The following is a 113073-nucleotide window of genomic DNA, read 5'->3' as shown; positions in this document are numbered from 1 at the left end:
GGACTGCGGATCAAGGAGTCGCGCAGGGAGCGGACCATCGCGGCATATGTCGTCGGGTCGACCCCGCCGTCGCACGGTGACAAGCACCTGCCCATCTCGGCCAGGACGCACGGTGTGCGGGACGGCGACGCCCCGAACCGGTCGGAGCACTGCCGCACGGGGAACGTGTCGTGCAACGCAGCCAGGCTCTTCTCGGCCGACTTCCTCGACGAGAAGGGACCGAGGTAGTCGGCGTCGTCGTCGAGCACTCGCCGCACCATCGACAGTCGCGGCCACGGCTCGCGGGTGAGCTTAATGAAGTGGACCTTCTCGGGAAAGCGGGAGCGGCGGTTGTACTTCGGTTTGTGCTCGGCGATCAGCCGGAGCTCGCGGACCTCGGCCTCCAACGGCGTCGCGCACGTGATCGCGGTCACCGACTCCGCCAGGCCGACCATCTCGCCCATCCGGGACCGGGTCTCAGATGCCGTGAAGTAGGTGCGCACCCGGGTCCGCAGGTCCTTGGACGTGCCGACATAGAGGACGCGGGAGCGATCGTCACGGAAGAGGTAGACACCCGGTGCGTGCGGCAGTCCCTCGGCCAGGTGCCGCTTCCGACGCTGGGCGGTGCTCACCCGGGCGGTGAAGGTCTGCAGCTCCTCGAGCGTGTGGACGCCCAGGCCACCCAAGCGCTCCATCAACCCGTGCAGCACGTCGACGGTGGCACGAGCGTCGGAGAGAGCACGGTGGTTTGGCGTGGTGGTCGCGTTGAAGACCTGGGCCAGCGAGGAGAGCTTGCAGTTGGGGGCGTCGTCGCGGGTGATCACCCGACGGGCCAGCTTGGCCGTGCAGAGAACCTCGAACCCCGGCCAGGTGAGGTCCTGGGCGTTGGCGAAGTGACGCAGGAAGCCGACGTCGAAGGGCGCGTTGTGGGCCACCAGGACGGTGCCGGCAGCGAACTCGAGAAAGGCCGGCAGCGCCGACTCGATGGGGGGAGCGTCGCTGACCATGGAGTTGGTGATGCCGGTGAGCACGGCGATGAACGCAGGTATGGCGGCGTGCGGGTTGACGAGGGTCTGGAACTCTCCCAGCACGACGCCGCCCCGGACCTTGACCGCGCCGATCTCGGTGATCATCGAGCCGGCGGCGGCAGAACCCCCGGTGGTCTCGAGGTCGACCACGCAGAAGGTGACGTCGCGCAACGGTCGTCCGAGCTCGTCGAAACCGCGCTGGGCCTCCCACCGGGAGGGGGTAGCGGCAGCACGGCTCATGAAAGTGACGGTAGATCTGAGCACCGACAACGACGGGGAGGACGCGCCACTAGGCTGCGCCGGTGACTTGTGAACTTCCCGACCAGTCCCATCGGTGGCGCTGCGGTGGCTGCGGCAACCTCACGCGGTTCGACGTGACGCGCACGCGGAGGACGACCGAGTTCTGGCACTTCGACCTCGCCGGCGAGCATGCCGTGGAGTCCACGGAGGTGCAGCAGGAGTCCGTCGAGTCGGTCTCGTGTCGGTGGTGCGGGCGCGACGACGCCATCGAGCTGGTCGACCGCAACGAGACCGGCCCGGGGGACGACCCCAGCAGCACTCCGTCCGCGACCGACTGACGATGCCCGCGACGAGTCCTGAGTCGGGGACACGCCAACGCCACCGTCCGTGGGGGGCAACGGGGGTCGGTCTCGTGAGCCTCGGACTCCTGCTCGGTCTGCTCTGTGCCGTCGGTGCCGACCTGCTGTGGCTGGTGGCCATGGGTGATCACGTGCGGGGCGCGGCCGCAATGCCCGACGGTGTGCCCTTTGCTGCGGCTCCGACCGAGGACTGGCCGCCCGTCATCCTGCTTGCCGAGGTCACCCTGTCGCTCGTCCACGAGCTCGGTGTGGGCGGACTCCTCGTCTGGCACTACTCCACGGTCCTTCTCGCGCTGATGCTCGTGGCGCTCGACGCCCGCCGCAGGGGGGCCGCCGACCTTGCCACCTCGCTGGCGCTCACGGTGCTGGTCGTCGCGGGCATCGCGACCTTCGCGGTCGCGCGTCTCCAGACCTTCTCCCTGGTCCCCTTCGTGCTGGTGCTGCTCCTCGTGCGCGCCCAGCACCGTTCCCCGGGGCGCGGCATGTGGTGGGCGCCGATCCTGGTCGCACTGTGGGGCAACCTGCACGGCGGGGTGCTGCTCGGAGTGTGTGTCATCGGCGCCTACCTGCTGTTCTCGCGCCTGCCTCGCCGCCCTGTCGAGACAGTCACCCTGGGTGTGGCGACGCTCGCTGCGCTCTCGATCAATCCCGCGGGGTGGCGTACGGCGGAGTACTACTGGGGCGTCCTCCAGAACGAGGCGGCCAAGCAGGGAGAGGGCTTGTGGGCGAGCCCTGACTTCAGGGACCCCTTCGACCTGTTGATGCTCCTGGGAGTGGGGCTGCTGGGACTGCTGGCCCTGCGTCGCCGACTGCCGCTGTGGGAATGCGTCGCAGTGGTGGGTCTGACGGTTGCCACGGTGGTGGCGGCGCGCAACGGGATCTGGCTGCTCCTGCTGCTGGCCGGCCCAGCGGCATACGGCGGCACTCGCGTTCCGGGACGGTTCGCAGACCTCAAGCTCTTGCCTCATGCTCGGGTGGTGGCCCTGGTCGTCGCTGCGCTGGTCGCCTCCGCGGTCCCGTCGGCCTTCCGCGGACACTCTCTCGGGGAAGCCGACAAGGCGCTGGCACAGGAGGTCCGGCAAGCGGCGCCGGCCCGGGTCGTGCTCGCGCCAGAGCCGGTGGTGGAGGCGTTGGCGGTCCACGGGGTCGAGGTGTGGCTCAGCAACCCCTTGGATGCGTTCCGGGCCGAGGACCAGCGCGCCTACCTCGACTTCATGGCGGGCCGGCCCGCCATGACCACAGCGGTCGAAGGCTCCGGAGCGGTCCTCGTCCAGGAGGGGACACAGGCCGACGAGGTCATGGCCGGTGAGGACGGCTTCGAGGTGGTCGCGCTCACCGGCGAGTGGGTGCTCTACGTCCGTTCCTGACTGCGTGCGGACCCGCGACGTCGAGTCGGCCGACTCTCGTTGTCGGTGCCCACTGTCACGCTGATCGTCATGACGACACGAATCGATTGCGACAGCTGCCTCGTGCGGGGGCTGGCATGCCACGACTGTGTGGTGACGGTGCTTCTCGGGCCGCCACCGGAGCTCACCTTCGACGATGACGAGCGCCGCGCGCTGGAAGCGCTGGCCGCAGGGGGACTCGTGCCGCCGCTGCGTCTCGTCCAGCCTCTGGCCGGCCCGGAGACGGAGTCGGCCTGACGTGTGCCGACACGTGGACGACTTTGTGGGACGTTGATTGGCGAGGGCCCCGGCGTCGGTCTAGGGTGAGCCCTGGCGTTCGTGGAAGTGGGCCACCGGGTCCGCGCGAACGCCGCGTCGAGTTCGGCCTTGCTGCGCTGGGGGCCGGAGCCGGGGAACCACTTCCCCATCTGGGGTGAATCGTCACCGAGGGCGTGCGCTTGCGCATGACGGAGGAGGCGTAGGGCCACGTCGTGCCCGAACCCGTCAGCTCACCCGGTAGACGTACGACAAACAAGGGAGAACCCCCGCTCGTGAATCACGACCGGATGCGGATCGGCGGCGCGCTGCTGACAACCGCTGCCATCGCCTGCCTCGGACTCGTCCCGCTCGCACCCGCCCAGGCCGAGCCCGACATCAAGGACGTCAAGGCGAAGGTCGAGCGGCTCTACCACGAGGCCGAACAGGCCTCCGAGCGCTACAACGACGCCAAGCTCGACCTCGACGAGCTGCGCAAGGACCTCGCCGCCGTGCGTGCCGACGAGCGTCGTCAGAGCGACCGCCTCGACGCCGTGCGTGAGGACGTGGCTGACTCCGTCCTGCGAGGGTTCCAGGGCGAGTCCATCTCGACCGTCGGCCAGGTCGTCGTCGCCGACGACCCGGCCGCCTTCCTCGGCCAGCTCTCGACCATGTCGGGCTTCAACGCCCTGCAGGACAACATGTTCAATGCCTACGCCACCGAGCTCGACGCCCTCGACCTCCGCCGGCAGGCCACCGCCGAGCGAGCCGCCGAGATCGCTGAGACTGCCGAGCGGCTCGAGGCCGAGAAGTCCACGATCGACGAACGGCTGGGTGCTGCCGAAGACCTGCTGGACGACCTCGAGGCGGAGGAGCGCGAGCGCCTTCTCAGCCCCTCACGCTCCAGCACCAGCCGGGTCCCGGCCTCCGTCCCGGCGTCCGGTCGAGCAGCCGCTGCCGTCGGCTATGCAATGGCCCAGGTCGGTGACGCCTATGTCTACGGCGCGGTCGGCGAGAGCGCCTTCGACTGCTCGGGTCTGACGATGCGAGCCTGGGGCGCGGCGGGGGTCGGTCTCCCGCACTCCTCGAGCGCGCAGTTCAGTTCCGGGCCGCGCGTCTCGGCCAGTGCCCTTCAGCCGGGCGACCTGGTGTTCTACTACACGCCGATCAGCCACGTCGGGATGTACATCGGAAATGGCCTGATCGTGCATGCGGCCAACCCCAGCACCGGGGTCGCGGTGACCGGGCTCTATTCCATGCCCTACGTCGGTGCGGTCCGCCCTGGCTGACAGTCCGACCGTGAAGGCCGGCTTCCCACGCTCGTGGGTGGCCGGTCTTTCGCTCTTCCTGGGGTTGGTGCTCCTGGCGGTCGTCGTGTGGGTGGCGGCAGGGGACGAGCCCTACCGCGCCGACGTGTCCCGGCGGCCGGCCACGTCGACCGCTGGTGCCGGGGGAGCCGCAGCGACCCTGCAGCAGTGGGTGGAGGCGCTGGAGTCGGGAGACGCGGCCGCGGCCGCGTCGCTGACACCCGAGCAGGACGCACAAGCCGGCCAGGGCGTGGAGGCCATCGTCCGCAATGTCAGAGCGCTGGGGCTGGTGGACCTCTCGGCCAGATACCTCGACGAGGTCGGTGCCATCGGCCCGGACGGCTCCTGGACCGCGGCCGTCGACCTCTCCTGGCGGATCGACGGCTTCGACCAGGAGCCGGCGCAGGCCGAGGTCCTGGTGGACTTCGTCAGTGACGGTGACGGGGTGGCCATCACCAGCGTCGGTGGGGGAGAGGGTGTCTCGCCGATGTGGCTGGGGTCGCCCCTCGCCGTACGCCGTGCCCCGGGAACGCTGGTAATGGCGCAGGGTGCCGACCGGGCACGCGCGGCGCGGGACTACCTCGCTCGCGTCCAGCGGGCGATCCCGGTCGTCAGGCGAGTGCTGCCGCAGTGGCGACCCTCCGTCGTCCTGGCCGTCCCGGCGAGCGCGTCCGGGCTGGACGACGCCTTGGGAGTCGCTGACGGGACCTACGACGCGATCGCGGCAGTGACCGCGTCGGCCGACGGTTCCGGGCGGACCGGCGCGCCCGTGCGGGTCTTCGTCAACCCCGAGGTCAGTGGCCGGTTGCGCGGGGCGGGGGCTCAGGTGGTGATCAGCCACGAAGTCGTCCACGTCGCCACCGACGCCAACACGGCCGTGCTCGATCCGTGGCTGCTCGAAGGCTTCGCCGACTATGTCGCGCTGCGTGACGTCGACCTGCCGCTGGACATCACGGCCGCCCGCGCAGCCGCCTCAGTGCGTCGCAACGGTGTGCCGGACCACCTGCCCGGCACCGCGGAGTTCGACCCGTCGGCCGGTGACCTGCAGGCGGCCTACGAGATGGCGTGGTTGGCATGCGTCGAGGTGGCCGCACGAGCCGGGGAAGACGGCCTTGTCACCGTCTATGAGAAAGCTTCCGGAGGCGCTGACACTGCCGAGGCGCTCGCCTCTGTCGGGCTGACCCCGAAGGGGTTGCTCGCTGGCTGGCAGCGCCGGCTCGAGGCGCTGGAGTGATGCTCGCCGGGCGCCTCGCCCGACACCCAGCCCTGGTGGTGACTCTTCTCAGCGCCCTCGGCTTCGTCGTGGTGGCAGCGATCTGGGTGCCCTGGCAGCCGGTGCCCGGGGGAGCGCCCGTCGCCGTACGCCCTGAATCGGTCTTCTCCGCGGACGAGATCGAACGGGCAGAGGACTATGCGTCCTGGGCGCGAGGATGGAGCCTGCTGTCGCTGGCGATCAGCCTCGTGGTGAGCTCGGTCCTGGGTTTCAGTCGCGTGGGTCGTCGGTTGATGAAGCGGCTCCCCGGGCCGTGGTGGATCAAGGTCGTCCTGGGCGTGCTGGCGATCAGCCTCGTGGGACGCCTGGCAACGCTGGCGTGCAGCATCATGCTGCATCGGCACCGGCTTGCGAACGGACTGAGCAACCAGTCGTGGTGGGGCTATGCCCGAGACGTTGCCACGAACGAGCTGATCACCGTCGTCACGACGTCGATCGGGCTGCTCCTCCTCATCGGGGCCGCTCGACGCTGGCCCAGGGTGTGGCCCGCGATCGCGGCCGCCGTTCTGGCGGGTCTCGTGGTGCTGGGCTCATTCATCTACCCCCTTGTCGTGGAGCCCCTCTTCAACAGCTTCACCCCGATGCCCGACGGCGAGCTGCGCTCGGCCGTCATCGACCTTGCCGAGAGGGAGGGGGTCCGAGTCGACGACGTCCTGGTGGCCGATGCATCCCGGCGCACCACGACACTCAACGCCTATGTCTCCGGGTTCGGCGACACCCGCCGGGTCGTTGTCTACGACACTCTCGTGGAGTCGCTTCCCCACGACCAGGCGCTCTCAGTGATCGCTCACGAGGTGGCACACACCGCCAACGACGACGTCGTGGTCGGCACAGCTCTGGGGGCGCTCGGGGCTGCAGCCGGAGTGGGACTGCTGGGCCTGCTGCTGTCGGGGCGTGCCGGGCGTCGCCACCCGGTGAGCGACCCAGGCGCTGTGCCGCTCGTGCTGGCGCTGGTGGTCCTGGCGACGCTGGCGACCAGCCCGCTGCAGAACGCGATCAGCCGACGGGTCGAGACCCGGGCCGACGTGGTCGCGCTGGAGGCGACGCGCGATGCTGACGCGTTCGTCGAGATGCAGCGGGCGCTTGCTCTGAGGTCGCTGGCCGACCCGACCCCGCCCGCCTGGATGCACTGGTGGTGGGGAAGTCACCCGGTCACGCTCGAGCGGATCGCCTTGGCCCGGCACATGGGTGCTCGCGAGTGAGGGGTAACAAACGACGGTGGCCGGCGCCTCCACAGGGGGCCCGGCCACCGCTCGTGTCGATCAGAGCTTGTCGGTGATCGAGGTGAAGGCGGTGTTGATCTGGCCGCCGAGTAGCAGGACGGTGGCGATGATCACGGCGGCGATGAGCGCGACGAGCAGGCCGTACTCAACAGCGGTCGCGCCCTCTTCGTTGTCGTCGCGGCCGGTGATCATGAAGGTGATGAACTTCTCGAGCATGTGATTTCTCCCTGGTCAGTTGTTGGGTGGAGGGCCGTGTGACGGTGGCGCCGGGTATCGGCCGCGAGTCATGGCGATGTCAAGGCCACCACTGAATGGTAAAGAGTTGCCCGACGCTTGTCCCGAAAATGGTCACAATGACGAAGATGAGGCCGGCGACCATGGAAATCAGCAGGGCATACTCGACGGCGCTTACGCCGGTTTCGGCGTGGCTCCTGCGCCTGGGCTGATCGGCCATGGCTGTTGCCTTTCTCGGTGACGGGGAAATGCGAATGGCCGGGACCCCGAGAGGGGTTCCGGCCATTCGTCTTGTCTTGATCAGAGCTTGGTGGTGATGGAGTTGAAGGCGGTGTTGATCTGGCCGCCGAGGAGGAGGACGGTGGCGATGATCACGGCGGCGATGAGCGCGACGAGCAGGCCGTACTCAACAGCGGTGGCGCCCTCTTCGTTGTCGTCGCGGCCGGTGATCATGAAGGTGATGAACTTCTCGAGCATGTGTTTCCCCTTGAAGGTGTGGAAGTCAGGTTTCGGGTCCCGGGGGAGCCCGGTAAGAAGAATTCTGCCGGAAGGGCTCGATCGACGAATCGGGTGATCGGCTCGATGCCCGTAGTTCCTTCTGACTAGCCAGATCCTGCCTGATTGGCACCGAAAACCATCGCCGGGTCCTCACCAGGAGGACCCGGCCGACGAGGGCAAGCTACACACCTGGCTGGTGATCTCGGTGGGTAAAGCCTCATCAGTCGCTGAGCGAACCATGACAGACGCTTGGAGCGGTCACGGCCACCACTGAATGGTGAAGAGTTGCCCGACGCTTGTCCCGAAAATGGTCACAATGACGAAGATGAGGCCGGCGACCATGGAAATCAGCAGGGCATACTCGACGGCGCTTGCGCCGGTTTCGGCGTGGCTCCTGCGCCTGGGCTGATCGGCCATGGCTGTTGCCTTTCTCGGTGACGGGGAAATGCGAATGGCCGGGACCCCGAGAGGGGTTCCGGCCATTCGTCTTGTCTTGATCAGAGCTTGGTGGTGATGGAGTTGAAGGCGGTGTTGATCTGGCCGCCGAGGAGGAGGACGGTGGCGATGATCACGGCGGCGATGAGCGCGACGAGCAGGCCGTACTCAACAGCGGTGGCGCCCTCTTCGTTGTCGTCGCGGCCGGTGATCATGAAGGTGATGAACTTCTCGAGCATGTGTTTCCCCTTGAAGGTGTGGAAGTCAGGTTTCGGGTCCCGGGGGAGCCCGGTAGGAAGAATTCTGCCGGAAGGGCTCGATCGACGAATCGGGTGATCGGCTCGATGCCCGTAGTTCCTTCTGACTAGCCAGACCATGCCCCTTGGACTGGACCATCTGGCCCACCTGTGTGGGGTCAGAAGCGCTGGGGCCCCAAGTGGTCCAGGAGGCCCATTCGCATGGCGGTCACGAGGGCTTGGGCCCGGTTGGCCGCCCCGAGCTTCTGGTAGATGTGCGTGATGTGGGTCTTCGCCGTCGACTCGCTGAGGAACAGCTTCGCTGCGATCTCGCCGGTGCCGAGACCGTCGGCCAGCAGTCCGAGGACTTCGCCCTCACGAGTCGACAGAGACGGGGGAGAAGGAGAGCTGGTGCGACGCATCATCGCGGCTGCCAGACCGGCGCACAGGAAGGTTCGTGGTGCGACGGCGGCATGCTTGGCGGCACTCACCACTTCTGTGGCCTTGCGGTCCTTGCCGACGAAGGCGGACGCTCCTGCCTCCATTGCCGCGAAGATCTGGTCGTCGCCGGCATGCATGGTCAGCACCACCGCACCGACGGTGTTGCTAGTCGCTCGAAGTCCGCGCACGATGTCGAGCCCGTGACCGTCGGGAAGCTGCAGGTCGGTGACGACCACGTCGGGGTCCAGGTCGGCGAAGCACCGGAGCCCCTCTGCCACGGTGCCGGCTTGCCCCACCACTGTCATGTCGTCGTCTCGCTCGAAGGCGCGGGCCAGGCCTTGGCGGATCAGCTCGTGGTCGTCAACGAGGAGCACTGTGGTCGTCACGTGTGGCGGTCCTTTTCCAACGGTAGCGACCCGGTGTTCGAGAGCGACACGATCGTGCCACCGCCCGGTCGGGAGCCAATGGTAAGGCAGGCGCCGATGCGTTCTGCCCTTTCGGTCATGGTCTGCAGCCCCCAGTGCCGCTCCTTCGGCGTGGCATTGCCGATGCCGTCGTCCTCGATGCGCAGTTTCACGTCGACGCCGTCCGACTGGAGGGTCACCCACAGGTTCTCTGCCTGCGCATGCTTGCGGACGTTGCCGATGGCTTCCTGCGCGATCCGCAGCAGCTCTGACTCCATCCACATCGGCAGCGACTGTCCGGACTCGTCCAGCACGAGGTGGACTCGCAGCTCGCTGCCATGGCTGAGCTCTCGAGCGTATTCGGTCAAAGCCGCAGGCAACCGATGCTCCGTGACCTGGTGACGAAGGTCGAAGATGGAGAAGCGCAGCTCCGTCACCACGCGGCTGATCTCGTCGCGCAAGGATGCGGCAAGCGCGCGGATCTCGGGTTCCTCCGAGACGGTCTCGATCTCATCGACCACATAACCGAGCGCGACGATCTCCTGGGCGACTCCGTCGTGCATCTCTCGGGCGATCCGGTTGCGCTCCTCGGCCGTGGCCATGAGTCGCACGTCGTCGAAGAGGACGGCGGTGTCGAGGCGCAGCACGTATTCGTCGGTGATCTCCTGGCCCACAGCCAAGTCTTCGTCCGACCACCCCTTGTCACGGATCAGCAGGACTCGCCCGCGCAGGCCGTCGGCACCGCGCAGCACCAGCTCGGCCAGTTCCGGTGGACGGGTGCCGTTCTGGCGAATCTGGTCGTGGAAGGCACCCAGGGCGAGCCGATCGCCGTGGCAAGCGAGCAACTCGCTCTGTCCGGTTGGCCCGATGGTGAAGACGCCGACCTGCTCGGCGCCGGTCCGGCGGCGCAGGTTGGCTTCGAGCTCGACGGCGAGCTGGACGCTGTCCAGACCAACCCGGCCGCGTTGGGCCAGGTGGTGGAGCTGAGACATCAGCTGGTTGGCCGCGGCGTACGGCGCTTGGCGGGCCTCGATGTCGCGCACCGACCGCAGCTGCCAGCTGGCCAGCATCCCCACGCCGTAGCCGACGAGCAGCCACACCACTGCTCTGCTCAAGAGCTCGATGTCGTCGGCTGCCGAGGAGACGAGCAGCGACGTGATGATGGCGATCGCAGCGACGAAGGTGGCATTGGTCGCGGGCAGGACGCCGAATCGCACGCCCGCCACCGCGGCAGGCACTGCGAGGTAGGCGAAGACGCCCGGCTGCTCGGGCGCAGCCATGAGCACGAGTGCGACGAGCAGGGCTTCGCCGACCGGCAGCCACCTGGTCCTGGCCGTCAGCGTGCCGTACTCCATTGCGCTGGCCACGCCACCGATGAGTCCCAGGGCGGTCAGCGTCGGTGCCACGTCGCTGGTCGCACCCGACCCGATGACGCCCCCCGTCGCGAGCGCCAGTCCGAACACGCGCATGGCGGTCGTGACGCGCCACTGTCTCAACGACAGGATGCTGGTCCTCGAGGAGGCAGCAGTCATACCTGGGTGAACATCTCGATCATGCTGATGGCGGCCGGACCCATCACGATCAAGAACAAGCAGGGCAGGATGAACAGGACGAGGGGATCATGATCCGCACCGGCACCTGCTGGGCCTTCTCCTCGGCACGTTGGCGACGCTTGACCCGCATCTCCGCACTCTGCACCCGCAGCACGCGTCCGATCGGGATGCCGAGGTTGTCGGCCTGCACCATGGCCATGCAGAAGGACTTGAGGTCCTGGATCGATGAGCGCTCAGACATGGCACGCATGGCTTGCGTGCGGCCAACTCCGAGCTGCATCTCCTGGAGCAGACGAGCGAACTCCTCGGAGAGTGGTCCCGTGGTGTTCATGGCCACGCGGCTCACCGCGGAGTCGAAGCCGAGACCGGCCTCGACCGACACCGTGAGTAGGTCGATGGCATCTGGCAGCGAGTTGCGCATCTGCTTGGAGCGCTTCTCGCCAGCGTTGTGCAGCAGGATGTTGGGCAACACGTAGCCCAACGCACCCAGCAGCCCAGCGATGATCACGACCCTGACAACAGGCAGACCAGCGGCCAACAAGTAGAACAGCCCGACCGTGGTGAACGCGATCAGCCCCAAGACCTTGAGGCCGATCAGGCGGCTCACCCCCCAGCCCGGTGGGTTGCCAGCGACATTCAGCCGGTATTGCAGCTTTTCTGCGGTGTCGGCACGCACCAACTTGCGACCTAAGTTCACAAAGCGATCACCCAGCGGGCCGAGGACTCGCTCGGCGAAGGGGCGTTCGAGCTCCTCCTTGCGCATCGAATCGGGAACTGCATTGATTGCCGCGATGGCATCGAGAGAGCGAGACAAGCCGCGCCGCTCGGTGCTGACGACCCCAATGAGACTGAGCATCAGGGTCAACGCGGCGAAGAGCATGCCGGCACCGAGGAGAAGCAACAGAGTTGACGACATGACCTAGACCTCCACCTTCGCCAGCTTTGCCATGGCCCAGCCGCCCATTCCTAGCATGCTTGCCGCCACTCCTAGGATGATCCAACCGACGAAGGTGCTCCACAGCACCTCGATGTAGGCGCGGTTGGCAAAGTAGAGAAAGACTGTGATGAAGACGGGCAGCGCCGTCAGGAGGTATCCGGACAATCGCCCTTCAGCGCTCAGCGCCTTGACCTGGCGGCGGAGGTATTCCCGCTCGCGCAGCGTGTCGGCCACGGTGTGCAGGATCTCGGCCAGGTTTCCACCGACCTCACGCTGGATGCGGATCGCCATCACCACCCATCCGAAGTCGTCGCTCTCCATCCGGCTGCCAATCCCCTCGAGTGCGTCGGTGATGTCGATGCCCAGCCGCTGCTCGACCAGGGCGCGTCGCAGCTCCCCTGCCATGGGCTCGATGCCCTCGCGCACGACTGTGTCGACGGCCTGGGGGAGCGACAGGCCGGCTTGGAGGCCGCCTGCCATCAGGCCGAGGGTCTCGGCAAGCTGGGAGTTGAACGCCGCGAGCCGGCGCTTGTGCCGCCACTTGAGATAGACCCAGGGCAGGACGATCCCGAGGATGAGACCGAGCACCGCGATACCGGGACCCAGCAGTAGGAAGCAGATTGCTGCCGTCCCGATGGCGATGGCGGCGTGCAACAACACCCACTCCGCAGCAGCCAACGCCGAGCCGGCGCCTTCCAGACGGCGAGAGATCTTCGCCTCCAGGTCCTGCCCGACGACCTTGCCGCTCAGCGCCACGGCGCCGTCCTTGAAGGCAGCAGAATCGGAAACCTTGTGCCCACCGCTGTCACCCTCTCCGCCGGCGAAGTAGCCCTCTAGCCGCTTGCTCGCCGATGCCTGGCGGCCCGTGGCGCCGGTCAGCATGAACCACAGCAGTGTGGCTGCGCCCAGGAAGAGCGCACCTGCGCCGGCCAGCATGATGGTGCCGTCGACGAGCGGCGGCTGGACGACTTCGACCTTCGGCCCCTGTGCAACCTGGGTGCCTTCACCGACGTTGACGAACGCAGTGTCGGCATATGTCGCGCCATCGGCAGTGACGGACACGGCGATGTCCGCGTCGCCCGAGACACCCTCGGGCAGGTCGAGTCGCACCAGCAGCTGCCGGGCCAGGGCGTCAGCCTGGTCGGCGAACACCTGGCCCAGGGCTTCGGGATCCGCCGGGATGACCGCGCCGTTGGTGTCCTTAGCCAAAGTCGCGAGAGCGGTTGCCTTCTCGGCGGTGGCGAGTGAGACGACGTCGACAACGACCTCGGACTCGGCCGCAGCAGTCGCCACCTCGTCCAAGGTCGCCAGGCTGCCGGTGTCGGCGCCGTCGGAGAGGAGGAGCAGCGAGCGCGAGCCGTCGGTGCCGACCAGTGCGACGGCCTCGGCAACCGCGTCATAGACATTCGTGCCCTTGTTCAGGGACAGCGACCCGAAGGCCGTCAGGAGGGCAGCCCGGTCGGTCGTGGGGGGAATGCTCGTCCCCACCTCGCCGGCGAAGGGCACCATGCCGATCTCGACGTCTGCGGGTGCAGCGTTGACGAAGGCAGTGACCGCCTGCGCAGCAGCGTCGAACTTGGCGCCACGCATGCTGTTGCTGGCGTCGACGACAAGGATGGTGGAGCGAGAGACCTTGCCGGCAGCGACGGTCGAGACAGCAGCCTCGACGTCGGCCCCGTCGATCTGGACGGAGACCTGGGAGGGATCGACCGCTGCGCCAGGAACCCCATCCACCGAGACGACCATGGAGATCTTGCCGTTGTCCGACTCCACGTGGTCGATCGTGATCTCTTCAACCGCTACAGCGGGAGCGGCCGTCGCAAGGGATGTGACGAACAGCAGCCCGACTACGACGGCGCCACGACGCCAATGTGAGGACGCGCGAGCAGAGTTCACCTGAGGCCGCCAGAGGTGGCAAAGATCGTCGGGTCGACCTTGACCCCGTGGTCGGAGAGACGATCGAGGAAGCGGGGGCGCAATCCCATCGATTTGAGGTCGCCGAGGAACTTGCCGTTCTCGTCGGTGCCTGCGTGGTAGTCGAACATGAACACGTCCTGGGTGGTGACGATGTCACCTTCCATGCCGACGATCTCGGTGATGGCGGTGATCCGGCGCGTGCCGTCCTTGAGCCGGGTCTGCTGGATGATGAGGTCCACCGCACTGGCGACCTGCTCGCGGATGGCCCGGACCGGGAGGTCCATCCCCGCCATCAGCACCATCGTCTCGAGTCGGGCGAGAGCGTCTCGCGGCGTGTTGGCGTGCAGGGTCGAGATGGACCCGTCGTGACCGGTGTTCATCGCCTGGAGCATGTCGAGCGCTGCGGCGTCGCGGATCTCACCGACGACGATCCGGTCGGGTCGCATACGCAGAGAGTTCTTCACGAGGTCGCGGATGGTCACGGCGCCCTTGCCCTCGATGTTGGGCGGACGGGACTCCAGGCGGAGCACGTGGTCCTGGTGCAGTCGGAGCTCCGCCGCGTCCTCGATGGTCACGATTCGCTCGTCGTGGGGGATGAACGACGACAAGACGTTGAGCGTCGTGGTCTTCCCGGCACCCGTTCCTCCCGAGACCAGGATGTTCAGGCGACCCTTGACACAGGCGGCCAGCAGCTCTGCGGCAGCCCGCGACAGGGAGCCGAAGTTGATCAGGTCCTCGACGGTGAGCGGGTCCTCGGAGAACTTTCGGATCGTGAGCTTGGAGCCGTCGAGCGCCAGCGGCGGGATGATCGCGTTGACGCGGCTGCCGTCAGGCAGACGGGCGTCGACCATCGGACTGGTCTCGTCGACACGTCGGCCGATCTTGCTGACGATCTTGTCGATCGTGCGGCGCAGGTGGGCCTCGTCGGCGAACTGGGCGTCGGTCTTGACGAGCTTGCCGTTCTCCTCGACATAGATGCTGTCGAAGGAGTTGACCATGACTTCGGACAGGTCACCACTGCGTAGGAGGGGCTCGAGCGGCCCATAGCCGAGGATGTCGTCGGCGATCTCCTGTGAGACCCGGGCACGATCGACGGAGGACATGGGCTGGTCTGCGTCGGCGAGCGCGTTCTGAAGCGCCACGTGGACCTGCTGCTCCAGCTCGGACTGTGTGATGTGGGCGTCGTAGAGCTTCGGTCCGAGGGCTTCGACTAGCTGGGCGTGCACGACTCGCTTGACCTCGGCGAAGGCGTCGCGACCCGTGGAGGCCGTGGCCCGGCTGGCGGTCAGCTTGGTCAGGGCGGCGGTGCCGGTGCCGGGAGACGTCACGGAGCTCGACGCGGACGCGTTGTGCGTCGCAGCGACCGGGGGTGTGGCTGCATGAGGTGTCGCTGCAGGGGCAGCTGGTGCGGGCGGTGCCGTTGCCACTGGGGCGGCAGTGGTTGGCGGGGTCGGCTGGCCCGGAGCTGCGTCACCCTCGCGAGGTGAACGGGCGCGTTGGGCGGCGGCGATTCTGTCGCTGAGACTCATGTCAGCCCCTCCTGAGGCGAAGACGCGATCCGGCGGACTTGTGGCCCGCCGAGGTCGATGCGTCACTCGGGATGAACGACGCGGCGAAGGTAGAGATGGCTTTGCTGTTGGGGTGTGCGGGGAACGCCCGGACGAGGGCTTCACCACGGTTGACGGCCGAGAGGACCTCTCGGCTGGAGACGAGCGAGATATCGGACTTGAGACCCAGCGTCGACTCGAACTCGTCGATGGTCAGGCCCACCTTGCCGTCGGCCCGGTTCAGGACAAACTTCCAGATGTCGCGCGGGAAGTTGAGCAGGTCGAGGGTCGTGGTGGCGAGCTTGAGCCCCTTCAGGGCCGGGATGTCCAGGGTTGCCACGAGGATGATGACGTCGGTGCGGTCCAGTGCCGTCAAGGCGTTGTCGTCGAACACCCCTGAGGTGTCGACCACCACGAAGTCGAACATCGCCTTGAGGGTGTCGATCATCCGTCCGATGTCGTCGGCCGTGGCATGGTCGGGGGAGTCGAGGCGCACGGGCGCGGCAACCACCGAGAGCCGGTCCGAGTGCTTGGTCAGGATGGAGCTGATCGCCGTCTCGTCGATGATGCCGTTGAAGGCGACCAGGTCGTTGATCGTGCGATGTGGCGTCAGCTGGAGCATGATCGCCACGTCGCCGCTGTTGACGTCGAGGTCGATCAGGCACACCCGCTGACCGGCATCACACAGGGCCATGGCGGTGTTGACGGCGAGCAGGCTCTTGCCCACCCCGCCCTTCGTCGAGAACACGGTCAAGACCTTGCCCTTGGGCGCGTCCGCTGCTGCCTGGGCCGCAGCAGCCTTGGCGGCCACTTCGGCCACTGCCTCGGTCACGGCCGCCTTGGACTCGCTCTCCATGGCCCGGGCGATCTCGCTCGCCACGGAGCGCGCCCGGTGCACCGCGGTCGTGATGCCGGCCAGGTCGCTCGCCTCCACGACCTCGCGCATGCCGCTGCGAAGGGCAGTCGCAAGAACGTCGTGGTCGATGAACGGGCGGAGCAGGATCACCCCGAGGTCGGGCCTGTTGATGCGTGCCCACTTGGCGAAGTCGGTGGAGACGTCCATGGGCACGGAGGGACCGATGACGACGGCAAACTCGTGCGGGTTGGCCGCGATGTGCTCATGGAGAGCCTCCACCGTGTTCACGGCGATGGACCCGTGCAGCATGGTCTGCACGATCGCGAGCTGCCCGAGGTCGGGCTCGAGGATCGCGGTCACGGCGCAGTCGCAGCGATCTCGGGCATCAGGTCCTTGGCCGTGACGCCGGGCTGGTCGGACACCTTCGTGTTCTTGTTCAACAGTGCGAAGGAGACATCACCGTTGCGGGAGGCGTAGATGACTTTTTCCGCCTCCTTCTGGTTGACCGCTACCGTCAGGATCGTCCGGGGCACCTGTTCGGTCACGGCTGCCCCCTCCTCGGTGGTGGTGGTCTTCGCTGACACACTTGTCGTCCCCACCCCGATCACCTGGACCTTCGGCAGCAGAAGTCGCGTGTAGGGAGTGGCCGCAGCGGGGCCGCCGGGCAGAGCAAGTACGGCTTCAGCGGAGACAAAGATGGCCACCTGGGAGCCGGGGTTCACGAACCCTGCGACTCGAGCAGGGTCGGTGAGTTCCACCGACACGGCCAGTTTGTCGTCGGGGATGACCAAGCTGTCGACATCGCTGAGGCTGCCGAACTTGGCGGCGAGGATCTGCTCGCCTGGATAGATCGTCCCCATCGCAACGGCGTCGGCGATCGAACTGGTGGAGGTCAATGAGCCTTCGACCACGTCGTCGCGCCGGACGGATGTCGTCTCGAACTTGCCTGCCTCTTGGGCCTCGGCAACACCCTCGCCGATCTCGATGGTGCCCGAGGCGGTGAGAACCTCAACCATCTCCTGACCCTCGGTGGCCCGCGCATCGATGCCCTTGACGTAGAGCACGATCATGGCCGTGCCAAGCAGCGCGATCAACGCGGCGACGATGAGGAGAACAGTGCGGCGAGCCATGGGGCGTTCCTTCGCAGTCAGAGAATCCAAGGGGGTTTCATCTGGGGGTGCTCAGGGCGACCGGTGGGCCATGATCTGACCGCAGGTGCCTGGGGTGGACCCAGATTCCGCCCCAACCAAGGAATCTAGGGGCTGCGCGGCAGGGCCGGAGGCTAAACCGAACAAACCGCCCAGAGGAGTGTCGACACCACCCGAAATGACTATGGCCACCCTCGTCCGTTCAGTCAGGGTCAGCTGAGGTAGAGGTCCTCGACGTCTTGTCGGAACTCGCGCATCACGACGTTGCGCTTGAGCTTGAGGCTGGGTGTCAGCTGTCCGCTCTCCTCGGTCCACTCATCGGGAAGGATCGTGAACTTGCGGATGGCCTCTGCCTTCGAGACCGCGTTGTTGGCCTCGTCCACCGCAGCCTGGATCTCGGCCACGAGGTCTGGGTCCTCGAGGTTCTTCCCGATCGAGTGGGGCTTTGAGTGCGAGTCAGCCCAGGCAGGGAACGACTCGCGATCGAGGGTGATGAGCGCGGCGATGAAGGGCTGGCCGTCACCGACGACCATGCACTGGTCGATGAGCGGGTGCGCGCGCAGCCGGTCCTCCAGCACGGCCGGGGCGACGTTCTTGCCGCCCGCGGTCACGAGGATCTCCTTCTTGCGACCAGTGACCTTGACGAAGCCCTCGTCGTCGACCTCACCGACATCGCCCGTGCGCAACCAGCCGCCGTCGACGAAGGCCTCCGCCGTGGCCGGCTCGTTGTCCCAGTATCCGCCGAAGACCTGTCCGCCCCGGAACAGCAGCTCGCCGTCGTCAGCGACGCGCACGGTGGTGCCGGGGAGGGGACGGCCGACGGTGCCGATCTTCTGTGTGTCGGGGAGGTTGACCGTCAGGGCGCCAGTGGTCTCGGTGAGGCCGTATCCCTCGAGCACGGTGACTCCGATGCCTCGGTAGAAGTGGCCGAGCCGCTCACCCAGGGGAGCACCACCGGACACGGCGTAGGTGCAAGCCCCTCCGAGGGCGGTCCGCAGCTTGGCGTAGACGAGCTTGTCGAACACTGAGTGCTGGGCGCGCACCCGGAGGGGGATCCTGCCCTTGTCCTGTGCCCTCGAGTGGGCAATGGCGACCTGGGCGGCGCGGTCGAAGATGTGGCCCCGCCCGTCCGCGGTCGCCCGCTGCGAGGCGGTGTTGAACACCTTTTCGAAGACCCTGGGGACGGCGAGGATGAAGGTCGGACGGAAGTCCTCGAGGTCGGACAGGAGCGTCTTGATGTCATGGCTGTGGCCCAGGCGCACCCGCTGCTTGATGGCGCCGACCTGGATGATCCGGGCGAAGACGTGGGCCAGTGGCAGGAACAGCAGTGTCGACGCCCCGTCAGTCTTGAACAGGACGTCGAGCTCGTGCGTGGCGACGCCGAGCTCGAACATGAAGTTGCCGTGGGTGAGTTGACAGCCCTTGGGTCGCCCGGTGGTGCCGCTGGTGTAGATGATCGTCGCAAGCGCTGAGGGCCCGAAGGACCTGCGGCGCTCCTCCAACACCTCGTCGGCGATGTCGTCGCCGAGCCGGCTGAGGATTCCGACGGCGTTGTCATCGATCGACCAGACGTGGTTGAGATCGCTGCCGCTGCCGCTGTCGCGGGCCTGGCGCAGACGGGCGAGGAGCTCGCTGCCCTCGGCCACGACCGCCTTGGCGCGTGAGTCCTGGAGGATCCAGCCGATCTGTTCTGCGGAGGAGGTCTCATAGACGGGCACGGTCACTGCGCCCGCGAACCAGATGGCGTAGTCGAACAGCGTCCACTCATAGCGGGTCTTGGCGATCAGGAGGACCCGGTCGCCGGCTTCGACGCCAGCAGCCATCAGACCCTTGGCGACCGCACTGGCCTCCGCCACGAACTCCGCGGCGGTCACGTCGCTCCACCCGTGCGCCGTACGGCGGCTGAAGAGCACTGCGTCAGGCGCCTGGTGCGCGTGGTCCACCACATCGTCGGTCAGGTTGCCTGTCGCCGCGATCTCGACCGGCAGGGGAGTGGCGAACTCGCGCACGGAGCCTCCTTGTTCGACGTTGTGCGGGCAGGCTATCGCTGCCATGGCGTGCGACTCCCAACCCGTGGGTGTCCGGTAGGGTCGGGTCATGGCCGAACAGACCACGTCCTCGATCGTGATCGATGCCCCGCCTGCGGACGTGATGGCGGTGATCGCCGACTTCGAGGCATATCCGACGTGGGCGAAGGGCGTGAAGACGGCCGACGTGACCGAGCCCGGGGCGGACGGTCGCGCCGAGCAGGTCTACTTCGAGCTCGACGTCTCGCCCATCAAGGACGAATACACCCTCTCCTACGACTGGGACGCCGACCGCAAGGTCTCGTGGACCCTGGTGCAGGGCAAGATGCTCAAGGCTCTCGACGGCTCCTACACGCTGCGCGACCTTGGCAACGGCGCCACCGAGGTGACCTACCGACTGGCGCTGGACGTGTCGATCCCGCTCATCGGCATGCTCAAGCGCAAGGGCGAGAAGATCCTCATCGACACCGCGCTCAAGGGCCTGAAGAAGCACGTCGAGTCGCGCTGAGCGCCGACTCTCGACACGTGCGGATCCTTCTCTTCACCGGCAAGGGCGGGGTCGGCAAGTCCACTGTCGCGGCGGGCACGGCCGCCCTGTCAGCAGCTGCCGGTCAGCGGACGCTGGTCCTGTCCACCGACGCGGCTCACTCGCTCGCGGATGCGTTCGGGGCGTCGGCCGGTCCTGAGCCCACCGAGGTGGCTCCTCGACTGTTCGTGCAACAGGTCGACGCCCAGCTCCGGTTCGAGCAGTCCTGGGCGGAGATCTCCTCCTATCTCCTCCAGGTCCTCGACGTCGCGGGTGTCGACCCGGTCGCCGCCGAGGAGCTCGCAGTCATCCCCGGCGCCGAGGAGGTGCTGGCCCTCCTTGAGCTGCGCGCTCATGCCATCAGCGACGAGTGGGACGTGATCGTCGTCGACTGCGCACCCACCGCCGAGACGTTGCGTCTCCTGGCGCTGCCCGAGGCGCTCGGGTGGTACATGGAGCGGATCTTCCCCGTCGAGCGCCGCATCGTGAAGGCGCTGGGCCCGGTGCTGTCGAGGGCCGCGAAGATGCCGATGCCCGAGGACGCCGTCTTCGGTGCGATAGAGCGACTGCACGCGGAGATGGACGAGGTCCACGACCTGCTCACCGGTCCACGTGCCAGCGTCCGGGTCGTGCTGACCCCCGAGGCGGTCGTGCTGGCCGAGGCTCGCCGCTCCTACACGATGCTCTCCCTCTTCGGCTACCGGGTGGACGGGGTGGTGGTCAACCGCATCTTCCCGACGCAGGAGGCCGACGAGTGGCGGGCAGGCTGGGTCCGGGCACAGACTGCCGTGCTCCAGCAGGTCGAGGAGTCCTTCGCCGGGCTGCCCCTGTGGCGCTCGGTCTATCGCGCCGCCGAGCCGGTCGGGGTCGAGACGCTGCGCGAGCTGGCCGGCGAGATGTATGCCGACGCCGACCCGCTCGCGGTCCCGACCGGTGACGGCCCCTTCCGGATCACCCGCAACCCCGAGGGCGCGGTGCTGCACCTCGCGCTGCCCCATGTCGCACGCGACGAGGTCGACCTGGCGCGACGAGGCGACGAGCTCGTCGTCAGCGTGGCGTCGTATCGTCGCCTCCTCACGCTCCCGCCAGGACTGAGCCGGCACCGCATCGCCGGTGCGCGGGTCGCCAGCGGTGAGCTCCGGGTCAGGTTCGAGGAGGGGGTGTCATGAGCGACGGCGACGAGGCACGGGAGCCTGATGTCGGGACGCTGGCCGACGAGGCGACCAAGCTGCTCGGTGCACTGAGCGGCTGGGCGCGTCAGCACGGTGAGGGCTTCGAGGACGGGTTGAGCGGCGTCGGCGAGCACGTGTCGACAGCAGCTCACAACCTGAACGAGCACCTCGCGACCGGGTCAGCCGAGTGCACCGTGTGTCCGCTCTGCCGCGCGGTGCACACAGTCCGGCACTTGAGCCCGGAGGTCAAGGAGCACCTCGCAGTTGCGGCGACCTCCTTGATTCACGCCGCGGCAGGCATGCTGGAGACACGCCCAGCGCGAAGTGGGAGAGAGCGCGGCGAAGTGGAGCACATCGATCTGGAGGAGACCGACGGAGAATGACCGTCTGTGCAGCGCCTCGTGACTGGGACGCGCGGCGTCTGGTCTACTGGTCCAAGTGCAGCCTGCCAGGCGGCAGTTGGGTGCTCGCAGCTTGGTTGTAGTTGAGCTCAAGACATGGGTTCGCGCCACTGAGCCGCACTGTGCGAACGATGACAAGAGCATCGAGGGCTCCCGTGCCACACGCATTACCCGTGAAACGCAGTTCAGCTGAGTTGGCGTAGACCGTCCCGGTGTAGGTCACGCTGCCATTGCCGTTCAGGTCTAGTGGACTGTTGTTCAGCCGGTCGTACCATAGCGCCATGCCGGCATAGTCACCTGTTGTGGGAGCGACGATGTTGAACACGCCGTTTCCAGCAAAGTTGAGCCAGCCGCCCGCCTCCCCCGGTGAGATGCAAGCCGAAGGAATGGGTGCCGTCCCACAGGTAAAAAACAGCGTCACTCCGTTGCCGACCATGCCCGCGAGGCCAGCTAAGTCCCACTTGCCAGTGACCACATACAGACCCGGCGACAAGGTGCAGGTCGAGTTGGGAAAGTTGAAATCCCCATATCTGCCTGGTCCCTGGGCGCAAGGGTTGGTCCCGAGAGGAAGCCCGGTCATGTCGGGCTTATCGAACCAGTCTTCGAGGGGATCTGGAATCGGAAGGGCACCCTCGTCAGGGCTGGGAGTGTAGTTACTTCCGTCAGCAGTTCCTTCAACTCGAATCTCGCCGGTGGTAGCGACCAACCCGTTTGGGCCCACCTCAACATCGCCATTGAGATGTATGTCAGCCCCATTGACGGTTACCTTCCCGTTCTGCATGTCGTGCTCCATGCTCGTACCCACGACACAGAGTCCGCACAGGCTCTTGCCATCACGGTTGAGCGTCGACCGGGCGAAGGCGGAGACATCGAGGGTGTTGACGCCGATGATCCTGGCGAAGGTCGCGCCGGCATCGCGAGTCGGGATCTTGACTCGCACGCGCGCGATCGTCGGGGTCACCTCGAAGGAAATGCAGGGGGTGCTCGACGGGGTGGATAGCGCGCCGGGGTCCACGCACGCGCTCCACTCGGCCGCAGTGATCCCGTGGTTCTTCAGCGCGTAGTCCTTGGCTGCAGTCTCGGCGTTGACCAAGTCGGGAACGTAGGGTGCCGCCGAATTGAACATTGCGTTGCCTCCGGCCAGCGCTGCGGAGTCACCGGCATTTTGCGCGATTCGGCGCTGCATCTGGGCATTGCCGAGGTCGACGACGATGGCGGCGATACCGAAAAGGGCGAGGCAGAGGAGGACCGTGAGGACCGCGACCGCTCCTTCCTCGGTCCGTTGACGCCGTGCCTGAGTCGAGCTCAGCACGTCACACCAGCGTCCGTGGAGGTCATCGTTCCGGACGGGGGTAGGGATTGGGTTTCGATTGCCATCTCCACCTTGGACGTGATCTCGCTCGGCATGGGCACGAACTTGGTGACACCGGGATTTGCGATAACCGCGCAAACGGTCAACGGCTCACCCTTGACCCAACCGCTCGGGGCCGTGATCTTGACCTGTGCAGTTCCCGAGAACGCGATGATGTCGGCTTTGGTCTGACACCGGATTTTGTCGAGGTCGCCACCGGAGTTGCAGGCCGGTGAGACGACGAAGTCCGACACCACCGCCTTTCGCGCATTCTCTCGGATTCCCTGGCGCATCCCGATCGCGTCGGCGAAAAAGAGCCCATAGTCGACCATGCCCAAGAGAAGGGCGACCAGGATCGGCGCCACGAGCGCGAACTCGACAGCTGCGGCCCCGCGATCGTCGCGATGCCTGCCTCGTGTCTGTGTGCTCATGTCACGCCTCGCTGCTCATGGTTCCCGGATAGCAGACCGAGAATACGGAGAGGCCGTACCAGCCAGCAGGTTCGCACGACGAAATGACTCGGATGTGAGGGCAAAGTAGTCACAACGGGCTACCCGGCGCTCCCTGCTGCCGCCAGGAGGACGCTTGGGCGGACGCTGTGCGACAGGATGCTCCTCGTGACACCCACCAGCGAGCTTCCCCCGGTCTGGATCGGCGTCGACGTCGGCGGCACCAAGGTGCTGGCCGGCGCCATCGCAGACGACGGCCGCGTCCTGCGCAACGCCCGTCGAGCGACGCCGGGCCGCAGGGTCGAGGTGGCCCAGGTCGAGGAGGCGGTGAGCGAGGCCGTGCACGCCGCAGCGGCAGGTGCCGAGATCCTCGGGGTGGGCCTGGCCGCGGCCGGCTTCGTCGACGCCGCGCGCGAGCGGGTGGTGTTCGCCCCCCACCTGCCGTGGCAGGGCGACGGGGTCAGGGCACGGCTGAGCGAAAGGTGGGGGGTGCCGGTGGTCCTGGACAACGACGCCAACTGTGCTGCGCTCGCCGAGTGGACGTATGGCGCCGCCCGCGCCGCCGGCTCGGCGATCGTGGTCACGATGGGCACCGGCATCGGTGGTGCGATCCTGCTCGGTGGACGTCTGGTCCGGGGCGCCAACGGCATGGCCGGGGAGTTCGGGCACATGCAGGTCGTGCCGGGAGGTCACCCCTGCGAGTGCGGTGGCCGTGGCTGCTGGGAGCAGTACTCCTCGGGCAGTGCCCTGGTGCGGAACGCCCGAGGGCTGATGTCGGAGCAGCCTTCGGTGCTCGACGAGGTCACCGGAGGCAACCCGGACCTCGTGACCGGTCCGATGGTGACGGCCGCGGCCGAGGACGGCGACCTGGCAGCCCGGCAGGCGATCGTCTCGGTCGGGGAGTGGCTGGGCACAGGCCTGGCCAACCTGGTGGCCGCGCTCGACCCCGAGGTCGTCGTCGTCGGCGGTGGGGTCTCAGCCGCCGGCGACCGGCTGCTCGAGCCGGCGAGGCAGGCGCTGGAGCGCTCGCTGGTCGGAGCAGCGCACCGCGCCGTACCGTCACTGCTGCCGGCGCTGCTGGGTCCCGAGGCCGGGATCGTGGGAGCGGCCGAGATGGCCCGGCAGGACGCTCAGCGGCGGTAGGCGGGGACCAGCTCGTGGGCGAGCTGCTCGAGGAAGAGACCCACGTCGGTGACGATGCCCTTGGCCTGGCTGGAGCCGCGGTCGGCCAGCTTGGTGACGGTGGCGGGGTTGATGTCGACGCAGACCAGCGGGATCGAGGCCGGCAGGATGTTGCCGGTCGCCACCGAGTGGAGCATCGTCGCCACCATCAGGCAGAACCCGACGTCGGTGAGCTCGGCCCGCATGGCGCGCTGGCCCACGATCACGTCGGTGTGCACGTCGGGCAGCGGGCCGTCGTCGCGCACCGAACCGACGAGCACGAAGCGCTTCTCGTGCTTGACCAGGGCGTGCATGATGCCGCCGGTCAGGACACCGTTGTCGACCGCGGCCTTGATCGAACCCTGCTTGCGGATCGTGTTGAGGGCCCGGATGTGGTGCTCGTGACCGTGCTCGACGCCGCGCCCGTGGGCGAGGTCGACCCCGAGGCTGGTGCCGTAGAGGGATGACTCGATGTCGTGGGTTGCGAGGGCGTTGCCGGCGAACAGCACGTCGACGAAGCCTGCGTCGACCATCGCGACCATGGCCGGGGCGGCGCCGGTGTGGACCACGCCCGGGCCACCCACCCACAGCACCTTCTTTCCTGCGGCCTTCGCCTCGCGCATGCCGTCGGCGACCTGTCGCACCAGCACGGCCTGCGGCTTCTCGCTGGAGACGTCCGACTCCATGAAGCCGAAGGAGTCACCGCCCCGCTCGACCACGGGCACTGTCACCTTGATGCCGGATGCGCCGGTCACGACCTGCATGCCGACCTTCACGTCCGACATGGGCAACGTGTAGACGCGTTCGCCATCGACGACCAGGCCGCAGTCCATCTCCGGGTTGTCGACGGTGAGCCACTTGCCACCGATCCGCACCCGGGTGGCCAGGTTGGTGGTGGAGTAGAAGCCGTCGGGGAAGACGCCGTCGAGGTCGGCCACGCTGACCGAGGCCTCGCCCGGGTCGACCTGGTTGACCCCCTTGGTCTGCAGCCGCATCAGCAGGCGCTGCAGTGACTCGTCGTCCTCCGCCGAGACCGTGATGGCCGCCCGGCTGGTGTCGGACGCCTCGTGACCGACGTCGAACTGGTCGATGACGTAGTCGCCGTCGTATTCACGGATGTCGTCGAGGATCCGGGACAGGATCCCGCTGTCCATCAGGTGGCCGGTGACTTCGACGCTCTCGCTCACACTCACAGCGCGACCCTAGCCGTCAGACGCGCGAGCCGTCGTCCCAGGGCTCGCGCGGCGACGGTGGCATGGTCGCGACGAGATAACCGAAGCCGCCGACGAACCACACCAGGAACGCATAGTCGATCAGCTCGGGCAGGTCGACCTGCATCACCAGCGTGAGCAGCACGATCACCGGGACCCCGAAGAGCCCGGCCCACGCGACGGCCCGCCTGGGTGCGGGGCGGGGGAGCGGAGGCGGAGGCGGAGGGACGAACCGCTGCTCGTCGTGTGCCGCAGCGAGCTCGATCCGTGGTTCGGGCTCCGGCACCACCAGCTCCTCCGGGTCAGGCTCGGCCGGGCTCGGCTCGGGCTCGACCCGGTCGCCGTAGTTGGCGACGATGGCTCGCCACTGCTCGTCCTGCGCGGCCCGCGAGTCCTGTCCGGGCTCCTCGCCCGTCGGGTCGCTGTCGCTGGTGCCGCTCACAGCTGAACGGTAGCCCCGCGGCTCAAGCGGTGACGCGCGCGATGAACTCCGCCGACTCGTCGAAGATCCGCTTCGCGTCGTGGTCGAGCGTGGCGACGTGGTAGCTCTCCTCGAGGAGTCGCTCCTCCACGTCCCTCGAGCTGACCGCACCCAGCACAGTCGCGCTCGAGGAGGCGTCGATCACGTTGTCGATACGAGAGCGGAAGTAGAGCAGCGGCTGCGTGACCCGGGGCAGGTCAGGGACGACGACACGCCACATCGCGACGACCTCCGCCAGTCCCTTCAAGGGCAGCATGGGATAGCCGATCTCGTCCATGCCGGGCTTCTTGATGTCATTGGTGATGCCCTTGAGCCCGGGCAGGATCCTCTTGAGGACTGGTAGGGCGAGGAGCTCGCGCCGCTTGCTCGACACGAAGGGATTGACCAGCACCAGCCCGCCGACGTCGGAGCCGCGCTCCTCAGCCAGCCGCAAGGCCACGGATCCGCCCATCGACAGCGCACACACGACAGCGGTCTCGCACGTCTCCAGGAGCCGATCGAGGGCCGTCGACGCCTCGTCGTACCACTGGCGCCAGGTCACTCCATTGAGGTCTTGCCAACGCGTCCCGTGCCCCGGAAGCAGTGGCATCTCCACTGCGTAGCCGCGACCGTTCAGGTCTTCGGCCCACGGGCGCATGGATGCAGGCGATCCGCTGAAGCCATGGAGCACGAGCACCCCGACAGAACGACCCCCAGTGAGCTCAGGGCGGGCAGGGGCTGAGAACGGCTCGGCCGTGGGATGGATCAGCATGGGGCTGATTGTGCACCAGACGGGACTTGTCGGTGACTCATCAGTAGGTTTTGCGCGGGATAGGGTCGGTCCGTGCTCTATTGGTTCTTGAAGTGGGTGGCCCTCGGCCCGGTCCTGCGCATCGTCTTCCGGCCGAAGGCCTATGGCCTGGCCAACGTCCCGCAGGAGGGCCCGGCCATCCTGGCGAGCAACCACCTCTCCTACGCCGACTGGCTGTTCATGCCGCTGACGCTGACCCGACGGGTCACCTTCGTGGCCAAGGCCGAATACTTCACCACCCCCGGGATCAAGGGCTGGTTCCAGAAGAAGTTCTTCTCCGGTGCGGGCCAGGTGCCCATCGACCGCTCGGGCGCCAACGCGGCCGAGGGGGCCATGCGCTCGGCCAAGAGGATCCTCGAGTCGGGCGAGCTGTTCGGCATCTATCCCGAGGGCACGCGCAGCCACGACGGCAGGCTCTATCGCGGCAAGACCGGGGTCGCCCGGCTCGCGCTCGAGACGATGGCGCCGGTCGTTCCGTGCGCGGTCGTCGGCACCGATGTGGTGGCGCCCAGCGGCAAGGTCTTCGGCCGCTGGACCCGGCCGGTGGTGCGCTTCGGCCCGCCGCTTGACTTCTCGCGCTACGAGGGGATGGAGAACGACCGCTACATCCTGAGGTCGATCACCGACGAGATCATGTACGAGATCATGCGACTCTCGCAGCAGGAGTACGTCGACATGTACGCCACCCGGGCCAAGCAGCTCGCCAAGGCGGCCAGCGAGCCCAAGGACCCCAAGCCGGTGGACGCGTCCACTGAGGCGGACTCCGACGACAAGCTGGCGTCCTGAGCAAGGCCGGGACGGGGGCCGCATCCATGGCGGGGTCGGGCACGACGACACGCTCGTCACGCGCCGGGGTCGCGGTCGAGGACCGGCTCTTCCGGGCCCTGAGCCTCGTGCGGCTCGTCGTGACGATCAACCTGATCGTCCTGAACGTCTATCGCCGAGCCAACTACGACCACCCCTGGGTCGCACTCCTCGTGCTTGTCGTGCTCGTCGCCTGGACGGGGTTCGTGATCTGGGCGACGGCGAGCGCCCGACGCCGTACGCCCCTGCTGTTCGTCGCCGACCTGGCCTTCGCGGTGGGTGCGGTGGCGGCCACCCCGCTGGTCAAGGGGCCCGACTTCAACGCGACCATCCCCGGCTTCTGGGTGATGGGCGCGCTGCTGGCCTGGGCGATCCACTGGCACTGGAAGGGCGGCCTGGTGGCGGCCTGTGCGTTGTCGGTGGTCGACCTCGGGCTGCGTGACTCGATCGACCAGGCCAACTACGGCAACGTCTTCCTGCTGATGATCGGCGGTCCGATCGTCGGCTACATGTGTGAGTCGCTCCAGCGGATGGCGGCCGAGCGCGACGAGGCGCAGCGGATCGCCGCAGCCGCCGAGGAGCGGACCAGGCTGGCGCGGGCGGTCCACGACGGGGTGCTGCAGGTGCTCGCGCTGGTGCAGCGACGAGGCAGTGCCTCGGCCGATGCCGACTTCGCCGAGCTGGGTCGACTGGCGGGTGAGCAGGAGCGGGTGCTGCGATCGCTGATCCGTCAGCAGGGGACCGTGTCGGCCGGCAGCGCGGTGCGCGACGTGGCCGGGATGCTCGAAGAGCTCGGAAGCGGCCATCGGCTGCGCGTCGAGGTCGTGACCCCCGGCGTCCCCGTGGAGCTGCGCGCCGATGCGGCCGCCGAGCTCGTCGCTGCCGTGCGGGCCTGTCTCGACAACGTCGCCGACCACGTGGGGGAGGACGCCCAGGCGTGGGTGCTGCTCGAGGCCCTGCCCGATCAGGTGGTCGTCTCCGTCCGCGACAGCGGGCCGGGGATCGCGCCCGGTCGGCTGGACGGGGCAGCCGGCGAGGGACGGCTCGGGGTCAGCGAGTCGATCCGCGGCCGGATCGCAGACCTCGGGGGTACGGCGACGCTCGACACCGGGGCGCACGGGACCGAGTGGGAGCTGGCCGTCCCGCGATGAGCATCCACTCCGGCCACCCGTTCGCCGACCCCGACGGCGCCCGCGAGGCCGCGCGTCAGCTCCGCGGCCGGCTCGGAGGGCAGGTGTCCCTGTGGACCGCGGGGTCCGGTGCGGGACGTGCGGGCCTCACGGTGTCCTCCCTGCTGGTGGTGCCTGGCGCCCCGCCGTACGCCGTGGCGCTCCTCGACCCCGACTCCGACCTCGCCGACGTGCTGGACGCGGCCGACGAGCGGTGCGTGATCCACCTCCTCCAGTGGCGCCATCGCGACCTCGCCGAGCAGTTCGCGGGGCAGATGCCGGCGCCGGGCGGGCTCTTCGCAGCCGACACGTGGCTGGACACCCCAGCCGGACCGCGACTGGCCGACATCGACACGTGGGCCGAGGGCACGGTCGAGAGCAGCCGCCGGATCGGCTGGTCGCTCGAGGTGCTGGTGCGCATCGACCGGGTCGAGGTGGGCGACGCCGACGACCCGCTGCTCCACCGACGGGGTCGCTACTCCCACTAGGGTCGCTGCCATGAGCGACCCGATCCGTCTGATGGTCGTCGACGACCACCCGATGTGGCGCGACGCGGTCGAGCGCGACCTGATCGCCGCCGGCTTCGACGTCGTCGCCGTGGCGGCGGACGGCCATCAGGCACTGGCGAGGTTCCCGGCCGCGCGCCCGCAGGTCGTGGTCCTGGACCTCCAGATCCCCGGCCCCAACGGAGTCGAGGTCACCGCCCAGGTCCTCCAGCACGACCCCGCGGCACGGGTCCTGATCCTCTCCGCCTCGGGTGAGCAGCAGGACGTCCTGGAGGCGGTCAAGGCCGGTGCGACCGGCTATCTGGTGAAGTCGGCCTCGCGCGAGGAGCTGCTCGACGCCGTACGCCGCGTGGCAGCCGGCGACACCGTCTTCACTCCTGGCCTCGCCGGGCTGGTCCTCGGCGAGTTCCGCCGCATGGCCGACGGCCCGGCCGACGACCCCCGCGACGAGCTGACCGAGCGCGAGACCGAGATCCTCAAGATGGTCGCGAAGGGGATGAGCTACAAGCAGATCGCTGACCGGCTGGTCATCTCCCACCGCACGGTGCAGAACCACGTCCAGAACACGCTGCGCAAGCTGCAGATGAACAACCGGGTGCAGCTGACCCGGTGGGCGATCGCGCACGGCCTCGACGACGACGACGGCGCCTGAGCGCGCTTCCCGCGGCCCTGCCTAGGATCCGGGTGTGACCGACCCGCTGCTCGAGATCGCCGACCGGCTCTATGGCTTGCCGCTCGGCGACTTCACGCCGACGCGGGACTCGCTCGTCCGGGAGCACAAGGCGGACAAGGGCCTGGCGGCGCGGATCAAGGCGCTGAAGAAGCCCTCCCTCGCGGCGTGGGTCGTGAACCTCCTCGTACGCCGCGACGCACCGCAGGTCGAGCAGGTGCTCGACGTCGGGGCCGCCCTGCGAGAGGCCCAGACCAACCTCGACGGCGACGAGCTCCGCGCCCTGACGCGTCAGCGACGCCAGCTGACCGCGGCCGTGACGTCCCGGGCCCGAGGTCTCGCCCACGAGGAGGGGGTGCGGGTGACCGCCGCCGTGGCCGACCAGGTCGAGGCCACGCTGACGGCGGGCATGGTCGACGAGGACGCAGCAGCCGCTGTGCGCAGCGGGCTCCTGGTGGCCGGTCTCACCGTCACCGGGATGGGCGAGGTCGAGGTCGCGGCGGCGTTGGCCGTCCCGGAGGCCATGGGCTTCGCGGCAGCGCCGACCGAGGCGGTCGGCCCCAGACGCCCCGACCTCCATGTCGTGCCCGATCCGGAGGCAGACGAGAAGGTCAGGAAGGCAGCGGCCCGGGACGTCGAGGACGCCCGGGCCGAGGTCGAGTCGGCACGGGAGGCGCTGACGGCCGCCTCGGACGAGGTCGAGGCGCTGGAGGCGAAGTCGCTCCAGCTGCAGGCCGAGGTCGACGAGCTCAAGCGACGTCTCGCCCAGCTGGACAGTGATCTCGAGGCCAATGACGACGAGCTCGCGGACGCCGAGGACGTGAAGTCGGAAGCAGCGGACTCGCTTGCCGAGACCGAGGCGGCACTGGCGACGGCCGAGGAGGCGCTGGCCCGGCTCGGCTGAGCAACCACTCGCCATACGTGGTGGCGAGTCCGACAGGGTTGATCAGCCAGCCCAGCCCTTGGACCGCTCGACCGCGTCCTGCCAGCGGGCGTAGTCCAGGTCGGCCGACTTGCGCTCGGCGGCCGGCTCGAACCGCTTCTCGAGCGACCAGGTCTCGCGCAGCGCATCGGTGGAGTCCCACGTCCCCGTCCCCAGGCCGGCCAGGAACGCCGCGCCGAGGGCCGTCGTCTCAACGATCTCGGGACGTTCGACCGGGAGACCGACCTGGTCTGCCTGGAGCTGGCAGAGCAGGTCGTTGGCGGCGGCTCCGCCGTCGACGCGGAGGGTGGCGATCGAGGGCATCGTGGCCAGGACGTCGCGCACCTCGAAGGCGATCGCCTCCAGGGTCGCGCGCACGATGTGGGCGCGGGTGGTGCCGCGGGTGATGCCGATGATGAGTCCGCGTGCGTGCGGGTCCCAGTGGGGCGCGCCCAGCCCGGTGAGGGCCGGGACGAACACGACGCCGTTGGTGTCGGGCACCGTGGAGGCGATGGCATCGGTCTCTGCGGCGGAGCCGACGATCTGGAGCCCGTCGCGCAGCCACTGCACGGCCGCGCCGGTGACGAAGATCGCGCCCTCGGTGGCGTAGGTGAGGGTGCCGTCGGGGGATCGCCACGCGGCGGTGTTGAGCAGGCCGGCCTCGGAGCGCACGACGCTGGAACCGGTGTTGGTCAGGATGAAGGAGCCGGTGCCGTAGGTGCACTTGGAGTCGCCCTCGTCGAAGCAGGTCTGCCCGAAGAGCGCGGACTGCTGGTCTCCGGCGATGCCGGCGATCGGCAGCGCGAGGCCGAGGAACGTGGCCGGCTCGCACGTTGCGATCTCTCCCCAGCTCGGGACGAGGTCGGGCAGGGCGTCGCGAGGGACGCCGAAGAGCGAGCAGAGCTCGTCGGACCAGTCACCGGCCTCGAGGTCGAAGAGCAGGGTCCGGCTGGCGTTGGAGACGTCGGTGACGTGCCACGTGCCCCGGGTCATCCGGGCGATGAGGTAGGAGTCGACCGTCCCCACGGCATATCGGCCCGACTCCACGAGGGCCCACGTGTTGGGCTCGTGCTCCGCCAGCCACATCAGCTTGGTGGCCGAGAAGTAGGGGTCGAGTCGTAGCCCGGTGAGCTCACTGACCCGGTCCTCGTGGCCCTCGTCCCGCAGCCGGGTGCAGATGTCGGCGGTACGGCGGTCCTGCCAGACGATCGCGCGACGGGGTGACCCGAGGGTCTCGCGGTCCCACAGCACGATCGTCTCGCGCTGGTTGGTGATCCCGATCGCGGTCAGCTCGCTCGCGTCGACCTTGGTCAGCACCTCCCGGGTCGCCTCCAGTGTCGCCTGCCAGATCTCCTCGGGAGAGTGCTCGACCCAGCCCGACTGCGGGAAGTGCTGGGAGAACTCCTGGTAGCCCTTCGCGACGATCGTTCCCTGCACAGAGACGACCACGGCGGTGACGCCCGCGGTCCCGGCGTCGATCGCCAGCACACTCATGGCAGCTCCTTGCGGATGATGTCCAGGATGCGCTGGTCTATCCAAGCGGGACGGAGCCCTGGCGCGACCCGCATCTCGTAGTTCTCCGAGCCCACCCACTCCCGGAAGTGCTCGAGGCCCTTGGCCTGCGCGAATCCTTCGAGCTCGGCCTGGAGCTCCTCGGTCACCGGCACCTGCTCCTCGGGCGTGGAGGCAGTGAGGTAGAGGTCGTTCAGGTCGAGCAGCCGCAGCAGCTCGGTGACCGGATCGGCGTGGTCGTCGACCCGCAGGTCTGCAGCCACGTCGTCGAGACCGCCATATCCTGCCCCGTCCTTGACGACCAGCAGCGCCGCGGACTGCCGCCCGCGCGAGTCACCGCCCGCCTGGTCGCCCGCGGCCAGTGCGCCGGTCAGCCGGCGCGCCAGCGACTCACCCGCCGAGGCCAGCCAGGCCGCCTCCATCGCCTCCACGACCTCCGGGCCGGTGAGGATGTTGCCCTGGATCGCATAGCCCGGGCCGCTGCGCCCACCCGCCCAGTCGAAGCACTCCTCGCCGGTGTATGTCGCCGCGTTGCCGTCCAGGTCGACGATCCCGACCTGGCGGTGGGCGCGGCCGTCGTCGTCCTCGATCAACCGGTCGAGAGCCACCGGGGCGGTCGCGCCGTCGTCGAGGTGGGCGAGCGCGAGGAACTTGTAGGAGACGTTGGCGTCGGCCTGGGTGGCGATCGCCCCCACCCCGGCGACGGCAGCCGGGACCGCGGAACCGACCGCGAGGAACTTGGAGGCAACGGCCACGCCCCACGACTCGCCGTCGTCGGATCGGGCCACGATGGAGAAGGTCATGACTCTCACCCTAGGGGTGCGTACGGTGGCAGCATGCGTGTCGGAGTGTTGACTGGTGGCGGCGACTGCCCGGGGCTGAATGCGGTGATCCGTGCTGTGGTCCGCAAGGGCGTGCAGGCGCACGGGTTTGAGTTCGTCGGCTATCGCAACGGATGGAAGGGGCCCCTGGAGGGCCTGACGATGCCGCTCGGTGTCGAGGAGTGCCGCGGCATCCTGCCCCGTGGCGGCACCATCCTCGGCTCCAGCCGGACCAACCCGTTCAAGGTCGAGGACGGCGTGGAGAAGATCAGGGCCAACCTCGAGCGCGACGGCGTCGACGCGCTGGTCGCGATCGGCGGTGAGGACACCCTGGGCGTCGCCACCAAGCTGGCCGACCTGGGGGTCGACGTGGTCGGCGTGCCCAAGACGATCGACAACGACCTCAGTGCCACCGACTTCACCTTCGGGTTCGACACGGCGGTCAACATCGCCACGGAGGCCATCGACCGGCTGCACACCACCGCCGAGTCCCACCACCGCGTCCTGGTCGTGGAGGTGATGGGGCGGCACGCCGGCTGGATCGCGCTGCACAGTGGCATCGCCGGCGGCGCCAGCATGGTGCTGATCCCCGAGCAGCCCTTCGACATCGAGGACGTCTGCGCCCGCGTCGAGACCAGGTTCAAGAGCAAGTACGCGCCGATCATCGTGGTGTCGGAGGGCGCGGTGCCACGAGAGGGCGGGGAGATGACGATCGCGTCGGGGGAGAAGGACGCCTTCGGCCACGTCCGGCTCGGTGGCATCGGCGATCGCCTGGCCAGCGAGATCGAGGCGCGCACCGGCAAGGAGGCGCGGACCGTGGTGATCGGTCACGTCCAGCGCGGCGGGACTCCCACGGCCTTCGACCGCTGGTTGGCCACCCGCTTCGGCCTGCAGGCCATCGACGCCGTGGCCGAGGGCGACTTCGGCACCATGATGGCGCTGCGCGGGACCCGCATCGAACGGGTGCCACTGCGCGACGGCACCGGCGAGCTCAAGCTCGTGAGCGAGCAGGAGTATGCCGAAGCAGCGGTCTTCTTCGGCTGAGGTCCGCTCACGGGGTGCTTGCCTTCACCCTCCCGTGAGTCCAGAGTAAAGGGAATCTTCCTGACTACTCGAGGAGCACGGGTATGAGCAGTCGCACTGCGGAGCCGGAAGCCAGCGGGACCGAGCTCGAGCTCAAGCGGGTGATGGGGCCCAAGCTTCTCCTGCTCTTCATCATCGGTGACATCCTCGGTGCCGGGGTCTATGCGGTCACCGGCCAGATGGCCGGCATCGTCGGCGGTGTCGTCTGGCTGCCGTTCCTCGTCGCGTTCGTCGTGGCGACGTTGACGGCTCTGTCCTACCTGGAGCTGGTCACCAAGTATCCGCAGGCCGCAGGGGCCGCGCTCTACACGCACAAGGCGTTCGGCATCCACTTCGTGACGTTCCTGGTGGCGTTCGCGGTGATCTGCTCCGGCGTCACCAGTGCGTCGACGTCGGCCAACGTGCTCGCCCAGAACCTCACCGGCGGGTTCGTCGCCAACGGTTGGCTGGACGAGCTGCCGAGCACGGGCATCGTGACGGCGATCGCCATGGCATTCATGGTGCTGCTCGCCCTGATCAACCTGCGCGGGGTCGGCGAGTCGGTGAAGTTCAACGTGATGCTGACGCTCGTGGAGATGCTCGCCCTCAGCATCGTGATCGCCATCGGTTTCTACGCGATGGCGCAGGGCGAGGGTGACCTCAGCCGGATCACGACCTTCGAGGGGGCCGACGACAAGGGTCTGTTCATGGCGGTCACCGCCGCGACGTCGGTCGCGTTCTTCGCGATGGTCGGCTTCGAGGACTCGGTCAACATGGTCGAGGAGACCAAGGAGCCACAGAAGATCTTCCCGCGGACGATGCTCACCGGTCTCGGGGTCGCGGTCATCATCTACATGCTGGTCGCCGTGGCCGTCGTGGCCGTCCTCACCCCCGGCGAGCTCGCGACGATCAACGAGGCCGAGGGTCGCGCCCTGCTCGAGGTGGTGTCCAAGGGGGCGCCCGACCTTCCGATGGACCGCATCTTCCCGTTCCTCGCGGTGTTTGCAGTCGCCAACACCGCACTCATCAACATGCTGATGGCCAGCCGGCTGCTCTACGGCATGGGCAGGCAGGACGTCCTTCCGCGGTCGTTGGGCAAGGTGTCGCCGGGCACCAGGGCGCCATACGTCGGGATCATCTTCTCCACGCTGCTGGCCCTGGCTCTCATCTGGTATGTCTCGACCCAGTCGGACTCATCGATCGTCGGCTCACTGTCGGGCACGACGTCACTGCTGCTGCTCGCGGTCTTCGCCGTGGTCAACGTGGCGTGCCTCGTCCTGCGGCGGGACCCGGCCGAGGGTTTCTTCCGCTCGCCCGGTCCGACCCCGGCGCTGGCCGGAGCGCTGTGCGTCTTCCTGATCGTTCCCCAGATCTCCGACCGCGACCTGCTCGAATACCAGATCGCGCTGGGGCTGGTCGCGATCGGCGTCGTGCTCTGGGCCATCACCTGGCTGACCAACCGTGGCGTGCGAGCCAAGAAGACCGGCTTCCGCGACATCGAGCACCTCGAGAAGTAGTCGACACGTCCCGCAGCTCCACCCGAGATCGGCCCTCGGGGGGCGCTGTCATGCACTAGGTTCTCGCCGTGCCAGTTCCCGACGACGGTCCCGCAGACGCATCCCGTCAAGGACCAGGTGGGCGGAGCCGGGTCTGGCTGGGACTGGCGGCCGTCGTCGTCGGTCTCGTCGACCAGGTCGGCAGGGTGCTTCCGGCCCAGTGGCCGCGCCGGCACCTGGACTTCAGCTGGATGCTCGGTCTGGACCTCGTGCGTGGGCAGGAGATCTCCTTCGGGCCGGACTTCATCTTCAGCTATGGGCCCTGGGGATTCCTGGCGTCACCCAGCGGCGTCGACCCGGTGACCCTGGTCGCATCAGGCAGTCTGCGATTCGTAGCGGTCATGCTGCTGTTCCTCGCCATCGCATCGACTCTCCGGTCGCTGCGCTTCGCCGTGCCGGTCGCCGCGGTGGTGTGCCTGCTCGTTGCCAACGGCGGTCAGCCGGGCTGGATCCTGCTGCTCGCGATGACCGCGTGGGTGCTGACAACCACCATCCGCCGTGTGCGACCACCCTGGTGGGCCGTGGCGGTCGCGGCCACGGTCAGCGCACTGCTCTTCCAGATGAAGTTCACCGAAGGCGTCCTGGGGGTCGCGCTCGTGGGAGTGCTTGTCCTCGCGGGGGACCGGCTGCGCTCGGCCATCGTCGCGGTGGTCGCGTTCGTGGTGGCCTTCCCCATCCTGTGGGTGTGGGCCGGCAGCGACCTGGTCGACGTGCCCGAGTGGCTGCGGCTCGGCTGGGAGGTCGTGCGGGGCTACAGCGACGCGATGAACTACGAGGACCCGAACATCCTGTTCGTCGTCCTGCTGCTGGCCCTGGTCGCGACGGCCCTGACGGCTCTGACGGCGCGCGGACTGCCCCTGCTGGGCAGGGTGTGTGCGCTCGGTGCGTTGGCGTTCTTCGGCCGCCTCGCGCTGGGGATGCCCGACGGGGGGCACCTCATGCCGGCGTATGCCGCGGTGCTGACCGTGCTCGTCGTGCTGCTGGCGGCCCGGGGCGTGCCGATGGTGGTGGGGGCGTTCGGACTGGTCGTGGCCACCTGCCTCGCCCTGCTCCTCATCGTCGGGACCCCGCTGCTCCCACCGCGGCAGGTCACCTTCGACGACCCGTCCCTGGCGGCGTGGCCCAGCGAGCGGAAGAAGGAAGTGGCGCAGGCGCGAAGTGACCTTGTCGCCGACCTGTCGATCGACCCGGAGGTGGTGGAGGCACTGCGTGGGCACCCGGTCTCCGTGGACCCGTGGGAGATCTCTGCTGCGTGGGCGCACGAGCTGGACTGGAGCCCGCTCCCGGTGTTCCAGCAGTACAGCGTCTTCACCCCGCGTCTCGACGAGCTCAACGCTGAGGCCCTGCTCGCCGACCGCGGTCGTCGGGTGCTGCGCGAACGACAGGTGCACCACGATCGAAACCCGGTCTGGGAGTCACCCGCCTACACGTTGGCGCTGCTGTGCCATTTCCGGGCCGTGGCCGAGGACGGCTCCTGGACGGCCTACGCCCGAACCGGCCGGAGCCGCTGTGGGGCCGAGCAGCAGGTCCAGACCCGCCGCGTCGCTGCCGGCGAAGAGATCGCCCTTCCGACCCCGCGCGGCGCTCTGGTGGCAGTGCGCTTCACCCCCGACCACCGGGCGCCGACTGATCGGGCGCTCGGAGTGCTCGGCATCGCGCGCAACCTCCTGCACGCGACCGTGGACGGGACCCGGTGGCGGCTGCCGGAGGCACTGGCCCAAGGGCCTCTCCTCGTGGGAGCCCCCGACAGCGAGCCCGTTCTGTTCGGTGCTGAGCCGGGACGTTCGATCAGCTTCGACCGGGCCGGTGAGCTGGAGATCGTCGAGATCCCGCTGGAGACCGCTGCCACGAAGCGGGAGCGGTAGGTGGAGGCGCACGAGGTCGCGGAGACGAGTGGACGGCACGAACGGATCGTCCTGGGCGTCGTGGCCGTGCTGATCGGCGTGCTCGAGCAGGCCGGACGACTGGCCCCTGCCTACTGGCCACGGCGCGATCCCGAGTCGTCGTGGATGATCGGGCTGCAGCTGTGGCGTGAGCGAGACGTCCCCCTCGGCTCCGAGCAGGCGTTCACCTACGGTCCCTGGGGAATCCTGGACGCCCCGAGCGGGATCGACCTGGGCGACCTGTGGCTCGCAGCCGGCTTCCGGGTGTTGGCTGTCGCGACCCTCTTCCTCTGCCTGCGTCGACTGCTGCCGGAGCGTCCCTGGCGGGTCCCGGTCGCCGTGGCCGTCACGTTCCTGATCGGCAACTGCAGCCAGTCCGGATGGATCCTCCTGCTGGCCCTCCTGGCGTGGGGACTGACCGAGCTGCGACGGCCTTCGGGGGAGAGCCCCGCCACCGCTGCAGTGGCCCTCGCCTCGGCAGCGACGGCGCTCTCGGTGCAGATCAAGCTGTCCGAGGGCGCGCTCGCGGTGGCCGTGGTCGCGCTGGTGGTCGTGGCGAGCCGACGCCCGGCGTTGTGGCTGTGGAGCCTGGGTTCCTTCGGGCTGGGCTTCGTCGTGTCCTGGGTCGCAGCCGGGCAGTCGTTGACCGACGTGGTCGGGTGGCTGCGGCTGGGCGCCGACATCGTGGGTGGCTACGCCGACGGCATGGCCTATCTCGAGTGGTCGGTGATCGCGCTGCTGATGGCCGGTGCTGCGGTGGTCACCGTGGCCGCGGTGATCACGGCGCGCGACCTGCCGTGGGTCGCGAAGGTCGCCTGCCTGGGGGCGGTGCTGTTCTTCTGCAAGGCGGCGCTGACCAGAGCGGACGGCGCCCACCTGCTCCCCGGCTACACCGGCCTGGTGGTGGTGCTGCTCTCCCTGGTCGGGACCAGGGTGTGGCGGCCGGTGGTGTGGATGGCTGTCCCGATCGCGGTCGTGCTGTCACTCCTGATGTCAGCCAACCTGCCCATCCTGCCCACGAGAGACCTGTCCCCGGCTGCTTGGCCGCCGGACCCGCTGCCGTCCGCCTACCCCGAACGGCTGGCCGAGGCTCGCGCCGACCTGGTCGATGAGCTCGCGATCGGCCCGGAGGTCCTCGAAGCACTGGAAGGCCATCCGGTGTCGGTCGACCCTTGGGAGATCTCCGCCGTCTGGGCACACGACCTGGAGTGGCAGCCGCTGACCGTGTTCCAGAACTACAGCGCCTACACCCCGCTGCTCGACGAGGCCAATGCGAGCGCGCTGCTCGCGGACCCCGACCACCGGGTGCTGCGCGAGCACACGCCCTATCCCGAGCGGAATCCGCTCTGGGAGACCCCGGCATACACGCTGGCACTGCTCTGCCACTTCGAGGTGGTGGCCGAGGACGGGGAATGGTCGGCCCATGCCCGCTCGAGCGACCGCTGCGGGGACGAGGGTCGGGTCGGACGGCAGCGTGTGTCGGCGGGGGAGGTCATCGAGGTGCCCAGGCCCACGCAGGGCGCGATCGCGGTGCGGTTCCGGCCGGACCCACGACGTCTGCGTGACCGGGCCCTGGGCTTCGTGGGGATCCAGCGCAACCTCCTGCACGCCGACGTCGACGGGGACGTGTGGCGCGTTCCCGAGGCGCTGGCAGGAGGTCCCCTCCTGCTGGGCACGGCTGAGCCGGACCCGGTGCTGTTCGACGCCGATCCCGTCTCCGAGATCTCGTTCGACCGCAGCGGCAGTCTCGAGTTCGTCGAGATCCCGCTGGCGAAGGCGGGGGAGGAGTGACCGGGCGCTCGCAGATCGGTCGCGAGTCAGGCGGATGCCCCGTGTCGCCGTACCCTTGACCTTGTGAGCATCCCGACCCTCGAGCAGCTGCACGCCCTCCACCCCCTGCAGCAGCCGACCTATCCCGACAGCGCTGCCGTCACGGCCGCGGTCGAGAAGCTCCGCCTCGCACCCCCGCTCGTCTTCGCCGGTGAGTGCGACGACCTCAAGACCAAGATCGCGGCCGTCAGCCGGGGCGAGGCGTTCCTGCTCGCCGGCGGCGACTGTGCGGAGACCTTCGCCGACGTCAACGCCGACAACGTGCGCAACAAGCTCCGGGTGCTGCTGCAGATGGCCGTCGTGCTGACCTATGCCGCGTCCGTGCCGGTGGTCAAGATCGGCCGGCTGGCCGGGCAGTACGCCAAGCCGCGCTCCAGCGACATGGAGACCCGGGACGGCCAGACCCTCCCGGCCTACCGCGGCGACGCGGTCAACGGCTTCGAGTTCACCCCGGAGTCGCGCATCCCCGACCCGCAGCGGCTGGTCGACGTCTACAACGCGTCCGCGGCGACCCTCAACCTGGTGCGAGCCTTCGTCACCGGCGGCTTCGCAGACCTGCGCCAGGTCCACACCTGGAACAACGACTTCGTCCGCGAGTCGCCCTACGCACAGCGCTACGAGCTGGTCGCGGGGGAGATCGAACGGGCACTGACCTTCATGAAGGCCATCGGTGCTGACCCCGACGAGTTCCACCGGGTCGACTTCCACTCCAGCCACGAGGCGCTGCTGCTGGACTACGAGCACGCGATGACGCGGATCGACTCGCGCACCGAGCTGCCCTACAACGTCTCGGCCCACATGGTCTGGATCGGCGAGCGCACGCGCCAGCTCGACGGGGCGCACGTCGAATACTTCCGCCACATCCGCAACCCGATCGGCGTCAAGCTCGGCCCGACCGCGACCGCGGACGATGCGCTGTCACTCGCCGCCAAGCTCAACCCGGAGAACGAGCCCGGGCGGCTCACGTTCATCACCCGCTTCGGCGCTGCGCGGGTCCGCGACGGGCTGGCGCCGCTGGTCGAGAAGGTCACAGCCGAGGGCGTCGAGGTCGCGTGGATCTCCGACCCCATGCACGGCAACACGTTCGAGACCTCGACCGGCTACAAGACCCGTCGCTTCGACGACGTGCTCGACGAGATCCAGGGCTTCTTCGACGTCCACCGCTCGCTCGGGACCGTGCCCGGCGGCATGATGGTCGAGATGACCGGCGACGACGTCACCGAGTGCATCGGCGGCGGCGAGGAGATCGACGAGCACGGCCTGGCCCACCGCTACGAGTCGGTCGTCGACCCTCGCCTCAACCGGGTCCAGTCCCTCGAGCTGGCCTTCCTCGTCGCGGAGATGCTGCGCCAGTCCTGAGCCTGGGCGGCGCTGCGCCATACCTGTTGGGGGCGGTGAGTGACGCTGCTTCTGCGGGTGCCGAACCCGCCTCACTCACCGCCAGAGGGCGTGTCTTCGAGGGCTCGCCGAACTGGGAGGTGCTTGGGGCTGCTTCTGAGGTCATGAGAAGCCGCCTCATTCACCGCCCACGCGGCCGCTGGATAGGTTGAGGCCGTGATCGACCTCCGCTCAGACACCCTCACCCGGCCGACCGACTCCATGCGTGCCGCGATGGCCTCGGCCGAGGTCGGCGACGACGTCTATGGCGAGGATCCGACCGTGCGACGGCTCGAGGAGCGGGTGGCCGAGCTGTTCGGCCACGAGGCTGCGCTCTTCACCCCCACCGGCTCCCTGGCCAACGTGCTGGCGGTGCGCTCGCTGGTCGGAGTCGGGCAGGAGGTGCTGTGCGAGTCGTCGGCGCACATCGCCCGCGCCGAGCTCGGCGCCCACGGGGCCTTCACCGGTCTGACCATGCGCACGTGGACCGACCCCCGCGGTCAGGTCGCCCTGACGGCGATCGAGGGGCTGTTCGCCCCGGACATGGGGCCGTTCTTCGTCGAGACCACCGCGATCTCGGTCGAGAACACCCACAACTTCGCCGGTGGGGCGGTCCTCCCGCTGGCCGACCTCCAGGCGCTGCGGTCGTGGACGAGCGACATGGGCGCCAGGGTGCACCTCGACGGCGCCCGCATCTGGAACGCCCACGTGGCGACCGGGACACCGCTCGACGCGTACGGCGCGATCGCCGACGTCGTCGCCGTCTGCCTGTCCAAGGGGCTGGGTGCACCGATCGGGTCGCTGATGATCGGCTCGGCGGATGCGGTCGCCGAGGCCCGCATCTGGCGCAAGCGCCTCGGGGGCGGGATGCGGCAGGTCGGGATCCTCGCGGCAGCGGGACTGCACGCCCTCGACCACCACGTGGAGCGGCTCGCCGACGACCATGCCAACGCGCGGCTGCTGGCCGAGGCCTGCGGCGTCGACCCCGCCGCGGTCGACACCAACATCGTGGTGGCCCAGCGTCCGGACGCGGCGGCGTTCGTCGCGGCCGCTGCGGAAGCCGGGGTGCGGATCTCCGCCGTCGGGCCACGCGCCGTACGCCTCGTCACGCACCTCGACGTGTCCCGCGCCGAGGCCGAGAAGGCCGCTGCGGTGCTCGCCGGGCTCTAGGCCCGGGTGGCGCTCAGCTGGACAGGACACCGGCGATCAGCACGTCGCTGATCGCGGTGTAGTCGCGCCCGAGCACGCCCGGCCCCGGCGGCGTGACACCGAGCAGGCGCAGCCTGACGGTGGAGGTGGAGATCGGGTCGATGGTCAGGCGCTGGAGCTTGGGCTTCTCGCTCAGGTCCTGCCGGACGGTGGTCCCGTCGTCGAAGACCCACTCGACGGCCGTGATGCGCCGGTTGTTGGGATACCAGTCGACGAGGGTGTTCCCGCTCGGCACCTGCTTGGCGAACCCGTTGATGATCCCGACGCGGCGGACGGTGGCGGGCTTGGCGAGCGTGAACGTGATCGTCTCCCCGGTTGCGTCGCCGGGCGTGCGCCACGTCGTCATCGGGGACCCGTCGAGCATGTTGGCAGCCTCGTAGTCGGCGAGCTGGCCGTCCAGGTCCTGGGTGGGTGGGGCGGCCGGGGGTGCCTTGACCCGCAGGCGTCGCCCCAGGTCGACGGGCCGCTGCTCTGCTGCCGCATCACTGCTGACCGCTGCGTTTGTCGGCCGCTCCGCGGTGCGGTCGAGGGGCTCGTCGTCCTCGTCACCGCCGAGACAGGACGCCAGCACGACGAGCAGCACCACCACGAGGGTGACGCCGAGCACGGCCGGCAGCCACCGCGGCGTCCCGTTGGAGCCCGCCTCCGACAGGGGAGCATCGGCAGGTATGGCGAGGGGTGCCTCGTCCTCGGGCACGGGCTGGCCGACGGGGTGGCCACAGTTCAGACAGAACCGGCCGACCCCCAGTTCCTGGCCGCATCGTGCACATGACTCCACAGGCGCAAGCGTACGGGCCAGAACGCTCGCTCATACCGCAATGTGTGTGACCTCGCCCTCGATGTGACGCCGTGGCACGAGCTCGACGAGCACCATGGCCGCCAGCACCATGGCGCCGCCGATGAGCAGGCGGGACGTGACGCCCTCACCCCCGAGGGCCACGGCGAAGCCGGCTGCGAAGACCGGCTCCATGCTCATGATGATCGCGCTGCGCGTCGGGGACAGGTGGGACTGCGCCCACGTCTGGCCGAACAGCGCCAGCGCGCCGGCGAAGATCGCCATGTAGAGGACCGAGAGCCAGTCCCGGCCGTTGTCAGGCAGCACGACCCCGTCCGGTGCGGTCGCGACGAGACAGATGACGGCAATCACGATGACCTGCAGGATCGACATCCCCAGGGCGTCCTGCGGCGTCGACCACGCGCCCAGGCCGACGATGTGGAGCGCATAGAGCATCGCGGCGACGAGGGTGATCGCCTCGCCGTAGCCGAGGCTGAGGCCGCTGAGGGTCAGGACACCGAGCCCCGCGGTGGCCAGGAGCACGGCGGCCCAGGTCAGCAGACCGATGCGTGTGCGCAGGATGACGGCGGCGAAGAGGGGGGTGCACACGACATACATCCCCGTGATGAATCCGCTGACGCTGGCCGGGGTGTGCGCCAGGCCGGCCGTCTGCAGGATCTGTGCGACGCCATAGAGCCCACCGAGGACGACCGCGTGCCGACGGACCGCCGGGGAGAGCCGCGCGACCGCCCGCGGAGCCACGAGCAGCATCGCTGCCGCTGCGATCGCGAAGCGCACGGCCAGGAAGTCGAGCGTCGGGACCCGGTCGAGGAGGTCCTTGATCAGGAAGAACGTGCTGCCCCAGCACGCGGTCATCGCGAGCAGCGCCAGCGTGGCGAGGAGGGAGCTGCGTCGATCTGTCGCTGTGGTCACGTCAGTCACCGACGGAGCCTATCCAGCGTCCTGTCCGACAGATCCTTCGGCGGGCAGCTCACCCCTCAGACGTCAACCGCCTCGGCAGCCCGGGATTGACGGTGCGCAGTGTCTCGGGCTCGAAGCCGTTCTTCACCGCCCACATCACTGCCTCGGTTCGCCTCGTGACCCCCATCTTCCGATAGGCGGAACGGATGAACATCTTCACCGAGTTGATGCTGATGAACACGCGATCGGCGATCTCCTGGTTGCTCAGCCCCTGGGTGATCAACGCAATCATCTCGGCTTCGCGCGGCGAGAGGCCCACGGACCGTCCTGGCCAGTCCCCTGCGCCGCCCACACTGGTCTCGTGGTCCCCGGTGATGACGACGACCTCGCCGCGCATGACTCGCTCGAGGGCGTCGACGACCTGGGGTCCGGTGAGCACCTTCGAGAGGTAGCCACTGGCCCCGCCGGCCAGCGCCTGCACGACCATGCGCGGTTCGAGGTTCCAGCTGTAGACGACCACCTTCGCGCCGCTGTCGCGGACGAAGTCCTCCAGGTCCAGGCCGACGCCGTCCACCTGGCCGAACGTGTCATAGAGGACGATGTCGACGTCGCTGACGACAGACGCCATCGCGCCGGTCTCGACCACATCGATTCGCTCGGCAGCCAAGAACGCGGCGACTCCTGCGACGACGACGGGATAGTCGTCGACGATGGCCAGCCGCAGTGAGCGGTTCACGTCCCGCATGTCGCGCACTCTAGCCAGAGCGGTGCATTCCGAGGCCGTGTCGGGGGAACTCCTCGCCCGGGGGGTATGGGGGGATGCCGGGCGAGGAGTGGTCCCGGGGCTGAGCCTCGAGTTCGTGCGCGTTCAGGCAAGCAAGACGTTCCACCTCGCCCGAAGGTTGGCGATACCCCCGTTCGGGCGTGGTGGTCGGGGCGCCGGGTCTTCGGCCTGCGCCCTCGTCGAGACTCAGATGAGGTAGAGCGTGATCGTCGAGCCCTTGGCGACCATGTCGCCGGCGCCGGGGGAGCTGCTGAAGACGAAGCCGACGCCGATGTAGTTGTCGGAGTTCTCGACCTCGACCTCGAAGCCGAGGGCCTCGAGCTTCTCGGTCGCGGACTCCACGCCCATGGCGATGACCCTCGGCACCTCGACCAGCTCCGGCCCCTTGGACACCACGAGGTTGACGGTGTCGCCCTTGAAGAGCGGGCCTGCCGTGGGGTCCTGGGAGATGACGTCGCCCTCGTCCACGGTGTCGCTGAACTCCTCGCCGGACACCTCGACGACGAGCTTGCGCTTCTCCATCGCTGCGATCGCCTGGTCGGCGTCCTTGCCGGTCCAGTCCTTGAGCCGGATGGGACGACGGCCCTTGCTGACGACGAGGTCGACGACCGTGTCGGGCTTCACCGTGGTGCCGGCTGCGGGGTCGCTGCGCATGATCGATCCGGCCGGCACGACGTCGCTGAACTTCTCCACCCGTTCACCGACCACGAGGAAGGTCTCGGTGATGGCGTCCTGGGCCTGGTCCTCGGTGAGGCCCTTCACAGCCGGGACGTCGTAGCGCTCGGGGCCGAGCGACACGACGAGGGTGACGGTGCCGTCTCGCAGCACGCGCTCCCCGGGCTCCGGCTCGGTGGTCAGCACGAGCCCGGCCTCGACCGTCTCGGAGTGGCGTGGGTCGCCGACGCCGGCCACCAGCCCTTCCTGCTCGAGCTGGACGCCGGCGGCGGCCTCGGTGAGCCCCAGGACGCTGGGGGTGGCGGTGTAGCGGGCGAAGCCGAACCACCAGGCGCTCAGGGCGATCCCGGCCACCAGGAGCACCACCAGCACGAAGGCGAGCGGGCCCTTGACCGAGCGTCGGCGAGGCGCCGTCGCCACCGGCACCGGCGGCGACAGGCGCCGAGGACCGGGGGAGGAAGGAGGGGTGGCGGTGACGGACACAGCCGCGGGCAGCCGCTCCAGGGCGGTCGTGTGGGAGTTGTCGTCCGGAGGACCGGGGGGGTCGACGGCGAGCTCGCGGTAGTTCGCGAGCGCGATCGGGTCGAACGGTTCGGGCGCGGTGTCCTCGCCGTGGGCCGGGGGCTCGATCACGGGCAGCGCGAGGTCGGCAGTGAGCTCGGCGTCCTCGGTCACGCCGGCACGCACCGCCTGGGCCACCCGGTGGATCTGGTGGAGGAACACCCCGGCGTCGGCGGGTCGCAGCGAACGGTCACGCGCCGTGGCGCGGGCGACCAGCGCATCGACGTATGCCGGGATGCCCGGCGCTGAGGCCGAAGGTGCTGCGACGTCCTGGTGGACGTGCCGGTAGGCGACCTGGATGGGGCTCTCGCCCTCGTGCGGCTTGGAGCCGGTGAGGAGCTCGTAGAGGACGACCCCGGCGGCATAGACGTCTGCGCGTGCGTCGGAGCGACCGTCGACGACGAGCTCGGGGGCGAGGTAGGACACGGTGCCGATCAGCACGCCCCCGGTCGCGGTGTGCTGGGTGTCGGTGCTGACCGCCTTGGCCAGTCCGAAGTCGGCGACCTTGACCTGTCCGCCGTGGGCCTCGTCGGCGATCAGCACGTTCTCGGGCTTGACGTCGCGGTGCACCAGCCCGGCCCGATGGGCCGCCGCGAGGGCGGAGACGACCGGCTCCAGCAGGGCCAGCGCTCGCGCCGGCGACATCGGCGCCTCCTTGCGGATGACGTCACGCAAGGTGTGGCCCGGAACGTATTCCATCGCCAGGAAGACGATCCCGTCCTCGTCGCCCTGGTCATAGACGCCGACGACGTGGGGATGGTTGAGCCGGGCGGCCGCCTTCGCCTCGCGGACGAACCGCTGGGCGAAGTCGTCGTCGTCGCCCAGGCCGGGGTGCATCACCTTGACGGCCACCGTGCGGTCGAGCCGGATGTCGGTGGCCTCATAGACACTCGCCATCCCGCCGCGGGCGATGCGCGGGCCGATGCGGTAGCGCCGGTCGAGGAGTCGCCCGACGAGCGCGTCAGCGGCGCCTCGACCCGCAGCGCGGGCGTGCTCGCGTGACTCCACAGCTCGACCTCCATCGCCGGACGGGGAAGGATCCGGTGCTCCATCGTACGAACCCCACCCCGTCGGGCGGTGCCCCGTGCCGCCCCCGGCGTGGCGTCGGGTGGCTCACCAGGGCGACTCGCCGCCTTCCAGGGCCCGTTTGATCGCCAGCACGTTGTCGACGTAGGGCCTGCTGACCTCGTAGACGCCGTGGCGCTGCACCGCGCCCAGTCCTTGGTAGTAGGCAGCGACCTGCTGGCGTCGGGTCGGCGTGTGGTCGCGCAGCACGCCGAGCAGCAGCACGCCGGCAGCCGCGTTGTCACGCAACCTGCGCAGGCGCAGGTCGCGCCCGGCATAGGTCTCCATCCAGCGTCCGGTGCTCGGCAGCACCTGCATGGCGCCGATGGCGCCGGCCGAGGAGACGTGGTGCATCTGCCAGCCGGCCTCCTGCCACGAGACGGCGAGGGCGAGCTGGGGGTCGACCCCCCGGCGTTCGGCCACCCGGCGGATCACCCTCCGCACGCGCTCGCGGCTGGGACCCGGGCGGGAGGTCGACCCACCCGTCTGCTGGTCCTTGGCCGGCGTCGACGCCTCAGGCCCGTCGCCGCGCCGGACGACGACCGGGATCTCGATCCGCTGGCCGACCCGCAGGGCAGCCGACCGGCCGAGATGGTTGTGGGAGATCAGCTCCTCGGTCCACGCGTGGAAGCGGGTGGCCAGTCCGGTCGCGGTGTCCCCGGGCCTGACGACGTGTGGCGTGAGGTCGCGGTGGCCCGGCAGCGGCTTGTGCTCGGCCGCCGCCGGGGCCGCGGTCAGCGCGATGCCACACAGCGCGAGCGTGGCGACGACACGGATGATCACTGGAGCTGGCAAGGGTCGAGCCTCCTCTCGCCGGCGACGTCCGGGACCGAGAAGGCCCGGAGGGGAAGCGCCGCGACGACCCTCGACGTTACGCAGACCGCGACAGCGTCGCGAGCCGACGGCCGCGCTGGCGTGTCGCCCGATGGCACGGTGACGTGAAATAGTGCGTCGCATGAGCTCTGACGCAAACCCTGTGCCACTCGCAGACGCCGACCTCGATGCGCTGGTCGACGACTGGCTCGACTGGGACCAGGTCGGGGAGCTGCTCGGCGTGACGCCCGCCAAGGTGCGCACGATGGTCAAGGACCACGAGCTCGCCCAGGCCGTGCCCCGTCCCGGGACGCCGCCCTCGGTGCCGGCCCTGTTCTTCGACGGCGCCGAGATCGTCAAGGGACTGCCGGGGCTGTTGACGGTGATGCACGACAACAACTTCACCGACCGTGAGTGCATCGCCTGGATCTTCACCGACGACGACCTGCCCGGCAGGCCGATCGACGCGCTGCGGGAGAACCGCGGCTCGGAGGTCAAGCGCCGGGCCCAGTCCCTGGCGTTCTGATGCCGGCCCGCCGCACCGTCGTCGGGCTGGTCGCGCTCATCACGGCGGGGCTGGTCTGGTGGACACAGGGTGACGGCGCGACACCCGAGACCGCCCCCTCGGAGCGCGACACCCCCTCGGTCCAGCAGTCGCCCTCGTCGCCCACCGGTGCCGCATCCTCGTCCCAGCCGGATCGAGGGACCGGCACCGACCCCGACAGTGGGCTGCCACGGGTGGCGCTGGCCGACCTGCCGCCCGAGGCGGCCGAGACGCTCGCCCTGATCGACGCCGGCGGGCCCTATCCCTACGCCGAGGACGACGGGGTGTTCGGCAACTTCGAGGGGATCCTGCCCGACCACGAGCGTGGCTACTACCGCGAATACACGGTGGACACCCCGGGACTGTCCCACCGCGGTGCGCGACGCATCGTCGCCGGGTCGGCTGACGAGCTGTACTGGACCGACGACCACTACTCGTCCTTCTCCCGGATCGTCAGGTGACCTCGTGAGCGGGCTCGCAGGACTCCTGGTCGGCATCGTCGAGGGCGAGGCGCAGCCCGGTGTCTATCGCTGGCACGCAGCATTCGACGTCGCCGACGTCCGGCGCACGGTCGAGCACGCCGGCTTCACGTTCGCGTATGTCGATGGCTGGCTCAGCGGCACCAAGGCCGAGGTCCTGGAGGCGATCGGCCGGGCGCTGGACTTCCCGGCGCACTACGGGCAGAACTTCGACGCGCTCGCCGACTGCCTGCACGACGTGGGTGAGGAGGGGGCAGGCCGGGGGACCATCGTGCTGTGGGATGGGTGGAGCACCCTGGCCCGCGCGGACGCCAGGGCGTTCGACGTCGCGCTGGAGATCCTCGCGGCGCGAGCCGCCGAGGACGGCCGCGCGCCGTTCTCGGTGCTGCTACGAGGAGACGGGCCCGACCTCCCGGGCATCGCGTCGCTCGACTAGACCGTCCGCTGGGTGGCGGCGGATGCGAGCTCGGTCAGGACGCGGCGCCCCTGCTCGTCGATGTCGGCCTTGGCCAGGGCCGCCAGCGCGGTCTCGGCCAGCGCGCCGATTCGTCGTTCGACGTCGGCGTGCGCGCCCGAGGAGTCGATGAGGTCGCGCAGGGAAGCGACGGCCTCCTCATCGAGCGGGGTGCCCAGGGAGGCGTCGAGCCGGTCGGCATCCGCGCGACCTGCAGCTGACAGTGCCAGGGCCACCAGAACAGTGCGCTTGCCCTCCACCAGGTCGTCGCCGGCCGGTTTGCCGGTGACCTCCGGGTCGCCGAACACGCCGAGCAGGTCGTCACGGAGCTGGAAGGCCTCGCCGAGGGGCAGCCCGAAGCTCGACAGCTGAGCGATCTGCTCCGTCGTCGCTCCGGCGAGCGCGGCTCCGATGTCGAGCGGGCGCTCGATGGAGTATTTCGCTGACTTGTAGCGCAGGACGGTCATCGCGGTCGCGACATCGGCGCGCGCTCGCGCCTGCACGGACACGTCGAGGAACTGCCCGGCGATCACCTCGGAGCGGCACTCGTCGAAGTAGGCGAGGCCCGGCGCCACCTCGGAGAGCGGCAGCCCGCAGCGGCGCAGCAGCTCCTCGGACCAACCCAGGAGCAGGTCGCCCAGCAGGATGGCCGCCGCGGCGCCGTACTGCACCGGGTCGCCGCTCCACCCGGCTGCCCGGTGCTCGGCCTCGAAGGTCCGGTGGGTGGCGGGCCGGCCGCGGCGCGTGTCGGAGGCGTCCATGAAGTCGTCGTGGACGAGCGCGCTCGCGTGGAGCAGCTCGAGGGCCGCGCAGGCGCGCAGCAGGGCGGTCTCGTCGGCCACCTCGGGGCGGATGGCGCGGTAGCCCCAGTAGCAGAACGCCGCCCGGAAGCGCTTGCCGCCGCGCACGCTGGTGCGGGCCTCGGACAGCAGGCGGGCCGCGTCCCCACCCAGCGGAGCGAGCCGGCTCGCCTGCTCGTCGAGGAAGTCGTCGAGGACCGCCTGGACCTGCGCCCGGAAGGCCTCGGGGTCCCACTCGGTGCTTGCGCTCTCACTCACCCGGGGAGCCTAGTCGGGCGGTTGCCCCGTGGACGGATTGGGTCGCGGCCCGCCTCCATCCCTAGGCTCCTGCCATGACAAGGGGACCCGGGCGCAGCATGCGAGAGCTGATCGAGAGCGGCGAGAAGTCGTTCTCCTTCGAGTTCTTCCCACCCAAGGACGAAGCGGGTGAGGAGCGCCTGTGGCGCGCGATCACCGAGCTGGAGCCCTATCGTCCGACCTTCGTCTCGGTGACGTATGGCGCCGGCGGCAGCTCGCGCGACACCACGGTGCGGGTCACCGGCCGGATCGCGACCGAGACGTCACTGACCCCGGTCGCCCACCTCACCTGCGTCGGTCACAGCCGCGCCGAGCTGCTCGAGATCCTCGACGCCTACAAGGACGCCGGCGTCGACCACTTCCTGGCGCTGCGCGGCGACCCACCCGGCGGCCCGCACACCGAGTGGGTCAGCACCGATGACGGCCTCGAGTACGCCTCCGAGCTCGTCGCGTTCATCAAGGAGCACTACGACGCGGCCGTCGGCATCGCGGCCTTCCCCGAGGGACACGTCAACTCCGAGAGCCTCGAGCACGACGCCCAGGTGCTGAAGGCCAAGGCCGACGCCGGCGCCGAGTTCGCCGTCACCGAGATGGTGCTGCGGGCCAGCGACTACTTCGCCCTCGTGGAGCGCGCCCGAGCCATCGGGGTCGACATGCCGATCATCCCGGGGATCATGCCCATCCTCAGCCTCCGGTCGATGAACCGGATGGTCGAGCTGTCGGGTCGTGTCATGCCGCGAGAGGTCACTTCGCGGCTCGAGCCGCTCGCCGAGACCCCCGACCTGCTACGGGCCGAGGGGATCCGGATCTCGACCGAGCTCTGCGACGAGCTCCTCGCAGGCGGCGCCCCCGGACTCCACTTCTACACGCTCAACTTCTCCCGCGCGACGCGCGAGATCTTCCAGGCGCTCCAGATCACGGTCTGACCCACCGCCGCACCCGGCGACTGAAGGTCAGCCGTCAACCCCCGAAACCGCCGGCACCGCCGGGGAACCCGCCCATGCCACCGGCGCCGGCCGTGCCGTGCTTGCGGATCGCGTCGCCCTGGACGCGTGCGAGGTCCGTGGGCGTTCGCGGCGACACCTCGCCCCGGGCGCGGCCGCTGCTCCACCACGCGAGCGCGAACCCGACGACCACCACTGCCAGCACGATCCACCAGAACATCGCGTTCCCCCCTCGACGTGTGCCTCCACTGTGTGGGCACGTCACGAGCGCGTCAAGAGGCTCGAGCAGCGCTAGGTTTCGGGCCATGGACAAGCGAACCGTCACCGTGACAGGTCAGGGCGACGTCGCCGTGGTCCCCGACTCCGCCGTGGTCAGGGTCGCCGCGCTCGCGCGAGCCGGGCGGCTGGCCGAAGCGCTCGGCGGCGCGACGTCGGCCGCCGGGACCATCGGCGCGGTGGCGCGTCGGCACACGTCCGAGCGACGCGTCGCCACCACCGGCATCAACGTCTGGCCGTGGCACGACGACCACGGTCAGCAGCAGGGCTTCGAGGCCAGGCACTCGTTGGCCATCGGCTGCCCAGACGTGGCGATCGCCGGTGTCCTGCTCGACGCGCTGGCCACCGAGGTGGGCGACGCCCTGGTCGTCGAAGGGGTGTCGCTGGAGGTGTCAGAGCCGGGGGCTGCCCGCGACGAGGCAGTGGCACAGGCGTATGCCGACGCGCACCGTCAGGCCGGCCGGTTGGCCGAGCTTGCCGGAGCGTCCCTGGGTGAGGTGCTCGCGATCGGGGAGGCGGTCGCCGGAGTCCCGCGCCCGGGTGCCACGGCCTCGCTCTCGGCCAAGATCGAGCCGGGGGAGACCTCGATCTCCGCGGGCCTGACGGTCACCTGGGCCCTGGTCTGAGCAGATTCGTCCAGGTGGTCGACCCTGCACCTCACGGTCCTGGTGAGCGGCGCACACGCGCGGGCAGTTCCGTCCATGTGGGGCAACCGGACCTCAGAGCCTCACGGCTGGCCTGTGGATGGAGCCAGCAGCGACCAACGGACCGACGGCAGGCTGGTCCCATGGCGGACGCGAACGAGCTGGATCCCACGCGCCCCTTCACCAGGGCCGCAGGACTGAACAGTGGACTGACCCGCCGCGAGCTCAACGGCCCCGACTTTCGCAGGCTCAGCCACGGCATCCTGGTCTCCGCCGCAGTCGCGGACTCACCGATGCTGCGCACCCAGGCTGCTCTCATCCCGTTTGACGGTGCTGGATCCGCGAGCCACTGCTCGGCCGCACGGGTCTGGGGGGCGCCCGTCGCGACCTGTCCCGAGGAGCACATCACTGTCTCGGAGCCCAACGCTCGCCGTCGACGGCAAGGGGTTGTCTGCCACGTGCGTGCAGACGCCCGGACTCGCGACGTCGGAGGCATCGCCGTGACGGAGCTGGCTGACCTCTTCGTGGAGATGGCCGACGAGCTGCCTCTCGTCGAGCTGGTCGTCCTGGGTGACTGGATGCTGCGGCGCAAGGGGATGACGCACCAGCGACTCGCGGCTGCGGTGGCGGCGGCGTCAGGCTCTGCGGTCCGGCGCGCGCGGACCGCGCTGGGCTATGTGCGTCGCAGGGTCGACTCGCCGATGGAGACCCGTCTGCGGATGCTGCTCGTGCTGGCGGGCATCCCCGAGCCGGAGGTCAACCGCGAGATGCGCGACCTCCATGACGAGGTGCTTCGTCGCTACGACCTCTGCTGGCCCGGGGTCAAGGTCGTCGTCGAGTACGACGGCCGAGTCCACATCGAGCGCGAGGCCGGCTGGGAGCGGGACCTGGTCCGGCGCGAAGCGATCGACGACGACGGGTGGCGACTGCTGGTGGTGGTGGCCAAGGACATCTATGCCCAGCCGGAGCGAACGGTCCAGCGGGTCTTCAAGGTCCTGCGTGATCGTGGGCTCGCAGGTCTGCCTGACCGGGTCAGCGACGACTGGCGCCCCCACTTCCCGGGCCGGCGCGCCCCGTGATGAGGCATATCTGTCCGTCTGGACGGATGTGCCCGCCCGTCTGCCCGTCGGCTCGAACGCCCGGCGTGCAAGTCCGTCCACCAGGACGAGTGTGCACGCCGAGCTAGGCGGCGCCGATCTCGGCAGCGACCAGCGCAGCGGACAGGCCGACGAAGGGCAGGCCGGCACCAGGCGTGGCATGGGCCCCGGCCGCATAGACACCCGGGACCGGGGTGGTGGGGCCGAGCCGGTCGCGGACGGTCTGCCGCCCCTGCCACAGCACGCCCAGCGGGGAGCCGCCCCACGCGTCGACGAGGTCGCGAGGAGTTCGGTCGATGCGGCTGACCACCTGGGAGCGGACGTCGATCTTGTGGCGGGCCAGCGCCCGCAGCACGTCCTCGGCGAGCTTGCCGCGGCCGACGACGGTCCACGCCGTGCAACCCGGGGGCGCCTGCCCCCCTCGGCGGATGACCAGCATCGGGTCGCCGTGCAGCACCACCTCGTGGGGCAGGTCAGGGACGTCGCCCTCGAGGCCGACGTGCGAGATCACCGGCGGGATGGCCGGCATGGTCCGACGCACGAACGACGCCAGCACCGGCAGGCGCCGTGGGTCGATCGCGCACACCACCGCATCGGCGTCGATCTCCCCGAGCTGGGTCCGGACGGCTGCGGCCCGCCCCTCGCGCACCACCACGTCGAGCGCTGTCGTCTCGCGCACGACCGTGACCCCACGCGTCGTGAGCCGCTCGGTCAGCACTGCCTCGAGCGCTGAGAGCCCGCCGTCGATCGTCCAGGCGCCGAAGGTCTGCTCGAGATAGGACGTGACCCCCATCCACGCCGGCACGTTGCGCAGGTCGTGGCCGTCGATCACGAACGGGTGGCTGGCGACCAGCCGCAGGCGCTCGTCCTTGAAGACGCCACGCAGTAGCTTGTGCAGCATCTCGCGGCTGGTGAGCAGGTCGGTGAGTCCACGTGGCGCCAGGGCCGGGTCCCACGCCTGCTCGAGATAGCCCCGCCGGAGCACCTCCCAGGTCTCGGCGTGCGCATCGACGTACGCCGACCACGAGCTGCCGAACCCGCCCAGCTGGTCGAAGGCGTCGAGCTGCGCGGCCCGCGAGCCGCCGGGCAGGCGCAGGACCGAGCGGTCCTCGAACCTGTGCTCGCGGATCACGTCGAGGGGTATGAGGTCGACCTCCCGCTCCAGCGGTCGACCGGTCTTGCGGAACAGGTCGCGCAGCACCGCGGGGAGCAGGGTCGTCGCCGCGCCGGAGTCCCAGGTGAAGCCGTCGGCGCTGATCGGAGCCAGCGCGCCGCCCAGCGCCGCGGAGCCCTCGAGGAGGGTGACCTCGTGACCGAGCTTGGCCAGCCGCAGCGCGCTCGCCATCCCGCCGAAGCCGCCGCCGACGACGACGATCCGCTTGCTGCCCGCCCCGGGCCTCGCCTCCGGGGTCATGCCGACGCCGCGATCGGGTCCTTCTTCTTCCACTTCCGCCACCCCCGTCGGATCACCTTGGCGAGGATGTAGAGCAGGACCAGCCCGAGCGCGAGCAGCACCCCGGCGATCGCGGCGGCTGCCTCGGGGTTGTTGATCGCGAAGGCGACGACGGCGAAGACGGCGATGTCCTCGGCCAGGCTGGCACCGATGTTGGTCACCGGCTCGGGGGAGGCGTTGATGGCCAGCCGGCCGCCCGCCTTGACCAGGTGGGAGAGCAGCGCACTGCCACCACCCACGACCCCGAGGATGGCCTGGTCCAGCGACGAGGCGTCACCGGCCAGGAGCACGCCGATCACGGCGCCCGTGGTGGGGCGGATCGCGGTGGAGATCGCGTCCCAGGAGGAGTCGATGTAGGGGATCTTGTCGGCGATGAACTCCATCGCATACATGAAGCCCGCAACGGTGATGACGTCCCAGCGGGCCAGCACGTCGGGGATCTGGGCGAAGTCGCCGGTCTTGTCGGCCAGGCCCAGCACGAGCACGACCAGATAGGCGTTGATGCCGCTGGCCCAGCCGCTGGAGAAGGTCAGGGCGAGTGATTCCACGACCCCACCCTAGGAGGACGGCCCGGGCGGGCGGGTCAGCCGTTCCTGGACGGTCTCCGCGTCGATCACGGCACGCAGCGAGTCGGGGTCGCGCCCCACCACCGTGGTGCCGTCTGCGGCCGTGATGATCGGGCGCTGGATGGCGCGGGGATGGGCGGCGAGCGCAGCGAGCCAGGCGTCGCGGTGCCCGGCGTCGCGGGGGAGGTCGATGCCGGCCTCGCGGGCCTCCTTGTCGCGGGCCAGGTGCCAGGGGTCGACGCCGAGGCGGTCCACGACGGCCGCGAGCTCGTCGGCCGTCGGCGGGTCCTCGAGATAGCGGCGGACGGTGTAGTCGGTGCCGGCGGCGTCCAGCTCGGCGACCGCCGTACGGCACTTGGAGCACGCGGGGTTGAGCCAGATCTCCATCACTCCACCTCGATCTCGACGGCGCCGGTCATCTCGACCAGCTCTTCGAAGGTCGTGGAGAAGACTGCGGCGGGATGCCCGGCAGCGGCCCACACGACGTCGTGGCGGCGCAGCCAGGTGTCGATCCAGGTCGGCACCGGCGCCGGATGGGCGATGGGGGAGACGCCTCCGATGACCTGGCCGGTGTGCTGCTTGACGAAGTCTGCGCTGGCCCGCTGCAGTCGTCCGAGACCGATGAGGTCTGCGGCCTTGGCGGTGTCGACGCGGTGGGCGCCGGAGGTGAGGATCAGGACGGGCTGGCCGCCGGCGTCGAAGAGCAGGCTGTTGGCGATGGCGCCGACCTCGCACCCGAGGGCCTGCGAGGCGAGTATGGCGGTGTGGACCGAGTCGGGCAGGATGATCACGTCGCCGGTGCCGCCGCGCCGGGCCAGCTGGCCTCGAAATGAGGTGACAGCTGGGTGTTCGTTCGCCATGGTGCGAGCCTAGTCAGTCCCATCGTCGTTCCAGGGGGAGCCGGAAGATATGCAGAAGTCGTTGCCGTTCCTCGGGAGCCGGAACGTGCCCCGGTCGGTCCGCAACGCGCTGTGGTGCCTGGTCGTGCTGGTCCTGTCCAGCGGTACGGGGGTGCTGCTGACCTGGCTGCAGCGTGACGAGGTCATCGCGACATGGGCCGAGGGCAACTCCCGGGCCCAGGAGATCCTGGTCTCCGGCGGGATGGCGGCGCTGCGGGACGAGGCGATGGTGCCGAAGTTCGTGCCACTGGCGGTGGTCTCGTTCATCGTCTTCGTGGGGCTGGTCGGCGTGCTCGGGGCGTTCCTCGTCGACGGGCACGGGTGGTCGCGACTGGTGCTGACCGCGACCAGCTTCTTCGGCATCCTGGTGGCGGTGCTGGGGATCGACTACGACCTGCCGGCGGCCTTCGTGGTCGTCTCGGCGGTCTTCCTCGTGGCCTGGTTGTTGCTCGTCTTCTTCCTGTGGCGCAAGGACACCAGCGCCTACCTGCGTGTGCACTAGAGGTTTCTGCGCTCGCTCTTGACCCACTGTCGGTGGGGCCGTGTACCTTTGGTCTTGTTCGAACACCTGTTCGGACGCGGCCCCGGTGGGCGGTGACCTCGACCCCACCGTCCCCGGGGCCGGTGGTGGGGTCGAGGAGCGATGAGGAGACGCAGCATGCGACTACTACACGACCCCGTCGAAGTGCGACGTGGAGAGACCGAGGGCCCCGAGGCGTTCCTGTGGCGCGGCCGCCTGTGGAAGGTGCGCGCCGTGGTCGCGCACTGGGTGGAGACCGCGCCCTGGTGGCAGCCCACCGAGAGCGAGGACCCACCGGGCCCGGGGAGCGACCTGCTCCTCGAGCGTGAGCTGTGGCGGGTCGAGGCGGGTCGGATGGAGACCAGCGGTGTCTTCGACCTCTCCTTCGACTGGACCGACGGCCGCTGGCAGCTCGTCGGCTGTGCGGACTAGGGGCCTGGGATGTCGACGACCAATCCCCACCTGCTGCCAGCGACCACCCACTCCTACCTCTCCTTGGCGGCCGAGTCGCTCCAGGAGGCGATCACCGCACGCGACGTGCCCACCCGCTATGCCTGTGCCCATGTGGCAGCCCTGCGGGCCACGGCCGCTCTCCTCGCAGCCCGTGCCCGGCCAGCGCCGCGCCGGGGACGGCAGAAGAACGCCTGGGTGCTGCTGGCCGAGATCGCCCCCGAGCTCTCCGAGTGGGCCCGCTTCTTCGCCGCGGGAGCAGGCAAGCGGGCCGCCGCAGAGGCCGGCTCCACCCGGGCCGTCACCGAGCGGGAGGCCGACGACCTGGTCCGTGACTCAGACCGGTTCCTGGCCGTGGTCGAGTCGGCGCTGGGGCTGGTGCCCCACGCCGGTCTCGACCAGCGCCTGTCTGGACAGTCCGGTGTCGCCTGACCCGTTCGTCCATCTCCACGTGGCCTCGGGCTACTCCCTCCAATACGGCGCCTCCCACCCCCACACGCTCGTCGAGCGAGCCGCGGAGCAGGAGATGGACACCCTGGCCCTGACCGACCGCGACGGCACCTACGGTGCGGTGAAGTTCGTCCAGGCCGCTCGCCGAGCCGGTATCCGACCGGTGCTGGGGGTCGACCTGGCGCTCGCGCCGGTGGCCGACGCGCAGGGGCCGCCACCGGGTGCCTCCGCCCCCCGCACCCCGGTGCGCGGGGGAGTCCATCGCGACCTCCCGGCACATCGGGGCGGATCGACGAGGGTGACGTTCCTGGCCACCGGCAAGGCCGGCTGGGCGGCCATCTGCCGGATGACCTCCAACGCCCACCTCACCGGGCAGCGGGGCCAGCCGGTCGCGACGCTGGAGTCGCTGGCGCCATACCTCATGGGCGGGGAGGTGATCGTGCTGCTCGGACCGACCTCCGAGATCGGGGTGGCGACGACCCGGCGACGCGACGACCTCGCGCTTGAGGCGCTGACGCGGTGGCGCGAGATCGTGCCCCGCGACAACCTGGTCGTCGAGCTGGTCTCCCACCGGCTGCCGGGCAGCGGACACCAGTGGGGCCCGGGCACCAGCCCGCACGCCGCCCGGATGGCCCAGGTCGCGCGCCGGGCCGGGCTGGGGACGGTGCTGACCAACGCGGTGCGCTACGCCGATCGGCTCGACGCCCCCGTCGTCGACGTCCTCGATGCGTCCCGGCGGCTGGTCGCGCTCGATCGCAGGCACGTCGATCGCGGAAACGCGGAGGGCTTCTTGAAGTCCGGCAAGCAGATGCTCGAGGTGGCCGAGGAGATCTGTCGGCTGGCCGGGCTGGGTGATCGCGACGGCCGGCTGCTGCTGGCCCAGACCCGGGCCGTGGCCGACCGGTGTGCGCTCGACCCGCGCGCCGACCTCGGCATCGGTGAGGTGCACTTCCCCGAGTTCCAGCTCAGCGGAGAGGGCACCAGCGCTGACGGGATGCTGCGCGCCCGCTGCGAGGATGCGATCGGCGACCGCTACGGCTCGGCGCCGCGCCAGCGCATCTGGAAGCGGCTCGACGACGAGCTCGAGCTGATCCGCGGCCTCGGCTATGCCTCCTACTTCCTCACCGTCGCCGACATCACCGACCTGATCGCGCAGATGGGCATCCGCCGCGCGGCCCGCGGCTCCGGCGCCGGCAGCCTGGTCAACTACCTGCTCGGGGTCTCCGGGGTCGACCCGATCCGCCACGGCCTGCTGATGGAGCGGTTCCTCTCGCCCCTGCGGGCCTCGCTGCCCGACATCGACGTCGATGTGGAGTCCGCTCGGCGGCTCGAGGTCTATCAGGCGATCCTGAGCAAGTACGGCGGCGAGCGCTGTGTCTGCGTCTCGATGATGGACACCTATCGCGTGCGCCACGCCGTGCGTGACGTCGGCGCCGCCCTCGGCATGCCGCCCGGCGAGATCGACGCGATCGCCAAGGCCTTCCCGCACATCCGCGCCCGCGACGTGCGGATCGCCCTGCGCGAGCTGCCCGAGCTGCGCGCCAGCGGCCTCGGCGAGCAGCGTCTCGACCTGATGTTCCGCCTGGTCGAGCGCCTCGACGGGCTGCCCCGCCACATCGCCATGCACCCCTGCGGGGTGCTGCTCTCCGACCTCACCCTGCTCGACCGCACACCGGTCGAGGCGTCCTATGCCGGTTTCCCGATGAGCCAGTTCGACAAGGACGACGTCGAGGAGCTCGGGCTGCTCAAGCTCGACGTCCTCGGCATCCGCATGCAGTCGGCGATGGCTCATGCGGTGGCCGAGATCCGCCGGGTCGACGACGAGGAGATCGACCTCGACGACGAGGCGCAGGTGCCCTTCGACGACTCCACGACCTTCTCGATGATCAGCTCGGCCCGGACTCTCGGCGTCTTCCAGATCGAGTCACCCGGCCAGCGCGAGCTCGTCGGCAAGTCCGGCATCGAGTCCTTCGAGGACATCATCACCGACATCTCGCTGTTCCGGCCCGGGCCGGTCAAGAGCGACATGATCACCCCCTACCTCGAGGCCAAGCAGGGCTGGAAGACCGTCGTGCACCTCCACGACGACCTGCGGCCGATCCTCGGTCCCACCCAGGGCGTGGTGGTCTTCCACGAGCAGGTCATCGAGATCATCGCGCTCTTCGCGGGGGTGTCCAACGCCGAGGCCGACGAGAAGCGTCGGGCGCTGGGCGACGCCGAGGGCATGGCACAGACCCGGCTGTGGTTCCACCCGCGGGCCCTCGGCCGGGGCTATCCCCTCCCGTTGGTGGAGCGGATCTGGAAGGTGCTCGAGGCCTTCGCCTCCTTCGGCTTCTGCAAGGCCCATGCTGCTGCCTTTGCCCTGCCGACCTACCAGTCGGCCTGGCTCAAGGCCCACTACCCGGCCCACTTCCTGGCGGGGGTCCTCACCCATGACCCGGGGATGTATCCCAAACGGCTGATCCTCGACGACGCGCGCCAGTTCGGCGTCGGTGTCCTGGGCCTCGACGTCAACGCCTCGGCAGCCGACTACGTCGTCGAGCGCGCCGACGCGCAGGCGGGTCCTGGTGGTGCGGACGGTCCGACCCATGCGATCAGACTGGCGCTGGCGGAGGTCAAGGGCATCAGCGCCGCCGAGGTCACCCGGATCGTCGCTGCCCGGGGTGGGACGGGCCACGAGTGCACCACCCCCTACGCCTCGCTCTCCGACTTCTTCCACCGCGCCCAGGTCTCTCGCCCGGTGCTCGAACGACTGGTGCTGGCCGGCGCCTTCGACGACATCTATCGCATCGGGGGCGGTGAGCAGACCGTCCGGCCACGCGGCCGACTCACCCGCCGCGACCTGCTGCTCCAGGTCGCCGAGCTCGACCGTCATGCCCGCCTCCTCGACCGCACGTCCCGCGGCAGGGGGCTGGCGCGAGGACGCGTCCAGACGACCGCGCGGGCCACGGAGCGGGCCGGTGACGCCGCCGGCCGCAACAGCACCGACCCAGCCAGGAGGGCCGCTGCCCAGTCCAGGGCGCCGGCGCTGCCGCGGCCGGTCGAGTCGGTGCAGCTGACCCTGAGCCTGGGCGACGAGCCGGGCCAGGGTGGTGAGGTGGCGACCGGGCTGCCGGAGATGACGAGCGAGGAGCGGATGCGAGCCGAGCTGGAGATCCTCGGTCTCGACGTCACCCAGCACGTCGTGACTCCCTATGCCGACTTCCTCGACGCACTCGGCAGCACCCGGAGCAGAGACCTCCTCACCCGCCGCAGCCGCTCCCAGCTGCTGGTCGCCGGGGTCAAGGTCGCGACCCAGACGCCACCGATCCGTTCGGGTCGCCGGGTCGTCTTCCTGACCCTCGACGACAGCACCGGTCCGGTCGACTGCACGTTCTTCGAGGATGCGCAGGGACCCTATGCCGCCACGGTCTTCGCCTCCTGGTTGCTGGTCGTGCGCGGTGAGCTGCGACGCACCGGCCGGCGCGGGGTGTCGTTGCGGGCCACGGGTGCCTGGGACCTGCCTGCCCTGCATGCCCTGTGGCAGCGCGCCGGCAGCCGGGACGACGCCCTGGCTGCGGTGCACGCCGAGCTGGCGCGCGTGCCCGAGGGGTTCGCACCTTCCGCTCCGGACCAGCGGCGGGTGCTCGTCCACTCCAGCGGGTTCGTGATGTCGCCATACGCAGACATCAAGCCGGCGGGCGAGGACCCCAGCAGTGCTGGGGTCGCGCTCAGTCGCTCGCTCGTCCCTCGCTCGGCTCAGTCGCCCGATGTCGACCGCAAGCTGTGGCACCGCAGCCCGGGGAGCCCCGGATGAGCCACTCCACCCGCTTCGCCCGACTAGGGTTGCCCCCATGCAGCATCCCTCTGCCAGCGAGCGTCGCCAGTCCGTCCGCACCGGTGTGGTGTGGACCGCCGTCAGCGCGCTGCTGGACGAGCCGGGCTCCTATCCCGAGCAGCAGGCCCGCATCGTCGACATCGGGGGTGGCACCGGCGGCTTCGCCGTACCCCTCGCCCAGCTCGGACACCGGGTCGAGGTCATCGACCCCAGCCCCGACGCCCTCGCCGCGCTCGACCGGCGGGCGCGAGAGGCAGACGTCGCCGACCGGATCACCGGCCAGCAGGGCGACCTCACCGACATGGCCGACCTCGTCGGAGCCGATGGGGCCGACCTGGTGCTGTGCCACGGTGTGCTCGAGGTCGTCGACGACCCGGCCGCTGCGCTGGCGAGCATCGCCTCGGTGCTGCGTCCAGGCGGTCACCTCAGCCTCCTCGTCGCCCAGCGGCACGCCGCCGTGGTGGCGCGCGCCATGGCCGGTCACTTCCAGGCGGCTCGCGACCTGCTCGACGGTCCGGATGCCGACCGACACCGCTTCACCGCCGAGGAGATCGGCCCGCTGCTCGCTGCAGCCGGACTCGATGCCACCACGGTCCACGGGGTCAGGGTCTTCGCCGACCTCGTGCCCGGCTCGCTGCTCGACCTCGAGCCGGGTGCTGCCTCCGCGCTGGCCGAGCTCGAGAGCGCGGTGTCCACGCGAGCCGAATACCTCCCCCTCGCCACACAGCTCCACGTCCTCGCCACTCGCTGACCCCCTCGCCGTCGACCCCAGCGGGGTCCGATGACCAGCACCCCGATCCTGCACGTCGACATGGACGCCTTCTATGCCTCCGTGGCGACCCGCGACCGTCCCGACCTGGCCGAGGTCCCCGTGATCGTCGGCGGGGGAAGCCGCGGGGTGGTGCTCTCTGCCAACTACCTCGCACGTCAGTACGGCGTCCACTCGGCCATGCCGATGACGCGTGCCCGACGTGCCTGCCCGACGGCGGTGGTGATCCCACCCGACTTCGACACCTTCGCCCGTGTCTCGTCCTCGGTGCTGGAGAACTTCCGGCGGGTCACCCCCCTGGTCGAGGTGGTCTCGCTCGACGAGGCCTTCCTCGACGTACGAGGTTCGATCCGGCGGCTCGGTGCACCGACCACCATCGCCGAAGGCCTGCGGTCGGTGATCCACGACGAGCAGGGCATCACCTGCTCGGTCGGGGTGGCGGCCTCGGTGTCGGTGGCCAAGCTGGCCAGCCGCCGAGCGAAGCCGGACGGTGTCGTGGTCGTGCCGCCGGAGCGGGTGACGGCCTTCCTGCACCCGCTCGACGTCGGTGAGCTGTGGGGCGTGGGGGAGAAGACCCAGGCGATGTTGCACAGGCTGGGGCTGATCACGGTCGGCGACGTGGCACACACGCCGCTGCGCACCCTCCAGCGCGCGGTCGGGCACCACCTCGGCGCACAGCTGCACGAGCTGGCATGGGGCACCGACCGTCGAGCGATCACGCCCAAGGCAGGACCGCTCGAGCCGGAGCGGTCGATGGGGGCCGACGAGACCTTCGCCAAGGACACCGACGACCGCGAGGTGGTGGTGCGCGAGCTGCTCCGGCTCTCCCACCGGGTGACGGGACGGATGCGGACGGCCGGCGTGGCAGGACGCACCGTCACGATCAGGATCCGGTTCGCCGACTTCACCACCATCACCCGCTCACGCACCCTGCCCGAGGCCACCGACGTGACGGTGGAGATCTATCGCGCCGCCATCCGGCTCTATGACGCGCTGGGCCTGCAACGGGCGCGGCTGCGGTTGGTGGGGGTGCGGGTGGAGGGCCTGGTCCCGCGCGCGAGCGTGCACAGACAGCTGGTGCTGGGGGAGCCGGAGCACGGCTGGGCCGACGCGGACCGTGCCGTCGACCGGGCCACCCGGCGGTTCGGGACGGCCGCGGTGCGCCCGGCGAGCCTCTTGCGGACATATTGACCGAGCTATTTTCCCCAGCCGCTACCTCCCTTGCCCGACCCGTGCCTAGACTTGCCACAACAGTGAGGTGAGGAGGAATCGTGCCGCTGTCCGAGGAAGAGCTTCGACTGCTCGAGCAGATGGAGCGCGCTCTGGTCGAAGAGGACCCCAAGCTCGCATCCACCCTCCGAGGCACGTCGATGCAGCGTGCTGCCCGCCGCCGCGCCATCGTCGCCGGAGTGGTCTTCGTGCTGGGCGTCGCCATCCTCATCGCCGGCGTGCTGGCCAGCCAGCCGGTGATCCTCGGCATCATCGGTTTCGTGGTCATGCTCGGCGCCGCGACCATCGGGGTCACCGCTGTCCGCCACCCCGCCGCGCGCCACCCCTCTTCTCACCACCACTCTCCGCGCGAGACCCGGCACGAGGGCTTCGGGGTCGTCGACGGCGGCCGTCGTCACCAGCCCCGCCAGTCGCCCTTCCGTTCCCGCGCCTCCGGGTCGTTCATGGAGCGCATGGAGCAGCGCTGGCGCCACCGCCGCGACCAGGGTTACTGAGGCCCGCGACACCGACCGACCGACCGCAGGTCAGGTCACGTCAGCCCCGCACCGCTTCGGTCGTCTCCGTCTCGGTCGAGCCTGTCCGGGTCGACACCTCCCGATCCGACCCGCCTGCCCGCGCAGGACGAGAAGCGACGTGTCGCAGTGAACGCGGAAGCCAACGCGCCCGCCGCCGCACCCGCGGCCCGACGCCGTGATCGAGAGCAGCCTCGATGACCAGCACGTCCTCGGCCGCCTGCTCGATCGCCACCGACCCACCCGAACGCGAGTAGCGCGCTCGCTCGAGCTGCTCGACGAATCGGTCCAGGGCCCGGACAGCGTCTCGGTCCTGGTCCGGCCCGGTACGGGGTCGCTCACTCCTCGACGAGCCTTCCGCGGGTGCGCCGAAGTGGGTCGAGACCCACGCCCCAGTCCGCCGGGGTGAGCGATCTGCGGGCCACTCGTGACCCAGGTCGGTGACGTGGTCCCGGAGCTCGCGCCACAGCTCCTCCAGGTCCCCGCGCAGTCGCCGCTCACGCCGTCGACGGCGGACCAGGGTCGGGGCCAGCACGCCCACGAGCAGCAGCGCCAGGGTGCCGACAGCCACCAGCAGCCGCACCCAGGGGAATGTCGAAGCCTCGTCGGCGATCGCGGTGGTCTCCGGATCCCGGAGCTGGCGCGAACGAGCGTCGGTGGAAGGTGTGTTGCGTGCGGAGGGGGTGGCAGTCGGGTTGGGCGCGAGATCCGCACTGGTGTAGGCAGGCACGGACGCAGCCCTGGCCCCCGGGGTCGGCTCGAAGCGCACCCAGCCGGCGCCGGGGAAGAACAGCTCCGGCCAGGCGTGCAGGTCGTGCGACGAGAACTCGTAGGTGTCCGGCCCGACGGAGTCAGGCCTCAGGAACCCGACGGCGACCCGGGCCGGGATCCCGATGACGCGCGCCATGATGGCCATGGACGCAGCGAACTGCTCGCAGTAGCCGACTCGTTCGTCGAGGAACTCGGTGAGCGTGCCCTCCGAGACCTCCTCGATGTTGGCGGTGCTGTATTCGAAGCCGCCGTCCTCACGGAACCACTGCTGGAGCGCCTGGGCCTTGCGGAAGCGGGTCGTCTGGTCCTGGGTGACCTCGGCCGCGAGGCTGCCGACCTCGGGGGCGATCCCGGACGGAATCTCGAAGAACGACGAGTCGATGAACGAGATGCCTGAGGCAGCCTCGTCCAGCAGCTCGGCATCTGGTTCCACCCCAACTCCGGTGAAGGAGTAGTCCAGCCCCGCTGTCGTCGCCTCCGGGTCGCTGGTCATGAAGTCCATGGTGGACAGGTCGTAGCGCCAGTCACCCTCCACGGTCATCGAGCTGACCTGCGCGGTCGTGGGCAACCACCTCGACTCGAAGTCCTCGTTGACCTCCACCCGGTAGGGCCACTCCTGGCGCGGGGACGCAGATGTGACGCCGACGAGGGGTGGCATCGGGCCGCTCGCGACCTGGTCGTCGGGGATGTCGCGGTCGCCGGGCGTCCAGGTGTTGCCGTTGAACCGGGTCAGGACTGCGATGCGCAGATAGCTGGGGTCCCTGTGGGGAGTGGTCACCTGGAGGAGGGGGATGTCCTCGCCGCGGGCGAGGTCGCGTCGCAGGTCCACCAGCGGGTCGGCGACCTGGATCTCTCGCTTTCCCGGACCAGGACCGTCGAAGAGCGTCACCTCGTAGGTCGGCAGGGCCAGGGGCAGCGCCAGCGCCAGCGCGGTGGCGAGCGCGCCGATCTTGATCGCGGCGCCGACGACTGCGCCGGTGCGGACGGTGAGGCCGGCCCGGTCTGACCCGCCGGAGTCGACCCCGCGGCCCCAGCGGGTGACGCGGTCGAGGTGGACCAGGTGCAACATGGCAAGGAAGCCGATGGCGAGAGCCACGAACGCGGGCCACGTCAGACCGACGCCCGTGATCGACACCGGAACGCAATAGACGGCGAGCAGGAGCAGACCAGCGAGTGGGATGCGCCGCAGGCCTCCGGCCAGCGTGTCGACGGTGACGACGACCGCCGCCCCCGCCGTGATCAGGAGCGGGCTGATTGACGCAGCCTCGACCGGGACAGGCGCACGGAACTTGCGCGTGGAGTCGAGCGCCTCCCCGACCCGGGTGGCGTAGTCGGCCAGGACCGAGGGCGACGGCACCGCTGAGCCGGTCACCCAGCCCAGCACGCACGCCCCCGCCACGGCGGCCGTGAGGAGGAGTCCGAGGGCTGTGGGGACGTGCAGCCACCGGGCGGTCCCGCCGACCAGGGCGATGATCGCCGCGGTGTAGAGCAGGGGCACGGTTGCCTCGGGCTCCATGGTGAAGGCACGCCAGGAGAGCAGGACGATCCACGTGGTCGCCGCCGCCACCGATGCCAGTGCAAGGTTGAAGCCGAGACCTGCGCGCTGCTGCTTCATGACTCCACCAGCTGCTTGTGACCCAGACGTCCGAGGTCCTGCCACACGCCCTCGACGGAGTCACGGGGGCCCATCGACACGGCGCGCCAGCCCGACCGGACCAGTCCGACGGCGGTCGAGGCGGTGGCTGAGGCGCCTGATCGGGTCGCCCACTCGTCGACGTCGAGCGCGATGGCTGCCGACGTGGCGGCGTGCTGCCGAAGACGGTTGAAGAAGGGGACATCGGCGTCGGTGACGGCGCCCAGGATCGCGATGAGCAGGCCTCCGTGGCCGGGCTCGGCGAGCCAGGTGGTGTCGAGGCGGGCGGCCTGCTCGGCTCGCACCACTGCGAGCGCCTCGAGGAGAGGCCCGGTGTTGACCGAGGACGTGCGGGAATGCCATGCGGTCCCCGGCTCTTCGCCGGTGGCGGTGACCAGGCGTACGGCGAAGCCGTGCTGGCTCAGGTGGACCGCGACGGACGCGGCCACCGAGACTGCCGCCTCGAGCGACGAGGCGACCCCCTGTCCGCGGTGGGAGGTCAGCCGGTTGTCCAGGAAGACCGTCGCGCGCGACTGCCACGGCTGTTCCTCACGGCGGACCATCAGCTCGCCGGTGCGGGCCGAGCTGCGCCAGTGCACCCGGCGCAGGTCGTCGCCTTGGCGATATTCGCGCACCGTCACGTCCTCGGCGCTGCCGGTCGTGAAGGCGCGCGGGCGGTTGTCGCCTGACCCGGTCCATGCCCCGCCCAGGAGGATCCCCGGCAAGGTCACGGTGCGGGGCGTGACAGTCAGCGCCGCCGTCGCGTGGAAGGACCGGCCGACCTCGACCAGCCCGAACGGGTCGGTGGCGACCACGGTCATCGGTCCGATGTCATAGATGCCGCGCACGTCGGATCGCACCTGATAGCCGGCGGTGCGGTGCCAGCCGTGCCCGATGCCTTCGAGCACGAAGCGAGGGCGCGTGCCGAGGACGTAGGGCAGCTGGTCCTCGAGCAGCAGGACGCCGGTGGGCGCGCGCGACTCGTTGGTGAGGCTGAGCTCGACCCGCGCGGGCTGCCCCGCGGCGACGAGGTGTGGGGAGACGCTGCGGGTCAGCGCCAGCTTGAAGTGGGACCGTCCGATCCAGAGGGCGGACAGGAAGGGCAGCGCGGCGACGAGGACGCCGACGGGCAGCAGGGGCCCTGACCCACGATCATCGCGGACACGACCGTCGTGATCCCGGCCGCGACGAATGCCCGTCCGCGGACGGTCAGGCAGGCGAGTGCCTCACGCACGGCCGGCGTCCGGGATGGGCACCCCGGCCACGATGGAATCGAGGATCGCGCCGGTCGAACGGCCACTCATGGCCGACTCGACACTGGGCAGGAGCCGGTGCGCGAGCACGGGGCGGGCAAGCGAGTGCAGGTCGTCGGGCAGCACGAAGTCACGGCCCTGCATCGCAGCGACCGCCTTGGCCGCGCGCACGAGGTGGAGCGTGGCTCGCGGCGACGCGCCCAGGTGCAGCGCCGTGGAGGTGCGGGTGGCAGTCGTGAGGGCCACGGCGTAGCGCTGCACCGGAGGCGACACGTGGACCTCGCCGACGATCTCGGTGAGCTTGCGGATCTCGCCGGCGTCGGTCACCGGCTCCAGGTCGTCGAGCGGGTTGGTCGTGGTGTGGGCGTCGAGCATGGCGATCTCGGCCGCCTCGACCGGATAGCCCACCGAGACGCGCGCCATGAAGCGGTCGCGCTGCGCCTCGGGCAGGGCGTAGGTGCCCTCCATCTCGATCGGATTCTGCGTTGCGATCACCATGAAGGGCTTGTCGAGCGAATAGGTCGTGTTGTCGACGGTGACCTGTCGCTCCTCCATGCACTCCAGCAGCGCCGACTGCGTCTTGGGGGAGGCGCGATTGATCTCGTCGCCGACGACGATGTTGGCGAAGACACCACCCGGCCGGAACTCGAACTCGCGGGTGTCCTGGTTGAAGACGGACACACCCGTGACGTCGGACGGCAGCAGGTCGGGCGTGAACTGGATGCGGCGCACGGTCGAGTCGATGCTGCGTGCGAGCGCCTTCGCCAGCTGGGTCTTGCCGACCCCGGGGACGTCCTCGATGAGCAGGTGTCCTTCTGCCAGCAGCACCACGATCGCGGCATTGACGACGTCGGGCTTGCCCTCGATGACCCGCTCGATGTTCGAGCGGACCAGGCCGACGACCCGCGCCAGCGTCGCGAGGTCCGCATCCGGTGAGACCAACGAGCTCAACGGCTTCCCACTCTCATGTCCGTCCCGGCGCCAGGCGGGCCCAATGTGATGGGAACCACCGTATGCCGTCGCGGCAACTCAGCGGTTCCAGGGCGTCCTCCACTTTCTCCCCACTTCCCTCCACCAGGCACCCGTGGGGCGTTCTTCACACGCCGGACCGCGGTGCTGCGGCTGCGCCTGGGCGACAGGACGTCCGGGAAAGCGGGAGGAATCGCGGCAATATGGTTGACGGTGGAGCGATGTGGAGTAGAGTGGAGCGAAGTGGGGGACAGGGTCGGTTTCTCGCATCGAGCAGGGAGGTGGGCCGGATGTTCTTCGGCACCTACACCCCGAAGCTCGATGAGAAAGGTCGGCTCTTCCTCCCGGCGAAGTTCAGGGATCAGCTGACGGAGGGACTCGTGGTGACCAGAGGGCAGGAGCGCTGCTTGACGGTCTGGTCACTGGAGGACTTCGGCCGGCTGACCGAACGGCTCCGTGAGGCGCCGGTGACCAACAAGGGCACCCGGGACTACGTCCGCATGCTGTTTGCCGCCGCCTCCCAGGAGCTGCCGGACAAGCAGGGACGCATCTCCATCCCGGCTCCGCTGCGCACCTACGCGTCGCTGACCAAGGACGTCGTGGTCATCGGCTCGATGAACCGCATCGAGATCTGGGACCCGACCGCCTGGGCCACCTACTCGGAGGAACAGGAGCAGAAGTTCTCCGAGCTCAGCGACGAGGTCTTCCCCGGCATCTAGCCAGCACCACAACTGAACAGCTGACGAGGTCCGCAGCATCCGGTCTCGTGTCCGCTCCCTCCCGTCATCTGACGCACCTTCCCCGGTGTCAGAGGGCACTTCCCTGGGGGAGCGGGCAGGGACCAGGTCCGGCGGCCCGCCAGTCAGCACCAGCAACCAGCAACCAGCAGCGCACTCGCGTGCACCAACAACCGTGTGGGGTCGAAGTCATGAGCAGCACCGCAGTCACTCGCAGTCAGGTGGGCGTCACCGCCGACCGACCGCTGCGGGTGCGCGAACAGGCTCGTGACGCGATCGCGCTGATGGCCTTCTCGGCCACCGCCTCGGTGGGGTTGACGGTCATGCTCTTCGTCCTCGCACAGCTGGGTCGGTAGCAGGGCATGACGCGTCCCAGCCACGCCCCGGTCCTGCTCGACCGGGTCGTTGCTCTCCTCGCGCCTGCCCTCGACCACGAGGGTGCGGTCCTCGTCGACTGCACCCTCGGTCTGGGGGGTCACACCGAGGCGGTGCTTCGCGAGTGTGGGCACGCCCGCGTCATCGGCATCGACCGCGACACCGCCGCCCTCGAGCTTGCGCGCGAGCGGCTGCGTCCCTTCGGAGAGCGGTTCGTCGGCGTACACGCCGTCTATGACGAGATCGCCGAGGTGATCAAGGACCAGGGGCTGGACGCCGTCGACGGCGTGCTCTTCGACCTGGGCGTCTCGTCCATGCAGCTCGACGTGCGCGAACGCGGATTTGCCTATGCCGAGGACGCACCCCTCGACATGCGGATGGACGGCACGACCGGCCCCACCGCTGCCGATGTCCTCAACACCTATTCCGCCGCAGAGCTCACCCGGGTCCTGCGCGACTACGGCGAGGAGAAGTTCGCGCGCAAGATCGCCGGTGCCGTGGTGCGGGAGCGCGAGGTCGCACCGTTCGCCAGCAGTGCCCGTCTGGTCGAGCTGCTCTATGCCGAGATCCCCGCTCCGGCGCGGCGGACCGGAGGACACCCGGCGAAGCGCACGTTCCAGGCCCTGCGGATGGAGGTCAACGACGAGCTCGCAGTCCTCAACCGGGCCATCCCTGCAGCCATCGAGTCGATCCGCGTCGGCGGCCGCGTGGTCGTGGAGTCCTACCACTCCCTCGAGGACCGTCTGGTCAAGCGCGCCTTCACTGCCGCGTCGCGACTCGACGTACCCCCTGATCTGCCGTTCCTGCCCGAGGGGAGCGAGCCGCGCCTGCGGCTGGTGACCCGGGGGGCCGAGATGGCCGACCAGCACGAGATCGAGCAGAACCCGCGCGCCGCCTCCGTCCGGCTGCGAGCCATCGAACGCGTCCGTCCTGTCCTTCCCCCAGCACGGTCCAGTCGAGGAGTCCCCCGATGAGCAGTCCTGCCGTCCCCGTCCGCCACCGGGTCCCACGCATCGCCAACGCCGCGGTCGAGAAGGCCCGCCTCACCGTGGTGCCGCGAGCCCGCAGCCGGGCGAAGCGGGTCCCGTTCGTGACCCTGGTCAGCCTGGTCCTGCTCGCCGGAGTCGTGGGGCTGCTCCTGTTCAACACCTCCATGCAGCAGGCCTCGTTCGCCGCCACGTCGCTCGAGGAGCAGGCGACCAGCCTCGCGGCGCGGGAGCAGACCCTGCAGATGGAGATCGAGGACCTGCGAAACCAGGACCGGGTCGCCGAGCAGGCCCAGGCCATGGGCATGGTCATCCCCGCAGCGCCGACCTTCCTCGGGCTGGACGGGACGGTGCAGGGCGAGAAGGTCCCGGCCCTGCCGGAGGACAAGCTCGACCTGACCCCGCCGGCGCCGGTCAAGCCTCTGGTCCTCGCGCCCGCCCCGACGATCGTCAAGGTGACCGCCGAGCCGGCACCGGTCGACCGGGCCGCGAAGAAGCACCGGGCCCGAGACGCGCGACGCTGACGGCGCGGCTGCGGCCGCCGTCGACCACTGCCACCTAGATTTCCCCTACGACCTCCGGACGGAGTGACCTTGCCGAAAGAGACGACCGCCGCGGCGCGCCAGCGCCTCGACGCACGGCGAGGCGCCCCGCAGTTCAGGCTGCGCTTCGGCCTGATCGTGATCGCGGTCGTGCTCTCGTTCTTCGGCGCGCGACTCGTCCAGCTCCAGGGGATCGACCCGAAGTCCTACGCCGCCATGGCAGCCAAGGAGGGGGTCGAGGAGGTCGTCCTGCCGGCCGAGCGCGGTGACATCCTCGACCGCAACGGGCTCCCGCTGGCCGACTCCATCCACGGGAAGATGGTGGTGGCGGACCCGGCGATGACCGCCGCCAAGGCGCCGGCGCTCGCCACCCTCCTCGCCGAGCGACTCGACGTCGACTACTTCGACACCCTCGAACGGCTCCGTGCTCGCGACAGCCGCTTCCAATACATCGCCCGGCGCGTGCCGAGCACGCTCGCGACTGAGGTGCTCGCCGAGCTGAGGGCCGCTGAGTTCGAGGGCATCTCCCTGCGCGACGACCCCATCCGCGACTATCCCGCCAACGACGTCGCCGCCAACCTGCTGGGCTTCATGGGCACCGACGAGGCCCTCGGCGGCCTCGAGCGGACCTTCGACGCCCGGCTCGCCGGCACCGACGGCCAGGCCCGGTTCCAGGTGGGCGGCGGAAATCGCATCCCGCTGGGGGAGAACACCGTGGTGCCGGCCAGGAACGGCGAGGCCCTGACCACGACCATCGACCGCGACCTGCAGTGGTTCACCCAGCGGGTGCTCGGGCAGACGCTGAAGAAGTACAGGGCGTCGAGCGGCGTCGCTGTCGTCCTGGACTCCCGCAACGGCGACGTGCTCGCGCTGGCGGACGCGCCGACCTTCGACGCCAACAAGGCGGTGGATGCGGACAAGGACGACCTCGGCTCCCGGGCGGTGAGCGAGCCCTACGAGCCGGGCTCGGTGGCCAAGGTGCTGACCGCGGCGGCGCTGATCGACGCCGGCAAGGTCACGCCGCGCACCCGACTGCGGATTCCGGCCAACCTCGCTCGCCAGGACAGGGTCATCGGCGACTGGTTCGACCACGGCAACATCAGGCTGACGCTGGCCGGCGTGATCGCCAAGTCCTCCAACATCGGCACCGTGCTGGCGGCCGACGCCTTCGCCCCGGCCGAGCTCGTGGGCTATCTCGAGAAGTTCGGTCTCGGCCGGCGCACCGACATCGGCATGCGCGGTGAGTCGCCGGGGATCCTGACGCCCGGCGCGGTGATGAACAGCCAGACCAAGGACCGCGTCGCCTTCGGGCAGTCGGTCTCGGTCAACGCCGTCCAGATGGCCGCCGCGGTCAACACGATCGCCAACGACGGGGTGCGCATCACCCCGAGCATCATCCAGGGCTCCGCGACGACCGAAAACGGGGAGGTGGTCGGCACCGACGTCGCGACGCGGACGCGGGTCGTCAGCGCCCGCGCGGCGCGCGCGACGGCGAGGATGATGGAGCGCGTCGTGGACCCCGAGGCAGGCGTCGCCCCCGGGGCCCAGGTCCCGGGCTACCTCGTGGCCGGCAAGACCGGCACCGCCCAGCGCGTCGCTCCCGACTGCGGGTGCTACGACGGTTCCACCAGCGTCTCGTTCGGCGGGTTCGCGCCGGCCGACGACCCCCGCTTCACCGTCTACGTGGTGGTGCACGCACCCCAGGTCGACGGGGGTGGTGGCTCCATCGCAGGCCCGGCCTTCTCCCGGATCATGGGCTTCGCGCTGAGCCGCTACCGCGTGCCGCCGACGGGCGGCAAGCCGTCACGACTCCCGGTGGAGTGGTGACGGGGCAGCGATACGCTCCGCAGGTGTCAGGTGATCCCCAGCCGGTTCCGCAGGCCCTCGCCGGGCGGCCGACGACGCCCCCCGCGACGGCGGTCTCGGAGCTCGCGACGTGGCTGGGCTCGCAGACCACCCTGCGCACGCTCGGCAGTCTCGACGCCGTCGTCACCGGCATCTCGCTGAGCACCCAGAGGGTCCAGCCGGGTGACCTGTATGCCGCCCTGCCGGGCGCCCGAGCGCACGGCGCCGACTTCGCCGCGGACGCGCTCGGGGCCGGTGCGGTCTGCGTGCTGACCGACGAGGACGGCGCCGCGAGGCTGTCCGCGTCCATGCCCACCCTGGTGGTGGCCGAGCCCCGTCGGCTGCTGGGACTGCTGGCCGCACGCATCTATCACGACCCTGCCACCGCGATGCGGATGATCGGTGTCACCGGGACCCAGGGCAAGACCACCACGACGCGGCTCCTCGACGACGGCCTGGCGGCCGCCGGGATCACCGGCGCGGTGATCGGCACCGTCGGGACCCGGATCGCCGGGGCCGACATCAAGACCTCGCTCACCACACCCGAGGCGCCCGACCTCCATGGCCTCTTCGCGCTGATGCGCGAACGTGGGGTCGAGGCCTGTGCGATGGAGGTTTCCTCGCACGCGCTCGTGCTGGGACGCGTGGACGGTGTCGTCTTCGACGTCGCCACCTTCCTCAACCTCGGTCGCGACCACCTCGACTTCCACGCCGACGTCGACGACTACTTCGCCGCCAAGGCGTCCCTGTTCACCCCGGAGCGTGCTCGTCGCGGCCTGACCAACGTCGACGACGAGTTCGGCCGGCGGCTCCTGGACCGCGCGACGATCCCGATGCAGACCTTCTCGACCGATCCCGACCGCACCGACGCCGACTGGCGTGCGGTCGAGGTCGACCTGGCCGCCGACGGCTCGACGTTCACGGTCCTCGGTCCGGACGGCCTGCGGGTCGAGGGCAGGGTCCCGGTGCCGGGTGTCTTCAACGTCGCCAACGCCCTGGCCGCGGTCGCCTCGGCCGGCCTCGCCGGCCTCGACGTCTCGAGGGTGGCCGCCGGCCTGGCCCAGGGCGGTGGGGTGCCGGGGCGTCTCGAGCAGGTGCACGCCGGGCAGGACTTCGCCCTCGTCGTCGACTATGCGCACAAGCCCGACGCCGTTCAGGCCGTCCTGGCCGCAGTCCGGCCGCTCACGCGAGGCAGGGTCATCCTCGTCATCGGGGCCGGGGGCGACCGCGACCCCGGCAAGCGCCCGATCATGGGCGAGATCGCCGCCGGGCTCGCTGACGTGCTGGTGGTGACCGACGACAACCCGCGCACCGAGGACCCGGCCGCCATCCGCGCCGCCGTCCTGTCCGGCACTGCAGGTGGATCCGCCGAGGTCGTCGAGGTGGGGGACCGGCGCGCCGCGATCCACGAGGCCGTACGCCGAGCAGCACCCGGCGACGTCGTCCTGATCGCCGGCAAGGGCCACGAGACCGGCCAGGAGATCGACGGCGTCGTGCAGCCCTTCGACGACCGGGTCGTCGCCAGGCAGGCCGTGGAGGCGGTGGGGCCACGATGATCGCGATGACGCTGAGCGAGATTGCGGACGTCGTCGGTGGCACGGCGCAGGGGGAGGCGTCGGTGACCGGCGCAGCGTTCGTCGACACCCGCACCCCCGAGCCTGGTGGGCTCTTCGTCGCCGTGGTCGGTGAGCGCGTGGATGGTCACGACTTCGCCGAGCAGGCCGTCGCCGCCGGCGCGGCAGCAGTGCTGGGCAGCCGGGCGACGGGCGTGCCGAGCGTGGTCGTGGACGACGTCGCCGCGGCCCTGGGTGTGCTGGCGCGGTACGTGCACGACCGGTTGGCCGGCCTCACGACATACGCCCTCACCGGTTCGCAGGGCAAGACGGGCACCAAGGACTATCTCGCCGCGATACTGGCAGGTGACGGACCGACGGTGGCGACCTGCGGCAACTTCAACAACGAGCTGGGCGTGCCGTTGACCGTCCTGCGCGCTGACCCCGAGACCAAGCACCTCGTGGTCGAGATGGGAGCGCGGGGGATCGGGCACATCGCCCACCTCTGCGGCATCGCGCCACCTGACATTGCGGCCGTGACCAACGTCGGGACGGCCCACATCGGCGAGTTCGGCAGCCGCGAGGCCATCGCTGTGGCCAAGGGCGAGATCATCGAGGCGCTGACCCCCGCCGGCACCGCCGTGCTGAACGCCGGCGACCCCCTCGTCGCCGCCATGGCGTCCCGCACCCCTGCGACCGTGGTCACCTTCGGCGACGGGGGAGCCGTGCACGCCACCGAGGTGACCAGCGACGACCTCGGTCGCCGGTCCTTCGACCTGCAGTGGCGCGGGAGCGGAGCGACTGTCCACCTCACCCAGCTCGGCCGTCACCAGGTCGACAACGCACTCGCAGCGGCCGCGATGGCGCTGGCCGCCGGCGTGGACCTCGACAGCGTGGCCGATGGCCTGACCGAGGCCCGTCCCGAGTCGGGGTGGCGGATGGAGCTGGGTGAGCGGTCCGACGGGGCGGTGGTCGTCAACGACGCCTACAACGCCAATCCGGAGTCGATGGCGGCCGCGCTCGACGTGCTGCGCGACATCGGCCAGCGGTCCCGACGCCGCACGATCGCGGTGCTGGGAGACATGTTCGAGCTGGGCGGGGGCTCTGTGGAGGCGCATCGCGGGGTCGGGGCGTATGCCGCCCGGCTCGGCGTCGACGTCGTGCTGACCATCGGCGACCTGGCCGCCGAGATGGCGATCGGGACGCGCGACGAGCCTGGCTGGCGGGGTGAGGTGGTCGTCACGGCGGGGCGTGACGAGGCGCTGACCTGGTTGAGACACAATGTGGCGGCTGCGGATGTCGTCCTGGTTAAGGCGTCTCGCGGTGCTGCGCTCGAGCGGGTCGCAGCCGCACTGTTGGCAGACCCGATGGCGAGCGAGGACGAAGGGAGCAGCGCCCGATGAGAGCGATCCTGTTCGGCGGGGGGTTGTCCCTGCTGATCTCGCTGATCGGCACGCGGTATGCCATCACGGTGCTCTCCAGGCGCGGCTACGGCCAGGAGATCCGCGACGACGGCCCGACCACCCACCACACCAAGCGCGGCACGCCCACCATGGGCGGGATCGTGATCATTGGGGCAGCGGTGATCGGCTACTTCGCGGCCAAGCTCATCACGATGCAGGCTCCGTCCGCCTCGGCGATGCTGCTGCTCTTCCTGTTCGTCGGGCTGGGCACGGTGGGCTTCCTGGACGACTTCATCAAGATCAGTCGGCAGCGCAACCTCGGCCTTCGCAGCCGGGCCAAGATCATCGGTCAGACCGTGATCGCCGTCGCGTTCGCGATCCTGGCGCTGTCGCCGGCGCTTGCCGACGACCGAGGCAAGACGCCTGCCTCACACCACCTCTCCTTCATCCGCGACTTCGACTCCTGGTCGCTGCCGACCATCCTGGTGATCGTGCTGATGTGGTTGATCATCACCGGCACCAGCAACGCCGTGAACCTCACGGACGGCCTCGACGGACTGGCCACGGGCGCCAGCGTGATGGTCTTCGCCGCCTACACGCTGGTCAACATCTGGCAGAACAGCCAGTCGTGCGCCCTGGTGCCGGGGGGCTCCTGCTACGAGGTCCGAGACCCGCTCGACCTCGCGGTCGTGTCGGCGGCGATCATGGGCGCCTGCTTCGGCTTCCTGTGGTGGAACGCCTCGCCTGCTCAGATCTTCATGGGCGACACCGGCTCGCTGGCGCTCGGCGGAGCCTTGGCGGGCTTCGCGATCCTCACCCGCACCGAGCTGCTGCTGCTGATCATCGGTGGCCTGTTCGTGATGATCACGCTCTCGGTGATGCTGCAGGTGTCGTGGTTCAAGATCACCAAGCGCACCGGCGGCGTCGGCAAGCGGATCTTCCGGATGGCCCCGATCCAGCACCACTTCGAGATGCTCGGCTGGGAGCAGGTCACGGTCGTGATCCGGTTCTGGATCATCACCGGCCTGTGCGTGGCCGCAGGGCTGGGGATCTTCTATGCCGAATGGGTGGCCGGGATCGGATGACACCCACCCCAGCGCGCCCCGATCCCAGCTCGTTGGGTCGTCAAGACTCGTGGGACGGCGTGCGCGCCGTGGTCGCGGGCTTCGGTGTCTCCGGGTTCGCCGCCGCCGACAACCTCCTGTTCCTGGGCGCGGAGGTCACTGCGCTGGACGAGGCGACGTCGGACGACAAGGCCGAGAAGGCCGAGCTGCTCGAGACCCTCGGCGCCACGATCAGGCTGGACGCGGGCGCCACCGAGACCCTCCCCGACGACGTCGACGTGGTGGTCACCTCGCCGGGCTGGCGGCCCTCTGCGCCGCTGCTCGCCCAGGCAGCGGGACGGGGGATCCCGGTCTGGGGGGAGGTGGAGCTGGCGTGGCGGCTTCGTGACGCCGGACCGACGGGCGAACCAGCTCCCTGGCTCGCGGTCACCGGCACCAACGGCAAGACCACGACGGTGCAGATGCTCGACTCCATCCTGCGCGCTGCCGGACTCCGCAGCGCGGCCGTCGGCAACGTCGGGCGCCCGATCGTCGAGGCCGTGATGGATCCCGAGCCCTATGACGTGTTCGCAGTCGAGCTGTCCAGCTTCCAGCTCCACTACACCCAGTCGATGAGCGCGGAGTCGGCCGCGGTCCTCAACCTCGCCGAGGACCACCTCGACTGGTACACCGGTCCGCAGCCGATGCTCGACTACGCCGCCGACAAGGGACGGATCTACCACCGCGCCCAGCGTGCCTGCGTCTACAACGTCGCCGACCCCCAGACCCGGCGGCTCGTGGAGGACGCAGACGTGGTCGAGGGAGCTCGCGCCATCGGCTTCACCCTCGGGACGCCCGGCGTGGGCATGCTCGGCATCGTCGAGGACTTCCTAGCCGATCGCGCCTTCGTGGAGGACCGTTCGACCAGTGCAGCCGAGCTGTGCACGCTGTCGGACCTGGCGTCCCAGGCTCCCCACTTCGTGGCCAACGCGCTGGCGGCCGCCGCCCTCGCCCGCGCCCACGGTGTCTCGCAGGCGGCCGTCCGTGACGGACTCAAGGCCTTCCGCCCCGATGGACACCGGATCGCACACGTCGCCACGGCCGGGGGCGTGACGTGGATCGACGACAGCAAGGCGACCAACCCGCACGCCGCCATGAGCTCGTTGCAGGCATACGACTCGGTCGTCTGGGTGGCGGGCGGGCTCGCCAAGGGCGCCGGCTTCGACGACCTGACTCAGAAGGTGCGAGAGCGCCTGCGAGGGGTGGTGCTGCTCGGTCAGGACCGCCGGGTGATCGCCGACGCCCTTTCGCGACACGCACCGGATGTTCCCGTCATCGACATCGGTGACGGGGAGACTGGCTCTGCGATGGAACGCGTCGTCGACGCTGCTGCACGTCTGGCCCGACCGGGCGACACAGTGCTGCTGGCGCCAGGCTGCGCCTCCATGGACATGTTTGCCAACTATGCCGCCCGAGGTGACGAGTTCACCGCCGCGGTCCGCCGACGGCTGGCGGACCAGGACACCTGAGCGGCTGATCAGGAAGGAGACCTCCGGATGGCGACGACCACCCCCGAGGCTCCGACCCGGCCGGCGACCACGTCGCGGGGACCCCGCGGCCTCACCGTGGGCCTGCGCAGCCTCAAGGAGGCCCTCGACCGCCCGCTCTCCTCCTACTACCTGCTGCTCGGCGCCTCGGCACTCCTGCTCACCATCGGCCTGATCATGGTGCTGAGCGCCTCGAGCGTCTATTCCTTCCGCAACCTCGGCGACTCCTATGCCGTGGTCAAGCGACAGCTGATGTGGGTGGCGATCGGGCTGCCGGCGGCCTGGGTGGCGTCGCGGATCCCGCTCAAGCACCTGCGACGAATGGCCTATCCGGGCTTCCTGGTCGCGCTGGCCCTGCTCGTCCTGGTGGCGAGGTTCGGCGTGGTCATCAACGGCAACAAGAACTGGCTCTCGCTCGGCCCGGTGGCCATCCAGCCCGCCGAGATCGCCAAGCTCGCGATCATCCTGTGGGCCTCGCACATCTATGCCCACAAGGAACGACGTCTCGGCGAGCTGCACCACGTCGTCGTGCCCGTCGTTCCCGGTATGGCGATGGTCATCACCCTCGTCGTCGCCGGCCGCGACCTCGGCACGGCCCTGGTGCTGTTCGCCATCCTGCTCGCGATGCTGTGGGTGGTCGGCGCGCCTGCGAGGTTCTTCACGGTGGCACTGACCGGCGTCGGTGTGCTCGCCCTGTTCCTCGCCACCACGAGCCAGGAGCGACTCGAGCGACTGACCAACTTCGTCGATCCGTTCAAGGACTACCACGACGCCGGCTGGCAGCCGGCCCACGGCCTCTACGCCCTCTCGACCGGCGGCTGGCTGGGGCAGGGGATCGGGGCCTCGAGGCAGAAGTGGGGCGACCTGCCGGAGGCCCACACCGACTTCATCTTCGCCGTGCTCGGCGAGGAGCTCGGCCTCGCCGGCACGCTCCTGGTGGTCGTCCTGTTCTTCACGATCGCCTTCGCGGCGGTGCGGATCGCGCTGCGCACCGATGACCCGTTCGTGCGCTACATGTCCTTCGGCATCGTGGTCTGGCTGCTTGGCCAGATGATGATCAACGTCGGCATGGTGCTGGCTGTGCTGCCCGTCATCGGCATCCCGCTGCCGCTCATCTCCTACGGCGGGTCGGCGCTCGTGCCGTCGCTGGTGGCCCTCGGACTCCTGGTCGGGTTCGCTCGTCGCGAGCCTGACGCCGCTCGCGCCCTCGCGGCGCGTCGTCGCAGCCGATCAGCGGGCCTGTCGGCCGGACGATAGATTTCCTCCGACATGCGCATCCTTCTCGCCGGCGGCGGCACTGCCGGCCACACGTCCCCGCTCATCGCCACCGCTGACGCGTTGCGGCGTCTCGACGCCGACATCGAGATCACCTGTCTCGGCACGCCGCGCGGCCTGGAGAACACCGTCGTCCCGGCTGCGGGCTATCCGCTCGAGCTGATCCCCCCGGTGCCGTTGCCCCGCAAACCCTCGGCCGACCTGCTCCGGGTGCCGGGGCGGCTGCGCGGCGCCGTACGCGCGACCCTCGAGGTCTTCGACCGGGTGCGACCCGACGTCGTCGTCGGCTACGGCGGCTATGTCTCCATGCCTGCCTATCTCGCCGCGCGCCGACGCGGTCTGCCCTTGGTGATCCACGAGCAGAACGCGCTGCCCGGCCTGGCCAACAAGGTCGGTGCCCGTGTCGCGGACCGCGTCGCCGTGAGCTTCCCCGGCACCCCGCTGCCCCGCGCCGAGCTGGTCGGCCTGCCGATCCGCCGGATGATCTCGACCCTCGACCGGGCGGGATTGCGCGCCGAGGCGCGGGCCTTCTTCGGCCTCGATCCCGACCGGCCGACGCTGCTCGTGACCGGGGGTTCCCAGGGCGCTCGACACCTCAACGAGTCGGTCGCAGCCGCCGCGCCCAGCCTCGCCGCCGCCGGGGTGCAGGTCCTGCACGTCGTCGGCCCCAAGGGCGAGGCGACTCCTGAGCGCGGTGAGGTCCCCTATGTCGTCGAGCACTTCGTCGATCGGATGGACCTCGCCTACGCCGCGGCCGACCTCGTCATCTGTCGCTCTGGTGCCTCCAGCCTCACCGAGGCCGCGGCCGTCGGCCTGCCTGCGGTCTTCGTCCCGCTCCCGATCGGCAACGGCGAGCAGGCGCTCAACGCACGCTCGGTCGTCGATGCCGGGGGAGCGTTGATGATCGACAACGCGGCCCTGACCCCCGAGTGGGTGGCTGTCACGATCCCCGGGTTGGCCACGGACCCCGATCGTCTGGGACGGATGGGCGCCGCGGCCGCAGCCCTGGTGCCGCGCGACGCCGACGACCGGCTCGCGGCGATCATCCTCGAGGCAGCCCGATGAGGTTGCCCGTCCCTGAGGTCCTGCTTCCCGCCGACCGGCTGGGGCGGGTCCACTTCATCGGCATCGGCGGCGCCGGGCTCTCGGCGATCGCCCGGATCATGGCCGCCAACGGCGTGCCGGTCACGGGGTCCGACGACCAGGACACGCCGTTCCTGCCCGCCCTGCGGGAGCTGGGCGTGACGTGCCACCTCGGCTATGCGGCCGAGCACGTCGCCGACGCCGACACGGTCGTGGTCACCACGGCCGCGCGCGAGGACAACGTCGAGGTGGTCGAGGCCCGCCGGCTCGGGCTCCGGCTGTTGCCGCGCTCGGCCGGACTGGCGGCCACCATGGCCGACAAGCGGGTCCTGGCTGTCGCCGGGACCCACGGCAAGACCACGACGACCGGGCTGTTGACGAGCGCGCTGCTCGCTGCCGGCGCTGACCCGACCTATGCAGTCGGCGGGGTGCTGACCGCGACCGGGCGCAACGCCGATGCCGGCTCCGACGACCTGTTCGTCGCGGAGGCCGACGAGTCCGACGGCGCCTTCCTGGTCTATCGGCCCCACGCCGCCATCGTCACCAACGTCGAGGCCGACCACCTCGACAACTGGGGCACCGAGGAGGCCTATCACGCCGCCTTCGACGACTTCGCCGCCACGATCGACCGGGCCGGCTTCCTCGTGTGCTGCGTCGACGATCCCGGTGCGGCGGCGCTGGCCGCGTCCGCGCGCGCCGACGGCCTCGAGGTCATCACGGTCGGCGAGGCAGCGGGCTCCGACCTGCGCATCGTCGACCCGGAGTTCGCAGGGTCGACGTCCACCAGCACGATCATGCAGGGCGGGGTCGAGCTGGGTCGGCTGAGCCTGGGCATCCCCGGGCGCCACTACCTCCTCGATGCTGCTGCCGCGCTGGCCATGGGCCTGCGGCTCGGCCACTCCTTCGACGCGCTCGCGGCAGGCCTGGCCGCCTTCACCGGGACGGGCCGGCGGATGGAGCTCAAGGGTGAGGCCGGCGGCATCCGCGTCTATGACTCCTATGCCCACCACCACGTCGAGATCGCGGGAGACCTCCAGGCCGCGCGCTCGGTCGTGGGCGACGGGCGGCTCGTGGTCGCCTTCCAGCCACACCTCGTCTCGCGCACCCGGATCTTCGGTGCCCAGATGGGGCAGGCGCTGGGCGCCGCCGACGAGGTCGTCGTGCTCGACGTCTATCTCGCGCGGGAGGACGCCGACCCGGCCGTCACCGGCGCCCTGGTGGCCGACGCGGTCCCGCTGCCCGACGAGTGCGTGGCGTTCGTGACCGACTTCGACGCGGCGCCGGCCGAGCTGGTGCGGCGCGCCCGGCCCGGCGACCTCGTGCTGACCCTGGGGGCCGGGAGCGTCACCGCCCTTGGACCTGCCGTCCTCTCCCTCCTGCGCGAGCGCGATGCCTGACTCGAAGGTCCGCGAGACCACCGAGGAGCGTGCCGAGAGGCGCACCCGCCAGCGCTTCGCCCGCCGGCAGTGGGCCAGGCGCTGGATGCGTTGGAAATATGTCGCCGCATCGGTCGCGCTCGTCGTCGCAGTCCTGGTCGGCGGTTGGCTGGTCTTCTTCTCCGACGCGCTGTCTGTGGCGAAGGTCGAGGTCGAGGGCAACTCGCTGCTCTCCGACGAGCGGGTCGTGCGCGTCGCGGCTGTCCCGAACGGCGAGCAGCTCGCCGTGGTCGACCTGGATGCCGCCGAGCGACGGGTGGAGGCGCTCTTCGAGGTCAAGGACGCCGACGTCACCCGCGTCTGGCCCGACGGGGTGCTGGTCACCGTCACCGAGCGCACCGCCGTGGCCGTGGTGGAGCTGGGTGGCAGGACGCAGGGCCTGGACGCCGAGGGGATCGTCTTCCGCGACTACCGCACGATGCCCAAGGGCCTGCCGCGGGTGCGGCCGCAGACCTCGACCGGCACGGACGCGCTCAAGGAGGCGGCCACGGTGGTCTCGGCCCTGCCCGGCGACCTCGCCGCACGCGTCGACCACGTCGAGGTGCAGACGATCGACCAGATCACCCTGGTGCTGCGCGACGGCAGGCAGGTGCACTGGGGGAGTGCTGCCGAGTCGGACCTCAAGGCCGAGGTGCTGACCAGGCTGCTCGCCGTACAACGCGCCCAGGTCTATGACGTCAGCGTTCCCGGCAGCCCCACCACCCGCCCCAACTGATTCTCGTCTTCTCACTCGCAGGCGGCGTGTCGGACCGGGAGGGGACTCTCGTGTGCCTATGGTCATGACCAACGCGAGGTTGACATAACTATAACCCTCAGGCTCACCGTTAGGGTTTCGCCGCAGGGTTCAAGGAGTCAACCGGGCGTTCTTCCCCGGACAGCCCCATATCGACCCCTAGTCACGAGAGGCCTGCAGCCATGGCAGCAGCACAGAACTACCTGGCGATCATCAAGGTCGTGGGTATCGGTGGAGGCGGCGTCAACGCCGTGAACCGCATGATCGAGGTCGGCCTCAAGGGTGTCGAGTTCATCGCGATCAACACCGACGCCCAGGCCCTGCTCATGAGCGACGCCGACGTCAAGCTCGACATCGGCCGCGAGCTCACCCGTGGCCTCGGTGCCGGCGCCAACCCCGACGTGGGGACACGCGCCGCCGAGGACCACGCCGACGAGATCGAAGAGGTGATCAAGGGCGCCGACATGGTGTTCGTGACCGCCGGCGAGGGTGGCGGGACCGGCACCGGTGGTGCGCCGGTCGTGGCCCGGATCGCGCGCTCGCTCGGGGCGCTGACGATCGGCGTCGTGACCCGTCCGTTCGCCTTCGAGGGCCGGCGACGTGCCAACTCCGCGGAGGAGGGAATCAGCCAGCTCCGCGAAGAGGTCGACACCCTCATCGTCATCCCCAACGACCGGTTGCTGTCCATCAGCGACCGCAACGTCTCGATCCTCGACGCCTTCAAGCAGGCCGACCAGGTGCTGCTGCAGGGCGTGTCGGGCATCACCGACCTGATCACCACCCCCGGTCTGATCAACCTCGACTTCGCCGACGTCAAGTCCGTGATGGCCAACGCCGGCTCCGCCCTGATGGGCATCGGGTCCGCGCGCGGGGAGGACCGTGCTGTCGCAGCCGCAGAGATGGCCGTCTCGAGCCCGCTGCTCGAGGCCTCGATCGAGGGTGCGCACGGCGTGCTGCTGTCGATCGCGGGCGGCTCCGACCTCGGGCTGTTCGAGATCAACGAGGCTGCCGCGCTGGTCTCGCAGGCCGCGCACGCCGAGGCCAACATCATCTTCGGCGCGACGATCGACGATGCCCTCGGCGACGAGGTCCGGGTGACCGTCATCGCTGCCGGTTTCGACGGCGGCATGCCCAAGCGCCGGCAGGAGGGCAACGTCCTGCGAGCCAACCCGCCGGCACAGGCCCAGTCAGACTCGCGTCCGCCTGCGCAGCCGCAGCCCGTCCGGTCGAGCACGCCTGACTCGGCGGTCGGTCGCGAGACCCCGCAGCGCCAGGCCCCGGCCCCCGCGCACGCGTCGGCCCCGTCGCAGGCCGCCCCGGCGCCGGCTCAGACGCAGGCTCGCCCACTGGTCCCGGCGGCGGCCCCCGCCCGAGCCGGTCGGTGCAGTTCGACGACGACGAGCTCGACGTCCCGGACTTCCTCAAGTAGGTGTTCGCGTTCCGCGATTCGTTGCAGGCCACGTCGACCGAGTCTCGGGTCGACGTGGCCTTCACCGATTCCTCGATCGACCTGCAAGGCCTCGGCGCGGGCTTCGCCGACGCGTTGACCGCGCTCGAGTCCGAGGTCGACGTGAGGTTCGCCCGGCTCGACCAGGTGCACGGCGACACCGTCCACGTCGTCACGCAGCCGCCCACCGCGGGTCCGGACGACGACGTGCCGACGGCGGACGCCCAGGTGACAGACCTCCCGGGCGTCGGCCTGATGGTGCGGGTGGCCGACTGTGTCCCGGTCGTCCTCGCCGACGCCGATGCCGGCGTGATCGGCGTCGCCCATGCGGGGCGCGCGGGAACGGCCCTCGACGTCGTGGGCCGCACCGTCGCAGCCATGCGCGACCTCGGCGCCGAGCAGGTCACCGCATGGATCGGCCCCCACGTGTGCGGCCGCTGCTACGAGGTGCCGGCTGAGCTGCGCGAGGAGGTGTCGGCTGCCGTCCCCGAGGCGTTCAGCGAGACCTCGTGGGGCACGCCTGCCCTCGATCTCGGAGCCGGCGTCGCCGCCCAGCTGCGCAGGGCCGGCGTCGACGTGGTCGACGTGGCCACCTGCACGCTCGAGACGCCAGACCTGCACTCCTACCGCCGCGACGGCGCGTCAGCGGGACGCTTCGCAGGCTTGGTATGGCGACGATGACCCGCGCCGACGAGATCGCGGCCAACCTGGTTGCCGTACGCCGCCGGATCGAGACCGCCTGCGAGGCTGCGGGTCGTTCGCCCGACGACGTCTCCCTCACGGTGGTCACCAAGTTCTTCCCGGCAGCCGACGTGCGGATCCTGGCCGACCTCGGCATCACCGACGTGGGGGAGAACCGGCACCAGGAGGCGGCGGCGAAGGCCGCCGAGTGCGATGACCTGGGACTGCGCTGGCACTTCATCGGTGGTCTCCAGAGCAACAAGGCGGCAGCGGTCGCGGCCTATGCCGACGTCGTCGAGTCGGTGGATCGGGTGAAGCTGGTCTCCGGCCTGCAGCGGGGCGCGCAGGAGCGCGGTGCGTCCGTCGACGTGCTGGTGCAGGTCAGTCTCGACCCGCCCGACGCCGATCATCGGGCCGGCGCGGCTCCCGGGGAGCTCGCGGCCGTCGCGGAGGCTGTCGAACAGGCGGACGGCCTCCAGATGCGCGGGCTGATGGCTGTCGCCCCCTTGGGGCAGGATCCGGCCGTGGCCTTCGAACGGCTCGCCGACATCCGCGCCGAGTGGCTCCAGAGCCACCCGCACGCGAGCGAGCTGTCGGCCGGGATGAGCGGCGACCTGGAGGCGGCGATCAGCTGCGGCGCGACACGCGTGCGCGTTGGCTCCGCGGTCCTCGGTCCGAGGCCGGTGGTCAAGTAATGTCCGAACGGAAGCACACAACTCGCGAAGCGCACACGCGCCTCGTCAACGAGAAGGACCACTGTCATGAGCGGCGCGATGCGCAAGATCGGCGAGTACCTCGGCCTGCTCGAGGACTCCGGCCACTACGACGAGCACGACTATGACCACGAGACGAGCCAGCACGACGCGGTGGACGAGCGTCCCGTCGCGTCCGGTCGCGAGCGCCGTCCCGCCCCTGTGTCCGACCTGTCCGAGCGGCGCCGTCCGGCCTCGGTCTCTCCTGGAGTTGTTGCCGAGTTGAGCCGCATCATCACCCTGCACCCGCGCAACTACAACGAAGCGCGCTCGGTGGGGGAGAACTACCGCGACGGCACACCCGTCATCATGAACCTCTCCGAGATGGACGACAGCGACGCCAAGCGTCTCGTGGACTTCGCGGCTGGCCTGATCTTTGCCACGCGTGGCAGCATCGAGCGCGTCACCAACAAGGTGTTCCTGCTCTCCCCGCCGAACGTCACGGTCTCGACCGAGGACAAGGAGCGGATCGCGGAGAACGGCTTCTTCAACCAGAGCTGAGTTCACGTGCCGATCGTTGGCCAGGTCCTGTACTTCGTCGTCGGGGCTTTCATCGCCCTGCTGTGGATCCGCTTCATCGTCGACTGGGTCCAGGTCTTTGCCCGCAGCTGGACTCCACGAGGCGTGCTGCTGGTGATCCTGGAGGTCGTCTACTCCGTGACCGATCCACCCATCCGGGCGCTCCGCCGGGTCATTCCACCCCTGCGGCTCGGTAGTTTCGCGCTCGACCTGAGCTTCCTCATCGTCATGGTGAGCGCCTATCTCCTCCTCTCGCTGATCGGCAGCACGATCAACTAGAACCACCAGTCACTCGGGTCACTCACCACACAGACTCGGCTGGGGCTAGGGTGTGGCTGCAGGCCACTGTGTGCTGCACTGTTGTTTCCCCATCAGTTCGACGACGTGAAAGTTTGGGTGAGGTCATGCCACTGACGCCTGAGGACGTGAGCAACAAGCGCTTCACGCCTGTGCGCCTTCGTGAGGGCTACGACATGGGAGAGGTCGACCAGTTCCTCGACGAGGTCGAGGCCGAGCTCGCCAGGCTCACGAAGGAGAACGACGACCTCCGCTCGAAGCTCTCGGCTGCCCAGTCGGGCTCGTCGGCGTCGGCCCAGGCGGCCCCTCCGAGGCCCGCCCCGGTTGCGACGCCCGAGCCCGTGAAGGAGAAGCCGGCCCCCGCCCCGACTCCGGCGCCGGTTCCCGTCGCTGCGGCGCAGGGCCCCGAGACGATCCGCGTGGAGACGGTGCCGCAGGCATCCAACGCTGCGGCTCGGCTCCTCGAGCTGGCCACCCGCAACGCCGACGAGCTCGTCGACGAGGCGAAGAACGAGGCCGACAAGATCGTCGGCGCAGCTCGCACCAAGGCAGAGCGGCTCGAGGCCGAGTCGAAGACGAAGTCCGACCGCCTCGAGGCGGACGCCCGTCAGCGGGCCCAGATGCTCGACTCGGAGACCGCCGAGCGTCGCCAGCAGCTCTTCGGTGACCTCGAGAAGGAGCGCGACAAGCTCAACTCCGAGGTGGAGACGCTGCGCTCGTTCGAGCGGGAGTATCGCTCGCGGCTCAAGACCTACTTCACCCAGCAGCTCGAGGCGCTCCAAGGTGACTCCACAGTCGCGGAGATGCCCGTCGGCGATGCACCTGCGCCCAAGCGTCTCCGCTCCATCCTCGGGGAGGAGGAGGGCTGAACCCCTCCGCCCCACCCTGATCGACGACAACGGCCGGCCCCCTCGGGGTCGGCCGTTCTCACCTGTCCGGGCGAGCCGTTTGGAGCAGGGGTCGGACAACGACTAGCCTCCTGCCACCTGTGTGGCATCGGCCACATGACCCATGGCTAACAAGGAGACCGACTCCATGGCACGCAGCACACGCAAATCCCTCGCCGGTAGCGCTGCTGCTGCGGCCAAGAAGATCATCGGCCGCCGTCCGGAGGCAGCGAAGGTCGAGGCACCTTCAAGCCCCGAGGTGACTGTGCCGGCCGCCTCCTCGAAGAAAAAGGCCGCGCCGGCGAAGAAGTCGGCTCCCGCGGCGAAGAAGTCGGCTCCCGCGACGAAGACTGCGGCCGCGGCGAAGAAGTCGGCTCCCGCGAAGAAGTCCGCGCCGGCCACGAAGACTGCGGCCGCGGCGAAGAAGTCGGCTCCCGCGAAGAAGACTGCGGCCGCGGCGAAGAAGTCGGCTCCGGCGAAGAAGACTGCGGCCGCGGCGAAGAAGTCCGCTCCCGCGAAGAAGTCCGCTCCGGCCACGAAGACTGCGGCCGCGGCGAAGAAGTCTGCGCCCGCGAAGAAGTCCGCTCCGGCCACGAAGACTGCGCCAGCGGCGAAGAAGTCGGCTCCTGCGAAGGCTGCGCCCGCGGCGAAGAAGTCGGCTCCCACGAAGAAGACTGCGCCCGCGGCGAAGAAGTCCGCTTCGGCCACGAAGTCGGCGCCCGCGGCGAAGAAGTCCGCGCCGGCGGCGAAGAAGTCCGCGCCCGCGGCGAAGAAGTCCGCGCCGGCCAAGAAGTCCGTGCCGGTCGCAGCGAAGGAGGCCGGTGCGTCGACCAAGACCGCGCCGGTGACGAAGAAGGCAGCGAAGAAGGAGAGCGCAGTGGCCGCCAAGAAGGCATCGGCATCGTCCCTGGTGGTCATGGCCGGTGAGGCGTCCTGGACCAAGAAGGAGCTCGACGAGGTCCTGACCGAGCTGCACGGTCAGCGGGAGAAGCTCGCGCACGTGATCGAGGACGCCGAGAGCGACCTGGCAGGGCTGATGAAGGACGCCGGCGACGGCGCCGGGCACGACCAGGCGGACATGGGCGCGACCAGCTTCGAGCGCGACCACGAGCTCACGGTGGTCAATCTCGAGCGCGACATGGTGGCCCAGATCGACCGTGCCCTCGCCCGGATCGAGGACGGCAGCTATGGCATCTGTGAGTCGTGCGGCCAGCCCATCGGCAAGATGCGACTGATGGCTTTCCCCCGTGCCACACTGTGCATGTCATGCAAGCAGCGCGAGGAACGTCGCTGAACCCCAGCGATCACGATCCGGATCCCGAGGAGCATCGGCGCCGGAGCACCTGGTGGCTCTTCGCCGTGGTCGGGACGGCGGCATACGCCCTCGACATCGGCACCAAGCAGTGGGCGCTGACCGCGCTGGCCGAACGTGACATCCCGGTCGTCGGCGACTTCCTGGTCCTGCACCTGACGCACAATCCCGGAGCCGCGTTCAGCACCGGGACCCAGTTCACCGAGGTCCTCACCGCGCTCGCGATCATCGCCGTGTGCGTGGTGCTGTTCCTGAGCCGACGGCTGGCCAGTCCGCTGTGGTCGGTGGGCCTCGGACTCCTCATCGGCGGGGTCGGCGGCAACCTGACCGATCGGCTGGTCCGCGAGCCCGGTGTGCTGCGCGGCCACGTCATCGACTGGCTGATGCTGCCCAACTGGCCCGTCTTCAACATTGCCGACATGTGCATCATGACCGCGGCCGGCGTGATCATCCTGCAGAGTCTTCGAGGCATCACGTTGAGCGGAGACCGCGTGGAGGACGAGGAGTGAGCGACCGCGTGGACCGCCGCACGGTGTTCGTTCCCGAGGGCCTCGCCGGGGAGCGCGTCGACGCCGCGATGGCGAGGATGTTCGGCTTCTCGCGGACCAAGGCCGCCGACCTGATCGCCCAGCAGCTGGTGCAGGTCGACTCCGTCGCTGCCAGCAAGAGCGACCGGGTGAGTGCCGGAGCCATGCTCGACGTCACGTTCCCCGACGAGACCGATCCGCTCGAGGTGGTTCCCGAGATCGTCGAGGGCATCCGGATCATCCACGACGACGACTCGATCGTGGTGATCGACAAACCGGTCGGCGTCGCCGTACACCCCTCGCCAGGCTGGTCCGGACCCACGGTCGTCGGACACCTGGCCGGCGCAGGCTTCCGCATCTCGACCTCCGGCGCCAAGGAGCGCGAAGGCATCGTGCAGAGGCTCGACGTCGGGACGTCCGGCGTGATGGTCATCGCCAAGTCGGAACACTCCTACTCCGTGCTCAAGAACGCCTTCCGGCACCGCACGGTCGAGAAGACCTATCACGCCCTCGTCCAAGGACACCCCGACCCGCTGTCAGGCACCGTCGATGCGCCGATCGGTCGCCATCCCCGCCACGACTACAAGTTCGCCGTCATGGCGGACGGCCGCCACAGCGTCACCCACTACGAGACGCTGGAGGCGCACAGGTTCGCCTCCCTGCTCCAGATCCGCCTCGAGACCGGTCGCACGCACCAGATCCGGGTGCACATGGCCGCTCTGAAGCACCCGTGTGTCGGTGACACCACCTATGGCGCCGACCCCACCCTCACCAAGCGACTCGGGCTCGAGCGCCAGTGGCTGCACGCGATGAAGCTGGGCTTCGAGCATCCCGAGAGCGGTGAACAGGTCGAGTACGAGTCGTCGTACCCCGATGACCTGGCCCATGCGCTCGAGGTCATCCGAGATGAACGCTGACGCCACGATCCGACTGGCCGTCGCCGGCGACCTGCCCACCATCGCCGACGTCTATCTCGCTGCCCGCGCGACCGCGCAGATGCCGCCCCTGGCCAGGCCGGTCGCGGAGGTCCGCGACTGGGTCACCGCCTGGGACCTGGGCGAGGACGACGTGTGGGTGGCCGAGACGGACGCCCGGGTGTCCGGCTTCGCCAAGCTGACGAGCACGTGGCTCGACGGCCTCTATGTCGCACCGGACGCGCAGCGCTCGGGCATCGGCTCCACCCTGCTGGAGGTCTGCAAGTCGACCCGCGCCGGCGGCTTCGGGCTGTGGGTCTTCGAGTCCAACCGCGTCGCCCGGGCCTTCTATGCCCAGCACGGCCTGATCGAGCTCGAGCACACCGACGGCCACGCCAACGAGGAGGGTGCGCCCGACGTCAAGATGATGTGGCCCGGCGCCGACCCGCTGGCCTGCTTCCGTTCGCTGATCGACGACACCGACCTCGTCCTGGCCGACGTCCTCGCCCGCAGGGTCGCCCTGACCAGGGCCGTGCAGCAGCACAAGCGAGCCGCCGGTCTGGATCGCGGCCGGGACGCCGCTCGCGAGGCCCAGATCGTGGCCCGGATGGCGACGCTGGTGCCTGACCTCGGTGAGGACCGCCTGGCGCGCATCATGCACCTGGTCATCAGCGAATCCCTGGATGCCTCCTGATCGGCCGTCTCGACGTGTCGTAGCGTGGCGGCGTGCAGATGGAGGGCAACGTCGCCAACCGCTATCGCGAGTTCGCAGCGTATGCCGAGGGCGACTCGCCCTGCTTCGTCGACTGGGCCCTCGGGGTGGCCGGGGACCCCGAGATCCACACCTGGCTGGCCGACCTGCCACGGATCAAGCAGCAGCCCAACCTCCTCTTCGCCGCAGCCCGCTGGCACGGCGCCGAGGCCCCCAGCGACTACAGCGAGCTGCGTCGGGCGCTGCTGGCCGACGGCGACGCGATCAAGGAGACAATCCGCCACCGCTCGACCCAGACCAACGAGGCCGGTCGGCTGGCGACGCTGACCCCCGTCCTCGCGCGGATCGGCCGGGTGAGCGGGCCGCTGAGCCTGATCGAGGTGGGCGCCAGCGCGGGGTTGTGCCTGTTCCCCGATCGATTCGACTACGCCTGGCCCCCTGCCGGTGCCCTGTCGGGGAGCGGGGGACCGACCCTGACCGCCTCCGTGAGCGGTCCGGTGCCGATCCCCACGGCCCACCCCGAGATCAGCTGGCGTGGGGGAGTCGACCTCAACCCGCTCGACGTCGATGACGACGACGCGATGACCTGGCTGACCACCCTCGTCTGGCCCGAGCAGGAAGACCGCAGGGCGCGACTGAGCGCTGCGATCGGGGTCGCGCGCGCGGAGTCGGCATACATCGTGAAGGGCGACCTGCTCGAGGAGCTGCCCGGACTCGTCGCGCAGGCGCGGGTGCACGGCACGCCCGTCGTGTTCCACAGTGCGGTGATCGCCTACCTCGAACCCGGGGCCCGCAGCCGGTTCCACGACGTCATGGTCGACCTGGTCGGCGCGGGGGACTGTCGCTGGATCAGCAACGAGGCCCCGGGGGTGCTGCCTCGAGTCACCGGCTCGACGGACGTGCCGGCGCAACGGTTCGTGGTCGGTCTGGACGGCATCCCGGTGGCGTTTGCCCATCCCCACGGGCACGCGCTCGACTGGCTCGTACCGGGCGAGAGTGTCTTGTCAGTGGGCCCGGGAACACTGTCGTAGGCTGGCGCTCTTCCCCCCCTCGGACGCGTCGGTGCCCCCCGGATGCGTGCATCCCTGCGACCCCTCGGAAGGTGTGGAAGACCCCCTCATGTCGGCTGGCTCCCAGGACAACTTCGTCCACCTGCACGTGCACACCGAATACTCGATGCTCGACGGAGCCGCACGTCTCAAGGACCTCGCCGAGCGCACCGCCGAGCTGCAGATGCCGGCGGTCGCCATGACCGACCACGGCAACGTGTTCGGCGCCTATGAGTTCTATCGGCAGTGCAAGGCTGCCGGGGTCAAGCCGATCATCGGCATGGAGGCCTACTTCACGCCCAACATCAGCCGCTTCGAGCGCAAGCGCGTCAACCTCTACAAGGGCGGTCCCGACGACGTCTCGAGCCGCGGCGCCTACACTCACATGACGTTGCTCAGCGAGTCGACCGAGGGGATGCACAACCTCTTCCGGATCTCGACCGGGGCGTGGCGCGACGGCTTCTTCCAGAATCCGCGCGCCGACCGCGACCTGCTCGCCCAGCACAGCTCGGGCATCATCGGCACGACCGGCTGCCCGAGCGGCGAGATCCAGGTCCACCTGCGTCACGACAACTACGACGCGGCCCGTCAGACCGCGGCGGACTTCCAGGAGATCCTGGGACGCGACAACTACTTCCTCGAGCTGATGGACCACGGGCTCGACATCGAGCGCCGCGTCCGCGACGGGCTGCTGCGGCTGGCCAAGGACCTGCGGATCCCGCTCCTGGCCACCAACGACTCCCACTACGTCAACCAGGAAGACGCCGCCAGCCAGGAACACCTCCTGTGCATCAACTCCGGCTCGACGATGGACATCCCGGCCGGCGACGGCCCCGGCCAACGGTTCGCGTTCTCGGGCGACGGCTACTACCTCAAGTCGGCGGCGGAGATGCGCTCGCTGTGGGTCGACAAGTACGACCTGCGCGAAGCCTGTGACAACACGCTGTGGATCGCCGAACGCTGCGACGTCGCCTTCACCGAGGGCAGCGGCACGTTCATGCCCAAGTTCCCCTGCCCGCCCGGGGAGGACGAGAACTCCTGGCTGGTCAAGGAGGTCGAGCGCGGCCTCCACGTGCGCTATCCCGCCGGCATCCCCGACGCGGTGCGCAAGCAGGCCGACTTCGAGGTCGGCGTCATCACGGGCATGGGCTTCCCCGGCTACTTCCTGGTCGTGGCCGACTTCATCAACTGGGCCAAGAACAACGGCATCCGCGTCGGTCCGGGGCGTGGCTCCGGCGCCGGCTCGATGGTCGCCTACGCGATGCGGATCACCGACCTCGATCCGCTGGTCCACGGTCTGATCTTCGAGCGGTTCCTCAACCCCGACCGGGTCTCGATGCCCGACTTCGACATCGACTTCGACGAGCGCCGCCGCGGCGAGGTCATCCGCTACGTCACCGAGAAATATGGCGACGAGCGGGTCTCCTACATCGTCACCTACGGCACCATCAAGGCCAAGCAGGCCGTCAAGGACTCCTCGCGCATCCTCGGCTATCCGTTCGCCATGGGCGACCGCATCACCAAGGCCATGCCGGCAGCCGTCATGGGCAAGGACGTGCCGCTGCAGGAGATCTTCAACTCCGAGCACAAGCGCTACGGCGAGGGTGGGGAGTTCCGCCAGCTCTACGAGGGTGACCACGACGTCAAGAAGGTCGTCGACACCGCGATGGGCATCGAGGGCCTGAAGCGGCAGTGGGGCGTCCACGCCGCCGGCGTGATCATGTCCAGCGAGCCGCTGCTCGACATCATTCCCATGCTCAAGCGGCCCGCCGACGGGGCGATGATCACCCAGTTCGACTATCCCACCTGCGAGTCGCTCGGCCTGATCAAGATGGACTTCCTGGGGTTGCGCAACCTCACCGTCCTCGACGACGCGGTGAAGAACATCCGGGTCAATCGCGGCGAGGAGATCGTCCTCGAGGATCTCGAGCTCACCGACGAGGCGACCTACAAGCTCCTCCAGCGCGGCGACACCCTCGGCGTCTTCCAGCTCGACGGCGGTCCGATGCGGGCGTTGCTGCGCTCGATGCGGCCCGACACGTTCGAGGACATCTCGGCCGTGGGCGCGCTCTACCGCCCCGGCCCGATGGGCGCCGACTCCCACAACAAATATGCCCGCCGCAAGACCGGCCGCGAGCCGGTCGAGGCACTCCACCCGGAGCTCGCCGACGCGCTCGAGGACGTCCTGGGCGAGACCTACGGCCTGATCGTCTATCAGGAGCAGGTCATGGCGATCGCGCAGAAGCTCGCCGGCTACACGCTCGGCCAGGCCGACATCCTGCGCCGCGCGATGGGCAAGAAGAAGAAGGAGGAGCTGGACAAGCAGTTCGCCGGCTTCTCCGCGGGCATGAGCGAGCGCGGCTACAGCCATGGCGCCATCAAGACCCTGTGGGACACGCTGCTGCCGTTCTCCGACTACGCCTTCAACAAGGCCCACTCGGCGGCATACGGCCTGGTCTCCTACTGGACGGCGTTCCTCAAGGCCAACTACCCGGCCGAATACATGGCCGCGCTGCTGACGTCGACCCGCGACGACAAGGACAAGTCGGCGATCTATCTCAACGAGTGCCGCCGGATGAAGATCCAGGTGCTCCCGCCCGACGTCAACGAGTCGCACGCCGACTTCACCCCGGTCGGCACCGACATCCGCTTCGGCCTCACCGCGATCCGCAACGTCGGCGCCAACGTCGTCGACGGCATCGTCACGGCCCGGGAGGAGAAGGGGCGCTACGCCGACTTCAACGACTTCATGGACAAGATCCCGGTCAACGTCTGCAACAAGCGCGTGATCGAGTCGCTGATCAAGGCCGGGGCCTTCGACGAGATGTCGCACCGGCGCCGGGCGCTGGTCACCGTCCACGAGGTCGCCGTCGACCAGGCCATCGACGTGAAGAAGAACGAGGCGATCGGCCAGGACTCGCTGTTCGGAGGGCTCGACGAGGCCGACGGCGGCTTCGGCGCGAGCGTGACGATCCCCGACATCGACGAGTGGGACAAGATGACGCTGCTCGGCCACGAGCGCGAGATGCTCGGCCTCTACGTCTCCGACCACCCTCTCCTCGGTCTCGAGCACGTGCTCCAGACCGGCACCGACTGCACCATCGGCCAGCTCATGCTCGACGAGGAACGCGCCCACGGGTCGACGTTGACGATCAGCGGCCTGGTGACCAGCGTCCAGCGCAAGATCACCAAGAAGGGCGACTCCTGGGCCACGGTCACCCTCGAGGACCTCGACGGCGCCATCGAGGTGCTGCTGTTCCCCAGCGCCTACCAGCTGGCTGCGGGCCACCTGGTCGAGGACGCGATCATCCGGGTCAAGGGCCAGCTCTCTCGCGACAAGGACCAGCCGGAGCTGCGCGCACAGGAGGTCACGGTGCCCGACCTCTCCGACGGGCCGTCCGGCCCGGTGTCGGTCAACCTGCCCCAGACCCGGATCAACCCGGGCGTCGTCGACAGCCTCAAGGAGGTCCTGGCCACCCACCCCGGTGTCACCGAGGTCCTGCTCAACGTCAGGATGCGTGAGAAGACGATCGTGCTCAAGGTGGGTGACCACCATCGCGTGACGCCGTCACCGGCCCTGTTCGCCGACCTCAAGCAGCTCCTCGGGCCGGGGTGCCTGTCGGGATGATGCGCCGGTTCGTCGGACCGGCCCTGCAGGCCGGGCTCATCGTGGCCGTCTTCGTCGTGGTCGGTGCCCTGGCCGGGGTCGTGTGGGAACGACTGTGGTCCCCGCCGACCGGGGTCGTCTTCCGCGGTGACTGGTTCCTCGACCCTGCGGGTCCCGACCACGGGTTCGCCGGGACCGGTTGGTACGTCGTCGTGGCGCTCGTGGCCGGCGGGGTGACCGCCTTCGTCCTGGGGTGGTTCCTGCCCCGGCGCGAGCTGACCAGCCTGGTCGCCTTCGCGATCGGGTCGATGCTGGCCGGGTGGGTGATGTTCAAGGTCGGTCACGCGCTCGGACCGCCCGATCCTCGCATCCTTGCGGCGGGCGAGACCGACTACACCAGGCTGCCGAGCGACCTGCGCCTTGCCGGCGCCGACGCGGACCCGCTCGTGTTCACCTTCGACTCCAGTGCGCTCGCGGCGTTCCCGACGGGCGCGATGCTCGCGGCTGTCTACGTCTTCCTGCTCACCTCGCGGTCGCGACGGACCTGATTGTCGTCGCCGCAGGCCCCTTCAGTTGGGGGACCAGGCGGTCCGGGCGACCTCGGTGGCGGGAAGTGACGGGATCACGTTGATCGCACGGAGCTCCTCGCGCAGCAGCTCTGCCACCAGCTCTAGCCGGGCCCGGGGGCTCTTCGCCTCCAGCAGCGACTGTCTCTCAGCCATCGGCAGGGGGGCCAGTGCAGCCAGGGTCCACGACAGATACTCCGGGTCGCGGGGCAGGGTGCCGCTGAACGTCGTGCCCTGCATGTGGCTGACTGCCGCCCGGTAGGCGGTGAACACCGCACGCACCCGGTCGTGCAGCTCGCTGGGACCGGTGTCCGGGTCGTCGGGGGACTCGGTCACGGCACCGTTGGTGAAGTCACCGGCCGGCTCGAGGTCACCCAGCACGATGCGGTCGCGGGCCGTGGCGACGATCTCGAAGGTGCCGTCGGGGTTGGCCTCGACCTCGGTCAGCTGCAGGCGTACGCCGACGCGGTAGAGCGACTGGGCGCCGTGCTCGCCCACCTCATAGCCCTCGCGGATGGCCACCGTCCCGAACAGCCGCTCCGCCGGGTCGTCGATCGTGAGCAGGTGGTGGACCAGGGCGCGGTAGCGGTCCTCGAAGACGTGCAGCGGGATCGTCATGCCGGGGAACAGCACTGTGTTGAGCGGAAACATCGGCAGCGTGCTGGTCACAGGCGCCAACCTAGGCCACACGTGATGTCCATCGCCCGGTGAACGTGCTCAGTCGTTGGCTCCCACTCCCTAGAATCGAGCCATGGAGACCAGCGGAACGCCGGCGCGCATGCGCCGGATCGACCTCAGGGCGACCGGTGCGGGCGAGCAGCTCGACTATCGGTCGGTCGTGCCTCGCGCGGAGTTCGACGTCGAGACCGCCACCCATGTCGTGGAGCCGATCATCGAGGCGGTCCGGACCCGCGGGGTGGACGCCATCCGTGAGTTCTCCCAGCAGTTCGACGGCGTCGACACCCGAGACATCGCCGTACCCCCCGAGGTCCTGACCCAGGCCCTCGAGGAGCTCGATCCAGCCGTCCGCCGGGGCCTGGAGGAGTCGATCCGCCGCCTGCGCCTGACCTGTGAGGCCGAGCTCGAGTCCGACGTGACGACCGAGCTCGGCGCCGGCGCGGTCGTGACCCACCGCAAGGTCCCGGTCGACCGGGTCGGCCTCTACGTCCCCGGCGGCCTCGCGCCGTTGGTCTCGAGCGTCGTCATGAACGTCGTGCCGGCGCAGGTTGCCGGTGTCGGGTCGATCGCGCTGAGCAGCCCGCCGCAGAAGGGCTCCGGCGGCTTGCCCGAGCCCACCATCCTGGCCGCGTGCGCGCTGCTGGGCGTCACCGAGGTCTATGCCGTCGGCGGAGCGCAGGCGATCGCCATGTTCGCCCACGGGGCCGGCCCGTGCCGCCGCGTCGACCTCGTCACCGGTCCGGGCAACATCTATGTCGCCGCCGCCAAGCGCGTGCTCCGCGGCGTGGTCGGCATCGACTCCGAGGCGGGGCCGACCGAGATCGCGATCCTGGCCGACGACTCCGCCGACCCCGCCTTCGTCGCTGCCGACCTGATCAGCCAGGCCGAGCACGACCCGATGGCCGCCTCGGTGCTCGTCACCGACTCATCGGACCTCGCCGACCAGGTCGACGCCCAGCTCGACAAGCAGGTCTTCGCCACCCGCCACACCGCGCGCATCCAGACCGCCCTCGGCGGGCAGCAGTCGGCCATCGTGCTGGTCGACGACGTCGAGCAGGGCCTCGACGTCGTCAACGCCTATGCCGCCGAGCACCTCGAGATCCACACGCGCGACGCGCGGGCGGTCGCAGACCGCGTCCGCAACGCCGGCGCCGTGTTCGTCGGCGGCTATTCCCCCGTGTCGTTGGGGGACTACTGCGCAGGCTCCAACCACGTCCTGCCCACCGCAGGGTGCGCCTGCCACAGCAGTGGCCTGTCGGTGCGCGCCTTTCTGAAGTCGGTCCACGTCATCGACTACTCCCGCGACGCCCTGGCCGAGGTCGCCGACCACGTCGTCACCCTGGCCGAGGCCGAGGACCTGCCCGGCCACGGCCAGGCCGTCGCCGTGCGCTTCGAGGGCCCGGTCGAGCGATGACCTTCCCCCCGATCCGGGAGGAGCTGCAAGGCATCGAGCCGTATGGCGCCCCGCAGCTCGACGTGCCCGTGCAGCTCAACGTCAACGAGAACCCCTACGGTCCCTCGCCCGCGACCGCGGCCGACATCGCCGCGGCTGCGGGCGCGGCAGCGACGACCCTGAACCGCTACCCCGACCGCGAGTTCACTGCCCTGCGCGAGGGGCTCGCGGCATACCTCAACACCTCGGGCGGCAGCGGGATCACGCCCGACATGGTGTGGGCGGCCAACGGCTCCAACGAGGTGATGCTGCAGCTCCTGCAGGCCTTCGGTGGACCGGGCCGCGCGGCGCTCAGCTTCGCGCCGACCTACGCGATGTATCCCGAATATGCCCGCGACACCCACACCGAGTGGCTGGTCGGCAAGCGCGAGGACGACTTCGGCCTCGACCTCGACCGGGCGCGGGCACTGGTCGAGGAGCGCCGGCCGAGCGTGGTCCTGCTCCCGTCGCCCAACAACCCCACCGGCACTGCGCTGCCGACAGAAGCGGTCTCCACCCTGTGCGAGGCAGTGGGTGAGGGCGGGATCGTCGTGGTCGACGAGGCCTACACCGAGTTCCGCCGCACCGGCACGCCCAGCGCGCTCGAGATGCTCCCCACACACCGCAACCTCGTGGTGACCCGGACGATGAGCAAGGCCTTCGCGCTGGCCGGAGCCCGGTTGGGCTATCTCGCCGCCGACCCGGCCATCTGCGACGCGATCCGGGTCGTCCGCCTGCCCTACCACCTCTCGAGCGTCACCCAGGCCACGGCGCTGGCCGCGCTGCGGCACGCGCCCGAGCTCCTCGGCCGGGTGGCCGATCTGCGGGTCGAGCGGGACTCCTGCGTGGCGTGGCTGCGCGAGCAAGGGCTGCAGGTCGCCGAATCCGACGCCAACTTCGCGTTGTTCGGCACGTTCGCCGATCGTCGTGCGGTCTGGCAGGGTCTGCTCGACCGCGGTGTGCTGATCCGCGAGACGGGGCCCGAGGGATGGCTGCGTGTCTCGATCGGCACCCCGGACGAGATGATGGCCTTCAAGGATGCCCTGATCGACGTGATGAAGACCGAGCCGATGAGGCCTCAGCCAACGGAAGGCAGCACATGAGCCGCACAGCCAGCATCGAGCGAGCGACCAAGGAGTCGCAGATCAAGCTCGAGCTCGACCTCGACGGCACCGGTCGCGCCGAGATCTCCACCGGCGTCGGCTTCTATGACCACATGCTGCACGCGTTCGCTCGGCACGCCCTGGTCGATCTGGTGGTGCACGCCAACGGCGACACCCACGTCGACGCCCACCACACGGTCGAGGACACCGCCATCGTCCTGGGCCAGGCGCTGCGCGAGGCGCTGGGTGACAAGGCCGGCATCAGGCGCTTCGGCGACGCGACTGTCCCGCTCGACGAGGCGCTGGTGCAGGCGGTCGTGGACGTCTCCGGTCGTCCCTACTGCGTGCACACCGGCGAGCCCGAGGGCCAGATCTATGTCGCCATCGGTGGCAACGACGTCAACGGCGCGGCCTACCAGGGATCGTTGACTCGTCACGTCTTCGAGACGATCTCGTTCCACGCCCACCTCGCGCTGCACGTGCGCGTGCTGGCCGGCCGCGACCCCCACCACCTGGTGGAGGCGCAGTTCAAGGCCTTCGCCCGCGCCTTCCGCGACGCGATCGCCTTCGACCCGCGCGAGCAGGGAGTGCCGTCGACCAAGGGGACTCTGTGAGCCCATCCGTCGTCGTCCTCGACTACGGGTCCGGCAACCTCCGCTCCGTCGTGCGCGCCGTCGAGCGTGCTGGCGCGGACGTGGTCCTCACCGGTGACTTCACGGCTGCGCTCGAGGCGGACGGCCTCGTGGTGCCCGGGGTGGGCGCCTACGCAGCGTGCATGGCCGGGCTGCGCGCGATCAAGGGCGAGCGGATCATCGGGCGTCGACTGGCGGGCGGGCGTCCGGTGCTCGGCATCTGCGTCGGCATGCAGATCCTGTTCTCGCGCGGCGTCGAGCACGGGGTGGAGACGGTCGGCTGCGAGGAGTGGCCGGGGGAGGTGTCGCGGTTGCAGGCCGACGTCGTGCCGCACATGGGCTGGAACACCGTGTCGGTGCCGCAGGGATCCGCGCTGTTCGCCGGCGTCGAGGACCAGCGCTTCTACTTCGTGCACTCGTATGCCGCTCGCAGCTGGGACCTGGAGACGAACGACCGGACGGCTGCACCGCTCGTGACCTGGGCCGAGCACGGCGGCGACAGGTTCGTCGCCGCGGTGGAGAACGGCCCGCTCTGGGCCACCCAGTTTCACCCGGAGAAGTCCGGGGACGCCGGGGCGGCGCTCCTGAGGAACTGGGTCGACTCCCTGCGCTGAGGCTGTCGGTGAGCCTGCTCGCCTCGGGTTCCCCCAGTCGTCCTGACGCGTGAGACGCGTCGGGTGCTCCTGCCTGCTCACGGTTGACACACGGCGCTGCCCGCGGGAAGGTAACTACGGTTTGCACTGGGAGTTGCAACTGGGAGTCATGACCTGAGCTGGGAGGCAGGGGTTAATGCGTTTGTCACATTTCGGGGTGGGTGACGTGCGCCCTGGCGAGGTCATCGCCTGGGTGCCGACCGGCACCAGCCGGGCGGCGTTGGAGGCATGTCCTGCGGACCCGCGACCACTGACGCACGACCAGGAGCGACACCTGTCGGCACCGTCGGGTCGCAACCACCAGGATGCGGACGAGGTGCCGTGGATCGCGGTCGCCTGCCTGCTGGCCGACGCTCGGCCCGCGTCGGTGGCGGCCGCGCTTGCGAGCCTCTTCGACCGGCACGAGAGCCTGCGCTGCGACTACACGGTGGCCCCGTTCGCGACGCCCGGCGGAGCGCCGGGGCGGGCCGAGCCGTTCGTCCGCCGCGTGCTGCCCGCTGGCGTCGTGGAGTTCGAGCCCGTGCCGCTCGGGCGTCAGGAGACGGCGTTGGCGACGCACGCGGCCGTGATGGCCCACCTGGGCGCCACGGCCAACCCCGTGGCCTGGCCGCACTCCGGTTTCGTGACCATCGAGTCGGAGGGGCGAGTCACCCTGGTCGCCGCCTTCGACCACGTGACCTTCGACGGCTACTCGATGTACACCGTTGCCGCCGAGATTCCCTTGTTGCACCGGGTCTTCGCTGCCGGCGATGCTCCGGACCCGGCGCTGGCCCTCTCGGGGAGCCATCTCGACCACGCGGTCGACGAGCGCGGCTTCGCCCGCTCCCTCACCTCGCGTGACCCGCTCCTGGGGCCGTGGCGTGAGCTGCTCGACGAGTCCGGGCGGGTCCCGGCGCTCCCGGCGGCCAGTGGGGTGCGTCGCGGTGGCCAGCTGTCCCACGACCTGGTGTCGCTCCCGGTCGCTGCTCCTGGCGAGGCAAGCGCGTTTCGCGAGCTCTGTGGGTCCTGGGGCGTCTCGTACGGCCTGTCCTTCATCGCCCTGCTGCTCCGAGCCATCGCCGCCCAGGAGGGCCCGGGCCCGTCGACGATCAGGACGATGATGTCCACCCACGGGCGCTCGAGCCCCTATCTGGGATCCATGGGCTGGTTCGCCGGTGTCGCCCCGCTGACGGTCGACGTCGACCCGGCGGCCGAGCTGCGCGACTCGACCGCGGCGATCGGAGCCGCCTGGGCGCGCTCGGCCCCGTCGGGCCGGATCCCACTCGCCCTGGTGGGCGACCTGCTCGAGACCTCCGTCGATCCGAGCCTCGTGGTGTCCTTCATCGACGCCAAGCACTGCCCGGGGTGGCGCGACTGGCGCGCGACCGAGGCAAGGGGGTTCCTCGGCCGGGTCCCGCCCAGCGACCAGATGCACGCGTGGATCAGCTGCCTGCCCTCGGGCACTTTCCTCGAGGTGCGCCACCCCGACAGTCGCCAGTGCGCTAGCTGGGTCGCCAGCCTCGCCGTGACCATGCGCACCGCGTTGTTGTCCTCGCTCGACCCGCGGCGCGAGCTCGTGCCGTCCCTTCAGACCCCAGGAGCGTGACCGCCATGCAGATGACCCGCCTCGACGACCACGAGACCGTCACCGGCGACGTGTGGATCCTGCGTCCGAGCTCGCGCACGCAGCTGGCCATGACCCGGGCACGACGATCGGACGCGCAGCCTTCCTATCTGCAGGCTGCACACCTCGACCTGCGCCTGGCCATGGAACGCATCGACAAGCGTGACGCCAGCTGGCTGTGCATAGCGTTCGAGCGCGACGGCCGGGTCGACCCCGCCGTCCTGGCGGGAGCCCTGACGACCTGGGTCCGCCGCCACGGGGTCCTGCAGGGCTGGTTCACGGCCGAGGACGAGGGGTACGCCCGCTACGACCTCGATGTCGACGACATCGAGTTCGTCGCCGAGGCCGCAGGCACCGTCGAGGACATGGGGGCGCTGCGCGCGATCGTCGGCCCCCTGTTCGACGAGGTGTGCACCCCGTTCGACACGCTGGGCTACACCATGGTGGCGGTCGTCTCGGAGGGTCGGTCGGCCGTCTACCTGGGCCAGGACCACTGCTATTCGGACGGCTTCAGCTCCCTGATCGCGTTCACCGAGATCAATGAGCTCTACGCCGCGCAGGAGGAGCGACGCGAAGCCGTGCTGCCGCCCGTGGTGAGCTACACAGACTTCGCCCAGACGGAGCGCGACCTCGCCGCCGAGGTCACCATCGAGCACCCCGCCATCGGCTACTGGGCCGACTACGCCCTCAAGGACCTGGGCGCCCTGGCGACCTTCCCGATGGACCTCGGACTGGAGTCCGGCCAGCAGGAGCCCCTGGTGCCGGCACGGATCGACCTGCTCGACGGCCCACAGACCCAAGCCCTCGAGGGGCTGGCACGCCGCGACGGCGCCACCTTCCCCTCCATGGTCTATGCCGCCTGCGCGATCGCGGCTCGGGACCTGGCCGGCCGCTCGGCATACCGCTTCCTCAACCCGATCCACACCCGGACCGCGGCCGAGCACCTGCCGGCGATGGGCTGGTTCGTCAACCTGACGCCCATCCATGTCGACGTCGCTGCCGAGGACGACCTCGTCACGATCGCGCGCCGGGTGCGCGAGACGTTCAGGGCCGCCCAGGTGTGCGCCGACGTCCCGGTCCTGCGCGTGATGGAGCTGATCTCGGAGGTCTTCGGCTTCGAGACCGACAGCACCAAGCGACCGCCGATCGTCTCCTACCTCGACGGCAGGATGGTCCCCGGCAACGATCGGTGGGACGAGCAGCGCTTCCATGGGCTGACCGGGGGAGGGGACGACGACGACGTGAACGTGTGGATCAACCGGATGCCGGGCGGCACGCACGTCATGTGCGGCGTCCCGGACACCCCGATCGCCGTGAGCAACGTCTGGATGTTCTTCGAGCACGTCCGCGACACCCTGCGGGCCCACCTGGGCGTGCCGCTCGAGGCCGCCCACCGCGCAGAGAAGCCCCGGGACCGCTCTCCTGCGTAAGGGCTGACGTCCCGGGGCACGCGGACCTCGCTCAGGCGTTGATCGCGGTCCGCTCCTGGTCGTTGCCCTCGAGCGCCACCTCGATCTTGCGCGGCTTGGCCTTCTCGGCGACCGGGACCACCAGGCGCAGCACGCCGTCGGCATATGCCGCCTCGATGTGGTCCAGGTCGAGGTTGTCGCCGAGCACCAGCTGGCGGCTGAACATGCCCTTGGGCCTCTCGGACGCGAGCCGCTCCCAGTCGCCCTCGCGCTGGATGCGCTCGGCGCGGACCGTCAGCACGTTGCGCTCCACGTCGAGGTCGATGGTCTCCTTCGCCACACCGGGAAGGTCGAACTCGATGAAGAAGCGGTCACCCTCGCGCCAGGCGTCCATCGGCATCACCGCAGGACGCGTAGTGGTGCCCAGAACCTGCTGGGCAAGACGGTCGAGGTCACGGAATGGGTCTGTCGTACGCAGCAGCATCACTACCTCCTGATTCTCTGCCGTGGGCGCGGAGGCCCTCGGGATCTATATTTGTGGTTATAGGTTTTATATAGTCACCATGTGCGGAGAAATCAAGTGGAGGGGCCGGACGAGCGGCGAGGAGTCTTCGCGATCTCGGTGGCCGCCGAGATGGTGTCGATGCAGATCCAGAACCTGCGCGTCTATGAGCGCCGCGGGCTGGTGAGCCCCGACCGCACCCAGGGCGGGTCCCGCCTCTACAGCCCGGTGGACATCGACCGTCTGCACCGCGTCCGTGAGCTGCTCGCCGACGGGCTCAACCTCGCCGGGATCGCGCGCGTCCTGGTCCTGGAGGACCGCGTCCGGGAGCTGGAGGACCGCGACCGGGATCAGCCGAGAGCGTGAAGCATGTGGTCGAGCGACCGGCGTACGGCGCCGGGCGCATCGACCCAGATGAAGTGGCCGGCCCCCTCCACCACGTCCACGGAGGCGTTGACCATCACCTCGGCGGACTCGGTGGACGCGGTCACGGGCATCGGGCTGCGCTCACCGTGGACGAACACGGTGGGCACGTCGCAGCCGATCAGCGCCTTGTGGAGCCCCGGAAGCGACGACGCGATGTCCTCCCACATGTGGTCCTGGCCCTCCGCGATCGCGATCTCGGGCATGGGCGGTGCCTGCGCGGGGTCGGGGAAGTAGGCGGGCCACACGAGGCCGAGGTGCTCGTACTGGAGGTCGACGGGAAGTGATCCCGCCGCCTCCTCAGCGGCCTCGAGCTCATCGACCCGAGGCCGGTCGGCAGCCGGGACGCGTTCCTTCAGCGTTGCGCCGAACTCGGCCATGCCGCCGTCGCCGATCGCCCCGAGCGGGTCGATGACGAGGGCCGATCGCCAGCGATCGGGGTGCGCAGCGACGAGGTGCAGGGTCAGGTGGCCGCCCCAGGAGTGACCGCCGATGATCGGCCGCTCCCAGCCCAAGTGATCGGCCACAGCCACGGCGTCTGCCTTGTGCGCAGACACGGAGGTCGGGCCGTCGACGCTGGACGGCGCCAGGCCGCGCTGGGTGTAGGTGGCCACCGTGTAGCCGTCACGGAGCTCCTCGGCCAGGGGGCCGAGGTAGTCGGACAGTCCGGGCCCACCGTGGAGCAGCAGGATCTCCGGACCGGTGCCGGCGACGTCCCCCACCAGCTCACCGCGGGCGGTGGGCGCACGGAACCGGGTCATGGGCACACGCTAGTCACGGCGGAGGGCCCATGACATCCCCCATCGTGGGGGTGCTGGGCGCGCGCCCGTCTCGTCCCCGCGTCGCGAAGAAGCAGGTTGGCGGCCACGCTCCTAGGATCGGCCCATGGCCGCCTACCTCGAGCTCCTGCCCGCCGTCGACATCAAGGGCGGGCGGGCCGTGCAGCTCGTCCAGGGCGTGGACGGGTCGGAGAAGACGTTCGGCGACCCGATCGAGGCAGCGCTGCGCTGGCAGGAGGCGGGCGCGGAGTGGATCCACCTCGTCGACCTCGACGCGGCCTTCGGTCACGGCCACAACCGCGACCTGCAGGCCGAGATCGTGGGCACCCTCGACATCCAGGTCGAGATGAGCGGCGGCATCCGTGACGACGAGTCGCTCGAGGCGGCGATGGCGACCGGGTGTCGACGGGTCAACATCGGGACCGCCGCGCTCGAGCAGCCCGAGTGGTGCGCCAGGGCGATCGCGACGTATGGCGACCGCGTGGCCGTCGGCCTCGACGTCCGCGGCCGGACGCTGGCCGCGCGCGGGTGGACCCGCGAGGGCGGCGACCTCTACGACGTCCTGGCCCGCCTCGACTCCGAGGGCTGTGCGCGCTACGTCGTCACCGACGTCAACAAGGACGGCATGCTGCAGGGTCCCAACCTCCAGCTCCTGCGCGACGTGTGCGAGGCGACCGACCGCCCCGTCGTCGCCAGCGGCGGGGTGACGACCCTCGACGACATCCGCGCGCTGATGGAGCTGGTGCCGCTCGGCGTCGAGGGCGCGATCGCCGGCACGGCTCTCTATGAGGGCCGCTTCAGCCTCGAGGACGCGCTGGAGCTCACCTTGCCCACGGGGGCGTGATGACGCTCGCCATACGAGTCATCCCGTGCCTGGACGTCGATGGCGGTCGGGTGGTCAAGGGCATCAACTTCGCCGAGCTCCGGGACGCGGGCGACCCCGTCGAGCTGGCGCGCACCTATGACGCCGAGGGCGCAGACGAGCTGACCTTCCTCGACATCTCCGCCTCCCACGAGGGGCGCGCGACCACGATGGAGGTGGTGAGCCGCTGCGCCGAGGAGGTCTTCATCCCGCTGACCGTCGGTGGGGGCGTCAGCAGCGTCGAGGACGTCGACCGGCTGCTGCGCGCGGGCGCCGACAAGGTCGCGATGAACACCGCGGCCATCCACCGTCCCGAGCTGATCGCCGAGGTGTCCGACCGCTTCGGCAGCCAGGTCCTGGTGCTCTCGGTCGACGCGCGGCGGGCCGCGGGCCAGCCGAGCGGCTTCGAGGTCACCACCCACGGCGGACGCAAGAGCGCCGGCCTCGACGCGATCGAGTGGGCTGCCCGGGCCGCCGCGCTCGGCGCCGGCGAGATCCTGCTCAACGCGATGGACGCCGACGGCACCCAGGACGGCTTCGATCTCGAGCTGATCCGCGCCGTACGCCGCGAGGTCTCGGTGCCCGTGATCGCGAGCGGGGGAGCCGGGACCGTCGACCACTTCGCGCCCGCGGTCGACGCAGGCGCCGACGCGGTGCTGGCCGCGACCGTCTTCCACTTCGGCAGCCTGCGCATCGGCGAGGTCAAGGCCGGACTCGCGGCCGCCGGCCACCCCGTCCGCTAGCCCGGTCGTCCACCGCCCCGCCGGTTGGCTCGCCGTCGGTGCTCCGGCATAACCTCGCACCCGTTGGTGTTGGAGGCTGGTGTGGTGACGACGAGGGGCGACGACGGGTGAGCGGGCAGGCACTGCACGACGACGTGCACCACGGATCGACCACCCGCGAGGGCTTCGCCGTCCTCGGTGTCGCGATCCGGCGAGAGCCCTGGGTCTTCACCGTTGCCACCCTCGGTGCCGTCCTGTTCGGGGTGCTGACCGTCGCCGACGCGTGGGTGCTCGGCTGGTCGACCCAGAACGTCCTGATCCCCGCCTTCGAGACCGGCGAGATCGGCACCGACCTGCTGCTGTGGGTCGTCGCGCTGTTCCTCGGGGTCGCGCTCCTGCGCGCTGTCGGCATCGTCGCCCGGCGCCTCGGTGGCGGGATCATGTACTACCGGATGCAGTCACACACCCGGCGCGCGGTCACCCGCCAATACCTCGCGCTGCCGATGGAGTGGCACCAGCGCCACCCGACCGGCCAGCTGCTCTCCAACGCCTATTCCGACGTCGAGGCCGCCTGGGCGCCGATCATGCCGCTGCCGATGGCGCTCGGCACCGTGGTGATGATGGTCATCGCCGTCATCCAGATGTTCATCGCCGACGTGGTGATGGCCGTCGTCGGGCTGCTGGTCTTCCCGGCAGTGGTGCTCGCCAACCTCGCCTACCAGCACTTCGCCTCCCCGTTGATGACCCGCGCCCAGGGCCTGCGCGCCGAGGTCAGCGAGATCGCCCACGAGTCCTTCGACGGCGCGATGGTGGTCAAGACGCTGGGCCGCGAGCCCGAGGAGACCGACCGCTTCCGGGCCAAGGCCAACGAGCTGCGCGACGTCAACATCCGGGCCGGACGCATCCGCGCAGCCTTCGACCCCACGCTGGCCAGCCTGCCCAACATCGGCGTGCTGGTGGTCCTCGGCGTCGGGGTGTCACGGGTGATGAGCGGCGCGACCGATGCCGGCGACGTTGTCACGGTCGCCTATCTCCTGACCATCGTCTCCTTCCCGATCCGCGCGATCGGCTGGCTCCTGGGCGAGTTCCCACGCTCCGTGGTCGGTTTCCGTCGCGCCAAGGCCGTGATCGACGCGACCGGCTCCATGACGTATGGCGACGCCGACCTCCCGCGCACCAACGCCGGTGGACACCTCGTGGTCGATGACCTGCACTACTCCTACGAGCCGCAGACCCCGCTGCTCGCCGGTGTGAGCTTCGACGTCCACCCCGGTCGCACGGTGGCCATCGTCGGGCCGACCGCCTCCGGCAAGAGCACCCTGACCAACCTGATGGCGCGCCTCGTCGACCCGGACACCGGTCACATCCGGCTGGACGGCACCGACGTGCGTGAGCTGCGTCGCGGCGAGCTCTCGCGCGACGTCGCGCTGGTGGCGCAGACCGCCTTCCTCTTCGACGACACCGTGCGCGGCAACGTCACCCTCGGTGCCGACGTGCCTGACGAGGACGTCTGGGCGGCGCTGCGGACAGCCCAGGCCGACGGCTTCGTGGCGGCGCTGCCCGACGGGCTCGACGCCAGGCTGGGGGAGCGCGGCACCTCGCTCTCCGGAGGGCAGCGACAGCGGCTCTCGCTGGCTCGCGCACTGGTGCGCCGGCCGCGGCTGCTGATCCTCGACGACGCCACCTCCGCGGTCGACCCCGAGGTCGAGGCCAGGATCCTGGCGTCAGTGCGCGACGACATGTCCGGCAGCGCGGCGAGCCTGGTCGTCGTGGCCTACCGCAAGGCGACGATCTCTCTGGCCGACCAGGTCATCCACCTCGACCAGGGCCGAGTCGTGGGTCAGGGGACCCACGCCGAGCTGCTCGCCACCAGCGCCGACTACGCCCGGCTCGTCAACGCCTACGAGGTCGATGCATGAACACCCCACGCAATCCTGCGCTTTCCCCGCTTCCCCCGCTTCGCTCCGCCAGCCCACGATTCCGCGGGGACCCCTTATGAGCACCCTGACCCCGACGTCCGGGACCCAGATGGACACCGGCGCCGACATCAAGGCGATGGAGACGATCCGTCTCGGCATGCGCTATTCGCCCGAGCTGCGCGAGGGGCTGGGTGTCACCCTGCTGCTGGCGGTCGTCGCCTCCTGTGGGCAGGTCGTCGTCCCGATCGCGGTCCAGCAGACACTCGACCGCGGCCTCAACGGTCCCGACGGTCCGCGGCTCGACTACGTCGTGTGGATGGGGGTCGCGGCGTTCCTCGCCGTCGTGGTGACCAGCCTGGCGTCGTACGCCATGACGAGCCGGCTCTTCACCACCTCCGAGCGTGGCCTGGCCACCCTGCGCACCCGGGCCTTCCGCCACGTCCACGACCTGCCGTTGCTGACCCAGAACACCGAGCGCCGCGGGGCGCTCGTCTCGCGCGTCACCAGCGACGTCGACCAGGTCAGCCAGTTCCTGGTCTTCGGTGGACTCATCTTCGTGGTCAGCATCGGCCAGATCCTGGTGGCGACTGCCCTCATGCTGTTCTACAGCTGGGAGCTCGCGCTGGTCGTGTGGCTCTGCTTCGCCCCGCTCTTCTTGTCGCTGCGGTGGTTCCAGCGACGGCTCTCTGCCGCCTACACCGTGGTCCGACACCAGGTCGGAGTGCTGATGGGTGCCATCTCCGAGCCGGTCGTCGGGGCATCGGTGGTGAGGTCCTACGGCGTGGAGGCCCGCACCCAGGAGCGCATCGACACCGCCATCGATGACTGGCAGGAGGCCTATCTCAAGGCCCAGACCTTCACCGTGGTGTCGTTCTCCCTGGGCGGCATCTCCGCCGGCCTCGCCAACGCCGGCGTGATCGTGATCGGCGTGCTGCTGGGCTTCACCTCCGACATGACGCCCGGCACGGTGCTGGCCTTCGCGTTCCTGGTGACGTTGTTCGTGGGCCCCGTCCAGATGGGCACCCAGATCCTCACCGACGCGCAGAACGCGATCGCCAGCTGGCGACGCACGCTCGGCATCCTCGAGACGCCGGCCGACCTGATCGATCCCGGGCCCGAGGGGGTGTCGCTGCCGCGTGGGCCGATTGACGTCACGTTCGAGCGGGTCGGCTTCGCCTACCCCGGCGGGCCACCGGTGGTCATCGACCTCGACCTCCACATCGACGCCGGCACCCGGGTCGCCGTGGTGGGGGAGACCGGCTCCGGCAAGTCGACCGTCGCCAAGCTGCTGACGCGGCTGATGGATCCCGTCGAGGGTGCAGTGCTGCTCGACGGGATCGACGTGCGCACCATCGACTCGGGGTCGCTGCGACGCAGCGTCGTGCTGGTGCCGCAGGAGGGTTTCCTCTTCGACGACACCATCACCGCCAACGTCCGCTACGGCAGGATCGACGCCACGGAGGCCGAGATCCGCGCGTCGGCCGAGGAGCTGGGGCTGACCGGCTGGCTCGAGGGGCTCCCTCGCGGCCTCGACACGCAGGTTGGCCAGCGCGGCGAGTCGCTCTCGGCCGGCGAGAGGCAGCTCGTGGCGTTGCTCCGGGCGCATCTCGCCGATCCCGACCTGCTCGTGCTCGACGAGGCCACGAGTGCTGTCGACCCCCACCTGGAGATGCAGATCGGGCGCGCCCTGGAGCGACTGATGGCGTCGCGCACGTCGGTCACCATCGCTCACCGGCTCTCGACTGCGGAGAACGCCGACGAGGTGATCGTCATGGACAAGGGTCGGGTCGTGCAGCGCGGGCATCACAGCGACCTGCGCAACGAGGTCGACAGCATCTATGCCGGACTGCACGCGAGCTGGGTCGCACAACACGACGTCTAACTGCCTCGATCGGCTTCCACCCACCGGTTAGGGTCATGACGTGAAGTCCGCGGGCAAGCGCATCGTGGTCGAAACGCTGGGCTGGATCCTCCTTCTGGCCGGCGTGGCGGCGGTCTTCCTGCCCGGTCCTGGGCTGCTGGGCATCTTCGCCGGCCTGGCACTGCTGTCCCGGCAGTACGAGTGGGCCGACCGCCGGGTCGAGCCCGTGCGGCTGCGCGCGATGCTCGGCGCCGCCGAGGGTGTGGAGACCTGGCCCCGGATCGTGCTGTCCGCTCTCGCCGCGGTCGGCCTGGCGGCGTGCGGCGTGCTCTGGATCATGAAGCCGCCGGCCCCTGAGTGGTGGCCCTTCGTCGAGACGTGGTGGCTGCCCGGCGGCATGTGGACCGGCATCACCCAGGTCGCCTCCGCGTTCATCGCCGTCGGCCTGATCGTCTACAGCTATCGCCGCTTCCACGACCAGCCCGACGCGGTGGACAAGCTCAAGAAGGCGATCAAGGACAGGTCGGCGAAGGAGCCGGTTTCGTGACTGGCGGCAGGCGCCTGTAGAGTCGCGGCCGCAACCACACGGGCGATTGGCGCAGTGGTAGCGCGCTTCGTTCACACCGAAGAGGTCACTGGTTCGAACCCAGTATCGCCCACCAGCTCCATGACCGCCTCTGACCTGCAAAGCACAGCAGGTCGGAGGCGATCGACATTTCAGTTCCCACATCGGCGGCTGACCCTGGTCGGGTGGGCGGGGTTGACCTCGGTGGTGTCCCGGACCCGGATATGACTCTCGTCACCAGCACAGAGCCCGAATACTGGGACAACTCAGTGGGGTCACCCAACGCGCCAAGATGTCTGTGAGTATACGGCCGTTCGTGAGGCTGGTTCGGGGAGAATGGGGGAGAGCTTTTGCCTGCGCAATTGGTTCCTCGGGTCCTGCTGTTGGGTTGGAAACCCGAGGCCGCGGCCAAGCAGCTGCACGAATTGGGGGCCCGTGTCGTATGTGTGGCTTCGTTGCCAGAGGCTGACGCCGCCTTCCGGGCCGAATGCGTCGAAGAAGTAGTTCCTGTTGCTGACCCGTCCAATGTCGAACAAGTATTGGCAGCCGTCGCGAGAGCTGGGTATTCGCTGACGCAGTTCGACGTGGTCGCAGGCGCCTACGAGTTCACGGTTGTTCCTGCTGCCGTGGTCGGCCAGCTCGCGGGTGCGCGGGCTCAACCCGTCGCCGTCGCGCTGGCACTGCGCGACAAGCTTCTCCAGAAGACACTGGTCCGTTCCGCCGGTGTCGCCGTGGCCAGGTGCGAAGCATGTGAGTCACCGGACGCCGTGGTCGAGGCGATTGAGCGCGTCGGTGGTCTTCCGGTCGTGGTCAAGCCTCTTGCCGGGGCCGGAGCGCGTGACACCTACCGGCTGAGCTCGATGGTGGAGGTCGAGGAGTGGGTCGGCGCAGCTGCGGCCGAGCCATGTCTTGTGGAGGAGTTCGTGGATGGGCGCGAACTCCATCTCGATGGTGTGGTTCGCGAGGGGCACGTGGGTGTCCTGGCCGTCTCGCGCTACTTGAGCAACGTCATCGACATCCGTCAGGGAGCCGATGTGGCGTCGGTGTGTCTTCCTCCTGCCAGGAACGTCGAGCTGTACGCACATGCCCACTCATTGGTGGGTCAGGCGCTGCACGCGCTGGGCCACCTGGATGGCGTGTTCCACCTCGAGGCCTTCGAGCAGTCCGAGGGTGGGCTCGTGTTCAGCGAGTGTGCGGGTCGAGTCGGGGGCGGGCGGATCGACGAGGTCATCCGCTTGGCCACCGGAGTCGATCTGTATCGGCACTGGGCGCTGGCCGCTCTCGGACAGATCGCCCACGACTGTTCCTCTGCGACCACGATCGTGCCGGACGCCCAGACCTACGGGTTTGCGCATCTGACAGCACCCCGCGGCAGGATCGTCTCCTTGCCAGGGACCGAGGAGCTGCTGGAACGGACGGGGATCGTTCATGCAGAGCTGAAGCTCAGTCCTGGCATGTCGATGGATGACAGCAGTCGTGACTCCAACACTCGGGCCGGTCGAATCATCGTTCGGGGCAGTGACCCCGCGTCCGTGG

At 69.7% G+C, this 113073-nt stretch carries 114 protein-coding genes, 1 tRNA gene and 1 riboswitch (2 of these 116 running past the window's edge); of the genes, 76 read left to right on the top strand and 39 right to left on the bottom strand.

The annotated features are described in order from the left end of the window. A protein-coding gene (locus G7071_RS17075) for a DEDD exonuclease domain-containing protein (protein WP_166320581.1) crosses the window boundary here: on the bottom strand, positions 1 to 1247 show its 5' portion. Its footprint begins 532 nt before the window's first position; only the first 1247 of its 1779 coding nucleotides appear in the window; the start codon lies at positions 1245 to 1247; the stop codon falls past the left edge of the window. A 62-nt stretch (positions 1248 to 1309) separates the two neighbouring features. Here G7071_RS17075 and G7071_RS17070 point away from each other — a divergent pair, with 62 nt between their 5' ends. From G7071_RS17070 to G7071_RS17045, 6 genes are all read left to right on the top strand, one after another. Further along, positions 1310 to 1585 carry a hypothetical protein gene (locus G7071_RS17070; RefSeq protein ID WP_166320580.1) on the top strand — a complete coding sequence of 92 codons (276 nt, stop codon included), beginning with the start codon at positions 1310 to 1312 and terminating at the stop codon, positions 1583 to 1585. A 74-nt stretch (positions 1586 to 1659) separates the two neighbouring features. Next, positions 1660 to 2973 (top strand): hypothetical protein, encoded by a 1314-nt coding sequence (locus G7071_RS17065; protein ID WP_166320579.1) that lies wholly within the window; start codon positions 1660 to 1662, stop codon positions 2971 to 2973. Between the two features lie 69 nt (positions 2974 to 3042). Next, the gene (locus tag G7071_RS17060) at positions 3043 to 3249 is read left to right on the top strand and encodes a hypothetical protein (protein ID WP_166320578.1); all 207 of its coding nucleotides are present in this window, start codon (positions 3043 to 3045) and stop codon (positions 3247 to 3249) included. A gap of 115 nt (positions 3250 to 3364) precedes the next feature. Further along, a riboswitch (cyclic di-AMP (ydaO/yuaA leader) is annotated at positions 3365 to 3523 on the top strand. 19 nt (positions 3524 to 3542) lie between these two features. After that, positions 3543 to 4535 carry a C40 family peptidase gene (locus tag G7071_RS17055; protein WP_246210111.1) on the top strand — a complete coding sequence of 331 codons (993 nt, stop codon included), beginning with the start codon at positions 3543 to 3545 and terminating at the stop codon, positions 4533 to 4535. 10 nt (positions 4536 to 4545) lie between these two features. Beyond that, on the top strand, positions 4546 to 5787 hold the full coding sequence (locus tag G7071_RS17050) for a hypothetical protein (protein WP_166320577.1): 1242 nt from the start codon (positions 4546 to 4548) through the stop codon (positions 5785 to 5787). Further along, positions 5787 to 7028 (top strand): M48 family metallopeptidase, encoded by a 1242-nt coding sequence (locus tag G7071_RS17045; RefSeq protein ID WP_166320576.1) that lies wholly within the window; start codon positions 5787 to 5789, stop codon positions 7026 to 7028. Before G7071_RS17050 ends, G7071_RS17045 begins: the two co-directional genes overlap by 1 nt. Positions 7029 to 7088: 60 nt before the next feature. Here G7071_RS17045 and G7071_RS17040 read toward each other — a convergent pair whose 3' ends face one another. The 7 genes from G7071_RS17040 to G7071_RS17010 all read right to left on the bottom strand — a co-directional run bounded on the left by G7071_RS17040 (position 7089) and on the right by G7071_RS17010 (position 10535). Then, positions 7089 to 7265 carry a Flp family type IVb pilin gene (locus tag G7071_RS17040; protein WP_166320575.1) on the bottom strand — a complete coding sequence of 59 codons (177 nt, stop codon included), beginning with the start codon at positions 7263 to 7265 and terminating at the stop codon, positions 7089 to 7091. Positions 7266 to 7344: 79 nt separating this feature from the next. Beyond that, positions 7345 to 7503 (bottom strand): Flp family type IVb pilin, encoded by a 159-nt coding sequence (locus tag G7071_RS17035; protein WP_166320574.1) that lies wholly within the window; start codon positions 7501 to 7503, stop codon positions 7345 to 7347. Between the two features lie 80 nt (positions 7504 to 7583). Beyond that, the gene (locus G7071_RS17030) at positions 7584 to 7760 is read right to left on the bottom strand and encodes a Flp family type IVb pilin (protein ID WP_166320572.1); all 177 of its coding nucleotides are present in this window, start codon (positions 7758 to 7760) and stop codon (positions 7584 to 7586) included. 279 nt (positions 7761 to 8039) lie between these two features. Next, positions 8040 to 8198 (bottom strand): Flp family type IVb pilin, encoded by a 159-nt coding sequence (locus G7071_RS17025; protein ID WP_166320573.1) that lies wholly within the window; start codon positions 8196 to 8198, stop codon positions 8040 to 8042. 80 nt (positions 8199 to 8278) lie between these two features. After that, positions 8279 to 8455, bottom strand: a complete 177-nt coding sequence (locus G7071_RS17020; RefSeq protein ID WP_166320572.1) for a Flp family type IVb pilin — start codon at positions 8453 to 8455, stop codon at positions 8279 to 8281. A 176-nt stretch (positions 8456 to 8631) separates the two neighbouring features. Continuing rightward, a complete protein-coding gene (locus tag G7071_RS17015) occupies positions 8632 to 9279 on the bottom strand; it encodes a response regulator transcription factor (protein ID WP_246210110.1) in 648 nt (215 codons plus the stop codon). Beyond that, on the bottom strand, positions 9276 to 10535 hold the full coding sequence (locus G7071_RS17010) for a sensor histidine kinase (RefSeq protein ID WP_166320571.1): 1260 nt from the start codon (positions 10533 to 10535) through the stop codon (positions 9276 to 9278). Before G7071_RS17010 ends, G7071_RS17015 begins: the two co-directional genes overlap by 4 nt. Positions 10536 to 10575: 40 nt before the next feature. On the opposite strand from G7071_RS17010, the gene G7071_RS17005 reads away from it, so the two are divergent. Further along, positions 10576 to 10839, top strand: coding sequence for a hypothetical protein (locus G7071_RS17005; protein ID WP_166320570.1), 264 nt, complete (start codon positions 10576 to 10578; stop codon positions 10837 to 10839). A 39-nt stretch (positions 10840 to 10878) separates the two neighbouring features. Here the strand turns inward: G7071_RS17005 and G7071_RS17000 are convergent, their stop codons facing one another. From G7071_RS17000 to G7071_RS16975, 6 genes are all read right to left on the bottom strand, one after another. After that, positions 10879 to 11766, bottom strand: coding sequence for a type II secretion system F family protein (locus G7071_RS17000; protein WP_166320569.1), 888 nt, complete (start codon positions 11764 to 11766; stop codon positions 10879 to 10881). Positions 11767 to 11769: 3 nt separating this feature from the next. After that, positions 11770 to 13560, bottom strand: coding sequence for a type II secretion system F family protein (locus tag G7071_RS16995; protein WP_166320568.1), 1791 nt, complete (start codon positions 13558 to 13560; stop codon positions 11770 to 11772). Between the two features lie 119 nt (positions 13561 to 13679). Beyond that, a complete protein-coding gene (locus G7071_RS16990) occupies positions 13680 to 15032 on the bottom strand; it encodes a TadA family conjugal transfer-associated ATPase (RefSeq protein ID WP_246210109.1) in 1353 nt (450 codons plus the stop codon). A 202-nt stretch (positions 15033 to 15234) separates the two neighbouring features. Further along, positions 15235 to 16467: a CpaE/TadZ family protein gene (locus G7071_RS16985; protein ID WP_166320566.1), complete on the bottom strand. Its 1233-nt coding sequence runs from the start codon at positions 16465 to 16467 to the stop codon at positions 15235 to 15237. Continuing rightward, complete coding sequence (gene cpaB / locus G7071_RS16980; protein ID WP_166320565.1) at positions 16464 to 17237, bottom strand: Flp pilus assembly protein CpaB; 774 nt, start codon at positions 17235 to 17237, stop codon at positions 16464 to 16466. Before cpaB ends, G7071_RS16985 begins: the two co-directional genes overlap by 4 nt. A 230-nt stretch (positions 17238 to 17467) precedes the next feature. Then, positions 17468 to 19264, bottom strand: a complete 1797-nt coding sequence (locus G7071_RS16975) for an AMP-dependent synthetase/ligase (protein WP_166320564.1) — start codon at positions 19262 to 19264, stop codon at positions 17468 to 17470. A gap of 88 nt (positions 19265 to 19352) precedes the next feature. Here G7071_RS16975 and G7071_RS16970 point away from each other — a divergent pair, with 88 nt between their 5' ends. Genes G7071_RS16970 through G7071_RS16960 form a run of 3 tightly spaced genes read left to right on the top strand, consistent with a single transcriptional unit; the run spans position 19353 to position 21363 of the window. Further along, complete coding sequence (locus G7071_RS16970; RefSeq protein WP_166320563.1) at positions 19353 to 19790, top strand: SRPBCC family protein; 438 nt, start codon at positions 19353 to 19355, stop codon at positions 19788 to 19790. Positions 19791 to 19807: 17 nt separating this feature from the next. Then, the gene (locus G7071_RS16965) at positions 19808 to 20977 is read left to right on the top strand and encodes an ArsA family ATPase (protein WP_166320562.1); all 1170 of its coding nucleotides are present in this window, start codon (positions 19808 to 19810) and stop codon (positions 20975 to 20977) included. After that, positions 20974 to 21363: a hypothetical protein gene (locus G7071_RS16960; RefSeq protein WP_166320561.1), complete on the top strand. Its 390-nt coding sequence runs from the start codon at positions 20974 to 20976 to the stop codon at positions 21361 to 21363. Before G7071_RS16965 ends, G7071_RS16960 begins: the two co-directional genes overlap by 4 nt. A gap of 43 nt (positions 21364 to 21406) precedes the next feature. On the opposite strand, the gene G7071_RS16955 is transcribed toward G7071_RS16960, so the two are convergent. Continuing rightward, the gene (locus tag G7071_RS16955) at positions 21407 to 22693 is read right to left on the bottom strand and encodes a pilus assembly protein TadG-related protein (RefSeq protein ID WP_166320560.1); all 1287 of its coding nucleotides are present in this window, start codon (positions 22691 to 22693) and stop codon (positions 21407 to 21409) included. After that, positions 22687 to 23163 (bottom strand): TadE/TadG family type IV pilus assembly protein, encoded by a 477-nt coding sequence (locus tag G7071_RS16950; protein WP_166320559.1) that lies wholly within the window; start codon positions 23161 to 23163, stop codon positions 22687 to 22689. The genes G7071_RS16955 and G7071_RS16950 overlap by 7 nt, the downstream gene beginning before the upstream one ends. A 186-nt stretch (positions 23164 to 23349) precedes the next feature. Between G7071_RS16950 and G7071_RS16945 the strand changes: the two genes are divergently transcribed. Then, entirely contained in the window at positions 23350 to 24324 is a 975-nt protein-coding gene (locus tag G7071_RS16945; protein ID WP_246210107.1) for an ROK family protein, read from the top strand. On the opposite strand, the gene G7071_RS16940 is transcribed toward G7071_RS16945, so the two are convergent. Genes G7071_RS16940 through G7071_RS16930 form a run of 3 tightly spaced genes read right to left on the bottom strand, consistent with a single transcriptional unit; the run spans position 24312 to position 26785 of the window. Next, positions 24312 to 25535: an ornithine cyclodeaminase, nickel-pincer nucleotide-dependent gene (locus G7071_RS16940; RefSeq protein ID WP_166320557.1), complete on the bottom strand. Its 1224-nt coding sequence runs from the start codon at positions 25533 to 25535 to the stop codon at positions 24312 to 24314. The genes G7071_RS16945 and G7071_RS16940 overlap by 13 nt on opposite strands. Positions 25536 to 25551: 16 nt before the next feature. Then, positions 25552 to 25995 carry a hypothetical protein gene (locus G7071_RS16935; protein WP_166320556.1) on the bottom strand — a complete coding sequence of 148 codons (444 nt, stop codon included), beginning with the start codon at positions 25993 to 25995 and terminating at the stop codon, positions 25552 to 25554. 22 nt (positions 25996 to 26017) lie between these two features. Next, positions 26018 to 26785 carry an alpha/beta hydrolase gene (locus tag G7071_RS16930; protein WP_166320555.1) on the bottom strand — a complete coding sequence of 256 codons (768 nt, stop codon included), beginning with the start codon at positions 26783 to 26785 and terminating at the stop codon, positions 26018 to 26020. A 72-nt stretch (positions 26786 to 26857) separates the two neighbouring features. On the opposite strand from G7071_RS16930, the gene G7071_RS16925 reads away from it, so the two are divergent. The 5 genes from G7071_RS16925 to G7071_RS16905 are packed head-to-tail and all read left to right on the top strand — an operon-like array spanning position 26858 to position 30877. Continuing rightward, positions 26858 to 27610 (top strand): lysophospholipid acyltransferase family protein, encoded by a 753-nt coding sequence (locus G7071_RS16925; protein ID WP_166320554.1) that lies wholly within the window; start codon positions 26858 to 26860, stop codon positions 27608 to 27610. A 26-nt stretch (positions 27611 to 27636) separates the two neighbouring features. Further along, entirely contained in the window at positions 27637 to 28779 is a 1143-nt protein-coding gene (gene macS, locus G7071_RS16920; protein WP_166320553.1) for a MacS family sensor histidine kinase, read from the top strand. Beyond that, positions 28776 to 29285 (top strand): flavin reductase family protein, encoded by a 510-nt coding sequence (locus G7071_RS16915; RefSeq protein ID WP_166320552.1) that lies wholly within the window; start codon positions 28776 to 28778, stop codon positions 29283 to 29285. The genes macS and G7071_RS16915 overlap by 4 nt, the downstream gene beginning before the upstream one ends. Before the next feature lie 10 nt (positions 29286 to 29295). Beyond that, entirely contained in the window at positions 29296 to 29955 is a 660-nt protein-coding gene (locus tag G7071_RS16910) for a response regulator (RefSeq protein ID WP_166320551.1), read from the top strand. 34 nt (positions 29956 to 29989) lie between these two features. Further along, positions 29990 to 30877, top strand: a complete 888-nt coding sequence (locus G7071_RS16905; RefSeq protein WP_166320550.1) for a hypothetical protein — start codon at positions 29990 to 29992, stop codon at positions 30875 to 30877. Between the two features lie 42 nt (positions 30878 to 30919). On the opposite strand, the gene glpK is transcribed toward G7071_RS16905, so the two are convergent. Beyond that, positions 30920 to 32389: a glycerol kinase GlpK gene (gene glpK / locus G7071_RS16900; RefSeq protein WP_166320549.1), complete on the bottom strand. Its 1470-nt coding sequence runs from the start codon at positions 32387 to 32389 to the stop codon at positions 30920 to 30922. Then, positions 32386 to 33210, bottom strand: coding sequence for a DUF1028 domain-containing protein (locus tag G7071_RS16895; RefSeq protein WP_166320548.1), 825 nt, complete (start codon positions 33208 to 33210; stop codon positions 32386 to 32388). Before G7071_RS16895 ends, glpK begins: the two co-directional genes overlap by 4 nt. A gap of 33 nt (positions 33211 to 33243) precedes the next feature. Here G7071_RS16895 and G7071_RS16890 point away from each other — a divergent pair, with 33 nt between their 5' ends. The 6 genes from G7071_RS16890 (at position 33244) to G7071_RS16865 (ending at position 42106) form a co-directional block, all read left to right on the top strand. Continuing rightward, positions 33244 to 34272 (top strand): 6-phosphofructokinase, encoded by a 1029-nt coding sequence (locus G7071_RS16890; protein WP_166320547.1) that lies wholly within the window; start codon positions 33244 to 33246, stop codon positions 34270 to 34272. Between the two features lie 83 nt (positions 34273 to 34355). Then, positions 34356 to 35807 carry an APC family permease gene (locus G7071_RS16885; RefSeq protein WP_166320546.1) on the top strand — a complete coding sequence of 484 codons (1452 nt, stop codon included), beginning with the start codon at positions 34356 to 34358 and terminating at the stop codon, positions 35805 to 35807. A 68-nt stretch (positions 35808 to 35875) separates the two neighbouring features. Then, positions 35876 to 37711, top strand: coding sequence for a hypothetical protein (locus G7071_RS16880; protein ID WP_166320545.1), 1836 nt, complete (start codon positions 35876 to 35878; stop codon positions 37709 to 37711). Beyond that, positions 37712 to 39520, top strand: a complete 1809-nt coding sequence (locus G7071_RS16875; RefSeq protein WP_166320544.1) for a hypothetical protein — start codon at positions 37712 to 37714, stop codon at positions 39518 to 39520. A gap of 63 nt (positions 39521 to 39583) precedes the next feature. Then, on the top strand, positions 39584 to 40918 hold the full coding sequence (locus G7071_RS16870) for a class II 3-deoxy-7-phosphoheptulonate synthase (protein WP_166320543.1): 1335 nt from the start codon (positions 39584 to 39586) through the stop codon (positions 40916 to 40918). A 195-nt stretch (positions 40919 to 41113) separates the two neighbouring features. Further along, positions 41114 to 42106 carry a threonine aldolase family protein gene (locus tag G7071_RS16865; RefSeq protein ID WP_166320542.1) on the top strand — a complete coding sequence of 331 codons (993 nt, stop codon included), beginning with the start codon at positions 41114 to 41116 and terminating at the stop codon, positions 42104 to 42106. 13 nt (positions 42107 to 42119) lie between these two features. On the opposite strand, the gene G7071_RS16860 is transcribed toward G7071_RS16865, so the two are convergent. From G7071_RS16860 to G7071_RS16840, 5 genes are all read right to left on the bottom strand, one after another. Beyond that, on the bottom strand, positions 42120 to 42842 hold the full coding sequence (locus G7071_RS16860; protein WP_166320541.1) for a discoidin domain-containing protein: 723 nt from the start codon (positions 42840 to 42842) through the stop codon (positions 42120 to 42122). A 111-nt stretch (positions 42843 to 42953) separates the two neighbouring features. Further along, complete coding sequence (locus G7071_RS16855; RefSeq protein ID WP_246210104.1) at positions 42954 to 43862, bottom strand: DMT family transporter; 909 nt, start codon at positions 43860 to 43862, stop codon at positions 42954 to 42956. A gap of 49 nt (positions 43863 to 43911) precedes the next feature. Next, complete coding sequence (locus G7071_RS16850; RefSeq protein ID WP_166320540.1) at positions 43912 to 44586, bottom strand: LuxR C-terminal-related transcriptional regulator; 675 nt, start codon at positions 44584 to 44586, stop codon at positions 43912 to 43914. Positions 44587 to 44811: 225 nt separating this feature from the next. Beyond that, the gene (pknB, locus tag G7071_RS16845; RefSeq protein WP_246210103.1) at positions 44812 to 46869 is read right to left on the bottom strand and encodes a Stk1 family PASTA domain-containing Ser/Thr kinase; all 2058 of its coding nucleotides are present in this window, start codon (positions 46867 to 46869) and stop codon (positions 44812 to 44814) included. A 105-nt stretch (positions 46870 to 46974) separates the two neighbouring features. After that, positions 46975 to 47721, bottom strand: coding sequence for a transglycosylase SLT domain-containing protein (locus tag G7071_RS16840; protein WP_166320539.1), 747 nt, complete (start codon positions 47719 to 47721; stop codon positions 46975 to 46977). Positions 47722 to 47881: 160 nt separating this feature from the next. Here G7071_RS16840 and G7071_RS16835 point away from each other — a divergent pair, with 160 nt between their 5' ends. From G7071_RS16835 to G7071_RS16825, 3 genes are read left to right on the top strand one after another with little or no spacing between them, the layout of a single operon-like run. After that, complete coding sequence (locus G7071_RS16835) at positions 47882 to 48265, top strand: Rv2175c family DNA-binding protein (RefSeq protein ID WP_166320538.1); 384 nt, start codon at positions 47882 to 47884, stop codon at positions 48263 to 48265. After that, positions 48265 to 48744, top strand: coding sequence for a ribonuclease domain-containing protein (locus tag G7071_RS16830; protein ID WP_166320537.1), 480 nt, complete (start codon positions 48265 to 48267; stop codon positions 48742 to 48744). The genes G7071_RS16835 and G7071_RS16830 overlap by 1 nt, the downstream gene beginning before the upstream one ends. A 4-nt stretch (positions 48745 to 48748) precedes the next feature. Further along, on the top strand, positions 48749 to 49198 hold the full coding sequence (locus G7071_RS16825; protein ID WP_166320536.1) for a barstar family protein: 450 nt from the start codon (positions 48749 to 48751) through the stop codon (positions 49196 to 49198). Here the strand turns inward: G7071_RS16825 and G7071_RS16820 are convergent. After that, positions 49195 to 50274 carry a polyprenyl synthetase family protein gene (locus G7071_RS16820; RefSeq protein ID WP_166320535.1) on the bottom strand — a complete coding sequence of 360 codons (1080 nt, stop codon included), beginning with the start codon at positions 50272 to 50274 and terminating at the stop codon, positions 49195 to 49197. The two genes, G7071_RS16825 and G7071_RS16820, sit on opposite strands and share 4 nt — an antisense overlap. A 74-nt stretch (positions 50275 to 50348) precedes the next feature. Between G7071_RS16820 and metF the strand changes: the two genes are divergently transcribed. After that, on the top strand, positions 50349 to 51239 hold the full coding sequence (gene metF, locus G7071_RS16815) for a methylenetetrahydrofolate reductase [NAD(P)H] (RefSeq protein WP_166320534.1): 891 nt from the start codon (positions 50349 to 50351) through the stop codon (positions 51237 to 51239). Between the two features lie 34 nt (positions 51240 to 51273). Here the strand turns inward: metF and G7071_RS16810 are convergent, their stop codons facing one another. Then, on the bottom strand, positions 51274 to 51477 hold the full coding sequence (locus tag G7071_RS16810; protein WP_166320533.1) for a hypothetical protein: 204 nt from the start codon (positions 51475 to 51477) through the stop codon (positions 51274 to 51276). 85 nt (positions 51478 to 51562) lie between these two features. On the opposite strand from G7071_RS16810, the gene G7071_RS16805 reads away from it, so the two are divergent. Together G7071_RS16805 and G7071_RS16800 are read left to right on the top strand one after the other, a co-directional pair. After that, positions 51563 to 52159 (top strand): SIMPL domain-containing protein, encoded by a 597-nt coding sequence (locus G7071_RS16805; protein WP_166320532.1) that lies wholly within the window; start codon positions 51563 to 51565, stop codon positions 52157 to 52159. Positions 52160 to 52320: 161 nt separating this feature from the next. Next, complete coding sequence (locus G7071_RS16800; RefSeq protein ID WP_166320531.1) at positions 52321 to 53256, top strand: DUF559 domain-containing protein; 936 nt, start codon at positions 52321 to 52323, stop codon at positions 53254 to 53256. A gap of 103 nt (positions 53257 to 53359) precedes the next feature. Here G7071_RS16800 and G7071_RS16795 read toward each other — a convergent pair whose 3' ends face one another. Genes G7071_RS16795 through G7071_RS16780 form a run of 4 tightly spaced genes read right to left on the bottom strand, consistent with a single transcriptional unit; the run spans position 53360 to position 56153 of the window. Beyond that, positions 53360 to 54688, bottom strand: a complete 1329-nt coding sequence (locus tag G7071_RS16795; protein ID WP_166320530.1) for a phytoene desaturase family protein — start codon at positions 54686 to 54688, stop codon at positions 53360 to 53362. After that, positions 54685 to 55275 (bottom strand): DUF4126 domain-containing protein, encoded by a 591-nt coding sequence (locus tag G7071_RS16790; RefSeq protein WP_166320529.1) that lies wholly within the window; start codon positions 55273 to 55275, stop codon positions 54685 to 54687. Before G7071_RS16790 ends, G7071_RS16795 begins: the two co-directional genes overlap by 4 nt. A gap of 9 nt (positions 55276 to 55284) precedes the next feature. Beyond that, positions 55285 to 55680 (bottom strand): ArsC/Spx/MgsR family protein, encoded by a 396-nt coding sequence (locus G7071_RS16785; protein WP_166320528.1) that lies wholly within the window; start codon positions 55678 to 55680, stop codon positions 55285 to 55287. Beyond that, positions 55680 to 56153: a YbaK/EbsC family protein gene (locus G7071_RS16780; protein ID WP_166320527.1), complete on the bottom strand. Its 474-nt coding sequence runs from the start codon at positions 56151 to 56153 to the stop codon at positions 55680 to 55682. Before G7071_RS16780 ends, G7071_RS16785 begins: the two co-directional genes overlap by 1 nt. Before the next feature lie 85 nt (positions 56154 to 56238). Here G7071_RS16780 and G7071_RS16775 point away from each other — a divergent pair, with 85 nt between their 5' ends. From G7071_RS16775 to G7071_RS16745, 7 genes are all read left to right on the top strand, one after another. Continuing rightward, positions 56239 to 56694 carry a hypothetical protein gene (locus G7071_RS16775; protein WP_166320526.1) on the top strand — a complete coding sequence of 152 codons (456 nt, stop codon included), beginning with the start codon at positions 56239 to 56241 and terminating at the stop codon, positions 56692 to 56694. A 156-nt stretch (positions 56695 to 56850) separates the two neighbouring features. Then, complete coding sequence (locus tag G7071_RS16770; protein WP_166320525.1) at positions 56851 to 57144, top strand: DUF6504 family protein; 294 nt, start codon at positions 56851 to 56853, stop codon at positions 57142 to 57144. Positions 57145 to 57153: 9 nt separating this feature from the next. Then, the gene (locus tag G7071_RS16765) at positions 57154 to 57594 is read left to right on the top strand and encodes an SAV_6107 family HEPN domain-containing protein (RefSeq protein WP_166320524.1); all 441 of its coding nucleotides are present in this window, start codon (positions 57154 to 57156) and stop codon (positions 57592 to 57594) included. Further along, on the top strand, positions 57584 to 61408 hold the full coding sequence (locus G7071_RS16760) for a DNA polymerase III subunit alpha (protein ID WP_166320523.1): 3825 nt from the start codon (positions 57584 to 57586) through the stop codon (positions 61406 to 61408). Before G7071_RS16765 ends, G7071_RS16760 begins: the two co-directional genes overlap by 11 nt. Before the next feature lie 37 nt (positions 61409 to 61445). After that, the gene (locus G7071_RS16755) at positions 61446 to 62180 is read left to right on the top strand and encodes a methyltransferase domain-containing protein (protein ID WP_166320522.1); all 735 of its coding nucleotides are present in this window, start codon (positions 61446 to 61448) and stop codon (positions 62178 to 62180) included. Positions 62181 to 62210: 30 nt separating this feature from the next. Then, positions 62211 to 63389 carry a DNA polymerase IV gene (gene dinB / locus G7071_RS16750; protein WP_166320521.1) on the top strand — a complete coding sequence of 393 codons (1179 nt, stop codon included), beginning with the start codon at positions 62211 to 62213 and terminating at the stop codon, positions 63387 to 63389. 80 nt (positions 63390 to 63469) lie between these two features. Beyond that, a complete protein-coding gene (locus G7071_RS16745) occupies positions 63470 to 63922 on the top strand; it encodes a DUF3040 domain-containing protein (RefSeq protein WP_166320520.1) in 453 nt (150 codons plus the stop codon). Positions 63923 to 63962: 40 nt separating this feature from the next. On the opposite strand, the gene G7071_RS16740 is transcribed toward G7071_RS16745, so the two are convergent. After that, positions 63963 to 66326, bottom strand: coding sequence for a transglutaminase TgpA family protein (locus G7071_RS16740; protein ID WP_166320519.1), 2364 nt, complete (start codon positions 66324 to 66326; stop codon positions 63963 to 63965). Continuing rightward, positions 66323 to 67252: a DUF58 domain-containing protein gene (locus tag G7071_RS16735; protein ID WP_246210101.1), complete on the bottom strand. Its 930-nt coding sequence runs from the start codon at positions 67250 to 67252 to the stop codon at positions 66323 to 66325. The genes G7071_RS16740 and G7071_RS16735 overlap by 4 nt, the downstream gene beginning before the upstream one ends. Between G7071_RS16735 and G7071_RS19470 the strand changes: the two genes are divergently transcribed. Then, the gene (locus tag G7071_RS19470) at positions 67232 to 67489 is read left to right on the top strand and encodes a hypothetical protein (protein WP_246210098.1); all 258 of its coding nucleotides are present in this window, start codon (positions 67232 to 67234) and stop codon (positions 67487 to 67489) included. The two genes, G7071_RS16735 and G7071_RS19470, sit on opposite strands and share 21 nt — an antisense overlap. Before the next feature lie 81 nt (positions 67490 to 67570). On the opposite strand, the gene G7071_RS16730 is transcribed toward G7071_RS19470, so the two are convergent. Continuing rightward, the gene (locus G7071_RS16730; RefSeq protein ID WP_166320518.1) at positions 67571 to 68548 is read right to left on the bottom strand and encodes an AAA family ATPase; all 978 of its coding nucleotides are present in this window, start codon (positions 68546 to 68548) and stop codon (positions 67571 to 67573) included. A 308-nt stretch (positions 68549 to 68856) separates the two neighbouring features. Here G7071_RS16730 and mraZ point away from each other — a divergent pair, with 308 nt between their 5' ends. The 19 genes from mraZ to G7071_RS16635 all read left to right on the top strand — a co-directional run bounded on the left by mraZ (position 68857) and on the right by G7071_RS16635 (position 87689). After that, on the top strand, positions 68857 to 69285 hold the full coding sequence (mraZ, locus tag G7071_RS16725) for a division/cell wall cluster transcriptional repressor MraZ (protein ID WP_166320517.1): 429 nt from the start codon (positions 68857 to 68859) through the stop codon (positions 69283 to 69285). 209 nt (positions 69286 to 69494) lie between these two features. Further along, entirely contained in the window at positions 69495 to 69659 is a 165-nt protein-coding gene (locus G7071_RS16720; protein ID WP_166320516.1) for a hypothetical protein, read from the top strand. A 6-nt stretch (positions 69660 to 69665) separates the two neighbouring features. Further along, on the top strand, positions 69666 to 70652 hold the full coding sequence (gene rsmH, locus G7071_RS16715) for a 16S rRNA (cytosine(1402)-N(4))-methyltransferase RsmH (RefSeq protein WP_166320515.1): 987 nt from the start codon (positions 69666 to 69668) through the stop codon (positions 70650 to 70652). Next, positions 70649 to 71188, top strand: coding sequence for a cell division protein FtsL (ftsL, locus tag G7071_RS16710; protein WP_166320514.1), 540 nt, complete (start codon positions 70649 to 70651; stop codon positions 71186 to 71188). The genes rsmH and ftsL overlap by 4 nt, the downstream gene beginning before the upstream one ends. A gap of 69 nt (positions 71189 to 71257) precedes the next feature. Beyond that, positions 71258 to 73033 carry a peptidoglycan D,D-transpeptidase FtsI family protein gene (locus G7071_RS16705; protein ID WP_246210096.1) on the top strand — a complete coding sequence of 592 codons (1776 nt, stop codon included), beginning with the start codon at positions 71258 to 71260 and terminating at the stop codon, positions 73031 to 73033. Between the two features lie 23 nt (positions 73034 to 73056). Beyond that, a complete protein-coding gene (locus G7071_RS16700) occupies positions 73057 to 74607 on the top strand; it encodes a UDP-N-acetylmuramoyl-L-alanyl-D-glutamate--2,6-diaminopimelate ligase (protein ID WP_166320513.1) in 1551 nt (516 codons plus the stop codon). A 5-nt stretch (positions 74608 to 74612) separates the two neighbouring features. After that, positions 74613 to 76007, top strand: a complete 1395-nt coding sequence (locus G7071_RS16695; RefSeq protein WP_246210095.1) for a UDP-N-acetylmuramoyl-tripeptide--D-alanyl-D-alanine ligase — start codon at positions 74613 to 74615, stop codon at positions 76005 to 76007. Continuing rightward, positions 76004 to 77092, top strand: coding sequence for a phospho-N-acetylmuramoyl-pentapeptide-transferase (gene mraY / locus G7071_RS16690; protein ID WP_166320511.1), 1089 nt, complete (start codon positions 76004 to 76006; stop codon positions 77090 to 77092). Before G7071_RS16695 ends, mraY begins: the two co-directional genes overlap by 4 nt. Continuing rightward, entirely contained in the window at positions 77071 to 78579 is a 1509-nt protein-coding gene (gene murD / locus G7071_RS16685) for a UDP-N-acetylmuramoyl-L-alanine--D-glutamate ligase (RefSeq protein ID WP_166320510.1), read from the top strand. Before mraY ends, murD begins: the two co-directional genes overlap by 22 nt. A 27-nt stretch (positions 78580 to 78606) precedes the next feature. Then, positions 78607 to 79854, top strand: coding sequence for a putative lipid II flippase FtsW (gene ftsW / locus G7071_RS16680; RefSeq protein ID WP_166320509.1), 1248 nt, complete (start codon positions 78607 to 78609; stop codon positions 79852 to 79854). A 12-nt stretch (positions 79855 to 79866) separates the two neighbouring features. Then, on the top strand, positions 79867 to 80937 hold the full coding sequence (gene murG, locus G7071_RS16675; RefSeq protein WP_166320508.1) for an undecaprenyldiphospho-muramoylpentapeptide beta-N-acetylglucosaminyltransferase: 1071 nt from the start codon (positions 79867 to 79869) through the stop codon (positions 80935 to 80937). Next, positions 80934 to 82352: a UDP-N-acetylmuramate--L-alanine ligase gene (gene murC, locus G7071_RS16670; protein ID WP_166320507.1), complete on the top strand. Its 1419-nt coding sequence runs from the start codon at positions 80934 to 80936 to the stop codon at positions 82350 to 82352. Before murG ends, murC begins: the two co-directional genes overlap by 4 nt. After that, entirely contained in the window at positions 82345 to 83106 is a 762-nt protein-coding gene (locus tag G7071_RS16665; protein ID WP_166320506.1) for a cell division protein FtsQ/DivIB, read from the top strand. The genes murC and G7071_RS16665 overlap by 8 nt, the downstream gene beginning before the upstream one ends. Positions 83107 to 83306: 200 nt before the next feature. Further along, a complete protein-coding gene (ftsZ, locus tag G7071_RS16660; RefSeq protein WP_343043509.1) occupies positions 83307 to 84671 on the top strand; it encodes a cell division protein FtsZ in 1365 nt (454 codons plus the stop codon). Continuing rightward, positions 84608 to 85252, top strand: coding sequence for a purine nucleoside phosphorylase YfiH/LACC1 family protein (locus G7071_RS16655; RefSeq protein ID WP_246210664.1), 645 nt, complete (start codon positions 84608 to 84610; stop codon positions 85250 to 85252). Before ftsZ ends, G7071_RS16655 begins: the two co-directional genes overlap by 64 nt. Further along, positions 85240 to 85947, top strand: a complete 708-nt coding sequence (locus G7071_RS16650; protein WP_166320504.1) for a YggS family pyridoxal phosphate-dependent enzyme — start codon at positions 85240 to 85242, stop codon at positions 85945 to 85947. The genes G7071_RS16655 and G7071_RS16650 overlap by 13 nt, the downstream gene beginning before the upstream one ends. Positions 85948 to 86013: 66 nt before the next feature. Beyond that, positions 86014 to 86505 carry a cell division protein SepF gene (locus G7071_RS16645; protein ID WP_166320503.1) on the top strand — a complete coding sequence of 164 codons (492 nt, stop codon included), beginning with the start codon at positions 86014 to 86016 and terminating at the stop codon, positions 86503 to 86505. A 6-nt stretch (positions 86506 to 86511) separates the two neighbouring features. Then, positions 86512 to 86802 (top strand): YggT family protein, encoded by a 291-nt coding sequence (locus tag G7071_RS16640; RefSeq protein ID WP_166320502.1) that lies wholly within the window; start codon positions 86512 to 86514, stop codon positions 86800 to 86802. Between the two features lie 125 nt (positions 86803 to 86927). After that, positions 86928 to 87689: a DivIVA domain-containing protein gene (locus G7071_RS16635; protein ID WP_166320501.1), complete on the top strand. Its 762-nt coding sequence runs from the start codon at positions 86928 to 86930 to the stop codon at positions 87687 to 87689. 102 nt (positions 87690 to 87791) lie between these two features. On the opposite strand, the gene G7071_RS18780 is transcribed toward G7071_RS16635, so the two are convergent. Beyond that, complete coding sequence (locus G7071_RS18780) at positions 87792 to 88625, bottom strand: hypothetical protein (RefSeq protein WP_206062838.1); 834 nt, start codon at positions 88623 to 88625, stop codon at positions 87792 to 87794. On the opposite strand from G7071_RS18780, the gene G7071_RS18775 reads away from it, so the two are divergent. The 7 genes from G7071_RS18775 to G7071_RS16600 all read left to right on the top strand — a co-directional run bounded on the left by G7071_RS18775 (position 88585) and on the right by G7071_RS16600 (position 96376). Next, positions 88585 to 89001, top strand: a complete 417-nt coding sequence (locus tag G7071_RS18775) for a TraR/DksA family transcriptional regulator (RefSeq protein WP_246210094.1) — start codon at positions 88585 to 88587, stop codon at positions 88999 to 89001. The two genes, G7071_RS18780 and G7071_RS18775, sit on opposite strands and share 41 nt — an antisense overlap. Further along, the gene (locus tag G7071_RS16625) at positions 88974 to 89528 is read left to right on the top strand and encodes a signal peptidase II (RefSeq protein ID WP_166320499.1); all 555 of its coding nucleotides are present in this window, start codon (positions 88974 to 88976) and stop codon (positions 89526 to 89528) included. Before G7071_RS18775 ends, G7071_RS16625 begins: the two co-directional genes overlap by 28 nt. A gap of 68 nt (positions 89529 to 89596) precedes the next feature. Continuing rightward, positions 89597 to 90463 (top strand): RluA family pseudouridine synthase, encoded by an 867-nt coding sequence (locus G7071_RS16620; protein WP_246210663.1) that lies wholly within the window; start codon positions 89597 to 89599, stop codon positions 90461 to 90463. After that, positions 90453 to 91154 (top strand): GNAT family N-acetyltransferase, encoded by a 702-nt coding sequence (locus tag G7071_RS16615; RefSeq protein ID WP_166320497.1) that lies wholly within the window; start codon positions 90453 to 90455, stop codon positions 91152 to 91154. Before G7071_RS16620 ends, G7071_RS16615 begins: the two co-directional genes overlap by 11 nt. 38 nt (positions 91155 to 91192) lie before the next feature. Continuing rightward, positions 91193 to 92203, top strand: a complete 1011-nt coding sequence (locus G7071_RS16610; protein ID WP_166321257.1) for a DUF2332 domain-containing protein — start codon at positions 91193 to 91195, stop codon at positions 92201 to 92203. Positions 92204 to 92291: 88 nt separating this feature from the next. Continuing rightward, the gene (dnaE, locus tag G7071_RS16605; protein ID WP_166320496.1) at positions 92292 to 95849 is read left to right on the top strand and encodes a DNA polymerase III subunit alpha; all 3558 of its coding nucleotides are present in this window, start codon (positions 92292 to 92294) and stop codon (positions 95847 to 95849) included. Further along, positions 95846 to 96376: a hypothetical protein gene (locus G7071_RS16600; RefSeq protein WP_166320495.1), complete on the top strand. Its 531-nt coding sequence runs from the start codon at positions 95846 to 95848 to the stop codon at positions 96374 to 96376. Before dnaE ends, G7071_RS16600 begins: the two co-directional genes overlap by 4 nt. 21 nt (positions 96377 to 96397) lie before the next feature. Here the strand turns inward: G7071_RS16600 and G7071_RS16595 are convergent, their stop codons facing one another. Then, positions 96398 to 97063, bottom strand: coding sequence for an LON peptidase substrate-binding domain-containing protein (locus G7071_RS16595; RefSeq protein WP_166320494.1), 666 nt, complete (start codon positions 97061 to 97063; stop codon positions 96398 to 96400). An 82-nt stretch (positions 97064 to 97145) separates the two neighbouring features. Between G7071_RS16595 and hisD the strand changes: the two genes are divergently transcribed. From hisD to G7071_RS16565, 6 genes are all read left to right on the top strand, one after another. Beyond that, positions 97146 to 98486 (top strand): histidinol dehydrogenase, encoded by a 1341-nt coding sequence (gene hisD, locus G7071_RS16590; protein ID WP_425489400.1) that lies wholly within the window; start codon positions 97146 to 97148, stop codon positions 98484 to 98486. Beyond that, positions 98483 to 99607, top strand: coding sequence for a histidinol-phosphate transaminase (locus tag G7071_RS16585; protein WP_166320493.1), 1125 nt, complete (start codon positions 98483 to 98485; stop codon positions 99605 to 99607). Before hisD ends, G7071_RS16585 begins: the two co-directional genes overlap by 4 nt. Further along, the gene (gene hisB, locus G7071_RS16580; RefSeq protein WP_166320492.1) at positions 99604 to 100221 is read left to right on the top strand and encodes an imidazoleglycerol-phosphate dehydratase HisB; all 618 of its coding nucleotides are present in this window, start codon (positions 99604 to 99606) and stop codon (positions 100219 to 100221) included. The genes G7071_RS16585 and hisB overlap by 4 nt, the downstream gene beginning before the upstream one ends. Further along, positions 100218 to 100853 carry an imidazole glycerol phosphate synthase subunit HisH gene (gene hisH / locus G7071_RS16575; protein WP_166320491.1) on the top strand — a complete coding sequence of 212 codons (636 nt, stop codon included), beginning with the start codon at positions 100218 to 100220 and terminating at the stop codon, positions 100851 to 100853. Before hisB ends, hisH begins: the two co-directional genes overlap by 4 nt. A 196-nt stretch (positions 100854 to 101049) precedes the next feature. Next, positions 101050 to 102477 carry a condensation domain-containing protein gene (locus G7071_RS16570; protein ID WP_166320490.1) on the top strand — a complete coding sequence of 476 codons (1428 nt, stop codon included), beginning with the start codon at positions 101050 to 101052 and terminating at the stop codon, positions 102475 to 102477. A gap of 5 nt (positions 102478 to 102482) precedes the next feature. Continuing rightward, positions 102483 to 103925 carry a condensation domain-containing protein gene (locus tag G7071_RS16565; protein WP_166320489.1) on the top strand — a complete coding sequence of 481 codons (1443 nt, stop codon included), beginning with the start codon at positions 102483 to 102485 and terminating at the stop codon, positions 103923 to 103925. A gap of 31 nt (positions 103926 to 103956) precedes the next feature. Here G7071_RS16565 and G7071_RS16560 read toward each other — a convergent pair whose 3' ends face one another. Further along, the gene (locus tag G7071_RS16560) at positions 103957 to 104388 is read right to left on the bottom strand and encodes an Hsp20/alpha crystallin family protein (protein WP_166320488.1); all 432 of its coding nucleotides are present in this window, start codon (positions 104386 to 104388) and stop codon (positions 103957 to 103959) included. A gap of 96 nt (positions 104389 to 104484) precedes the next feature. Here G7071_RS16560 and G7071_RS16555 point away from each other — a divergent pair, with 96 nt between their 5' ends. Next, positions 104485 to 104772, top strand: coding sequence for a MerR family transcriptional regulator (locus G7071_RS16555; protein WP_246210093.1), 288 nt, complete (start codon positions 104485 to 104487; stop codon positions 104770 to 104772). On the opposite strand, the gene G7071_RS16550 is transcribed toward G7071_RS16555, so the two are convergent. Further along, positions 104757 to 105590 (bottom strand): alpha/beta fold hydrolase, encoded by an 834-nt coding sequence (locus G7071_RS16550; RefSeq protein ID WP_166320486.1) that lies wholly within the window; start codon positions 105588 to 105590, stop codon positions 104757 to 104759. The genes G7071_RS16555 and G7071_RS16550 overlap by 16 nt on opposite strands. A 124-nt stretch (positions 105591 to 105714) precedes the next feature. Here G7071_RS16550 and priA point away from each other — a divergent pair, with 124 nt between their 5' ends. The 7 genes from priA to G7071_RS16515 all read left to right on the top strand — a co-directional run. Next, positions 105715 to 106452 (top strand): bifunctional 1-(5-phosphoribosyl)-5-((5-phosphoribosylamino)methylideneamino)imidazole-4-carboxamide isomerase/phosphoribosylanthranilate isomerase PriA, encoded by a 738-nt coding sequence (gene priA, locus G7071_RS16545; RefSeq protein WP_166320485.1) that lies wholly within the window; start codon positions 105715 to 105717, stop codon positions 106450 to 106452. Then, the gene (gene hisF / locus G7071_RS16540) at positions 106452 to 107213 is read left to right on the top strand and encodes an imidazole glycerol phosphate synthase subunit HisF (RefSeq protein ID WP_166320484.1); all 762 of its coding nucleotides are present in this window, start codon (positions 106452 to 106454) and stop codon (positions 107211 to 107213) included. The genes priA and hisF overlap by 1 nt, the downstream gene beginning before the upstream one ends. A 107-nt stretch (positions 107214 to 107320) precedes the next feature. Next, entirely contained in the window at positions 107321 to 109111 is a 1791-nt protein-coding gene (locus G7071_RS16535; RefSeq protein WP_246210092.1) for an ABC transporter ATP-binding protein, read from the top strand. A gap of 76 nt (positions 109112 to 109187) precedes the next feature. Then, positions 109188 to 110993 carry an ABC transporter ATP-binding protein gene (locus G7071_RS16530; RefSeq protein ID WP_166320483.1) on the top strand — a complete coding sequence of 602 codons (1806 nt, stop codon included), beginning with the start codon at positions 109188 to 109190 and terminating at the stop codon, positions 110991 to 110993. 40 nt (positions 110994 to 111033) lie between these two features. Continuing rightward, positions 111034 to 111519: a PGPGW domain-containing protein gene (locus tag G7071_RS16525; protein ID WP_166320482.1), complete on the top strand. Its 486-nt coding sequence runs from the start codon at positions 111034 to 111036 to the stop codon at positions 111517 to 111519. 40 nt (positions 111520 to 111559) lie between these two features. Further along, positions 111560 to 111634 (top strand) — tRNA-Val (locus G7071_RS16520). A gap of 265 nt (positions 111635 to 111899) precedes the next feature. Then, a protein-coding gene (locus G7071_RS16515) for an ATP-grasp domain-containing protein (protein WP_166320481.1) crosses the window boundary here: on the top strand, positions 111900 to 113073 show its 5' portion. It continues 56 nt past the right edge of the window; the window shows 1174 of its 1230 coding nt (coding positions 1-1174); the start codon lies at positions 111900 to 111902; the stop codon falls past the right edge of the window.

This window comes from Nocardioides piscis, assembly GCF_011300215.1.
GTDB lineage: Bacteria > Actinomycetota > Actinomycetes > Propionibacteriales > Nocardioidaceae > Nocardioides > Nocardioides piscis.
The sequence above is the reverse complement of the archived record's forward strand: the minus strand, read 5'-3'. Positions and strand labels throughout refer to the sequence as shown.

What these genes read in the sequence shown, in the direction of transcription:
- priA (WP_166320485.1), top strand. Translation starts at nt 105,715, where the DNA reads ATGGCCGCCTACCTCGAGCTCCTGCCCGCCGTCGACATCAAGGGCGGG.
- murC (WP_166320507.1), top strand. Translation starts at nt 80,934, where the DNA reads ATGAGGTTGCCCGTCCCTGAGGTCCTGCTTCCCGCCGACCGGCTGGGG.
- G7071_RS16915 (WP_166320552.1), top strand. Translation starts at nt 28,776, where the DNA reads ATGAGCATCCACTCCGGCCACCCGTTCGCCGACCCCGACGGCGCCCGC.
- G7071_RS16665 (WP_166320506.1), top strand. Translation starts at nt 82,345, where the DNA reads ATGCCTGACTCGAAGGTCCGCGAGACCACCGAGGAGCGTGCCGAGAGG.
- G7071_RS17025 (WP_166320573.1), bottom strand. Translation starts at nt 8,198, where the DNA reads ATGGCCGATCAGCCCAGGCGCAGGAGCCACGCCGAAACCGGCGCAAGC.
- G7071_RS16695 (WP_246210095.1), top strand. Translation starts at nt 74,613, where the DNA reads ATGACGCTGAGCGAGATTGCGGACGTCGTCGGTGGCACGGCGCAGGGG.
- G7071_RS16770 (WP_166320525.1), top strand. Translation starts at nt 56,851, where the DNA reads ATGCGACTACTACACGACCCCGTCGAAGTGCGACGTGGAGAGACCGAG.
- G7071_RS16960 (WP_166320561.1), top strand. Translation starts at nt 20,974, where the DNA reads ATGAGCGACGGCGACGAGGCACGGGAGCCTGATGTCGGGACGCTGGCC.
- G7071_RS17045 (WP_166320576.1), top strand. Translation starts at nt 5,787, where the DNA reads ATGCTCGCCGGGCGCCTCGCCCGACACCCAGCCCTGGTGGTGACTCTT.
- murD (WP_166320510.1), top strand. Translation starts at nt 77,071, where the DNA reads ATGGGTGGCCGGGATCGGATGACACCCACCCCAGCGCGCCCCGATCCC.
- G7071_RS16765 (WP_166320524.1), top strand. Translation starts at nt 57,154, where the DNA reads ATGTCGACGACCAATCCCCACCTGCTGCCAGCGACCACCCACTCCTAC.
- G7071_RS16950 (WP_166320559.1), bottom strand. Translation starts at nt 23,163, where the DNA reads ATGAGCACACAGACACGAGGCAGGCATCGCGACGATCGCGGGGCCGCA.
- glpK (WP_166320549.1), bottom strand. Translation starts at nt 32,389, where the DNA reads ATGAGTGTGCTGGCGATCGACGCCGGGACCGCGGGCGTCACCGCCGTG.
- cpaB (WP_166320565.1), bottom strand. Translation starts at nt 17,237, where the DNA reads ATGGCTCGCCGCACTGTTCTCCTCATCGTCGCCGCGTTGATCGCGCTG.
- macS (WP_166320553.1), top strand. Translation starts at nt 27,637, where the DNA reads ATGGCGGGGTCGGGCACGACGACACGCTCGTCACGCGCCGGGGTCGCG.
- G7071_RS16550 (WP_166320486.1), bottom strand. Translation starts at nt 105,590, where the DNA reads ATGACCCGGTTCCGTGCGCCCACCGCCCGCGGTGAGCTGGTGGGGGAC.
- G7071_RS16970 (WP_166320563.1), top strand. Translation starts at nt 19,353, where the DNA reads ATGGCCGAACAGACCACGTCCTCGATCGTGATCGATGCCCCGCCTGCG.
- G7071_RS17060 (WP_166320578.1), top strand. Translation starts at nt 3,043, where the DNA reads ATGACGACACGAATCGATTGCGACAGCTGCCTCGTGCGGGGGCTGGCA.
- G7071_RS16720 (WP_166320516.1), top strand. Translation starts at nt 69,495, where the DNA reads ATGAGCAGCACCGCAGTCACTCGCAGTCAGGTGGGCGTCACCGCCGAC.
- G7071_RS16565 (WP_166320489.1), top strand. Translation starts at nt 102,483, where the DNA reads ATGCAGATGACCCGCCTCGACGACCACGAGACCGTCACCGGCGACGTG.
- G7071_RS16585 (WP_166320493.1), top strand. Translation starts at nt 98,483, where the DNA reads ATGACCTTCCCCCCGATCCGGGAGGAGCTGCAAGGCATCGAGCCGTAT.
- murG (WP_166320508.1), top strand. Translation starts at nt 79,867, where the DNA reads ATGCGCATCCTTCTCGCCGGCGGCGGCACTGCCGGCCACACGTCCCCG.
- G7071_RS16850 (WP_166320540.1), bottom strand. Translation starts at nt 44,586, where the DNA reads ATGCGGGACGTGAACCGCTCACTGCGGCTGGCCATCGTCGACGACTAT.
- G7071_RS16600 (WP_166320495.1), top strand. Translation starts at nt 95,846, where the DNA reads ATGATGCGCCGGTTCGTCGGACCGGCCCTGCAGGCCGGGCTCATCGTG.
- hisB (WP_166320492.1), top strand. Translation starts at nt 99,604, where the DNA reads ATGAGCCGCACAGCCAGCATCGAGCGAGCGACCAAGGAGTCGCAGATC.
- G7071_RS16560 (WP_166320488.1), bottom strand. Translation starts at nt 104,388, where the DNA reads ATGCTGCTGCGTACGACAGACCCATTCCGTGACCTCGACCGTCTTGCC.
- ftsZ (WP_343043509.1), top strand. Translation starts at nt 83,307, where the DNA reads ATGGCAGCAGCACAGAACTACCTGGCGATCATCAAGGTCGTGGGTATC.
- ftsL (WP_166320514.1), top strand. Translation starts at nt 70,649, where the DNA reads ATGAGCAGTCCTGCCGTCCCCGTCCGCCACCGGGTCCCACGCATCGCC.
- G7071_RS16890 (WP_166320547.1), top strand. Translation starts at nt 33,244, where the DNA reads ATGCGTGTCGGAGTGTTGACTGGTGGCGGCGACTGCCCGGGGCTGAAT.
- G7071_RS16620 (WP_246210663.1), top strand. Translation starts at nt 89,597, where the DNA reads ATGGCGAGGATGTTCGGCTTCTCGCGGACCAAGGCCGCCGACCTGATC.
- rsmH (WP_166320515.1), top strand. Translation starts at nt 69,666, where the DNA reads ATGACGCGTCCCAGCCACGCCCCGGTCCTGCTCGACCGGGTCGTTGCT.
- G7071_RS16645 (WP_166320503.1), top strand. Translation starts at nt 86,014, where the DNA reads ATGAGCGGCGCGATGCGCAAGATCGGCGAGTACCTCGGCCTGCTCGAG.
- G7071_RS16615 (WP_166320497.1), top strand. Translation starts at nt 90,453, where the DNA reads ATGAACGCTGACGCCACGATCCGACTGGCCGTCGCCGGCGACCTGCCC.
- G7071_RS16895 (WP_166320548.1), bottom strand. Translation starts at nt 33,210, where the DNA reads ATGACCTTCTCCATCGTGGCCCGATCCGACGACGGCGAGTCGTGGGGC.
- G7071_RS16800 (WP_166320531.1), top strand. Translation starts at nt 52,321, where the DNA reads ATGGCGGACGCGAACGAGCTGGATCCCACGCGCCCCTTCACCAGGGCC.
- G7071_RS16910 (WP_166320551.1), top strand. Translation starts at nt 29,296, where the DNA reads ATGAGCGACCCGATCCGTCTGATGGTCGTCGACGACCACCCGATGTGG.
- G7071_RS16755 (WP_166320522.1), top strand. Translation starts at nt 61,446, where the DNA reads ATGCAGCATCCCTCTGCCAGCGAGCGTCGCCAGTCCGTCCGCACCGGT.
- G7071_RS18780 (WP_206062838.1), bottom strand. Translation starts at nt 88,625, where the DNA reads ATGACCACCAGGGACGATGCCGATGCCTTCTTGGCGGCCACTGCGCTC.
- G7071_RS16635 (WP_166320501.1), top strand. Translation starts at nt 86,928, where the DNA reads ATGCCACTGACGCCTGAGGACGTGAGCAACAAGCGCTTCACGCCTGTG.
- hisF (WP_166320484.1), top strand. Translation starts at nt 106,452, where the DNA reads ATGACGCTCGCCATACGAGTCATCCCGTGCCTGGACGTCGATGGCGGT.
- G7071_RS16610 (WP_166321257.1), top strand. Translation starts at nt 91,193, where the DNA reads ATGGAGGGCAACGTCGCCAACCGCTATCGCGAGTTCGCAGCGTATGCC.
- G7071_RS16930 (WP_166320555.1), bottom strand. Translation starts at nt 26,785, where the DNA reads ATGCTGATCCATCCCACGGCCGAGCCGTTCTCAGCCCCTGCCCGCCCT.
- dnaE (WP_166320496.1), top strand. Translation starts at nt 92,292, where the DNA reads ATGTCGGCTGGCTCCCAGGACAACTTCGTCCACCTGCACGTGCACACC.
- hisD (WP_425489400.1), top strand. Translation starts at nt 97,146, where the DNA reads ATGGAGACCAGCGGAACGCCGGCGCGCATGCGCCGGATCGACCTCAGG.
- G7071_RS16625 (WP_166320499.1), top strand. Translation starts at nt 88,974, where the DNA reads ATGCAAGCAGCGCGAGGAACGTCGCTGAACCCCAGCGATCACGATCCG.
- dinB (WP_166320521.1), top strand. Translation starts at nt 62,211, where the DNA reads ATGACCAGCACCCCGATCCTGCACGTCGACATGGACGCCTTCTATGCC.
- G7071_RS17035 (WP_166320574.1), bottom strand. Translation starts at nt 7,503, where the DNA reads ATGGCCGATCAGCCCAGGCGCAGGAGCCACGCCGAAACCGGCGTAAGC.
- G7071_RS16780 (WP_166320527.1), bottom strand. Translation starts at nt 56,153, where the DNA reads ATGGCGAACGAACACCCAGCTGTCACCTCATTTCGAGGCCAGCTGGCC.
- G7071_RS16835 (WP_166320538.1), top strand. Translation starts at nt 47,882, where the DNA reads ATGAGCTCTGACGCAAACCCTGTGCCACTCGCAGACGCCGACCTCGAT.
- G7071_RS17020 (WP_166320572.1), bottom strand. Translation starts at nt 8,455, where the DNA reads ATGCTCGAGAAGTTCATCACCTTCATGATCACCGGCCGCGACGACAAC.
- mraZ (WP_166320517.1), top strand. Translation starts at nt 68,857, where the DNA reads ATGTTCTTCGGCACCTACACCCCGAAGCTCGATGAGAAAGGTCGGCTC.
- G7071_RS16785 (WP_166320528.1), bottom strand. Translation starts at nt 55,680, where the DNA reads ATGGAGATCTGGCTCAACCCCGCGTGCTCCAAGTGCCGTACGGCGGTC.
- G7071_RS17000 (WP_166320569.1), bottom strand. Translation starts at nt 11,766, where the DNA reads ATGTCGTCAACTCTGTTGCTTCTCCTCGGTGCCGGCATGCTCTTCGCC.
- G7071_RS17005 (WP_166320570.1), top strand. Translation starts at nt 10,576, where the DNA reads ATGAGCACGAGTGCGACGAGCAGGGCTTCGCCGACCGGCAGCCACCTG.
- metF (WP_166320534.1), top strand. Translation starts at nt 50,349, where the DNA reads ATGACAAGGGGACCCGGGCGCAGCATGCGAGAGCTGATCGAGAGCGGC.
- G7071_RS16830 (WP_166320537.1), top strand. Translation starts at nt 48,265, where the DNA reads ATGCCGGCCCGCCGCACCGTCGTCGGGCTGGTCGCGCTCATCACGGCG.
- G7071_RS16810 (WP_166320533.1), bottom strand. Translation starts at nt 51,477, where the DNA reads ATGTTCTGGTGGATCGTGCTGGCAGTGGTGGTCGTCGGGTTCGCGCTC.
- G7071_RS16795 (WP_166320530.1), bottom strand. Translation starts at nt 54,688, where the DNA reads ATGACCCCGGAGGCGAGGCCCGGGGCGGGCAGCAAGCGGATCGTCGTC.
- G7071_RS17040 (WP_166320575.1), bottom strand. Translation starts at nt 7,265, where the DNA reads ATGCTCGAGAAGTTCATCACCTTCATGATCACCGGCCGCGACGACAAC.
- G7071_RS17030 (WP_166320572.1), bottom strand. Translation starts at nt 7,760, where the DNA reads ATGCTCGAGAAGTTCATCACCTTCATGATCACCGGCCGCGACGACAAC.
- G7071_RS16885 (WP_166320546.1), top strand. Translation starts at nt 34,356, where the DNA reads ATGAGCAGTCGCACTGCGGAGCCGGAAGCCAGCGGGACCGAGCTCGAG.
- G7071_RS16740 (WP_166320519.1), bottom strand. Translation starts at nt 66,326, where the DNA reads ATGAAGCAGCAGCGCGCAGGTCTCGGCTTCAACCTTGCACTGGCATCG.
- G7071_RS16805 (WP_166320532.1), top strand. Translation starts at nt 51,563, where the DNA reads ATGGACAAGCGAACCGTCACCGTGACAGGTCAGGGCGACGTCGCCGTG.
- mraY (WP_166320511.1), top strand. Translation starts at nt 76,004, where the DNA reads ATGAGAGCGATCCTGTTCGGCGGGGGGTTGTCCCTGCTGATCTCGCTG.
- G7071_RS16530 (WP_166320483.1), top strand. Translation starts at nt 109,188, where the DNA reads ATGAGCACCCTGACCCCGACGTCCGGGACCCAGATGGACACCGGCGCC.
- ftsW (WP_166320509.1), top strand. Translation starts at nt 78,607, where the DNA reads ATGGCGACGACCACCCCCGAGGCTCCGACCCGGCCGGCGACCACGTCG.
- G7071_RS16650 (WP_166320504.1), top strand. Translation starts at nt 85,240, where the DNA reads ATGGCGACGATGACCCGCGCCGACGAGATCGCGGCCAACCTGGTTGCC.